At 33.3% G+C, this 115,343-nt stretch carries 96 protein-coding genes and 2 tRNA genes (1 of these 98 only partly in view); 49 read left to right on the forward strand and 49 right to left on the reverse strand.

Annotation, left to right across the window (positions count from 1 at the left end; genetic code table 11):
• The 10 genes from tnpC to NH26_RS10395 form a co-directional block, all read left to right on the forward strand.
• A partial coding sequence (gene tnpC, locus NH26_RS10345) for an IS66 family transposase (RefSeq protein WP_084812133.1) occupies window positions 1-1,160 on the forward strand: 1,160 nt, incomplete at its 5' end.
• Between the two features lie 78 nt (window positions 1,161-1,238).
• A complete protein-coding gene (locus tag NH26_RS10350; protein ID WP_139262990.1) occupies window positions 1,239-1,649 on the forward strand; it encodes a hypothetical protein in 411 nt (136 codons plus the stop codon).
• A 571-nt stretch (window positions 1,650-2,220) separates the two neighbouring features.
• Window positions 2,221-2,868, forward strand: coding sequence for a hypothetical protein (locus tag NH26_RS10360; protein WP_044222626.1), 648 nt, complete (start codon window positions 2,221-2,223; stop codon window positions 2,866-2,868).
• Between the two features lie 333 nt (window positions 2,869-3,201).
• Window positions 3,202-3,522 carry a type II toxin-antitoxin system RelE/ParE family toxin gene (locus NH26_RS10365; protein ID WP_044222630.1) on the forward strand — a complete coding sequence of 107 codons (321 nt, stop codon included), beginning with the start codon at window positions 3,202-3,204 and terminating at the stop codon, window positions 3,520-3,522.
• A gap of 4 nt (window positions 3,523-3,526) precedes the next feature.
• On the forward strand, window positions 3,527-4,615 hold the full coding sequence (locus NH26_RS10370; RefSeq protein WP_044222633.1) for a HigA family addiction module antitoxin: 1,089 nt from the start codon (window positions 3,527-3,529) through the stop codon (window positions 4,613-4,615).
• A gap of 691 nt (window positions 4,616-5,306) precedes the next feature.
• Window positions 5,307-6,110, forward strand: a complete 804-nt coding sequence (locus NH26_RS25430; protein ID WP_044222636.1) for a hypothetical protein — start codon at window positions 5,307-5,309, stop codon at window positions 6,108-6,110.
• 2 nt (window positions 6,111-6,112) lie between these two features.
• Entirely contained in the window at window positions 6,113-6,394 is a 282-nt protein-coding gene (locus tag NH26_RS10380) for a helix-turn-helix domain-containing protein (RefSeq protein ID WP_044222639.1), read from the forward strand.
• Window positions 6,395-6,404: 10 nt separating this feature from the next.
• Window positions 6,405-6,641, forward strand: a complete 237-nt coding sequence (locus tag NH26_RS10385; protein ID WP_044222641.1) for a hypothetical protein — start codon at window positions 6,405-6,407, stop codon at window positions 6,639-6,641.
• Window positions 6,642-6,781: 140 nt separating this feature from the next.
• Entirely contained in the window at window positions 6,782-7,990 is a 1,209-nt protein-coding gene (locus NH26_RS10390; RefSeq protein WP_044222644.1) for a site-specific integrase, read from the forward strand.
• A gap of 10 nt (window positions 7,991-8,000) precedes the next feature.
• Window positions 8,001-8,831, forward strand: a complete 831-nt coding sequence (locus NH26_RS10395) for a hypothetical protein (protein ID WP_139262992.1) — start codon at window positions 8,001-8,003, stop codon at window positions 8,829-8,831.
• Window positions 8,832-8,938: 107 nt separating this feature from the next.
• Here the strand turns inward: NH26_RS10395 and NH26_RS10400 are convergent.
• Window positions 8,939-9,011, reverse strand: a tRNA-Arg gene (locus NH26_RS10400).
• 214 nt (window positions 9,012-9,225) lie between these two features.
• Between NH26_RS10400 and NH26_RS10405 the strand changes: the two genes are divergently transcribed.
• The 6 genes from NH26_RS10405 to NH26_RS10425 all read left to right on the forward strand — a co-directional run bounded on the left by NH26_RS10405 (window position 9,226) and on the right by NH26_RS10425 (window position 17,217).
• Window positions 9,226-10,971: a DcaP family trimeric outer membrane transporter gene (locus NH26_RS10405; protein ID WP_139262994.1), complete on the forward strand. Its 1,746-nt coding sequence runs from the start codon at window positions 9,226-9,228 to the stop codon at window positions 10,969-10,971.
• 197 nt (window positions 10,972-11,168) lie between these two features.
• The gene (locus tag NH26_RS10410) at window positions 11,169-12,896 is read left to right on the forward strand and encodes a DcaP family trimeric outer membrane transporter (protein ID WP_139262996.1); all 1,728 of its coding nucleotides are present in this window, start codon (window positions 11,169-11,171) and stop codon (window positions 12,894-12,896) included.
• A 42-nt stretch (window positions 12,897-12,938) separates the two neighbouring features.
• Window positions 12,939-14,612: a PAS domain-containing sensor histidine kinase gene (locus NH26_RS10415; RefSeq protein ID WP_044222667.1), complete on the forward strand. Its 1,674-nt coding sequence runs from the start codon at window positions 12,939-12,941 to the stop codon at window positions 14,610-14,612.
• Between the two features lies 1 nt (window position 14,613).
• Window positions 14,614-15,270 (forward strand): response regulator transcription factor, encoded by a 657-nt coding sequence (locus tag NH26_RS10420; protein ID WP_044222670.1) that lies wholly within the window; start codon window positions 14,614-14,616, stop codon window positions 15,268-15,270.
• A 124-nt stretch (window positions 15,271-15,394) separates the two neighbouring features.
• The gene (locus NH26_RS25435; protein ID WP_158021925.1) at window positions 15,395-15,544 is read left to right on the forward strand and encodes a hypothetical protein; all 150 of its coding nucleotides are present in this window, start codon (window positions 15,395-15,397) and stop codon (window positions 15,542-15,544) included.
• 146 nt (window positions 15,545-15,690) lie between these two features.
• On the forward strand, window positions 15,691-17,217 hold the full coding sequence (locus NH26_RS10425) for an arylsulfatase (protein WP_139262998.1): 1,527 nt from the start codon (window positions 15,691-15,693) through the stop codon (window positions 17,215-17,217).
• A gap of 107 nt (window positions 17,218-17,324) precedes the next feature.
• Here the strand turns inward: NH26_RS10425 and NH26_RS10430 are convergent, their stop codons facing one another.
• On the reverse strand, window positions 17,325-17,708 hold the full coding sequence (locus NH26_RS10430) for an AAA family ATPase (RefSeq protein ID WP_044222672.1): 384 nt from the start codon (window positions 17,706-17,708) through the stop codon (window positions 17,325-17,327).
• A 140-nt stretch (window positions 17,709-17,848) separates the two neighbouring features.
• Here NH26_RS10430 and NH26_RS10435 point away from each other — a divergent pair, with 140 nt between their 5' ends.
• Window positions 17,849-18,106 (forward strand): hypothetical protein, encoded by a 258-nt coding sequence (locus tag NH26_RS10435; RefSeq protein WP_044222675.1) that lies wholly within the window; start codon window positions 17,849-17,851, stop codon window positions 18,104-18,106.
• Window positions 18,107-18,158: 52 nt separating this feature from the next.
• Here NH26_RS10435 and pepT read toward each other — a convergent pair whose 3' ends face one another.
• Window positions 18,159-19,385, reverse strand: a complete 1,227-nt coding sequence (gene pepT / locus NH26_RS10440; RefSeq protein ID WP_044222678.1) for a peptidase T — start codon at window positions 19,383-19,385, stop codon at window positions 18,159-18,161.
• A 260-nt stretch (window positions 19,386-19,645) separates the two neighbouring features.
• Between pepT and fabG the strand changes: the two genes are divergently transcribed.
• Window positions 19,646-20,392, forward strand: coding sequence for a 3-oxoacyl-[acyl-carrier-protein] reductase (fabG, locus tag NH26_RS10445; protein ID WP_044222680.1), 747 nt, complete (start codon window positions 19,646-19,648; stop codon window positions 20,390-20,392).
• A 238-nt stretch (window positions 20,393-20,630) separates the two neighbouring features.
• On the opposite strand, the gene NH26_RS10450 is transcribed toward fabG, so the two are convergent.
• Window positions 20,631-21,839, reverse strand: a complete 1,209-nt coding sequence (locus NH26_RS10450; protein ID WP_052431962.1) for a hypothetical protein — start codon at window positions 21,837-21,839, stop codon at window positions 20,631-20,633.
• 86 nt (window positions 21,840-21,925) lie between these two features.
• A complete protein-coding gene (locus NH26_RS10455) occupies window positions 21,926-24,688 on the reverse strand; it encodes a TonB-dependent receptor (protein WP_044222683.1) in 2,763 nt (920 codons plus the stop codon).
• Between the two features lie 239 nt (window positions 24,689-24,927).
• On the opposite strand from NH26_RS10455, the gene NH26_RS10460 reads away from it, so the two are divergent.
• The 3 genes from NH26_RS10460 to priA all read left to right on the forward strand — a co-directional run bounded on the left by NH26_RS10460 (window position 24,928) and on the right by priA (window position 29,113).
• Window positions 24,928-25,698, forward strand: a complete 771-nt coding sequence (locus tag NH26_RS10460; protein ID WP_052431963.1) for a peptidylprolyl isomerase — start codon at window positions 24,928-24,930, stop codon at window positions 25,696-25,698.
• A gap of 230 nt (window positions 25,699-25,928) precedes the next feature.
• The gene (gene tsaB, locus NH26_RS10465; protein ID WP_044222686.1) at window positions 25,929-26,603 is read left to right on the forward strand and encodes a tRNA (adenosine(37)-N6)-threonylcarbamoyltransferase complex dimerization subunit type 1 TsaB; all 675 of its coding nucleotides are present in this window, start codon (window positions 25,929-25,931) and stop codon (window positions 26,601-26,603) included.
• Window positions 26,604-26,629: 26 nt separating this feature from the next.
• Window positions 26,630-29,113 carry a replication restart helicase PriA gene (priA, locus tag NH26_RS10470; protein WP_044222689.1) on the forward strand — a complete coding sequence of 828 codons (2,484 nt, stop codon included), beginning with the start codon at window positions 26,630-26,632 and terminating at the stop codon, window positions 29,111-29,113.
• Window positions 29,114-29,164: 51 nt separating this feature from the next.
• Here priA and NH26_RS25840 read toward each other — a convergent pair whose 3' ends face one another.
• From NH26_RS25840 to ccoS, 9 genes are all read right to left on the reverse strand, one after another.
• Window positions 29,165-29,377: a cysteine-rich CWC family protein gene (locus NH26_RS25840; protein WP_044222691.1), complete on the reverse strand. Its 213-nt coding sequence runs from the start codon at window positions 29,375-29,377 to the stop codon at window positions 29,165-29,167.
• A gap of 177 nt (window positions 29,378-29,554) precedes the next feature.
• Complete coding sequence (locus NH26_RS10480; protein ID WP_044222693.1) at window positions 29,555-30,265, reverse strand: sulfite exporter TauE/SafE family protein; 711 nt, start codon at window positions 30,263-30,265, stop codon at window positions 29,555-29,557.
• Window positions 30,266-30,280: 15 nt separating this feature from the next.
• Window positions 30,281-30,721 carry a FixH family protein gene (locus NH26_RS10485; RefSeq protein WP_044222696.1) on the reverse strand — a complete coding sequence of 147 codons (441 nt, stop codon included), beginning with the start codon at window positions 30,719-30,721 and terminating at the stop codon, window positions 30,281-30,283.
• 1 nt (window position 30,722) lies between these two features.
• A complete protein-coding gene (locus NH26_RS10490) occupies window positions 30,723-32,318 on the reverse strand; it encodes a 4Fe-4S dicluster domain-containing protein (protein ID WP_044222700.1) in 1,596 nt (531 codons plus the stop codon).
• A 136-nt stretch (window positions 32,319-32,454) separates the two neighbouring features.
• A complete protein-coding gene (locus NH26_RS10495; RefSeq protein WP_052431964.1) occupies window positions 32,455-33,336 on the reverse strand; it encodes a cbb3-type cytochrome c oxidase N-terminal domain-containing protein in 882 nt (293 codons plus the stop codon).
• Window positions 33,337-33,370: 34 nt separating this feature from the next.
• Window positions 33,371-33,640 carry a hypothetical protein gene (locus NH26_RS10500; protein ID WP_158021926.1) on the reverse strand — a complete coding sequence of 90 codons (270 nt, stop codon included), beginning with the start codon at window positions 33,638-33,640 and terminating at the stop codon, window positions 33,371-33,373.
• On the reverse strand, window positions 33,600-33,797 hold the full coding sequence (locus NH26_RS10505; RefSeq protein WP_044222705.1) for a hypothetical protein: 198 nt from the start codon (window positions 33,795-33,797) through the stop codon (window positions 33,600-33,602). Before NH26_RS10505 ends, NH26_RS10500 begins: the two co-directional genes overlap by 41 nt.
• Before the next feature lie 50 nt (window positions 33,798-33,847).
• A complete protein-coding gene (gene ccoN / locus NH26_RS10510; protein WP_044222708.1) occupies window positions 33,848-36,010 on the reverse strand; it encodes a cytochrome-c oxidase, cbb3-type subunit I in 2,163 nt (720 codons plus the stop codon).
• The gene (gene ccoS, locus NH26_RS10515; RefSeq protein WP_044222711.1) at window positions 35,961-36,146 is read right to left on the reverse strand and encodes a cbb3-type cytochrome oxidase assembly protein CcoS; all 186 of its coding nucleotides are present in this window, start codon (window positions 36,144-36,146) and stop codon (window positions 35,961-35,963) included. The genes ccoN and ccoS overlap by 50 nt, the downstream gene beginning before the upstream one ends.
• Window positions 36,147-36,420: 274 nt before the next feature.
• Between ccoS and NH26_RS10520 the strand changes: the two genes are divergently transcribed.
• The 4 genes from NH26_RS10520 (at window position 36,421) to truA (ending at window position 40,349) form a co-directional block, all read left to right on the forward strand.
• The gene (locus NH26_RS10520; RefSeq protein ID WP_044222713.1) at window positions 36,421-37,485 is read left to right on the forward strand and encodes an endonuclease/exonuclease/phosphatase family protein; all 1,065 of its coding nucleotides are present in this window, start codon (window positions 36,421-36,423) and stop codon (window positions 37,483-37,485) included.
• Between the two features lie 83 nt (window positions 37,486-37,568).
• Window positions 37,569-39,215: a dipeptidyl-peptidase 3 family protein gene (locus tag NH26_RS10525; protein ID WP_044222716.1), complete on the forward strand. Its 1,647-nt coding sequence runs from the start codon at window positions 37,569-37,571 to the stop codon at window positions 39,213-39,215.
• 171 nt (window positions 39,216-39,386) lie between these two features.
• Window positions 39,387-39,459 (forward strand) — tRNA-Trp (locus NH26_RS10530).
• Window positions 39,460-39,587: 128 nt separating this feature from the next.
• Entirely contained in the window at window positions 39,588-40,349 is a 762-nt protein-coding gene (gene truA, locus NH26_RS10535) for a tRNA pseudouridine(38-40) synthase TruA (RefSeq protein WP_044222721.1), read from the forward strand.
• Between the two features lie 108 nt (window positions 40,350-40,457).
• Here truA and NH26_RS10540 read toward each other — a convergent pair whose 3' ends face one another.
• The 4 genes from NH26_RS10540 to tpx form a co-directional block, all read right to left on the reverse strand.
• Window positions 40,458-41,645 (reverse strand): FecR family protein, encoded by a 1,188-nt coding sequence (locus NH26_RS10540; RefSeq protein WP_044222723.1) that lies wholly within the window; start codon window positions 41,643-41,645, stop codon window positions 40,458-40,460.
• A gap of 124 nt (window positions 41,646-41,769) precedes the next feature.
• On the reverse strand, window positions 41,770-42,420 hold the full coding sequence (locus NH26_RS10545) for an RNA polymerase sigma-70 factor (RefSeq protein ID WP_052431965.1): 651 nt from the start codon (window positions 42,418-42,420) through the stop codon (window positions 41,770-41,772).
• 222 nt (window positions 42,421-42,642) lie between these two features.
• Complete coding sequence (nth, locus tag NH26_RS10550) at window positions 42,643-43,278, reverse strand: endonuclease III (protein ID WP_044222726.1); 636 nt, start codon at window positions 43,276-43,278, stop codon at window positions 42,643-42,645.
• A gap of 64 nt (window positions 43,279-43,342) precedes the next feature.
• A complete protein-coding gene (tpx, locus tag NH26_RS10555; protein ID WP_044222729.1) occupies window positions 43,343-43,840 on the reverse strand; it encodes a thiol peroxidase in 498 nt (165 codons plus the stop codon).
• A gap of 41 nt (window positions 43,841-43,881) precedes the next feature.
• Here tpx and NH26_RS10560 point away from each other — a divergent pair, with 41 nt between their 5' ends.
• Window positions 43,882-44,604, forward strand: coding sequence for an HD domain-containing protein (locus tag NH26_RS10560; protein WP_242427318.1), 723 nt, complete (start codon window positions 43,882-43,884; stop codon window positions 44,602-44,604).
• Between the two features lie 616 nt (window positions 44,605-45,220).
• Here NH26_RS10560 and NH26_RS10565 read toward each other — a convergent pair.
• The 5 genes from NH26_RS10565 to NH26_RS10585 form a co-directional block, all read right to left on the reverse strand.
• Entirely contained in the window at window positions 45,221-46,015 is a 795-nt protein-coding gene (locus NH26_RS10565; RefSeq protein WP_044222732.1) for a GIN domain-containing protein, read from the reverse strand.
• A gap of 622 nt (window positions 46,016-46,637) precedes the next feature.
• Window positions 46,638-48,785: a glycoside hydrolase family 97 protein gene (locus tag NH26_RS10570; protein ID WP_044222736.1), complete on the reverse strand. Its 2,148-nt coding sequence runs from the start codon at window positions 48,783-48,785 to the stop codon at window positions 46,638-46,640.
• 172 nt (window positions 48,786-48,957) lie between these two features.
• The gene (locus tag NH26_RS10575) at window positions 48,958-50,592 is read right to left on the reverse strand and encodes a DUF6377 domain-containing protein (RefSeq protein WP_044222739.1); all 1,635 of its coding nucleotides are present in this window, start codon (window positions 50,590-50,592) and stop codon (window positions 48,958-48,960) included.
• A gap of 366 nt (window positions 50,593-50,958) precedes the next feature.
• Complete coding sequence (locus NH26_RS10580; RefSeq protein WP_158021927.1) at window positions 50,959-54,939, reverse strand: starch-binding protein; 3,981 nt, start codon at window positions 54,937-54,939, stop codon at window positions 50,959-50,961.
• A 258-nt stretch (window positions 54,940-55,197) separates the two neighbouring features.
• The gene (locus NH26_RS10585; protein ID WP_044222742.1) at window positions 55,198-56,775 is read right to left on the reverse strand and encodes a SulP family inorganic anion transporter; all 1,578 of its coding nucleotides are present in this window, start codon (window positions 56,773-56,775) and stop codon (window positions 55,198-55,200) included.
• A gap of 274 nt (window positions 56,776-57,049) precedes the next feature.
• Between NH26_RS10585 and NH26_RS10590 the strand changes: the two genes are divergently transcribed.
• On the forward strand, window positions 57,050-59,077 hold the full coding sequence (locus NH26_RS10590; protein ID WP_052431967.1) for a M13 family metallopeptidase: 2,028 nt from the start codon (window positions 57,050-57,052) through the stop codon (window positions 59,075-59,077).
• Window positions 59,078-59,159: 82 nt separating this feature from the next.
• Here NH26_RS10590 and NH26_RS10595 read toward each other — a convergent pair whose 3' ends face one another.
• On the reverse strand, window positions 59,160-59,666 hold the full coding sequence (locus tag NH26_RS10595) for a transporter suffix domain-containing protein (RefSeq protein WP_044222744.1): 507 nt from the start codon (window positions 59,664-59,666) through the stop codon (window positions 59,160-59,162).
• 116 nt (window positions 59,667-59,782) lie between these two features.
• The gene (locus NH26_RS10600; protein ID WP_044222747.1) at window positions 59,783-60,751 is read right to left on the reverse strand and encodes a DUF1989 domain-containing protein; all 969 of its coding nucleotides are present in this window, start codon (window positions 60,749-60,751) and stop codon (window positions 59,783-59,785) included.
• A 490-nt stretch (window positions 60,752-61,241) separates the two neighbouring features.
• On the opposite strand from NH26_RS10600, the gene NH26_RS10605 reads away from it, so the two are divergent.
• Complete coding sequence (locus NH26_RS10605; protein ID WP_044222749.1) at window positions 61,242-61,670, forward strand: MerC domain-containing protein; 429 nt, start codon at window positions 61,242-61,244, stop codon at window positions 61,668-61,670.
• A gap of 21 nt (window positions 61,671-61,691) precedes the next feature.
• Here NH26_RS10605 and NH26_RS10610 read toward each other — a convergent pair whose 3' ends face one another.
• The 6 genes from NH26_RS10610 to NH26_RS25440 all read right to left on the reverse strand — a co-directional run bounded on the left by NH26_RS10610 (window position 61,692) and on the right by NH26_RS25440 (window position 68,239).
• A complete protein-coding gene (locus NH26_RS10610) occupies window positions 61,692-63,938 on the reverse strand; it encodes a serine/threonine protein kinase (protein WP_139263002.1) in 2,247 nt (748 codons plus the stop codon).
• Window positions 63,938-64,495 carry an ECF-type sigma factor gene (locus NH26_RS10615; RefSeq protein ID WP_044222752.1) on the reverse strand — a complete coding sequence of 186 codons (558 nt, stop codon included), beginning with the start codon at window positions 64,493-64,495 and terminating at the stop codon, window positions 63,938-63,940. Before NH26_RS10615 ends, NH26_RS10610 begins: the two co-directional genes overlap by 1 nt.
• Before the next feature lie 120 nt (window positions 64,496-64,615).
• Entirely contained in the window at window positions 64,616-65,551 is a 936-nt protein-coding gene (locus NH26_RS10620) for a DUF1989 domain-containing protein (protein WP_044222756.1), read from the reverse strand.
• 196 nt (window positions 65,552-65,747) lie between these two features.
• Window positions 65,748-66,143: a hypothetical protein gene (locus tag NH26_RS10625; RefSeq protein WP_139263004.1), complete on the reverse strand. Its 396-nt coding sequence runs from the start codon at window positions 66,141-66,143 to the stop codon at window positions 65,748-65,750.
• Between the two features lie 119 nt (window positions 66,144-66,262).
• Window positions 66,263-67,615, reverse strand: a complete 1,353-nt coding sequence (locus NH26_RS10630) for an alpha-L-fucosidase (protein ID WP_044222762.1) — start codon at window positions 67,613-67,615, stop codon at window positions 66,263-66,265.
• A 465-nt stretch (window positions 67,616-68,080) separates the two neighbouring features.
• Window positions 68,081-68,239, reverse strand: a complete 159-nt coding sequence (locus tag NH26_RS25440; protein ID WP_158021928.1) for a hypothetical protein — start codon at window positions 68,237-68,239, stop codon at window positions 68,081-68,083.
• A 270-nt stretch (window positions 68,240-68,509) separates the two neighbouring features.
• On the opposite strand from NH26_RS25440, the gene NH26_RS10635 reads away from it, so the two are divergent.
• Window positions 68,510-68,869, forward strand: a complete 360-nt coding sequence (locus NH26_RS10635) for a hypothetical protein (protein ID WP_044222765.1) — start codon at window positions 68,510-68,512, stop codon at window positions 68,867-68,869.
• Window positions 68,870-69,032: 163 nt separating this feature from the next.
• Window positions 69,033-70,256: an aspartate aminotransferase family protein gene (locus NH26_RS10640; RefSeq protein ID WP_044222767.1), complete on the forward strand. Its 1,224-nt coding sequence runs from the start codon at window positions 69,033-69,035 to the stop codon at window positions 70,254-70,256.
• Here the strand turns inward: NH26_RS10640 and NH26_RS25445 are convergent.
• Both NH26_RS25445 and NH26_RS10645 read right to left on the reverse strand, forming a co-directional pair.
• Window positions 70,253-70,399: a hypothetical protein gene (locus tag NH26_RS25445; RefSeq protein WP_158021929.1), complete on the reverse strand. Its 147-nt coding sequence runs from the start codon at window positions 70,397-70,399 to the stop codon at window positions 70,253-70,255. The two genes, NH26_RS10640 and NH26_RS25445, sit on opposite strands and share 4 nt — an antisense overlap.
• A 191-nt stretch (window positions 70,400-70,590) precedes the next feature.
• Window positions 70,591-71,271, reverse strand: a complete 681-nt coding sequence (locus tag NH26_RS10645; RefSeq protein ID WP_044223137.1) for a YjjG family noncanonical pyrimidine nucleotidase — start codon at window positions 71,269-71,271, stop codon at window positions 70,591-70,593.
• 297 nt (window positions 71,272-71,568) lie between these two features.
• Here NH26_RS10645 and NH26_RS10650 point away from each other — a divergent pair, with 297 nt between their 5' ends.
• The 4 genes from NH26_RS10650 (at window position 71,569) to NH26_RS10665 (ending at window position 75,905) form a co-directional block, all read left to right on the forward strand.
• A complete protein-coding gene (locus NH26_RS10650) occupies window positions 71,569-72,870 on the forward strand; it encodes a dihydrolipoamide acetyltransferase family protein (protein ID WP_044222770.1) in 1,302 nt (433 codons plus the stop codon).
• Between the two features lie 393 nt (window positions 72,871-73,263).
• Window positions 73,264-73,656, forward strand: coding sequence for a hypothetical protein (locus NH26_RS10655; protein ID WP_044222772.1), 393 nt, complete (start codon window positions 73,264-73,266; stop codon window positions 73,654-73,656).
• A 726-nt stretch (window positions 73,657-74,382) separates the two neighbouring features.
• Complete coding sequence (locus tag NH26_RS10660; RefSeq protein WP_044222775.1) at window positions 74,383-74,775, forward strand: hypothetical protein; 393 nt, start codon at window positions 74,383-74,385, stop codon at window positions 74,773-74,775.
• Window positions 74,776-75,512: 737 nt separating this feature from the next.
• Complete coding sequence (locus NH26_RS10665; protein ID WP_044222778.1) at window positions 75,513-75,905, forward strand: hypothetical protein; 393 nt, start codon at window positions 75,513-75,515, stop codon at window positions 75,903-75,905.
• 101 nt (window positions 75,906-76,006) lie between these two features.
• Here the strand turns inward: NH26_RS10665 and trpA are convergent, their stop codons facing one another.
• A complete protein-coding gene (trpA, locus tag NH26_RS10670) occupies window positions 76,007-76,780 on the reverse strand; it encodes a tryptophan synthase subunit alpha (protein WP_044222782.1) in 774 nt (257 codons plus the stop codon).
• A gap of 202 nt (window positions 76,781-76,982) precedes the next feature.
• On the opposite strand from trpA, the gene dapF reads away from it, so the two are divergent.
• A complete protein-coding gene (gene dapF, locus NH26_RS10675) occupies window positions 76,983-77,762 on the forward strand; it encodes a diaminopimelate epimerase (protein WP_044222785.1) in 780 nt (259 codons plus the stop codon).
• A gap of 79 nt (window positions 77,763-77,841) precedes the next feature.
• Here the strand turns inward: dapF and NH26_RS10680 are convergent, their stop codons facing one another.
• Window positions 77,842-79,251: a T9SS type A sorting domain-containing protein gene (locus NH26_RS10680; RefSeq protein WP_044222787.1), complete on the reverse strand. Its 1,410-nt coding sequence runs from the start codon at window positions 79,249-79,251 to the stop codon at window positions 77,842-77,844.
• A gap of 411 nt (window positions 79,252-79,662) precedes the next feature.
• On the opposite strand from NH26_RS10680, the gene NH26_RS10685 reads away from it, so the two are divergent.
• Window positions 79,663-81,627 carry an OmpA family protein gene (locus NH26_RS10685; RefSeq protein WP_044222788.1) on the forward strand — a complete coding sequence of 655 codons (1,965 nt, stop codon included), beginning with the start codon at window positions 79,663-79,665 and terminating at the stop codon, window positions 81,625-81,627.
• Between the two features lie 60 nt (window positions 81,628-81,687).
• On the opposite strand, the gene NH26_RS10690 is transcribed toward NH26_RS10685, so the two are convergent.
• Window positions 81,688-83,622 carry a DUF3857 domain-containing protein gene (locus NH26_RS10690; RefSeq protein WP_044222790.1) on the reverse strand — a complete coding sequence of 645 codons (1,935 nt, stop codon included), beginning with the start codon at window positions 83,620-83,622 and terminating at the stop codon, window positions 81,688-81,690.
• A gap of 1 nt (window position 83,623) precedes the next feature.
• Window positions 83,624-85,600: a DUF3857 domain-containing protein gene (locus NH26_RS10695; protein WP_044222793.1), complete on the reverse strand. Its 1,977-nt coding sequence runs from the start codon at window positions 85,598-85,600 to the stop codon at window positions 83,624-83,626.
• Between the two features lie 129 nt (window positions 85,601-85,729).
• On the opposite strand from NH26_RS10695, the gene NH26_RS10700 reads away from it, so the two are divergent.
• The 4 genes from NH26_RS10700 to NH26_RS10715 all read left to right on the forward strand — a co-directional run bounded on the left by NH26_RS10700 (window position 85,730) and on the right by NH26_RS10715 (window position 90,078).
• The gene (locus NH26_RS10700; protein WP_044223139.1) at window positions 85,730-86,092 is read left to right on the forward strand and encodes a CoA-binding protein; all 363 of its coding nucleotides are present in this window, start codon (window positions 85,730-85,732) and stop codon (window positions 86,090-86,092) included.
• Window positions 86,092-86,994, forward strand: coding sequence for a histone deacetylase family protein (locus NH26_RS10705; RefSeq protein WP_044222795.1), 903 nt, complete (start codon window positions 86,092-86,094; stop codon window positions 86,992-86,994). Before NH26_RS10700 ends, NH26_RS10705 begins: the two co-directional genes overlap by 1 nt.
• 257 nt (window positions 86,995-87,251) lie before the next feature.
• Window positions 87,252-88,943, forward strand: a complete 1,692-nt coding sequence (locus NH26_RS10710) for a Na/Pi cotransporter family protein (protein ID WP_044222798.1) — start codon at window positions 87,252-87,254, stop codon at window positions 88,941-88,943.
• Between the two features lie 175 nt (window positions 88,944-89,118).
• Window positions 89,119-90,078 (forward strand): acetyl-CoA carboxylase carboxyltransferase subunit alpha, encoded by a 960-nt coding sequence (locus NH26_RS10715; protein WP_044222801.1) that lies wholly within the window; start codon window positions 89,119-89,121, stop codon window positions 90,076-90,078.
• Between the two features lie 50 nt (window positions 90,079-90,128).
• On the opposite strand, the gene NH26_RS10720 is transcribed toward NH26_RS10715, so the two are convergent.
• Both NH26_RS10720 and NH26_RS10725 read right to left on the reverse strand, forming a co-directional pair.
• Complete coding sequence (locus NH26_RS10720) at window positions 90,129-92,072, reverse strand: hypothetical protein (protein ID WP_044222804.1); 1,944 nt, start codon at window positions 92,070-92,072, stop codon at window positions 90,129-90,131.
• Window positions 92,069-92,911 carry a hypothetical protein gene (locus NH26_RS10725; RefSeq protein WP_139263008.1) on the reverse strand — a complete coding sequence of 281 codons (843 nt, stop codon included), beginning with the start codon at window positions 92,909-92,911 and terminating at the stop codon, window positions 92,069-92,071. The genes NH26_RS10720 and NH26_RS10725 overlap by 4 nt, the downstream gene beginning before the upstream one ends.
• A 321-nt stretch (window positions 92,912-93,232) precedes the next feature.
• Between NH26_RS10725 and NH26_RS10730 the strand changes: the two genes are divergently transcribed.
• The 5 genes from NH26_RS10730 to NH26_RS10750 all read left to right on the forward strand — a co-directional run bounded on the left by NH26_RS10730 (window position 93,233) and on the right by NH26_RS10750 (window position 98,995).
• Window positions 93,233-94,417 carry an asparagine synthetase B gene (locus tag NH26_RS10730; protein WP_394331094.1) on the forward strand — a complete coding sequence of 395 codons (1,185 nt, stop codon included), beginning with the start codon at window positions 93,233-93,235 and terminating at the stop codon, window positions 94,415-94,417.
• On the forward strand, window positions 94,417-95,535 hold the full coding sequence (locus NH26_RS10735) for a glycosyltransferase (RefSeq protein ID WP_052431971.1): 1,119 nt from the start codon (window positions 94,417-94,419) through the stop codon (window positions 95,533-95,535). Before NH26_RS10730 ends, NH26_RS10735 begins: the two co-directional genes overlap by 1 nt.
• Entirely contained in the window at window positions 95,526-96,131 is a 606-nt protein-coding gene (locus NH26_RS10740) for a sigma-70 family RNA polymerase sigma factor (RefSeq protein WP_044222812.1), read from the forward strand. The genes NH26_RS10735 and NH26_RS10740 overlap by 10 nt, the downstream gene beginning before the upstream one ends.
• Window positions 96,132-96,369: 238 nt before the next feature.
• Entirely contained in the window at window positions 96,370-97,374 is a 1,005-nt protein-coding gene (locus tag NH26_RS10745; protein WP_044222815.1) for an aspartate-semialdehyde dehydrogenase, read from the forward strand.
• 331 nt (window positions 97,375-97,705) lie between these two features.
• Window positions 97,706-98,995 carry a Na+/H+ antiporter NhaC family protein gene (locus NH26_RS10750; RefSeq protein WP_044222818.1) on the forward strand — a complete coding sequence of 430 codons (1,290 nt, stop codon included), beginning with the start codon at window positions 97,706-97,708 and terminating at the stop codon, window positions 98,993-98,995.
• A 20-nt stretch (window positions 98,996-99,015) separates the two neighbouring features.
• Here NH26_RS10750 and NH26_RS10755 read toward each other — a convergent pair whose 3' ends face one another.
• Window positions 99,016-100,638 carry a tetratricopeptide repeat protein gene (locus NH26_RS10755; RefSeq protein ID WP_052431973.1) on the reverse strand — a complete coding sequence of 541 codons (1,623 nt, stop codon included), beginning with the start codon at window positions 100,636-100,638 and terminating at the stop codon, window positions 99,016-99,018.
• 182 nt (window positions 100,639-100,820) lie between these two features.
• Between NH26_RS10755 and NH26_RS10760 the strand changes: the two genes are divergently transcribed.
• The 4 genes from NH26_RS10760 (at window position 100,821) to NH26_RS10775 (ending at window position 108,211) form a co-directional block, all read left to right on the forward strand.
• On the forward strand, window positions 100,821-104,057 hold the full coding sequence (locus NH26_RS10760; protein WP_044222822.1) for a DUF1553 domain-containing protein: 3,237 nt from the start codon (window positions 100,821-100,823) through the stop codon (window positions 104,055-104,057).
• A gap of 2 nt (window positions 104,058-104,059) precedes the next feature.
• Window positions 104,060-105,547, forward strand: a complete 1,488-nt coding sequence (locus NH26_RS10765; RefSeq protein ID WP_044222824.1) for a DUF1501 domain-containing protein — start codon at window positions 104,060-104,062, stop codon at window positions 105,545-105,547.
• A gap of 32 nt (window positions 105,548-105,579) precedes the next feature.
• Entirely contained in the window at window positions 105,580-106,692 is a 1,113-nt protein-coding gene (locus NH26_RS10770; RefSeq protein WP_052431974.1) for an NHL repeat-containing protein, read from the forward strand.
• 235 nt (window positions 106,693-106,927) lie between these two features.
• On the forward strand, window positions 106,928-108,211 hold the full coding sequence (locus NH26_RS10775; RefSeq protein ID WP_044223149.1) for a c-type cytochrome domain-containing protein: 1,284 nt from the start codon (window positions 106,928-106,930) through the stop codon (window positions 108,209-108,211).
• Between the two features lie 60 nt (window positions 108,212-108,271).
• Here NH26_RS10775 and atpG read toward each other — a convergent pair whose 3' ends face one another.
• The 9 genes from atpG to NH26_RS10825 all read right to left on the reverse strand — a co-directional run.
• Entirely contained in the window at window positions 108,272-109,165 is an 894-nt protein-coding gene (atpG, locus tag NH26_RS10780; RefSeq protein ID WP_044222827.1) for an ATP synthase F1 subunit gamma, read from the reverse strand.
• Between the two features lie 71 nt (window positions 109,166-109,236).
• The gene (atpA, locus tag NH26_RS10785) at window positions 109,237-110,817 is read right to left on the reverse strand and encodes a F0F1 ATP synthase subunit alpha (protein WP_044222829.1); all 1,581 of its coding nucleotides are present in this window, start codon (window positions 110,815-110,817) and stop codon (window positions 109,237-109,239) included.
• A gap of 74 nt (window positions 110,818-110,891) precedes the next feature.
• On the reverse strand, window positions 110,892-111,428 hold the full coding sequence (gene atpH / locus NH26_RS10790; RefSeq protein WP_044222832.1) for an ATP synthase F1 subunit delta: 537 nt from the start codon (window positions 111,426-111,428) through the stop codon (window positions 110,892-110,894).
• Window positions 111,429-111,473: 45 nt separating this feature from the next.
• Window positions 111,474-111,965 (reverse strand): F0F1 ATP synthase subunit B, encoded by a 492-nt coding sequence (atpF, locus tag NH26_RS10795; RefSeq protein WP_044222835.1) that lies wholly within the window; start codon window positions 111,963-111,965, stop codon window positions 111,474-111,476.
• Between the two features lie 112 nt (window positions 111,966-112,077).
• Window positions 112,078-112,329, reverse strand: a complete 252-nt coding sequence (atpE, locus tag NH26_RS10800) for an ATP synthase F0 subunit C (protein WP_044222836.1) — start codon at window positions 112,327-112,329, stop codon at window positions 112,078-112,080.
• 134 nt (window positions 112,330-112,463) lie between these two features.
• On the reverse strand, window positions 112,464-113,537 hold the full coding sequence (gene atpB / locus NH26_RS10805) for a F0F1 ATP synthase subunit A (RefSeq protein WP_242427319.1): 1,074 nt from the start codon (window positions 113,535-113,537) through the stop codon (window positions 112,464-112,466).
• A gap of 501 nt (window positions 113,538-114,038) precedes the next feature.
• On the reverse strand, window positions 114,039-114,308 hold the full coding sequence (locus tag NH26_RS10815) for an AtpZ/AtpI family protein (RefSeq protein WP_044222842.1): 270 nt from the start codon (window positions 114,306-114,308) through the stop codon (window positions 114,039-114,041).
• On the reverse strand, window positions 114,292-114,759 hold the full coding sequence (locus tag NH26_RS10820) for a bactofilin family protein (RefSeq protein ID WP_052431976.1): 468 nt from the start codon (window positions 114,757-114,759) through the stop codon (window positions 114,292-114,294). Before NH26_RS10820 ends, NH26_RS10815 begins: the two co-directional genes overlap by 17 nt.
• Window positions 114,760-114,802: 43 nt before the next feature.
• On the reverse strand, window positions 114,803-115,343 hold the 3' portion of the coding sequence (locus NH26_RS10825) for a M23 family metallopeptidase (RefSeq protein ID WP_044223158.1). Its footprint extends 332 nt past the window's final position; 541 of the gene's 873 nt are visible here — the last part of the coding sequence; the start codon falls outside the window, past its right edge; it ends in the stop codon at window positions 114,803-114,805.

Consider the following 115,343-nt stretch of genomic DNA (forward strand, 5'->3'; position numbering starts at 1 on the left):
TTATTGAACCTGAGCATGATTTAAAAGGGTGGCGTAAAGTAGGTGAAGATATTACGGAAGTGCTTGAGTGTGAACCCGCACGTTTGTATGTTCGAAGAATCATTAGACCTCGCTACGTCAAAGAACAGGAAAATGGAGATAGTGTATTTAGTCAGTCGGCTTTACCTTCTCATCTGCCTTTCCCTAAATCTATTGCATCAGCAAGTTTAGCCGCTCAGATGATCATCAGTAAATTTGTAGATCACATTCCGATCCATCGCTTCATCAAGCAGTTTGAAAGACAAGATGTCTATCTGAAAAATACAACGCTGATCGATTTACAAAAGAAGGTTGCAGACAAACTAACGCCTTTATTTGAACTATTATCACAGAAAATAAAGAAGAGCAACTACCTTCAAATGGATGAATCTACCATTAAAGTAATGGGAACAGGTAAAAAAGGGAAAGCACACCAAGGCTATATGTGGTATTATTTGGATCCAAAAGAAAAAATTCTTTCCATTCATTATGCCAATGGAAGAGATCGGAAATATCTGAAAGAACACCTTGGAGATTTTAAAGGTTATGCCCAAACCGATGGTTATAAAGGGTATGATTATTTTGAAAACACTACAGCAATTACACATTTAAATTGTTGGGCACACGCACGTCGATACTTTTTTAAGGCCTATAAAGGGGGCTATAAACCCGCTTCCGAAGTAGTTAACCTTATCTCAAAGCTCTATGAATTAGAAAAAACGTTTCAACCAGATACAAAAGCAGAAGAAATTCAATTAGAGAGAGAAAAATATGCTACTCCAATTATTAATAAGCTCTTCCAATGGGCAAAGGAGCAAAAGGTATTACCTAAAACTGATATTGGTGTAGCTATTACTTACTTTCTCAATCATGAAAAAGGATTACGTGAATATCTCAAGAACGGTGAACTTCTCATTGATAATAACCCTATCGAAAATAAAATCCGACCACTTGCAATAGGTCGAAAAAACTATATGTTTGCAGGTAATGAACAAGGTGCTGCACAAATTGCAATGTTTTATTCCTTTTTCGCTACAGCAAAAATGCATGACGTAGAACCCTATCAATGGCTGAAAAATACACTTGAGATTATTGATGATTACCCTATCAATAAACTAGAGGAACTACTGCCTGTTAAATAGTTGGTGTAGACAAGTGCGGGTTTGCCGACTGCTTACCTAAAACAGTCAGAAAAATATTTAGATTCAACAATAGAGGTAATGAATAGTAATCAAAATAAAGCAAAGTATATACTATCAATATCTTTAATTACTTTCTTCTTATTATTTAGCTACTTAATACTAAACCCGGAAGGAGGTTATATTTATGCTATTAAATTAGTAATGGCTCCTATAGTCATAAGTATAATATCATTATTATTATTTATGTACAAATACGAACAACAACAAAAAGGTGCTATTAGTGATCAATTTATTAACCTTGAAAATACAAGCATAAACCCTGGTATGTATGAGAAAAATATATTAATGATGATGTATAAGGAATATGTAGAAAGAGGTAATAAGAATAAATCATTAAATAAAAGTAGAATAAAATATATTACTATCTCTTATTTATCGTTAGCCACATCCTTTATGATAGCAATCTATTATTATATCATTTGTTTTTAAATATTGATCCAAAAAAAAAGCTAAGGTACTCCGGAGAAAACTTTTAGCTCCCATGCAATGAGTTGTGACACCGATGTGTATACACTTAACACAAAAAATATTTTTCTGTGGTCAAATTGTGGCGTGTATATTAAAATTATTACCACAAAATAAATAACGAACTGTTATAAAACTAGTTAGCGTGTTATTTTGTGGGTGTAATTCTGTGGTGTTTTATCTTTTGTGGTGTTTGTGGTCTGTTGTTGACCACAATAGTAGATATAAATAACATTGATCTTTTTATGAGTACATTTATAAGTAAAAAAGAATTTTGCGAGTTGTGTAATATCAAATCAAAACATATAACCACATATATACAAAGAAATAAAATTGAAATGGATGCAAGTGGTTTATTTGATACTGAAAACACAAAAAATTACGCGTTCATTAAAAGAAAAAGTCATAAACAGCCTTATAAAAAAAATGATTCAGAAAAAAACCTAATAGAAGATGAAAGTTTGAAATTAAGAGTCCAGGCACTTGAATTGAAAACCGAAAAATTATTATCATTACTATTAAAACAAAGCAAAAAATGAGTAATATTCTATCAAAAAAAGATTTTGCAAATCAATGTAACATTACATTGGAAGAATTAGAAAAAGCAATTCTTTCAGAAGTTGTTAATATTGAAAACAATAAAATAGATTTTAATGACATAGACAATTTTTCTTTTTATTGTGATTGCAAAGAAAATAAAAATTCTACTAATGTGGATATCTATAAAGAGTTACAAAAAGATGAAGAAGTACAAAAGAAAGTAGAAAAATTACGGTCATCTAATTTAGATTCTTTAGACTTAAAGGATATTGATTTAAAAGGGATACATGATCCTTTAATAGTAGATCTTTATTTAAAATTGGTAAGAGCTGAACTCACCAAAAAACAGGCAAAAATAGCGGAGTTAAAAGAATCTAAGGCTAAAGGTTCAATGCTCCCTAAAGATTTATTTATTGAAATGATTTCTTTACACTTTAATAATTATAGAAATCAAACATACCAATCTGTAAAAACATTGATCAATGATATTTTTGAAGAATTTCAATTAGGCAGGGAAGCAAAATCAAGATATGTAAGCATTGTTGAACAGCGATTAAATAAAGCAAACGAAAAAGCATCTAAAGACTTTTTAAAGTCTTCTGAAATTTTAGTTGAAAATTATAGCCAATCAAATAAATTTTAAATACGGGGAATCTCCCGTATTTAAATCATAAATTTTTACGTACAAAATTGTACATAAATCAAATTTAATTACCTCACTATTTAAATACACGGGATTCCGTGTATTTAAACATAAGTTATCCTACGAGATTATTTTACCATCCAAACCATAGTTATTTCTATTATTACTACAATATTTATACACTATAGCTATACATATAAAAAATAACATAAATTTCATCTATATATAATTTAATATTACTTGAAATAAGGCAATTATTAATAAATTAAAAAGTTCACTAAAAAAGTGAACTTTTTTAGTTACATTTGTGTACAATAAAATGTATAAGGTTGCATGGTTATCGAATTTGAAAAGGATTATTTAAAAGAACTATACGAAAAAGGAGTTGCAAAAAATAAAAAGTATAGGTTTCAAAAAGATATAATTAAAAGGTATGTAAGAACAGTAGACAGATTAAGAGCTGCAAGAAAAATTGAGGATTTATTTCCTATTAATAGTTTAAATTATGAAAAACTAGTAGGAGATAAAGAAGGGTTAGAATCTGTTAGGGTAAATCAAAAATACAGAATAGAATTTATAACATCTATCGAAGGAGAAGAACCCGAATGTATTACAATATGCTCAATTGTTGAATTATCAAACCATTACAAGTAAGACAATGGAAAATCAAAATATAACACCATTTGAAGCTACTCATCCCGGAACATTAATTCAAGATGAATTAGAATTTAGAGAAGATTTAAATCAAACTGAACTAGCTAAATTATTAGATGTAAAACGTTCATTTTTAAATGAATTAATCAAAGGTAAAAGACCTATAACAGCCAAAACAGCTATTTTATTAGAAAAAGTATTTGGTATTAATGCTAAATACTGGCTTGATTTTCAAAGTCAATATGACATTGATCATGCAAGGATTCAAGAAAAAAATATTGCTAAAGTAAAGAATATTGAAATTTGGGATATGATAAAAAACTATATCCCTGAAAAGTTTTTAAAAAAATTAAACCTAATTACCGATAATTTAGAAAAAGACATCAAAACCGTTTTTGACATCTTTGATGTAAATTCTATTGATGATCTTATAAATTCATTTGCTAAAAATAAACTCGTATATTATAAAAAATCGGATGCTTTAAATACTGATGAAAAAAATTTAATTACTTGGCAATGCCTGGCTATTTATCAGGCTAAAAAAATTAAAGTAAAAAAATATGATCCAACAAAAATTAATGAACTAAAAAAAGAACTTAATCGAATATTTTATAAGAACAATGATACCATTAATCAAGTTGAAAAAACATTAAATAAATATGGTATTAAATTTCTCATTCTTGAAAAATTAGAAAAAACTCCAGTCGATGGTATCGCATTTTGGAATAATTCAAATCCTACAATAGCGTTAACTATAAGACATAAAAGGTTAGACAATTTTGCTTTTACAATTATGCATGAGTTAGGACATATTGAATTACATTTAAAAGATAACAAGGATCGAATTATCTATGATAAAAAAAATAATAAGCATACAAAAGAAGAACAAGAAGCTAATAATTATTCAAGAGATAGTTTAATTAATAAAGAATATTGGTCATTCTTCTATAAAGGAAATATCCACTATCAAGACTTTGAAGTGAATAAATTTTCTAAAGAAATTAAAGTTCACCCTTCAATTATTTTGGGGCGTATATGTCATGAATCAGATAATTATAAAAGAAGAACAAAAATTAGTAAGAACATCAATTAATCTTTCTAAGAAAAAAAAATATAAAGCTTTACATTAATTTGTAAGGCTTTTTTTATAACCTAAATCAATACTAAATGAGTACTAAGAATTTACTAAACCTTTACTAAGTGTATGCAATCTCTTTACAACTTCTTTAATAATGGAGTACTAACCCTTTACTAACTCTTTACTAAGTGAGTGCTAAACCAATGCTAACCAAGTACTAAGAGAATGCTAACATAAAGAGAAAGATAAAGTAAAATAGAAAATTAAAACTAAAATGAAATTGTAAATTATTTATAAGAATATTTTGATTTTAAATTTTTAGGTTTTACGTTTGTGTCATCGGGTAGGTATTGCAGTACTTATGATCTCGATTTTTAAAATTTAAAATATTACCATAATGAAGAAATTTGAATCTATCAAGTTGACTATTTGTCAATTTTTCCAATCAATATATCTTAGCTATCCAGCTAATAAAGAACTACAAATTAAAATTGTAGTTAATGACCAGTGTAAAGAAATTTAGAATTTCTAGACATTGGCTTTTTTGTATGTAAAATTCTGTACATACATTCTCCTAGAAAATCATTTTAAATAGTCATTGGCTGTATAAAACAGAAAAGACGGAACTTAGAAAGCCCGCCTTTTCCTACTAAGGATTGCAGTCCTTAGCAGTCACCATAATGACGCAACAAATATAATAACCATAATGAAAGATTACACATTATATCTAATAAATAATGGTATTTCGGGCGATAAGCAATTAATTATAGCCAACTATATTTTAAACTTTAATGATGGACTTATAAGGACATCACAAGAAAGGTTGTCATCATTGATCACTAAAAACACAAATATTGATGTTTCAGTATGGAGTGTTAGAAAGGTCATTTCAAAGTTAAAAGGGTTAAATCTCCTAATTAGAAAAGGGGTAAAAATGATTATTACCAACCTTGAAAAGATTTCTTTTTCTCAAAAAGGACCAGGAACAAAACCAACCCTTCAAAAAGGACCAGGAACAAAACCAACCCTTCAAAAAGAACCAGGAACAAAACCAACCCTTCAAAAAGAACCAGGAATAAAAACCCCTGAAAAAAATCATTCTCATAATGAAGTAAAAAAATATGTTTGGTTAACTATGAATATAAAAAACCAAGAATTATTTACTTCTCTCCTGCCAAGAATTACGGAAAAGGCTAAAAGTGAAAAGCATAAGGAAAGCCTTATAAATATGATAACTAAACACCTTAATAATTTGATTACAGATTGTTACAATTATAAAAAAGGTGAACCAATGGAGAAACAACAAGCATTTGCCAATTATCACATAAGGTTATGTTTAGGTACCTATAAAGAAACGGGTTATTATTCAAATTATATTCTTCCTTTCAGTAATAAGAAAATATATACCCCACCAAAAAAGAAAGATTCAAATAATAATCTTCCACAAGATAGATCTACATCAATAAGTGGACTATTCAATAATTTAACGAACTCCTTTAAATCTGTATAATCATGAGTAACAACCCTATAATAAACCCGTTTGAATTACTTTCTTCCCAATTTTCAAGGATTGAAAGTAAAATTGATTTTTTAGAAAAAGAGATAAACCAATTAAAAAAAATAGGAGATCCGGACAAACAATATTCAATTAAAAAAGCTTGTGAGTTCTTAAATGTAAGCCGTACTACAATTTATCGTTACATGAACGATGAAAACAACCCACTTCCATATAATAGAGTTGGAAGTAAAATAATACTAAAACATAAAGACATTCAGGAGTATTTTAATCTTTAAACTTATTCTAATGGAAAAATTTAATCAAGAATTACAGCAATTCTATACTATTCTTAAAAAGTTTGAATTAGAGAAAGAAAAAGAATTAAAAGAAATTCAAATACATTTTCTCTCCAATATAGATTCAATCGATTTAGGGGACCAGTTAGAAGCTGAAAAACCAATTAAAGATATTTTATGGCATTTAAGAGAAGTCAGTTATAAAATACAATCTCTCCATAAATATTTACCAAGTGATGAAAACTAATAATGAATTATTACAGGAGATATTAACCGAGCTAAAACAAGCTGACTCAAAGCTTGATGAATTATCAAAAAAAGTAAATGAAGTGCATCGGTTAAGCAAAATTTTATTTGAATTAATGTCATTTAAAAACAAATAATACCATGATAAACAATATAGAATCAATTAATCTAAATGTATCATTTTACACAAGAAAACTAAGAAATTATGATAGAAAAGGACTTATATCAATAAATGCAAGAGTAACATTAAATAAAATTAGATCAGGTTTTGCCACTGGTATTATAGTGCATAAAAATCATTGGAATACAAATAGATTCGTAAACTGTCCTAATGCTGACATATTAAATGAGTCACTTTTTCTATGGGAAAATAGAATAAGATCAGTAACAAATAGATTAATTCAAACTAATGAATTTGTAAGTGTTTATGATGTAGTTAATTATTCAAAAGATAATCTTATCAATTTCACAATAGAAAAAATATTAAATGATTATTTCAATAATAGAAAAAATCTTTGGAATAAAGAAAGACAAAACGCAATTCAATGCATGCAAAGAAGGATTCTCAAAATGTTATCAAAAAGAAAAATTATTGATGCAAGAGAATTGACAGTTATAAAGTTGGAAGATTGTTATTTAGATCGTATTTCCAATGGTTCAACCCATAGGGTAATCATGCAAGATATTTCTTATTTAAGAAGAGCTATAGATTATTTTGCAAATAAAAATAGATGTTATTATGTAAAGGTTGGTGAAATTACTATTTCCAGGAAAGTAAAAGATCAAATACATTTTCTTTCTAATAGTCAGTTAAAGAAAATAGAGAATTTAAATCTTATAAGATTAAATAAAAGTAATAATGAAATAACATTAGAAAAATTTTACAAGGCGCAAAAGTGGTTTTTATTTGCTTGTTATACTGGTATGCACTTTAATGAGATTAAAAAATTCAGTTCAAAAAAGCATGTAAAATATAAAAACGGTATTCAATACATTGAAATATTTAGAGATAAAACAAAAAATAAGACAAACAAACCTTGTATTATTCCATTAATACAAAAGGCTAAAGATTTACTAAATTATTTTGATGGAAATCATATCAATGATTTTTACAGTTCTACTAATATTAGATATTATACTTTAAAAATTGGAGAAGAATTAAACTTAGATTTTAAATTAACTCATAAAATAGGGAGAAAAACTTTTGGAACATTAATGTTACTAAGAGGAATGAGTGTTGAGAGTGTAAGTAAAATGTTAGGTCACTCGGAAATTAATACAACACAACGTTTTTATGCTACTGTATTAGAAGAAAGAATATTCAATGAATTTGAAAAATTAAGTATCTAAAAAAATAATCATGAATAATATTAAAAATATACCTCACATTGTTCTAATTATAATTAGTATTTCATATTCTATGTATGTAGTTACTCATTATTTAAACAGTCAATTACCCTTTGTATTTGCTTGTATTGGTGCTGTAATACTTTCTATCCTATCACACTATTATATTTCAATAGGAGTAAAAGAAATGACCAATTTTAAGACCTTAACAAGTTCTTTTGTTATCGGTGGCGTTTTGGTTTCTTCAATCTTCTTTTGTGAGTTTAAAGGGGTTGAAATTGTTACCCATGAAACCATGGTAAATACTTCAAAGGTTGAAAGTATAAGTAATCAACTGGGAGTATTCAGGACTCAATTAGGAGAGGTTTCTTTAAAAAGAGATTGGAGAAGTATTGAGCAAAAAAGAACCATTGAAAAACAGATCAAAGATTTAGGTGTAGTTCTGCATGAGGAAAAAGAAAAAGTAAATCAAGCAACCTTAAAAGCTTCTGAAAGATCAAATGAATTTAGATTCTTTTCTATTGTATTGGTAGCACTTTCAATGCTTGCGAGTTCTTGTATTTCCAACGGTTTAGAAACTGTTAGCGAAACTGTTAGTAAAACGGTTAAACAAGCAAAACTAAACGAATTTGAAGCATTAGCGAAACCGTTAGATAAACCGTTTAACCTTTTAGACTCCACCGAAAGAATACGGTTAGCATCTGATTATATCAGAACAACAAATGAAGCTCCTCACAATGTATTAATGAAAAAATTTAAACTTTCTCCAAAACAAGTTAAAGAAGCTAAGATACTGGCAGGGTATACACTTAAAGAAGAAGGACAGAAAGTAATAGGTTTTTAATGTGGCATTATGAAACATATTAAAGAGTCAAAAATAAAAGCATACTAAATAAAGTACTAACAAAAACACAAAACCCCTTTTTAAGTTAATTAAAAAGGGGTTTTTAGTAGCCCCACCGGGAATCGAACCCAGATCTCAAGCGCCGGAAGCTTACGTACTAATCCGTTGTACTATGGAGCCATAATTTTAGATTTTGCGAATATACCATTTGTAGGACAATCTATCAACCTCAAAATTTTCTATTTACGAATAAAAACAAGTATTTTTAAATTGTAAAACTTATTATTGTGCTTTTTAGGAAGGTCGATAAGCAATACTTCAACATGCTTAGCCTTCACTATTACTATAATAATTTCTTATTATACAATCATTCTATTCGCTCGAAACTTAATTCATGCGCTTCGTCATACAACGATACTCTTTTATACTATTATTTCTACTTTCTTCTTCTGCTGTTTTTGGACAATGGATGAATGCTGAGGTAAACAAAGACGTCTACCTTAGGGACTATGCCGACCAAAATGGTCGTGTTATCATGTCTATGGAAAAAGGAAGGGGAGTATTGGCACTTCCCATTGGAGATGAAGCCTATATTAGAATATGGGATTATTCTACTGGAAAAAGGGGGTATGCATATCGAAGCTTTATCAATTTACAAGATACCTTGATGAAAGCCGACTTGAAGGAACTTTCTAATGCAGGAACGCTACCAAGAGGTGGAACTACTTTACATATCGAAAATGAACATCCGCAAAATATAAATGTAGAAATTGATCAGATCCCTTATTATCTACAGCCTTATCAAGAAATAACTTTAAGAATAAAAAAAGGTAAACATGGTCTTTGGATTAGCCGTGATGGAGCCTACCCTTTTTGGGGAAATATTGAATTAGCAGATTCTGCTGAATACGTTTTTAAAATCGGTTCTGTAGATGAAACTCTAACCGCCGATTTATCACCAATTATTACTACTCAGGATACCATCCGAATGGAATATCACCATGTGGATACGGTAGATGTGACACCTAAAGTGAAAATTGACACTGCAAAAATTGTAGAAAATAAGCACCCTCAAGACTTAGAAAGAGCGAAATCTAAAGTTGGACTTCGTGGCTTCGTTCAGTTAAATGGTATTTTTGATTTTAATGGAATGTCAGATGTAGATCGATTTATTCCTGTTGAAATTCCTGTGGGAGACATGAGGAATACTACTGATAGAGGGTTTTATTTGGGAGCAAGACAATCTAGAATTGGTTTTTCATCTCGAATAAAAGCTAAAACGGGTTACCTTAATTTATATGTAGAAGGTGATTTTGCCGGTGGTAATACCAACGAAATGTTTTTTCGATTAAGACAAGCATATGCCGATTATGGGTATTTTACTGTTGGACAAACATGGTCTACTTTTTCTGATTTAGAAGCCACTCCACTTACAGTGGATAGAGAAGGACCTAACAGTTCTGTTTTAATACGGCAAGGTATGATCCGATTTGAAAAGAAAGTGGGCGAAAGTGATAATGAATTTGCTGTTGCTGTAGAAACACCAACTATTGGTTTTTCTGATTCTGTAGCCATCGATCAAAGACAGCCTGTTCCTGATGTTATATCGAGATATAAACTTAAAACAGAAGATGGACACGTTCAAATAGCAGGACTTTTTAGAGTACTTTCTTACAATAACACCTCTAATTCTATTACTCATACTGTGGGGTATGGAGTGAATATTAGTGGAAAGAAAAACTTAGGTAGTGATGACAATATTCTTTTCTATCAAGGAATCTATGGAAAAGGCATCAGTCGTTATGTAAGAAGTTTTAGGAATCACAATTTTGATGCATTCGAAAGCCCTACTGGAGAAATATTTATCCCACATACAGCCGGAGGCTATCTCTCAATAGAACATCATTGGTCTGAAAAAATATTTAGTAACATTACTTGCGGTATCACTTGGTTGCAAACTGCCGAGTGGCAAGCAGAAGACAGCTACCAATCAAGTTATTATGGTTCTTTTAATAGTTATTGGTTTGCTTTTGATAGAATGCAACTTGGGTTGGGCTACATCTATGGTGTCAGAAGAAACAAGAATAATGAAAGTGGTTACGCTTCTCGATTACAAATGTATATCAGATATGATATTTAGAATAAGTAAATGCTAAAGAAAATTAGGGAAATCTAAGACAGAGTAAGGGATTGAAGTTAGAAAACTCACATAATAAATCAATAATAAATTATCTAGTCAATAGTACTAAGAATTTTGGCTCGCTTCTACTCAAAGAAGGGACTAAACTTCTACTTCCTAATTCCTATCTGCTAACGCTTACTTCTTTCAATAAATGTTTGATTCTCCTTTTCTTTTCCCTCTTTCTATCCAACTTTGCCTCTGCACAATGGATGCGGACAGATGTTGATAGAGTGACTTATTTAAGAAGTGGAGGAAATTACAATAGTCCTATTCTCATGAGAATTGAACCTGGTAGAGACATTCTTACTTTACCGTTGGATTCTACGTCTCAGTATGTGAGAGCTTGGGATTACCTTTCGGGTAAACGAGGGTATATCGCAAGAAAGGATATTCAAATTGTGGATATACTTGTAAAAGGTATTCTGAAAGCAGACACTACAGATCATAATTCTTCTCGAGAAGAAGCCATACTTAGGGTAGAAAACGAGGCTGCTTTGCCGTTAATAGTAGAAATCGATAATCATGCATATGATTTAAGAGCCTATGAATCTATCAAATTAAATCTAAAACCAGGTAATCATGGCTTTTGGTCTACAACAGACGGTGCTTTCCCTTTTTGGGGTGAATTAAGACTTCCCGCACATTCTGAAAACATATTACAAATAGATATACAAGACAGTGTTATCATTGCACAAATAGAACCTGTAGTACATCAAAGAGATACAGTAGTTTTAGAGCAACATCATAACGAAGTTGTTAGTTTTAAAGAAATTGTAAAAGTCGATACGACAAAAATTGTAGAGCAATACCATCCACAAGATATTGCACAAGCTTCTACTCTAGTGGGTATTCGTGGCTATGTAAAGATGAATGCGTTGGTTGATTTTAATGGGTTAACCGCTACAGGAGGATTTGCTCCTTACAATATCACGGTGGGTGAAGGTAATAATCAAGTCGGCTATCATATGGATGCGAGGCAATCAAGAATTGCTTGGTCTTCTAGAATTGAAACCGATGAAGGGTTTATCCGATTTTATGTAGAAAGTGATTTTGCCGGAGGTGGAACGGGAATCAATAATTTCCGATTAAGACATGCCTACGTGAGTTATGGTTATCTTACCGTAGGACAAACTTGGACCACTTTTAACGATTTAGCCACCACTCCACTTACAGTAGATAACGAAGGTCCTAGTAGTGGTTCTTCTACCCGACAAGGACTTATTCGATATGAAAAGAAAATAGCCAATACAGAAAATGAATTTGGTTTTAGTATTGAAACCCCTACCAAAGCATTTACTGATTCTATAGCCATAGACCGTCGTCAGTTTATACCTGATTTTGCTGGTAGGTATAAATGGGTAAAAAACAATTTACAACTTCAAGCGGCTAGTTTACTTCGATTTATTTCTAGTTATGATGTCACAGAAACTGTCGTCACAGATGTAGGTTATGGCGTTATGTTAAGCGGTTTATTCGATATAAATATTGATGATACCAGAAACCATATCTATGTTCAAGCAATTGGAGGAAAAGGAATAACTAGATATATATCTGCTTTTTCAAGGTATCAATTAGATGCTGTTCCTAACCCTGAAGGCGACTTGTATATTCCTTATACTGTTGGTGGGTACATCGCTTTAGAGCACTATTTAAAAAAGAACCTTTTTATCAACTTTGTGAGTGGTTTTTCTTGGATTGACAATGCTGAATTTCAACCTGGAGATACCTTCGAAAGAAGCTACTATACAAGTTTAAATCTCTTTTGGTTTCCTTTTGATAGAATGAGAATCGGTTCTAGTATTGTACATGGAGAGCGTTTCAATAAAGATCAACAAAGAGGAAGTGCCCAACGTTTACAAATGTATATTAGATATGATATCTAATCTTTTGTGTATTAAATTAGAGGCAAATATCCATATGACTGTATGATTAGAGTTCGCACGGCATTCACCTTACTATTTAGTGTTATCATTATCGCACTAATTATCACTACTTCTGTTTTTCTAAAATTACTTGATAATAGAAAAAGCTTTGGTAGGATGCAGTTTATTAAATATTCCAAATTACAAATTAGCCAACAGATTGAAGAGAGAAACAATAAACTTTCTTTTCTCTACAGCCAATACCTTATCCACCGAGATTCTTCATGGATTCATCAATATAAAATAGTACAAAAAACTCCATATATTTCTTCTGTCGATTATCATAAATATGCCATAAAAGATACTGTATTTAATTGGATGCCTGAGGAAAAGGAATTACTTCACCAAGCTCAAATACATACTCAAAACATGAGAAAAATTGAAGCGAAATGGATGAACAAACCACTCCCTCAATTATCTTCAGATTCTTTAAAAACAATTAATAAGGGCTATATTGTACATAAAAAAAAGCTCTATGCTACTTTAAAATCTTTTGATCAATTTGTCGAAATTAATTCTATTGAAAAGTGGAATATTAGCTTAAAAGAAGGATTATTTTATTTCTACCTTTCTTTAGGTCTATTATTATCGGTGCTTCTTTTCTCTATTCTCTCATTTATCTTGATACTGAGAAGGGTAAGAAAACAAGAAAAATTAGACCTAGAATTAGAAAAAAGTGATGAGCGTTTTCAATTAGCTATAAAAGGTACAAAATCCATCATTTGGGATTTCAATGCTCACAATAAAACATTGAAGTGGTTACCCAAAGGAAAATCATTTTTAAAGTTTCCTTTTGATACGATTGGTAATGATATTGAGTTCATTAAGAAACAAATCCATAAAGATGATTTACAGTTACTCGAGGAAGTAATACAACAACAAAAGGAAACAAGAGGGCACATTGCTTTTGATGCCCGTTTCTATGATAAAGAAGGAGAATTAAGATGGCTAAGATGTCAAGGTTTACCTGTATTTGATCCTACTTCTACTTTACTAAAACGAATTGTTGGAACATTTACTGATATCACTGATCGATTAAAACAAGATGAAAAAGTAGTCAATGCTGTATTGGAAACAGAAGACAAAGAAAGAAGTCGAATTGCAAGAGATATTCATGATAGTTTACAACAAACTATGGGAACTGCACTTCTTCATTTCGAAAAAGTGAGACTTCATTTACCCTCTTTAGAACCCACCATTGATAATCACTTTCAACAAGGGTATTCCTTACTTAAAAAATCCATTCAAGAAAGCCGATCATTAGCTCATAACCTAATGCCTAAAGTAGTAGAAGAAAACGGTGTAGTCCCTGCCATTCAATCTTTAGTTACTGCTTTACAAGGATCGACATCTACCAAAATAGCTTTTTTTGAAAACCTCGGAGAGGATAGATTAAAGTTGAGTACAGAAATAAGTTTATATCGTATTGTTCAAGAAAGTATTAATAATATGATCAAACATGCTAAAGCAGAAAAATGTACTATTCAATTATTAAAATATCCCGATATGATTGTCTTAACTATCGAAGATGATGGCATTGGATTTGAGACTTCTGTTACCGAGAATTCTTTTGGATTAAATAGTCTAAAAACACGAGCATCTGCCATAGGTGCTTACCTACAAGTATCATCAACAGTAAATAAAGGGACTGAAATTTTCTTAGAATTAGGTTTATAATATGAGTACGACAATAAGAATTGCATTAGTAGACGATCATAAAATGGTAAGAGAAGGTTTAAAATCTTTTCTTGATAAGGATACTTTTTCTATTGTTGGAGAAGCAAGTAATGGACAAGAAGCACTAACTATGCTAGAAAGTCTACCAATTGATGTATTGGTAACAGACATCACAATGCCTGAAATGGATGGGATTACCCTTTGCAAAAAAGTAACGGAACTTTATCCAACTGTCTCCACTCTTGCTCTTACCATGATGAACGAGGGACATAATATTAAGAAGATGCTTTCGGCTGGGGCAAAAGGATATATTTTAAAAGATTGTACTCAAGAAGAACTAAGAACGGCACTGATTAAAGTAAACGAAGGAGAAAACTATTATTCTTCGGAAGTTACAAAAACTATCATGCAAGGGTTAACTGCTCAACCTTCCCCAAAACAAAGAGTCACTTCTGAAATTCCATTAACCAATCGTGAAACCGAAATTCTTCATCTTATTTGTAAAGAATTTACCAATACAGAAATAGCCGAAGAACTGTTTATATCTACAAGAACTGTAGAAACTCATAAAAGAAATTTACTCGAAAAAACAGGTGTAAAGAACATTGCAGGGCTTGTTTTATATGCCATTGAACGCAAATTATTCAACGATTTATAAGTCTACGTGTTTCACGTAATTTTTCATGTTCCGTTTTTCACAGAGTTAATCCTCCTCCCCTCTCTCTACATTTGTAATATCAAAAGGAGGTTATCTCCACTTTAATAATCATAATAAAAAGAGGATGAAAAATTTTAAGAATATGTTACTAATTATCGCATTAATCACATCGCTATTTTCTATGAACTCATGTGATACTGAAAATGAAGTGGGTCCAGCGGACGATGAAAAACCAGAACATCCCGTTACCGATCCTATACCTTCTCCATGGTAGATTAAAACCAATACTTATTATCATTTTCAAATGTCCCTAGAACAATGTTTTAGGGGCGATATTCTAAAAATCTGACTCAAAAAGATAAAAGATGAATATTGAATTACAATACGTCTTTATTACCTATAATCATTAGAACTAATTCCATGAAAAAAATTCTTCACATTTTGTTGCTACTTTTTGTAGGAACTAATTGTTATGCCGATAAAAAACCAAACATCGTCGTGATCATGACAGACGACGTTGCTCCCCAAGACTTGTCCATTTATCATAGAGGTTTAGGAGCAGTGAATACACCAAATATCGATCAAATTGGTGAAGACGGTATGATGTTAACAGACTATTATGCTCACCCAAGTTGTACTGCAGGAAGGTCAGCATTTTTAACAGGTCAATATCCTGTTAGAACAGGTTTAACATCAGTAGGACAACCAGGATCTAAAGTGGGGTTACAATTCGAAGATGTAACCATTGCTGAGTTATTAAAAGACAAAGGATATTCGACGGGACATTTTGGTAAAAGTCACCTTGGAGACCGAAACGAACACCTACCAACGGTACATGGATTCGATGAATTTTATGGTTTTCTATATCATTTAAATATGATGGATATGCCAGAACAAGCCGAATTCCCAAAAGATAAAAACTTTGTAGGAAGACCACGAAATGTTATCTACAGTAAAGCAACAGAAAGAGACGATAAAACCATAGATCCTCGTTGGGGAAAAGTAGGTAAACAAGTTATTGAAGATAAAGGAGAGTTAGGTAAAATTCGTCAAGAAACATTTGATGATGAAGTATTAGCCTATTCTCAAGAATGGATCACGGATAAAAGCAAAGACAAAGACCCTTTCTTCTTGTTTTTTAATCCCTCAAGAATGCATCAAGAAATCTATGTAAGTGAGAAGTGGAAAGGTAAAAGTGGGCATAGTACTTATGCAGACGGGTTACTTCATTTAGATTATTTAGTAGGAGAACTATTATCAACTTTAGAAGAAATTGGAGAAGCAGATAATACCATTGTTCTATTTACTTCAGATAATGGAGTTAATTTATCGCATTGGCCAAGTAGCGGTACGGCATCATTTAGAGGGGAAAAAGGAACCACTTGGGAAGGAGGATATAGAGTACCTATGTTGGTAAAATGGCCTAAGCATATTCCTGCTGGCGAGTGGACTGGAGAACTATTTACGTCAGAAGATTGGGTGCCTACATTAATGGCTGCTATTGGCGAAGAAAACATTAAAGAAGAATTAAAAGAAGGCAAAAGGGTTTATCAAAAAGAATATAAAGTACACATTGATGGTTACAACCAATTGGGTATGCTCACACAAGGTGATAAATCCAATAGAAGGGAGTTCTTTTACTATGCCGAAAATGAGTTACAAGCCATTAGAGTAGATCATTGGAAAATCTATTTAGCTATTAAAGATGAATGGATAAAGGACTCAGAAAAATTACCAGGAGGTATGATTGTTAATTTAAAACTTGATCCTTTTGAAAAATCTATTGATACACCAGGTCATTTCTTATGGATGAAAGAAAAAACTTGGGTATTACCTACTATCGCGGCTCCATTAAAAGACTTTGCAGAAAGTATGAAAGCCTTTCCTACTAGACAAAAAGGTACAGGCATTGGAGCTTCAGCAATCATGAATCAATTAAGCAAATAAGTATTTGATTTTTATTAACAGGGTTAGTTAGAGCGCTAAACTTTGGTTTTGTTTTAGATTATTAGCCAAGGTGTAAAGACCGTTTGATTTTATCATTCGGTCTTTTTTTATAAGATGATGGAAAAACGTTTTGCCATTTGCTTCATCTTCTCCTCAGGCACATCATGTACAGAAGTACTTCCATGTCTATTTTCAACTATCAAAGTATTTATTTGATATTCATTTTGATATGCTAAATCAAAATAAGGCTGCATTTCACCTTCTGTTGTGAAAGTGTTGGAAACAACAATCAGTTCTTGTCTTCTGCTCATGCACATTTTTGTCATTTCTAAACAAGACTTGTGAGCGTAATCAAGTTTTCGCACATTAAACTCATATTCTCCAAGGTCGTTCACCATAAAATCATCGGCTTCTATAGAGCCTCCTAACGACTTTGCGATTGTTGATTTACCTGATCCCGGTAATCCTCTAAGTAATAGTAACCTACACATAACTAAAAAATAACATTTAAAACTTATTTATTAAGTATATATCATTTAACTTTAAAATACTAACCGAGTATTTAAGCAGTTGTACTATTGTTACAAATTTACCTGCTTATTAATTTATATAACTATTACTTGATCCGTAAATGGTACACTTACAGCACATCACTTTCAACAAATTGAGTATTATTCAAAAGGCAGAAATCGTACAATATTTCTCCGACCTTTTAAGTACTATCCAAAAGTTCGGTAAAAAAATTGAACTGTATAATTATGATGGTACATACATACAAGTTTTTTATAAAAGTAATAAACTACATGACAACGAAATAGAATCCATAATGGAATACGATCGTTTGTTACCCTTCTGTCCTATGATAGATTGGAAAAAGTATTTAAAATAAAAAAGACTGCCCTATCGTATAGAACAGTCTCTCATTATTTTTTTAACTCTACTTATTTTTTAGCGACAAGTTCAGCAATTTTGATAATTACATTCGTTGCTGCTTCCATCGTAGGAACAGGTACATATTCATAACGTGCGTGCATATTATGACCGCCTGCAAAAATGTTCGGGCAAGGTAATCCTTTAAAAGAAAGTTGAGCACCATCAGTACCACCACGAATAGCTTTTACATCAGGTTCAATATTCAATTCTTTCATCGCTTCCAAGGCAAAATCTACAATATGCATATTAGGAGCTACCTTCTCCTTCATATTATAATACTGATCTACCATTTCTAGCTTTACACGGTTTTCACCATAATCACTTTGGAATGTTTTTACTAAAGCTTCGATGTGTGATTTTCTGCTAAGAAATAAATCGTGATCATGATCTCTAATAATGTATTGCAATTTAGTTTCCTCAACAGAACCATTCATTGTCAACAAGTGAAAGAAACCTTCGTATTTTTCGGTTGTTTCAGGTGTTTCATTATCAGGAAACTTTGAGGCAAATTTAGCGGCAATATTCATTGAGTTCACCATTTTACCTTTTGCAGTACCTGGGTGTACATTTTGACCTACAAAAGTGATTTCTGCATAAGCCGCATTAAAGTTTTCGTATTCAAACTCTCCCATAGGGCCACCGTCCATTGTGTAAGCCCATTCTGCACCAAACTTTTCTACATCAAATAAGTTGGCTCCTTTTCCTACTTCCTCGTCAGGAGTAAAACCTACCTTAATTTCACCGTGCTTAATCTCAGGATGCTTGATCAAATAATCCATTGCTTCCATGATTTCTGCTACACCTGCTTTATCATCAGCACCCAATAAAGTTGTACCATCAGTAGTAACGATAGTTTGCCCTTTATACGCTTTGATTTCAGGAAATTCTTCTGTGGATAAAACTATATTTTTTTCCTTGTTAAGGACGATATCTTCGCCATTATAATTTTCCCAAACCTGAGGTTTAACATCTTTACCTGTTAAATCGGGAGTGGTATCTACATGGGCTACAAAACCGATAGTGGGTACTTTTTTATCAATATTAGAAGGTAAAGTGGCCATAACGTAGCAATTGTCATCAATGCTGACGTCTTTCATTCCCATTTCTTCTAATTCACTTACTAATAATTTAGCTAAATCAAATTGTTTTTTAGTACTAGGTATTTGCTCTATGCCTGGAACTGATTCGGTATCAATTTTTACATAGCGTAAAAATCTTTCTAATAAGTTTTCCATTTATGTTATATGTATATGATTTTAATTGTAGTTAATAATATATCAAATATACAATTATATCGCTTGAATATCATTTTCCTTTTGATAGATAATTAAATACTCTATATGTATTGAAGATTACTGTTTGATTATAAGTAGTTGACGATAAATAAGTAAAAAAGTTTAATTAATTCGATGATATATGTGAATAAATCTTGGGACTAGCATCTTTTTTGTAAATTGCAAACTGAAAATTTTTCAACAATTAGAAAACACACACCATGAAACTGCTGGAAGGCAAAAACGTATTGATCACAGGAGCGTCTAAAGGTATTGGACGTTCAATCGCAATTCGTTGCGCGGAGCATGGCGCAAATATAGGATTCACTTATCTTTCAAGTGTTGAGAAGGGTGAGGCACTAGTAGCTGAATTAGAGGCTTACGGTATAAAAGCTAAAGGTTACCGTTCTGATGCATCAGATTTATCGGCTGCCGAGCAACTTATCGCAGACTTCACTACTGATTTTGATTCTTTAGACGGATTAATCAATAATGCAGGAATCACAAAAGATTCTTTATTAATGAGAATGTCAGAAGAACAATTTGATGACGTAATACGTGTCAACTTAAAATCTGTATTCAATTTAACTAAAGCTTCGACAAGAACTTTCTTGAAACAACGTAGCGGATCTATTGTTAACATGAGTTCTGTTGTTGGTGTATATGGTAACGCTGGACAAGCAAATTACGCAGCATCAAAAGCAGGGATTCTAGGTTTTACTCAATCAGTAGCTAAAGAATTAGCGGGTAGAGGTGTTCGTTGTAACGCTGTTGCTCCTGGTTTTATCGAAACTGAAATGACAGAAACTTTAGATCAAAAAGTGAAAGACGTTTGGTTGGCTGATATTCCAATGAAACGTGGTGGTAGACCTGAAGAAGTTGCAGATCTTTGTATCTTCTTAATCTCTGACATGTCAACTTACATCACTGCTCAAACTCTTGAGATTCACGGTGGTATGAAGAGCTAATTAAACTACTTAATTAGTAAAATATATTGGGCTTCTCATTTTTATGGGAAGCCTCTTTTTTTAAGTAATAAATAATAAGTAATAGCTAATAATTCACTTTACTAGCTATTACTTATTTTTCCTTATAAACAAAAAACCTAGGCAGATCAAACTACCTAGGTACTCGCGATTTGGTGAGCGTGAGTTTTAGTATTAGCTCTTTTTGGGAAGAGAGAGCTAAATTAAAGTTTATGTTTAATTAGTTACAAGTCTCGCAATCATCAACATATACTACTTCATCTGCTACATTTTCAGCAGTGTAAGCAGAAACTGTCAATTTATTATCAAGTACATTGTTGATAGTTACATCGTTTACGATATCAAAACCTACTTTAGCATTTATGATTTTTACGTTTGTGAAGTGACCTTTAGCTCCTTCACGAACTCTAATTGCTTTAGTTTCGCCATCAATACCTGTAATAGTTACATTGTTAACTCTAGCTTCTGTATAAGGTTCTGCAGAGTTATTTCTACTGTTATTATCAATTTCAAATCCTTTATCATAAGGTCTTGAAGCATCTTGAATCACCCAAAGGTTTGTCAAAGTACCTTTATAACCATGTGCCCAATCAAAAGAATCATCTTCACAACCTACAGAAACTAAATCTGTACCGTTTACTGTACCACCAAACCACTCAAGGCCATCATCTGTACCTTTGAAAGCTTGTAAGTAAGATAATTCTGTTTTCGAACCCACTGCAGAAAAAGTAAATGCATTGTGCTCAGACTCATCGTTAAATTTATAACCAGAGAATTCTACTCTTACATATTTTAAAACACCAGAATCATCATCAGATACTGTACCACCGTACTTTACGCTAGAATCAATTTCTGGAGATGCTTCTCCTTTGCTATCACCATTGTTAATTGGTGCTCTACCATTAATTAAAAGACCACCCCATTGTTTTGGTTCTTTTACAGTAGATGTAAATACAATCATATTATCTGCAGTACCTTCAGCCATAATTTTAGCATCTTGAAGTACCATTAAATATGAATCTGTTGATAATGCTTCAATTACAGTACCTGCTGCAATTGTCAATACTTTATTAGCAGGAACTTTAACTGCTCCAGAGATAGATACATTACCAGACCAACTTAATTGATCATCACTTAATTCGCCTGCAGTAAGTTCTAAATCAAAACCTCCGTTTACAGAAGTTCCTTCGTAATCTAAACCTTTTGCCCATGCAGGGAAATCGCCAGCACCAGTAGCAGCACCGTTAGAAACAATTTTACCAGCTAATAATGCTTCATCTTCCAATCGAAGGTCATCACCAGGGTTAACACCAGTAGAATCACCAGGATTTAAATCTACAATGGGTCCTTTTGCGTCATTTGTGTCACATGAAGTGAAAGAAAGTCCAGCAAGAAGAGCTAAAGCTGCAAATCGTAATTGCTTTTTCATGATTAATTGTTGTAATTTGTTTTTGAAAATTTGAATTTGAAAAGAGTGAGCAGAATTTTATTCTAATCGCTCTTTTCTTTTTTTATTTAGAAAGTGTATTTGAAACCTAGTTTAGCGTCTACTCCTCGTTTATAAGTATCCACCACACCAGTAGTTCCATTTACAAATTCTTGTTCTAGAGTGATACTTGGGTTTAAGATATTTTTGATAGTCAAGTCCAAGCTAATTTTCTCTCCAATTTTATTTTTGAAGATGAAGTTTAAAGTACCGTACGATCTTTCGTAAATATCGCCTGCACCTTGTGAACCTGCTGCAACAATTCTATCACCAAACGTATTGTAAGTTACTGTAAATACAGATTGAACATTTTGAGAGAAGATATTAGCTTCGTGAGATAAATTAGCATTAACCATATAAGGTGATGCTCCAAACATTTCTCTCTTTTCATTAGTAAATAATCCATCCGTTCCTGATAAATCAGTTTGAGATGCTAATAAAGTTGCGTTCAATCCAACATTTGATCTGCTTAACCAGTTACCGCCTGATTGGAATACATTGCCTAAATTCTTATTGATTTCCATCTCCACACCTGCTACTTGAGATACTCCTGCATTCACATAAGAGAATTCTGTAATTGCTGATGCTCTTGTTACTAATTCAATTGTGTTTTCAATTTGCTTAGCAAATACACCTACTGAGAATAACTCGCCAGCATTAGGGAAGATTTCATATTTTAAATCAAAGTTATATACCTCTGAATTGTTCAAGTCTGGGTTACCAACGATTTTCTGACCATTTGCAAATGTGAAACGGAAAGGAATCAATTCTGACATCATTGGTCTAATTAATGTCTTCGAAGCCGCTAATCTGATGTTTGATTTCTCAGTTAACGAGTACTTAAGGCTTAATGATGGCAATAAGTTTTCTGAGTTTTTCTCGTTAACAATATCAGCTACATTTGGATCCGTAGTGTTTTCCGGCTTGTAGGTTACTTGTTGATGACCAATTTCGTAACGAGCTCCTATGTTTGCTTTTAATTTGTTTGGAACAATGTCTACACTATAATCAGCATAGAATGCATTTACTCCCATTTGAGCATTAAACTTTGTATCATATCTTACAATTGGGTCATAAGAAAGAACGCCGTCTTCAAAATGCTTATCAAGATCTGGTTGAGGATTATCAATATCTACTCTTGGTCTAGGACCAGAAACTACCATTGAAGACATCCACCATTCGAAATCTCTATCTTTACTAAATCCATTGTAACCTAAAGAGATGTTATGTCTGAAATTACCGTTATCATCTGCATTACCAAGACCATATTGTAAGCCTAATCTAGAAGATAATGTTCTTTCGCTCATGTCAGACCAGAATCTATGTGAGTCGTCTGGAGAGTTTGTAAATACTTTACCAGTAAATTTACCATCAGTGTTGTCAATTTCATCATAAGTAATTTGACGTCTGTCTGGCTCTTGGCTACGTGACATTGAAATACCTGCACCCCAAGTAACTTTCAATCTGTCATTGTCCATAAATTTATGATCACCAATTAATTGATGAATGTTGACCATATTTTGACGGTATGTATTTCTTTCTTTAAATACTGGTGCCTCTTTATTATTTTTCTCCTCGTGTTTACCTTGAAGATCTAATACCGAGTTTTCAGACTCATTGATAATGATGTTATTGAATGAGATTGTATTCTTATTGTTTATTTTAAAGAATGCATTACCCATTAAAGTAGTGTTAGTGCTATAGATATACTCTTTAGAAGCATAGCTATTGATTGTTGTACCTTGTGCTCTGTAAGTATTTTTTACACCTTCTTCAATTCTATAATCATTACCGAAAGATGCTGCTGCAATAAATCCAAACTGAGATTCGCTTCCTACGTCATATAAATTACCACCAGAGATTTTACCATTTAAATTTGGTCCTGCTGTAATGTATGATGGAGAGAAAGAGTTGTTATAAGAATCAGGAACTTCTCTGTTTAACATTTCGTCTGGCAAAGCTCTACCATTACCTGTGAAACCAAAGAATTCAGCATCACCATCTTGGAAAGTTTTAAAGCTACTACCTGTTGCAATAGAGTTAACACCTGTACTTAATCCAATGTTAAAGAAACCCTCTTCAGGATAATCTTTTGTTACGATATCAACCGTTGCTCCGGCAAAATCACCATAAATAGATGGAGAGAATGTTTTATTGATATCAATATTTCTTACTAGATCTGAAGAAAACAGACCTAAATCGATTACTTTTTTACCAGGATCTGTAGATGGAACTACTAATCCATTCACAAAGGCATTGTTGTATCTATCTCCTAAACCTCTAACAAAAAGACCTTGTCCTTCTACTTTAGATACACCAGTAATGTTAGCTACTGCATCCTCCGCATCTGAAATACCTTTCACTGACATCTCTTCTGCTCCAATTGCTTGGATCATTACATCAGCTTTTTGTCTTTCTACCATTAAAGCTCCTGAAGATTCTGTGTTGGCTTTACCAACAATTACAACAGCCTCTAATTCTTTAGCATCCACAGCTAAAGTCAAATCTATTACAGTTTCTTCCCCAGCTGTAATAGTTATTGGTTGAGTTGTTTTTTTGTATCCAATAAAAGACGCTACTAGATTGTATGTCCCTGCCTCGGCAGCAAATTGGAAATTACCAAATACATCTGATGATGCACCTGTTGTTGTTCCTTCTAGAGAAACACTTGCTCCGATTACCTCTTCTCCGGTATCGGCATCTTTAACAGTACCTTTAACGATTCCCTTTTGCGCAAAAGTAGCTGCTGCAGTTAATAAGATGATAGCGAACGAAATGAAATATTTGTTCATTTTAAAATTTAATTCTTTACTAAAACGTGTTACCAAATCACAGTTGCAAATGTATGTGCCGTTTGTGTTGTATGATTATCCAAATCTTAAACTTGTTGTTAATTAAATCAGGGGTAAGATGAACTGAATGTTACGTTCTTTTGTGAAATTCTGTTATAAACAGAATTTACTTGACCGATAAATTGTATTTTTTTTGCGATTACATACTTTTGAGTAAAGATTTTAAACATATCATACTAATGTTAAGAAATAGCCAACTTCAAATTTTTCTAATTATTCTTGGATTTTTTATTTGTGGATGTGAAACCAGTAAAAATGATAAGTTTCAGAAACAAGACTACGTCAAGAAAAAGGTTGAAAAACGAAAAATGCCTAAACTTGATGACACTAATGCCATGAAGGAATTGAAATGGTATGGTGAAGAAAACAGAGATTCTGTTGTTTTAATCTCCACTAGACTAGGTGATATTAAAATCAAATTATACAATGATACTTGGAGACATCGTTCTTCATTTATTATGTTGACAAAAAGAGGCTACTTTAATGAATCTCAGTTTTACAGAGTAGTACCCCAATTTATCGCCCAAGGTGGCGACTCTGATGAACCTGATTTCAGAATAAAAAAACGATCTTTTGGTAAGTGGCACCTTCCTAACGAAATCTATCCTAGAAAACACATTCATAAAAGAGGTGCTGTATCTGCTGCAAGAGAATATAAAAACAACCCCAAAAGAGAATCAACTCCTTTTGATTTCTTTATTGTACAAGGAGATAAAGTAACAGATAACGATCTAGCTTTTTCGGAACAAGAAAATGGTCTTGACTACACTGATGCGCAAAAACGTATTTATAAAAAAATAGGTGGTACCCCTCACCTCGATGGAATGCATACTGTTTTTGGCGAGGTAATCGAAGGTATGGATGTAGTTGATAAAATATCTAAGGAAAAAACAGAAGGAGAATGGCCTTTAGAAATTGTTACAATACAAGCCAAGACGGTAACTAAATAAAAGTATTGAAACAGTAATTAATTGAATGAAGAGTGATAAAGTAGGTATTAAGCACATGATTTTTTGTCTATATTATAACTAGTAATATTTTTTCTTGTTCAATTGAAATAAAATATTTCTTAATCAAGTGTCTCCTTATTCAATAGTATTTTTAATTTTACATAAGAGATAATTTAGGCTCTACTATTTTTATTAGAATAATAGTATTATTCTTTTTGATTTTGAATTCCATGATTTTAAGCATAGATACTTCAACTACCGTTTGTTCGGTGGCATTACATACGTTAGAGGGGCAATTGACCTCTTACTACGAACAACATATTGATAAATCACATTCTGAATACCTTGCTGTGATGATCAAGAATGTTGTTGAAAATGCCAACCTAAAAATGTCTGATCTAAAAGGTGTTGCTGTATCGGAAGGTCCAGGATCTTATACTGGCTTAAGAATTGGTGCATCAACAGCTAAAGGAATATGCTATACATTAGACATTCCATTAATGGGAGTGAGCACATTGGAATCCATGGCGCTTCAAGTAAGTGAATATGCTGAACAAGGTGACATTATCTGCCCTATGCTAGATGCTAGAAGAATGGAGGTTTACACTGCTTTATTCACTACTGATATGAATGAATTGCTTTCCCCACAACCTAAAATCATGGATGAGGAAAGTTTTAATGATATAGAGGGAAGGTTAGTTTACTTTGGTAATGGTGCTGAAAAGTGTGAAGCATTATTAGCTCCAAAAGGAAGTAAGTTGATCAAAGGAATTGTACCCTCTGCAAAATATATTGGCGAATTGGCACTAGAGGAATACCAAAAAGAGGCTTTTAAAGATGTTGCTTATTGGGAACCTGAGTATTTAAAAGAATTTCAGGCAACGACTCCTAGAAAGAGACTCTAATCTATTCCACTCCTTAAAATTAATCTATGAAATTTGCTGAGGTTATTTTACCTGTACCTATACCCAAAAGTTTCTGCTACGTTATCCCATCTCAATTAGATTTAGAGGTTTTGGTGGGGCATCGTGTTTTGGTAGAATTTGGGAATAGAAAAATGTACACAGGTATTGTCTCAGAAATTCACGAAACTGAACCAGAGAAATATATTCCTAAACCTATTCTAGAAGTTTTAGAAGTAGAACCTAGTGTGAATGCTTCTCAGATTAAATTATGGCAATGGGTGGCAGATTATTATATGTGTTCTATTGGCGAAGTACTTAATGTAGCTTTACCATCCGGACTTAAACTAAGTAGTCAATCCTACATTCAGATACACCCTCATTTTATCATTGAAGAAAATCTCGAACAATTATCAGATAGAGAATTTACTTTGATGAGCTATCTGGAAAAAGAACAAACTATACCCTATACTCAAGTTGGTGAGATATTAGAGATCAAAAGCCCTTATAAAACAATCAAAAACTTAATAGAAAAAGAGGCTATTCTTTTGATTGAAAAAATTAAGGAACGCTATAAACCTAAGATGGAAAAAAGGATCAGGCTTTCTCAGCAATATGCTGATCAACCTGACTCATTAGATGATCTTTTCAAACTTTTATCCAAAAGGCAAAAACAAGAAGATGCCCTATTAAAATACCTCTCCTTAGTGCCTATTCATGAAGATTATTTAACCAATTTTCATGGTGTAGCCAAAAGAGAGTTTTTACATGTAGGTAGACCTCTATCTCCTAGTTCTGTTGGTACAATGACCAAAAATGGCATCTTTGAAGAATTTGAACGTCAGATACCTCGATTCGAATTATCTGTAGCAGATAAAATGCAACCAACTCCTGTTTTATCTCCTGCTCAAAAAGAATGTTTACAGAAAACAATTCAAGGTTTAAGCGAAAAAAATGTTTGTCTACTTCATGGTATCACTGGTAGTGGAAAAACAGAAATTTATCTTCAACTGATTAAAAGCGTAATTGAAAACGGTGAACAAGCTTTATTTCTTATTCCAGAAATTGCTCTTAGTAGTCAGTTAGTAAAAAGACTAAAGGTGTATTTTGGAGATGTACTTGGTATCTATCATTCAAAATTTTCTGATAATGAAAGAGTTGAAACTTGGAAAGGAGTTCAAGAAGGACAGTTTCAAGTAATTGTTGGTACAAGGTCCTCGTTATTTCTTCCTTTTTCAGATCTGTCTTTAATTATTGTAGATGAGGAACATGATAGTTCCTATAAAGCAAACGATCCTGCTCCAAGATATCAAGGTCGAGACTTAGCTTTAGTTTTGGCGCATATGCATCATGCAAAAGTTGTCTTAGGTTCTGCTACACCATCTTTAGAAAGTTTCTATTTGGCTGTTAAAAATAAGTACGCTTATGCAGGACTTCACGAACGATTTGGGGATGCACAATTACCAGAAATAAAAATCATTGATGTAAAAGCGAAAAGGAAGCAGAAAAAAATGAAAGATGATTTTTCTGACGATCTTCTACATATTTTACATCAAAATACGGAACAAGGCTACCAATCTATTCTATTTCAAAATAGAAGAGGGTACTCACCTTATGTTACCTGCGATGTTTGTAATTGGGTACCCACATGCCCAAGTTGTAATGTTAAACTAACCTATCATATTTACAGAAACGAAATTAGATGTCATTACTGTGGACACAAAGAACATGTTCCTCATACCTGTGTATCATGTGGTTCTACAGAAATGAAAACCGTTGGGTTGGGAACTCAAAAAGTGGAAGAAGAATTAAAAACTTATTTACCGGAGGTTCGTGTAGGACGATTAGACTTAGATACCACACGAAGAAAACATAGTTACGATCAAATTTTAACTGACTTTGAACAAGGCCATATAGATATTCTGGTAGGTACCCAAATGATTACAAAAGGATTGGATTTTGACAATGTACGTGTGGTTGGTATTATCAATGCAGATACAATGTTATACTTTCCAGACTTTAGAGCACATGAGAGAGCATTCCAAATGCTAACCCAAGTAAGTGGTCGTGCTGGACGAAGGGGAGAAACAGGAACAGTAATTCTACAAACCCAACAACCTTCAGAAACATTATTTGCAAAGGTAGCTAGAAACGATTATCATAATTTCTATAGAAAAGAAATTAAAGATCGAGAACAATATCATTACCCTCCTTTTACAAGACTGATCAAATTAACTATCCGAAGTGAGAAACAAGATTTAACTCACGATGCGGCAAATTACCTTGGTCGTTTATTAGTCAATTGGCTCGGTCAAAAAAGAATTCTTGGACCTCAAGAACCGGGTATCAATAAAATAAGAAATTACTATTTATCTGAGATTTTGATAAAACTAGAACGTGAAGGTATAGATTTAAAGAAAGCAAAAGGTTTAATACAAAAAGCTATTTATCAACAAAAAGAAGAAAAACCATTTAAAAGAGTTTGGGTGAGTATTGATGTAGATCCACAATAAAAAAACCACAAGATTTCTCTTATGGTTTATTAGATATATAAAGTTTCGGTGTTAATTCTTACTGAGCATTTCTTCTTTCCTATATTGGATTTGAAGTTCTAACATGCATGCTGCACATAGGCAGTCATCATATTCTTTTCGCATTCTTTGCGTTTCCTCATATGTCATTTTCACTTCGTAGCATTGACATTGAGTGATGTTACCTACCTTGCATTCATAATCTTTTTTGCATCGTTGGCAAGTTTTGATCTCATGTGCTGGCATTTTTATTTTTATTTAAATGGATGATAGTTGGATCACAAATAATGATTGTGCTTATTAATTAGGTGTATAATTGATATCCACAATTTACTATTTTTATACCAAAAATTATAACTATCTGTTGATAACAAAGTATTAAGAATTTTAATTATTCTAAATAAATTACCACAGATTATTGAATTAATGACATTTCATCTCTACTTCTTCCATCGGTTTATCAGCCATATCCTTTGATGATTCATGAATGTTATAGGCTCTGAACATCAATAAAACACCCATTGATAAAAAGAGAATAGGATAAATCTTTTTCACTTTTGATCTTACTTTTGCTTCTAGAAACTGACCTGCAACGGCTACTCCAAACATCATTGGTATTGTTCCTAACCCAAAAGCAAACATATAAGACATCCCTTCAATAGCATTTCCTGTAGACAATGCAGCAATCATGGCCATATATACCAATCCACAAGGAAGAAAACCATTTAAGATACCAATGGTAAAGAAGTTATACCATTTTGCATCTCTCATAAATTTACCTAATTGTTTACGAATCCATTGAAACCACCCTCCAAGAAAAGGTACCATATTTAATAACTTATCTGGATTGACAGCAAACAGACCAAAAACAATCATCATGCCTCCTAATAACACAGTTAAATAAACTTGATAACCTACTAACCATGAGAGTCCATGACCTATTAACCCTGCTAATGCTCCTAAAACACTATATGTAAGTGCTCTTCCTAAATTGTATAATAGTCGGTCTAAAAATAGTTTAGGTCCACTACTCTGACCACCTTGAATAGCTAATGCTATAGGACCACACATTCCCAAGCAGTGAAAACTACCTGCAAAGCCAAGCCCTAGTGCGGTTAAAAATAAACCGTTCATATCCTCTTCCTAAATTTATAACACCAATGATTTTTCGTAAAGGTAATCCATCCCTTTGCTTGAAAAAGATAACTTGATTATCCAACGTCCCTTTACTAAATGGCTTGCATCAATAGCCATTGCATTAGCTTCATTTAATTTTAATGGTGCATTAAAGTCTAAACGACTATCTGATGGTCTAAAGAAACGAACGCTTCCTTTAATATCTTGTATATCTTGTGGTAAGATAAAATCGATATTACCATCTGCTCTATTTAGTGTGATGATTGGTTCTGCTGACAACAGCTTGATATTATCTTTTTGCTGTTGCTGTACCTCATACATCTGTTCTTCTGCATAATATTGTTTAGAAACCATATTCACAGGTTCCTGAAACATTCGGATCACCAAGCTGATCATGGTAATTCCAAAAATTGCAAAAACAACTACTATTCCCCACCCCCAATGTACTTTCATCTTATTTACGCTTTTTAGCAGGTCCCATAAAATTGGTCGATATCTCGTCAATCATTTGGTCCCCATTCATTATTTGAAGTTTGATTTCGTTTTTTCTACCATCTAATTCTTGAGGTGGAATTTCAATAAAGAAGGCTCCGTCTAGCTTACTACCTTGCTTCAATTCCATTTTTCCTCCAGCAATAGTGATCTTACCATCTCTATCAATCAATTTAACCGATAGATCATTATAATCCACACTACTTTTGTTGATAATATTTAATGTATACAAGTTTCGTATATCTCCATTATCTGCTTTTTGATATAACATTCCTGGAGCTCTTAAAACCGTAGTTTCAATATCGTTTCTTGTTGTTAAAGCAAAAATTACTGCACATACTAAAATAGTTAATACTGCAGTGTATGCTTTTATTCTTGTCGTAAATTTAAATGGTTTTCCTTTTTCAATATCATTTGCTGATGCAAATCGAATCAGTCCTCTTGGCTTTTCAATTTTGTCCATCACCTCATCACATGCATCAATACAAGCAGTACAGTTAACACACTCTAATTGAGTACCATTTCTGATATCAATACCAGTAGGACAAACATGAACACATAACTTACAATCTATACAATCACCTTGAGGTTGTTCTTCAGAAGCACTTGCGTTTACGTCTTCTAAAGTCATTTTTCTTACCTCTTCTTTAGGTTCTTCTTGCTTTTTAATTTCAGGTAAAGGTGCTGCTGTTGGTCTTTTTGGTTTTACTCTGCTAACTATTGGTTTTACAGCTTCTTTTTGAGAGCCGCAACCTCCACAACCTCCAGCCGATTTCTTTTGCTTTTTAAGTTTACCTCTTGGCTCGCCTCTTACATGATCGTAAGAAATAACTATAGAGTCTTTATCTAAGAAAACTCCTTGTAATCTACCATAAGGACAAACTTGCGTACATGCTTGTTCTCTAAATTTGGCAAATACGAAATAAAAGATAGCGGCAAAACCTACATGGGCTAAAAATACTGGCCAGTTTTCTGCTGGTTTATGTTTCACCATTTGTATGAGTTCATCTCCACCAATGATGTAACCTAATACCATGTTGGCAATAGCTAAAGAGAAGACAATAAAAATGGTATGTTTAGAAATTTTCTTAATGTACTTTTCCTTTGTCCAAGGACCATTATCCAATTTTCTTTTCTGATTGGCATCTCCTTCAATCCAATATTCAATTCGCCTAAAAATCATTTCCATAAATACAGTTTGAGGACATGTCCACCCACACCATACACGTCCAAACACCACCGTAAATAATACGATGAAAATGACGAGAGAAATCATTATTAAAACAAATATGAAAAAATCTTGAGGAACGAAAAGCTGTCCAAAAATGACAAACTTTCTTTCTAAAATATTCATCATAAAGAAAGGCTGTCCATTAATCTTAAGAAAAGGACCCACAAAAAAGAAAGCTACTAAAATATAGGCTACCCACTTTCTCGCGTTATAATACCTCCCACTTGGCTTTTTAGGATAGAGCCAAACTCGTTTACCTTGTGCATCCACAGTAGAAATACTATCTCTAAAGGAATCGGGTGATTGGGAGTGTAAATCTTTTCTCATGATTAGACTTGCTTATTTATGATGAAGACCTGAAGTATCATCACATTTAATATACTTATATATGATGATATATTGATATTTAAAAAAGAGAAAAAGGGTAATCTAAATAGACTACCCTCTTTTATATAATAATGTTTTATTCTGCAGCTACTTTTTCACCTTGAGGTGCTTTTCCGTTAGGAGGGTTAGTACCTTGTAAGCTCAAAATATAACTAGATACTTGTGACATTTGTTGAGGTGTTAACTTTGATTCCCAAGCCAACATACCTTTTTCAGTCACACCGTATTTCACTGTTTTGAAAATACTTGCAACATCTCCACCGTGCAACCAGTATTCGTCTGTTAGGTTAGGACCTACACCGCCTTCACCTGCTCCACCGTGACACGCTTTACAATTGCCATCAAATACTTTTTTACCAGCTGATAGATCTCCTGCATCTGTAGAAACAGTTACATTCGTTTCATCAATTGAATTGGCCATTGTTGCCAAGTAAGCTTTTTTAGCAGCTTCTGCTTCTTCCATAGTTTCATGATATTCAGCAATAGAAACTGGCTCAGCATCAGATTCAACCCACCAGTGATATACTCCTAAATAAACAAAACTACTTAAAATACAGATATAGAACATTGCTTTCCACCAAGGCGGAAGATCGTTATCTAATTCCTGGATACCATCATAATTGTGGTCCATTAAGATATCTTTCTCCAATTCCATTGGTTTAGCTGCTTGCATTTTTTGCCAGAAGAACTGCCACCAACCTGTTTCACCAGATTTTTCGAATGCTAATTCTTCTTCAGTCTTAGGCATAGACTGTAAACTTTGTCTTACTACGTAAAGAAGACCTAAAGCTACGATCATTATTGCTACGAAAAGTAATCCTAAGATTGCGATTAGAATGAACAATAATGTATCGAAGTTATCCACACCATAGATCAATTGATCTGTGGCGGCAAAAGCTGACTGACCTGTAAGTCCCATCAGTACCAATGCCATTATTTTTTTATTTGCAGATTTCATAATTCAATATTTTGAAAATCAACACAAGTAAGAGTTATTGATTCGTTTGTTTTTTTGTAACAACCACTGTATAAAACACCAAAGCCAATACCAGGAAGATCAAAAAGAAAACAATGATGGCAAATCCTAATAGAGTAATTGCCCATTCACTAGCATTCATAGAGTTTAGCATACTCTGAGTTCCTGATTGAGCAAACGCGCCTGTTGCGTTAAATAAAATCATGCCTAGGATCATCACCATAGACATTACATGTTTCGAAAGTCTACTTAAATTCATTTGTGCTGTTATTTTCGGTGTCGTCATCAAGATCTAAAGGCATACTAGATAGTTCTGCTACATCATCTTTTTTCATACTAAAAGCATAAACGCTCCAAGCAACAAAAAAAGTGAAAAAGATAAGTATTCCAATCACTGGAAATATCTCAACATCTTCTATAGATCTTAGTACATCTTTATACATAACAAGGGTTGATTTGGAAGGTGACCTTTAAAAGCCACCTTCACTTTAAATTATTTTAATGGTACACTAGAAGCTTTACCTGCATCAATACCTAATCTTTGTAGGTAAGCAATTAGTGCTACGATTTCTTTTCTAGGTTCAGTTTCAGAACCGTCATTCAATAAGCTTTCAGTGATTTCATCTGCTTGCTTATCTAAGTCTGCTACTGCTTTGTCCTCATAACCTTCTTCGTATGGAACACCCAAGTTTCTCATTAGAGCAATTTGAGCTGGAACATCATCTACTGAGATGTCATCGTCCAATAACCAAGGATATGATGGCATGATAGAACCTGGAGACATAGATCCTGGATCTAACATGTGGTTGTAGTGCCATGAATCTGGGTACTTACCACCAACTCTTGCTAAATCTGGACCAGTACGTTTCGATCCCCATTGGAATGGATGATCATAAACGAACTCGCCAGACTTAGAATAATCGCCATAACGCTCCGTTTCAGAACGGAATGGACGAATCATTTGAGAGTGACATAGGTAACATCCTTCACGGATATAAATATCACGCCCTTTCAATTCTAATGGAGTATAAGGTTGAACAGTAGAGATCGTTGGTGTATTTGACTTCACAAAATACGTAGGTAAGAATTCTACCAAACCACCAATAGAGATAGCAATTAACGAGAAGATCGTCATTTGGATAGGACGAGCCTCAATCCATTCGTGCCATCTTTTTATCTTATGACCACCTTGTAATGCTGGAGCTGATGCTTCTTCTTCTTTCAATAAAGAACCTGAAGCGGCTGTCATATAGTAGTTATATACTGCTACTAAAGCACCAATAACATACAATAAACCACCAAAAGCTCTTAGCTCATACATGTGGATAATTTGAGTAACTGTTTCTAAGAAGTTAGGATACTTCAAGAAGCCTTCTGGAGTAAAGTCTTTCCACATTAATGATTGTGTAAGACCTGCCCAGTACATTGGAATCACATAAAATACAATACCTAATGTACCTAACCAGAAGTGAACATTCGCCAGTTTAAGCGAGTGTAATTTTGTTCTATACATTTTCGGGAACAACCAGTATAACATACCGAATGTTAAGAAACCGTTCCATCCTAATGCACCAACGTGAACGTGGGCAATAGTCCAGTCTGTATAGTGAGTAATTGCGTTTACGTTTTTGAAAGATAACATTGGTCCTTCAAATGTAGCCATACCGTAAGCAGTAAGTGCTACTACCATAAACTTCAATACAGGTTCTGTACGCACTTTGTCCCAAACACCTCTAAGTGTTAAAAGACCGTTTAACATACCACCCCAAGATGGAGCAATCAACATCACTGAGAATACTGTACCTAAAGATTGAGCCCAATCTGGTAATGAAGTATATAACAAGTGGTGAGGACCTGCCCAAATGTAGATAAAGATTAATGACCAGAAGTGAATAATCGATAATCTATATGAGTATACCGGACGATTCGCTGCCTTAGGAACGAAGTAGTACATTAAACCTAAGTAAGGAGTAGTTAAGAAGAATGCTACTGCATTATGACCATACCACCACTGTACTAAAGCATCTTGTACACCTGCAAACACAGAGTAAGAGTTGAATAACGATAAAGGTAAAGCTAAAGAGTTTACAATATGAAGTACCGCTACTGTCACGAAAGTGGCAATGTAGAACCAAATGGCTACATATAAGTGGCGTTCACGACGTTTAATCATCGTCATGATCATATTTAAACCAAATACTACCCAAATTACTGCGATTGCAATATCAATTGGCCATTCTAATTCTGCATACTCTTTACCTTGAGTGAAGCCCAATGGTAAAGTAATTAATGCTGATAGGATAATTAATTGCCATCCCCAGAAATGGATTTTACCAAGTAGATCACTAAACATTCTTGCTTTAAGTAATCGTGGTAAAGAGTAGTAAATACCTGCGAACATACCGTTACCCACGAAAGCGAAGATAACTGCGTTTGTATGAAGAGGTCTAAGTCTACCAAAAGTTAACCAGGCTTGTTCGCCTATATTAAAGATAGGGTTTGCGAGTTGTAATGCTACTAAAAGTCCCACTACCATACCGGCTACCCCCCAAAACATGGTCGCGATTGCGAAGTTTTTTACAATCACGTTATCGTACGAGAAATGCTCAAGATTGCTCGTCGTCTCCGGTTTGTGTTGCTGTTCTTTGTCGATCATCGTCTTCGAATAATATTCGGATGCTTGGAGTGTATGTATCTTCGTATTGATTGGACTTTACAGACCAGATAAACACGCCAAGAAAAACTAAAGCGACTACCAGACTAATTCCTATCAACACTATGATTGCACTCATGGATATATAAAATGTATAAAATAAAAGAGTTTCTATATTACAACGCAAAGATAATTGTCATATTGACGGGTGTAACATGACGTAGGTCAATACTTTTTATTGACTTTCGTCATCACTTTTAATTGTGTTCATTTAAAGATGGGTACATTCTAAACAAAGTGAATTACATTCACCCTATATATCATTTAACTTATACGTTCCGTATCATAAAGCTAAAAATTTACATTAATTAAAAAAGTGATTAATCGCATCTTTAGGTTTTTTATCTTTGTATATGATTAGATTTTTTGGAATAACACTAATTACACTCACAATAGTTGGACTTTTACCATCAAACATCCTTCCTATTGCCTTCTTAATATCTCTAGGTACACCTATCTATTTGATATTACTTTTTGTGCTCATTTTGGTTGAAATCATTCAACAAAAAAAGCATTTTAAGAGGTTTCTTCTATTGTATATAACTGTTATTATCTGTAAATCAGATTGTTCTTTAGTACCTAATATTGACTTAAATAAAGATAAGGATCTATCTGTGGTGAGTTATAATGTTTCTGTTTTTAATGTGTATGCCTATCTAAATCACGATTTTAAAGAATCAAAAGAGTTAATTAATTGGCTTCGTAATGACACTACGGATATTTACTGCTTTCAAGAATATTATAATTGTGATACATTATTAGAAAAATCAAACCCCAATCAACTATTTAGGGTTGATCACATGATCCTAAACGATAAAAAATATCATCTCTATGCTCCTCCTTTTTTAACAAATCACATTAAAGCTACATTTGGGTTAGCCATAGTTTCAAAATACCCAATTATCGATAAAGGATACATCAAGTTTAGCAAAAATAAAGGCGATACGAACGGTATAATTTGGGCTGATGTGGTGAATCAAAAAAATGACACACTAAGAATTGTTAATTTCCATTTACAATCACTAGCCATCGATAACGGAAATAAGACCAATTTACCCTTTATAGAAAAAGGAATGAATATCGTTAAAAAAGTATATCATTCGTCACTAAAAAGAGAAGAGCAAGTAGCTGCCATAAATCAATTAATAAAACAGACTAAATACCCCTATATTTTATGTGGAGACGCCAATACTTTACCTTATAGTAATGCCTATTTCAACTTAAAAAAGAAGGCTAAAGACACTCATTACAGTAGTAATTGGGGATGGTCTTTTACTCACAGAGATTTCCCTTTAAGGATTGATTACACATTATTTCAAGATAAAGCACTTGAGAACACAGGGTATGAAGTTCTTCAAAACGTTGATTATTCTGATCATTTACCTATTAAAAATTACTTTCGTTGGAAAACTAAATAGAATATTATCTCTTTTTATTGAACTCTTACTCCCTATCTTTTACATTTACGGTCACATATATTTTACCATAAATAAGATTCGAAATGAAAAAAACATTCCTGATAGCAGGTTTGGCAATGGGGGCATCGCTATTTAGCAGTTGTACTCAAGAACAAAAGAAAGAAGAGAAGAAAGTAGTTACTGTACCTAAAGTAGCTCATTTAGTCGATTATACTGATTTCACTTTAACTTCTGATATTAAACATCTTAATAAGAATCAAAGAATAATGATTGAAAAGATGATCGAAGTGAGTAAGATTATGGACAACCTATTCTGGAAACAGGCCTACGGTGATAAAGATTCGTTTATATCTTCACTTCCATCAGATGAATTAAAAAGATACGCTGCCGTTAACTATGGTCCTTGGGACAGACTCCAAGACAACAAACCATTTATTGATGGTATCGCAGAAAAACCAAAAGGAGCTAATTTCTACCCTCAAGACATGAGTAAAGAGGAGTTTGAAGCTTTAGCAAATCAAGATAAAAATAGCTTATATACTATTATCAGAAGAGATGTAAGAGGAGAACTTAAAGTGATACCTTACTCTACTGAATACAGAATTGAGTTAGAAAAAGCATCCAACTTATTAATGGAATGCTCTGACCTAGCCAAAGATCCTGGCTTAAAGAAATACCTTAAATTAAGAGCGAACGCTTTCCTATCTAACGATTACTTTGCTTCCGATTTAGCATGGATGGATATGAAAGAAAACCCCATTGATTTTGTGGTAGGTCCAATCGAAAATTACGAAGATAAACTTTTTGGATATAAAACTTCTTTCGAAGCTTATGTATTAATTAAAGATATGGAGTGGTCTAAAAAATTGGCCAAATTCGCATCTTTCTTACCAGAACTTCAAAAAGGATTACCTTGCGATAGAAAATACAAAACAGAAACACCTGGTACAGATTCTCAATTAAACGCTTACGACGTTGTTTATTATGCGGGTGATTGTAATGCTGGTTCAAAAACAATTGCGATCAACCTTCCTAATGACGAGAGAGTACAAGAACAAAAAGGGTCTAGAAGATTACAATTAAAAAATGCAATGCGTGCTAAGTATGAAAAAATCTTAGTACCTATCTCAGAAGTATTGATTGATCCTTCTCAAAGAAAACATATTACTTTCGATGCCTTTTTTGCCAATACGATGTTCCACGAAGTAGCACATGGTTTAGGTATTAAAGAGACGATTACAGGAAAAGGTACTGTAAGAAAATCTTTGAAAGAACATGCTTCTGCACTTGAAGAAGGTAAAGCTGATATCTTAGGTTTATACATGGTTTCTCAATTGCATAAAAAAGGAGAAATTGATGGAGACATGAAAGATTATTACACTACATTCTTGGCCGGTATTTTCCGTTCTGTAAGATTTGGTGCTGCTTCTGCACATGGTGTAGCTAATATGATTCGTTTTAATTTCTTCAAATCATATGGTGCTTTTGAATACGATAACGCTTCTGGCTACTATAAAGTCAATTATCCTAAAATGGAAGAGGCTATGAATGCTCTTTCTGCTAAGATTTTACAATTACAAGGTGATGGCGATTACAATGGTGTTTCTGAATTAGTGAAAACACATGGTAAAATCACTTTAGACTTACAAAAAGATCTTGATAAGATTGATGATGCTAACATCCCAACAGATGTTATCTTTAACCAAGGTATTAAAGAATTAGGTTTATAGGCAAAGCTTAAAAAAAAGTTTATTTATACTATAAAATAAGGTGATGTTACAACATCGCCTTATTTTTTTCAAGCTCATTATGAATAGCTTAATGTGACTCAGTTTTTTTTTATATGAACCAATTTGCATTAAAAAGTTCTACCTATTAATATTGCAACGTCTTAAAGACACACGGGCATAGCTCAGCTGGTAGAGTTACGGTCTCCAAAACCGCAGGTCGTGGGTTCGAATCCTACTGCCCGTGCTAACCGCAAAATCTTAACAGGTTTTGCGGTTTTTTTTATCAAAATCTTAAATTGATAGTTAAAGAACTACCTTGCCTTTCCCTAAGGCTAAAAACGTTCTTAATCATTCACATCAAACCTTAGTTCAATGAGATATTTTGCTGAAATCGCTTATCTAGGCACCCACTATCACGGATGGCAAGTACAGCCTAATGCTACGACAGTGCAAGGTGAATTGGATTTTGTCCTCGGTAAATTACTTCGTCAAGAAATCAATACAATTGGAAGTGGTCGTACGGACACCGCTGTACACTGTGGACAACAATATGCTCAATTTGATCATGAAGAGGATTTGAATGGTCAAAATATACTTCATCGTATCAATTCATTTTTGCCTAACGATATCGCTGTAAAAAGTCTTTGGAGAGTAAAAGATGATGCACATGCTCGTTTTGATGCTGTAAAAAGAAGTTATAGATACGATATCTGCTTAGAAAAATCTCCCTTCAAACAAGGTTTAGTTTGGCAGTATTTCAGAAAGCCTAATTTTGAATTACTGCAGGAAGCTGCTAAAGTATTATTAGAATTTGATGACTTTACAGCTTTTTCAAAAAAACATGCAGATGTAAATACACATATATGTGATATTATGTCTACACATTGGACGCAAGACGGTAATAACCTTTCCTTCCATATAACAGCTAATCGCTTCCTTAGAGGGATGATTAGAATTATTGTAGGTAATATGATGGAAGTTGGTATGGGAAGAATGACTGTGGATTATATGAGAGAGACGCTCGCATTAAAGGACAGAAAAAGAGCTGCCAAACATTTAGCACCTGGTCAAGGGCTTTATTTATCTGAAGTAAAATATCCAGAGGAAACATTTTTATCGGAAATAACAGATTAAGCTAAGTTATTCCAACTCCTTCTTTAAAAGTATCCTTTCAAACATAAAAAAAGGTCGATGAATAACATTCATCGACCTTTACTATTTATTAAGATTAAGCTATTATGCTTACTTTAAGATCACTTTATTCTCTTCTAACTGAGATTGACATCCCATCACCTCAGCTACCTGAGATAATACTGTTTCAAGAGATTTGTTTTGGAAAGTACCTGTAAACTTTCTCGATTTTAAAGCTTCGTTATCAATAACGACTTCAACACCGTAAGCTAGAGATAACTCTTCTGCCACTTTTATCAAGGACTGACCATTGAAAGAAATATTGGCTTGACGTAATTTCAAGGCCATATGACTGTCGAATGATAATTTCGTCACCCCTTCAGTACTTAGAATACCTTTTTCATTTTTTTCCAAGACCACATAATCCCCAGAAGATTGATCTTCGTAACGTACTTTACCTGTCACTACTTCCACTTCATTTTTCTTTAAATAAAACGAAGTACCTAATACAGTAGTTTTAGATTCAGGAGTTAAAATACTAAAGGGTTTACTTGGGTTGTGAGCCACTTGGAAAAATGCCTCTCCATCCAGTTTTACTTGACGTTTTGCATCAGAAAACTCTTCAGGGAAAGTAATACTTGAATGAGGACTTAACCAAACATCAGTACCATCTGGCAGATCTACTTTAGCTACACTATTTCCTGCAGCCATAGTTTGTAAATTTCCTACTCCTTCAAAATACTTAAAAAGGCTAAAACCTACAGCCAAAGCTACAGCTACAGCAGTAGCCATTTTAGTTTGGAAAGACCACATAGTTCTCTCTTTAGTAGAAGAAGGTGTACTCTTCTCTACTTTAAAGTTCACTTGTTCTTTTGTTTCTTGTTCATCAACGTTCATACGCAATAGCATTTTAGCCATAGCCGCATCCATTTCCTGATTCGAAACGTCTTTCTTTTGCTTTTGTCCTAAAGAATAAGATGCCTCCCAAATATTCTTGAATTCATCGTCTACTTCATTTTCATAAAGAAATGATGTTGCTAATTCAAGCTCTTCAGATTCTGCTTCTAAAACCTTAGACCAAATCTCATTTACTTTTTCTTCCAAAACTACCGAAGAATTATTTCCTCGGAGATTTTGCCCCAGCGATCCGGACATCGTCCAAATCTCAGTCACTTCAGATAGAACACTTTTAAACTCTTTGTCAGATGATGCTACTTCTTTTGCTTTAAGTACAGCTTTTTCGTCGCCACCTAAACATTCAGCAATCAGTGTCCAATCTATGTTATCTATTTTATCCATAGTATCGGATAACTATTATAAGTTATTATTTCCTTGTCGTCGTGAATTATATCACTTGTAATTTATCACAGTAGAAAAAAGAATCATATAAATCATTCTTTTATATCTTACTGACAACTAACCTTTAGGAGTTGACAAAAATTTCTGAAAAAATTTCTGCATCCATCATAATTTGTGCTACCAAACCTATGGCTACCCATCCGGAGTATGACATCAAACTAGGATTAGCATGACCTTTTAATTTCTCTCGAAGTTGTTTTAAGGCTAAACCAATTTGATAATGCACTGTTCTAACTGGAACATCCAATGCATCAGCAATTTCTTTATAGGTTAAGTCTTCAAAACGGCTCATTTTGAAAATTTCCTGCATTTTTTCAGGAAGTTCATCAATAGAAGCATAAAGCTTTTTCTCTAACTCATTAAAATGATACGTATCTTCTGTATCATTTTTTGAAATCTCCATTCTTTCTGCCACTCCTTTCTGATAATCTCTTTCGAAATTACGGCGCTTAATAAAATTAAGCGTATGGTTTCTAGATGCTCTATATAAATAAGCCTTTAGTGAAAGGTTAATATTGAGATTTTCTCGTTTCGTCCAGAAGTTAACAAATATATCTTGTACCAATTCCTCTGCAGTTTCCCAATCATGCACCATATTATTGATGAAATTAAGAATCGCTTTGTAGTACTCTTTTGTTATATATTCCCAAGCATGTCGATCGCCATTTTTGACTAATTCGATCAACTCTGCTTCTTCAATCTGATCAAAGTTCATTTATAAAAATCTTGATTTTAGACTTTTTTATCAAAAAAATTCAATTCCAATATACAATTTTGAATGATAAATTTGGAATTAAGAATTGAGAAATCATGTATTTAATGATCAATGTCTTAATATAAGTGGGAGATTTAAGTTGTTTGAAGTTTTATCATTCATAAAATGAAAATCAATTGCACTTTTTACCCATCTCAAATGATCATAATTACAGACCCATTTTTATTTAAACAACGACTTCCTCCCATGTTTAGAACAAATTGGGCATTGCTCAGGATCGTGACGCTGTGCAGGACAATATTCACGACCAAAATAGATAATTTGTAAATGAAGATCGTTCCAATCCTCCTTGTTAAATAACCTTTTAGCATCCTTCTCTGTTTGTACAACATTTTTACCTGTTGTTAATCCCCATCTATACATTAATCTATGTATGTGAGTATCCACAGGAAAGGAAGGAACACCAAAAGCTTGAGACATCACTACACTAGCAGTTTTATGTCCTACAGCTGGCATCGATTCAAGATCTTTAAAATTGTCAGGAACCTTGCCATCAAATTGTTCGACAATCATTTTAGACATTCCGTAAATGCCTTTTGACTTCATTGGAGATAATCCACAAGGTTTTATTATTTCCTTGATTTGCTCTACCGAAAGTTTCAGCATATCAAATGGATTATCTGCTTTTGCAAAAAGTAGAGGAGTGATTTTATTTACTCTTTCGTCGGTACATTGTGCAGATAATGCTACAGCTACCAAAAGCGTAAAAGGATCTTTATGATCTAATGGGATAGGTGGATTAGGATATAATGATTGTAATGTGCTTACTATATCTTCTACTTTTTCTTTTTTTGTCACTTTACTGTAGTTTAATTAAGAAAGGAAGAAGAAAAGTTAAATCCCCTTCTTCTTCCTCTAATGATTATAGTGCAGCAATAGCTGCTTCATAATTTGGTTCATCAACTGTCTCTGTCACTTGCTCAGTGTAAGCCACTTTACCGTTTTCGTCAATAACAACGATAGAACGTGAACAAAGACCTGTTAATGGTCCTGTTGTGATTTTCAATCCATAAGCATCTTCAAAAGAAGTATCTCTGAAAGATGATCCTGTTAATACATCTTCAATACCTTCTGCTCCACAGAAACGACCAAAAGCAAATGGTAAATCTTTAGATACACATATTACTACTGTATTATCTAATGATGATGCCTTTTCGTTAAATGTTCTTGTAGACATTGCACAAGTACCTGTGTCTACACTTGGGAAGATATTTAAAATTACTTTCTTACCTGCAAAATCAGATAATTTGATGTCTGAAAGATCTGATTTCACTAATGAAAAATCAGGAGCAGAACTACCTATTGCAGGTAATTCTCCAATAGTTTGGATAGCGTTTCCTTTTAATGTAATCTGTGCCATAGTTGGGAAGATTTTTAGAGAATAGTTTATAACTTCGCTTCATGTCCATCAAAAAAAATAATGGATATAAAACATTACCACCACAAGTTAATACTCATTTAAACATGAATCCTCAAAAAAAAGAGATAATTCAAAAAACGGCTGACTTTATTGAGCAAAAATTCAAAGGTGAAGGCACAGGACATGATTGGCAACATATTTACCGCGTTTGGAAATCGGCAGAATTAATTGCTAAAACAGAGGATTGTGATTCATATATTGTTTCCCTTGGAGCTCTTTTACATGATATTGCCGATCATAAATTTTACGATGGAGATTTGCTGGAAGGAAGTAGGCAATCAAAAAAATGGCTAGAAGATGCAGGTGCTGATCAAGAAACAATTGATAAAGTAGCAGATATTGTGAAGAGAGTATCCTATAAAGGTGCAGGTGTTAAAGATGAAATGCCCTCTATTGAAGGACAAATTGTACAAGATGCAGACCGCTTAGATGCTATTGGAGCTATAGGGATTGCAAGAGCCTTTGCTTATGGTGGCTCTAAACATCGTTTACTTTATGATGCAGAAGAAACATATGAAATGCATGCTAATTTTGACGCTTATCATAAAAGTGAATCCTCTACAATTGCTCACTTTTACGAAAAGCTTTTGTTATTAAAAGATCGCATGCATACAGCATCCGCTAAAAAAATTGCAAAAGAAAGACATCATGTTATGGAAAATTTTCTAGAACAGTTTTATGCTGAATGGGAAGGTAAAAGATAAAAAAAATAGCTTGTGAAATGATCACAAGCTATTCAAACTTTTGTATTAAAATTTTCTATTTGGACAAACTACTTTGAATGAATTTCTTTTTTCATATTTACTGAACTAATAGTTGATGATGATTTCCTTCATATCAACTTTTTTAGTGGTTATTATTTTAAGATTGAAGAAGAACTTTAATGTTGTCTTATGATATTTTAAACTTGATTATGTTCTTTTAAGTTTTTCTTTTTAAACGTCATTAACATAAAGATTGAACCTTAGTGAGATCATTATATAATACCAAAAGAGACGCTGTAAAAACAACGTCTCACTGGGGGATAAAGAATACATAGAGTTAAAAGTATGCCCATGTATTATTTCTTTTCATTCACCTTTAAAGGAATGATTTATTTGCTTTTTGATTATACAGTAAAGAAATATCAGAAGAACATAACCTACGTACGTTCTTTATACTTTGATTATTATTAACAACTTAATGGTTAGTATTTAAAAGAAATACTAAACTTTAAAAAGTCCACATCTAGTGATCTATCACAAGAATATTATTCGACAAAAAAAGCCTCCAATATTCATTGAAGGCTTTTATAAATTCTCGACAAACTATATAATATTTCTACTTTTTATCTATTGAATTTCCAGAACTTGCACTTACGTGACTAATATCAACATCTCCTTTGTAGTATAAATGACTACCACCATTTACAACACCACTTAATTTTGTTTCTGGATAAACATATGCAGAGACGCCTCCTTGTAAGTTCACATCTACTTCCTCACCTCTTACTGGTGTTTTAAAAGCATTAGGATCTCTAAACCAATCAAGATGTTCACTTGTTCTAAATTCGTTAAAGAAAGCGCCATTATGAACAGAGAGGTCTTGATAACGAGCAAAACCTTCTACGAACAGTGAAGTACCACCTTCTTGCTCAACATTTAAATGATTGACTTCAATATTATTAAATGCTGCTCTTGCTGAATTTCTCACTTCAACATCAAATGTCTCCACTTTGAAATGTCCTACACTAACAACTTGACCTGCATTGTAAACATATAGTTTAAAATTGTCTGCATAAGTTTCAAAGTCATTTGCAAATTCTAATGTTGCACTATTTTTTACAACAATAGATTCGATATCTGGGCTACCCACTTCTATGGTTACCACATCATCGTGGTTATTATTTTTAAGGTATAATGTTTCGTTTCTAACTTCGTAATAATCATCAAGGTTATGACGTCCATCAACATCGAAATTTTGAATATCTTTTTTTCTATAAATTACATGAACATTATCGGCCACTTCTATTTTTTTAAACTTCGGCATCAAAATACCATTTAAATCGTCATTAGAACATGAAGTTAAAGCTGCAAGTATTGTTAAGATTGTGATGTAGATGAATGACTTTTTCATTGCTTGTATATTTTAGTTTAATTATGATATAGTTTACTTATTTAAGTAATTTTAAGTTATAGTGATTCATCTTCATTAACACTAAATCAAACAAACACATAACACTAAACAAACCCAAAAATAATCTTCAAATAATCAAAAACATGATTTTAAAGTGAAATCCTCTATTACAAAACCTCACCATTAAAATAAATTCAATAAATCTTATCAATAATTAATTTTCATCAAAAAATACGCTCACACATTGCTTAATAATGACGATAATCACAATTAATTAGTTAAAACAAAGGTCTATTTATGTTAAAACGATGCTATATATCACCAAAAATTACATCTAAATGTAAAATCAATCTTAAAAAAGTACCATTATTAAAACTCATTAACTATATTTGAAAATATATAATTTGAAACATTGACACACGCACACCTATTAACACTATTACGATATAATTACCAATTCATTATTTTTACAAAATAAAAGGGACAGTATTTATAATACTTGTCCCTTTTTCTATAACATGAGTACAATGTAAGTAGTTGAGTTTGCTTATGTCAAATCTTATAGTTGTACTAACCTCTATAAAAGTTCACCTAGTACATAACTAGATGAACTTTACTTCTCTTATTTTAATTTCTTAATACCTTTTGTAGCTGCTTTATCTTTAGCAACTTCCAAACTGATAGCATATCCACCACCAGGAGCACAGAACTGTGCTAGCTTAGATTTCGATGTCACAACATACTTTTTAATCACGTAAGCTTGAGGATTATCTTTGTAGTGTGCATCTTTTGCATCAGCATAAACTGTAGCAATATATGTTTTATCGGCATCTAAGAAGTCAAACTTAATGTTTGATGTTCTTTTCTCTTCGTCATTTGTTCTACCAACAAACCAACGATCGCCACCTTTTTCTTTTCTTGCATAAGTGATGAAATCACCTGGCTCTGCTTCCAATACTAATGACTCGTCCCAATCGATAGCTACGTCTTTAATAAATTGGAAAGCATCCATAAATTTAGCGTAATGCTGTGGTAAATCAGCTGCCATTTGTAATGGAGAATACATCGTTACATACAATGCTAACTGACGAGCAATAGTTGTTCTTACATATGAAGTTCTTGTAGAATCGTATTCGCTAATATCCGTTACGAAAATACCAGGAGTATAATCCATTGGACCACCTATCAATCTTGTGAAAGGAAGAATAGTTGTGTGATCTACATTGTTTCCTACGAAAGCTTCATATTCTGTACCTCTTGCCGACTCGTTACCGATTAAGTTAGGGTAAGTTCTACTTAAACCTGTAGGACGAACTGCTTCGTGAGCATTTACCATAATCTTATAATCTGCTGCTTTTTTAACTGCATGTAAGTAATGGTTGTTGATCCATTGTGAGTAATGGTGCTCACCTCTTGGTAAAATTGGTCCTACATATCCTGATTTTACAGAGTTGTAACCATTGTCTACCATAAACTGATATGCGTTGTCCATATGACGTTCGTAGTTTCTTACAGAACCAGAAGTCTCATGGTGCATCATCATTTTAATACCTTTTGATTTAGCATAATCGCGTACTTCAGCTACATCAAAATCTGGGTATGGAGTTACAAAATCAAAAACATAATCTTTTGATTTACCAAACCAATCTTCCCATCCTTCGTTCCAACCTTCTACTAATAAAGCATCAAATCCGTGCTCAGAAGCAAAATCGATATATCTTTTTACATTTTCTGTGTTGGCTGCATGTACTCCGTTTGATTTAGTTTTAGAGTAATCTGTTTTACCTAAGTGTACAGAGTGTACATCGTTTGTATATGCCCACTGACTCATGCCTGTGATCATTTCCCACCAAACACCCATGTATTTTACTGGCTTGATCCAAGAAACGTCTTCTATTGCACACGGCTCGTTTAGGTTCAAAGTAATTTTTGATAATAAGATATCACCTGCATTTTTACTAGCGATAACTGTTCTCCAAGGTGTTGGACGAGGTGCTTGCATGTAACCTTTTACACCTTGTGCATCTGGCGTTAAGTGCGACTCAAATACAAAGTTTTTATCATCAAGGTCTAAGTGCATACAAGAGTACTCTACTAAGGCTGCTTCATGAATGTTGATATAAATACCATCATCAGATTTCATCATTAAAGAAGTCTGTACACCTGTTTCTGAAAAACCTTGTTGAGAAACGTTTCCTGTATAAGCTTTTTTCATTAGCTCTCTAATTTCAGAAAGCTTTGAAGTTACATAATCATATTCTTGTGTATCGTAGTCTCCAGGAATCCACCATGCTTTATGATCACCTGTCATAGCAAATTCAGTTCTTTCTTCTTCGATAACAAAATACACTAAGTTATCTTGATCAGGGAATTCATATCTAAAACCTAAACCTTCATCAAATAAACGGAAACGAATGTTCATTAGTCTTTCTGTAGACTCTTGGTTTAATGTTACCAATAATTCGTTATAGTTATTTCTGATTTCTTTAGATTCTCCCCAAACTGGCTCCCAAGTTTGATCTTCTGAAGCAGTGGCTGTATTCACTACTACAAACCCTTTAATTAAGTTCTCAGTATCTTTTAACTGAAGTCCTAACTTACTTTCTTTGACAATCGACTGATCGTTCAAATCAAGAGTATAAGTAGGTGTTCCCTCAGCGTTTAATTTAAAAGTCATTGAAAAATCACCGTTAGGAGATTTGATTGTTTGAGCATTGATAAGTGATATCAAAAACATGCTCGATAGAATAGTAAGTATTAACTTCTTCATTTATCTATTTTTATTGAATTCTTATTTGCAACTGTATGCTACAAAAGTAGTGTATAGAAAACACCTTAAATAGCACAAGTTGTAAAAAAGTAGTTGATTAAAAAACACAAAACACTAATAAACAGATGATTAACATACAATCATGAAGTCTAAAAAGTAGTTAAGTTTTTATTTATTGGGTGCCAATTTTCATTAATTCCTTCTCAAAACCCTCTCTTCCAACCTTTGCATGGTTACGAGCCTTTGTTCTATAATTATAAATTGTAGTAATAGAGTACCTTAAGAACTCTGCAATCTGACTACTTTCTTCTATACCCAATCGTAACAATGCAAATACTCTAAGTTCAGTATTTAATAATTCGCTTTTCTTTAATTTAATTTGAGCATCTTCATTCATCAAGAAATTATAATCTGCCACAAAGTTAGGGTAAAGCTTTAAAAAGGATTTATCAAAATCTTTGTAAAATTCCTTCAGTTCTTGATCTACAATATCTTTAGCTTTTAATAACTTCAATATTTCATCCTTCGGACTTTTATTCGCTTTTCTCAGTAATGATTTTCGATAATCATCCATCTTGCCAATGTAATTAGAAGATAGCTTTAGGTATTTTGTTATCGACTCTTCTTGCCTTTCATTAAAAGATCTCAGCTGACTATTTATTGCTTCTACTTGTTCTTTACTAGTTTGTAATTCCTCATTCAATTCACTGAGCAAATAGTTTTTTTCATTGACCTCTTCATTCGATTCTACTAACTTTCTCTTCTGCTTTTGAATAAAGAACAATAAAGACATCATAGTTATCACCATAGCAACACTTACCACGATAAACCAAAGCATAATTCTATTCGTTTTCTCTCTGCTTTCTTGATAAGTACTATCAATTAATGGTAATATTTCTAATACTTCGTAGCGTCTTAATTGTGTATTTGATGATAGGGCATCATCTAGTGCTATTTTAATATATCTGTAGGCCCTTTTTATTTCTCCTTTTTTATAAAGTTCCATCGCCAGCTCTCTTAAGGAGGCATGTTCTTTCACTCCGCATTGAATATCTGATGATGCGGAAAGAATGAGGTACTTAATTTTATTATCATTATTACCCAATTGTCCATAAGCACCTGCAATCATAAAAGAGGCGGGTGCATAAATTCTATTGGATTTATCTACCTGGTTTAAAATTCCTTGAAGTATCGCTATAGCTTCCTTTAGTTTACCTTGAGTTTTTAATAACTCTGATTTTGCTAATCGATGTGCTAATGTATTTTTAGGCGTGACTTCTACTATCTTCTTTTCATGGTAATTCCATTCTTCTTGATATTTTTTACTGAATTCACTTTCCAAATTCAATAAGGTAAGTGAGTTATATAAACCTGCAGAAATTGAATGATATAATTCTTGGTAATTACCTAAAGTATTTTCATCAGAATATATGGATAGCAACTGAATACTCTCATGATATAACCCCACTAAAGCATAAGTTTGTGCTAATAATAATTGTGATTGAATAATTCTATCCTCTGCCTGTACCTCTTTTGCTAGATTGAGCGTTTTTTGGGCATAAATAAGTGCAGAATCTGAATTATAAGGAATGTATTCTTGGGTGATTAACAAAGACATCTCATATTTAATCAATTTTGATTTTTCAATTTGATATCTCTGTTTTAAATAAGCAATATCTTCTACTCTTTTTTGAGTAAATAATTCTCTGTCATTTAATAACATATCTAACTCCGATAACTCCTTATCATTATTAGCTGATACAAAATGAATACTAAGTAAACTGATGAGAACAAAAAAATTTTTCATATTTATTAATTTACTTATCAAAGATATAAAGGAAGTAGCAATGATTAAAATGATAAAAGTATGAAAAAAAAGAGAACCAAAAATTGATTCTCTTTTATAACGAAATTTCTCTATAAATAAAATAATTATGCTTATTAATAGTATGAACATTCACCTAAGAATATTCATACATTGTTACGATAAATTTAATGTTCGCTTGTTATTTTAATACTCATTTTCATACTTACTGAACATTTGCAATCTATAAATTTCCTTCAGCCAGTAGGGTCCATTCCTTATTTTTGTGGTGCCACTTCATAAAGTGACACCACATTATAGTATTTTACCCTCTTCTTATTGAAATAAATAGATGTTTGATTAACAAGATTAGAATTTCACAATCTTCTTCACCACCCTCTGGTCTCCTACTTGGATATTCACAAAGTACAATCCAGCTTTAATTTGAAGGTCAGATACATTCAATAAATGATTTCCTTCATTTAATCTCAACTGAGCTGCTGGGTGCACCTCTTGTCCATTTATATTTAATATTCGAATATTAACTTCTGATACTGATTTTAAATTGATACTCATCTTAAAATGATCCATCACTCTAGTAGGATATAGTTTTATCTGCTCTTCTAAATTAATGAATTGTCCTGCAGACCTTGTTCCACTACTTTCAGGATTGGTATCATACCAAGTACCATCCATATACCAACCTTCAGATGATCGAGTATAGTCTGAAGTCTGATTTCCATTTCCATCGTGGAATAAAAGGTTAGATGAGCTAACATCAGAAATTGTATAAGTAAACCATCCGTTTCCTTCACTTACCATCGTTTCTCCAGGCCAATTAGAACTACTTCCATCAGAAGCATTCCAATAATGTATTTTGGGTGATGACAAAGTGGTTTTTATGTGAACTGTTAAACCATTCTGTGGTTGAATTTCAGGTTTTTGATCATACCAAACTCCATCTTTATACCAACCTTCTTTGTTTCTTGACAGGTCAGGAGTTTGTCCGTTTCCATGGAATAATAAATTAGTTGACTGTACTGTTTCTGGGAATGTAAAACTATACCACCCATCACTCTCTGCAGTCAAACTCACACCCGGCCAAGAACTACTTGTAATACTTCCTGTTGGAATTGCTCCCCAATGATGCATCATTGTATATCCATAAGCGTGTACTGTAAACCCTCCCTGTGGAATAGAGATCGTGTAATTCATTGTCTCAACAGAAGAAACATTGCTTGAATCATCTATTGCTATCGCTTTTACAGTCATCGCGTCAGTTACAGTAAATGTCACCGTCTTTTCAGCAGAAGTAGAAGACATTGTTGGTGTACTTCCATCCAATGTATAATAGATCGTTGGAGAACTATCTCTATCATCTGATGAAGAAATAGTAACTGAAACACTATTGCTATAATCGCCTGAATTTGGAGAGATACTAACTGTTGGAGCAATGATATCAAAATTTTCTTTATTTGGATCCTCAACCCAACCTATTCCTTCTTCATACCACACATCTCCACAAATATTCATTTCATCCTCAGTTACTTTAGAAGAACCGCATAATAAAATTAAATTGGTACATGTTCCATCAATAGTATACTCATAATAACCACTATATCTTGTAGAAGGAATCATGCTTTGTCCTGGCCAAGTTGTGGTCATACTACCATTTTCGACTCCCCAGAAATAAAGACTAGGATCGTTACAATTTGATGGTTTGAAATATACTGTCATTCCACCTTCAGGAATTACAGGGAAGGTATATGATGTTGTCACCATATTCGATGTTCCCACTTCATTAATAGCTATTGCCTTTAAAGTGATTGTTTCTCCTTCCGTTCCGTTAAGAGTGACTGTACCTGACGTTGCATTTGAAGCAGAAGATGGTTCACTTCCGTCCACTGTATAATAAATCGATCCATTCTCTGTAGCGGTCAAATTGATGACAGCTCCATTTTGAGTATAAGATAATTCAGGAACTTTAGGTTCATTAGGTTCACAATCTGGACAGGTATCATGCCAAGTAGATCCGTCATACCAACCATTTCTATCTCGTAATAAATCTTCTGTTTTGTTGGCAGAATTATCACTAAATAATAAGTTTACTGATTCCGTTTCTTCAAATACATACTTGTACCATCCATTTTGATCAGGAGTCATATTCGGTCCTGGCCAACTTGAAGGAGTTAATGTATTTGCAGGAACTTCATTCCAATAATGTACATTCACACTGTTCCAATTATCTGGCTTTTTGAAATAAATTTCTAAACCTTGAACTTCACCTATTCTATATGATAAAGTGGTCACATCAGATTGATTTCCATCTTTATCTACTGCCAAAGCTTTAATATCTAAATCACCTGAGACCTGAATTTTAGTCCCATTATATTGCATGCTAGCTGTTGTAGGAAGAGACCCATCAATAGTATAATAGACCGAATAAGGAGCTCCAGCACCTAAAGTAGCAGATAAAGAAACTTCTATAGGATTAAGGTATCTACCTGGAGTTGGAGAACCTTGTACAAATGGTTTACCTGGCCCACCTTCACCAGCTTGGAAGAAACCTTGACCATTTGAACCTATTCTACCAGGGCCATTTAATACATAAACTGCAGCAGAACCAGGTTCTACATTACAAGTTAGTGAACCATTAGACACCGCATATTCTGCCCCTGTTACTGCATCTCTATAAACACCATTGGTTAAACCTGAGAATGTAAAACTAGCAGATCCGTCTTTTGCTAAACCAACGGCAACTTCACTATCTCCATATTTTCTCACAAAACCAACTGCATTACCAGCACTCGATCCATCCCAACGCCATTCGCCTTTTTGAAGTGCTGGAACAGCTCTTCTCATAGCATTTAGCTTTTGAATATGCTTGTACATTTTATGACTTGGAGCTTGATCCATTACATCTCCATAATAAGCTCTACCTGTCTCATTAATTGATTTTTGAATTCCTGAAGCATCATGAATATCAGCATATGCACCAGACATAAAACGCATTTCTGTACCATAGTATACAATTGGAATACCCCTCCATGTAAACATAAAGTTTAAACATGCTGCTAAGTTTTCATCTGTACCACCATAACGTTTGTTCCAATCATTATTTGGTCCGAAATCATGATTATCTAACCATAATAAGTTAGTAGATGGATCTGCATATAAATGATCGTATCTATCTGCTGCTTTTACACCTGCGAAACTGCCGCCATATTCAAACGGATCATGGAAACTTGCCTCTGCATAAAAGTCAATGACTGCCATACCTGAAGGTTCTGAAGCATTTGTAGCGCCTCTCCATGTATACCAGTGAGGATTGATTTCTTCAATACTATGTAACTCATGACGTTTTTGAGCTACCTCACCAAACACAAATAAGTCAGGATTAATCTCTTTAAATGCATCTAAGAAATACAATACATCTTCTTTACTCATGTGTTTGATAGTATCCCAACGGAAAGCATCAACACCCATTTCAATAAAAGTCTTGTAAGCATTCACTAAATACTCTCTCACTACAGGAGATGAAGTATTTAAATCTGGAGTATCACCTGCTAGTGCTCTGTTGTATAAGTTTTCTGTATCATCCCAACCTTGTGCAAAACCGTTTCCACTATGGTGATACCACTCTGGGTCTGTTGTATCTACATAAGATTGTGTTGATGGCCAGTTATACAAAGCTAAATTCTCATTATAAGGAGCTGGCATTGTTGGAATATTCGCTCTACTCCAAATTAATCCATCATCTGGGTTTGGAGTCATCCCATCATATTCCCAATTAGGATTAGGCTGTAAAGGGTTTCCCTCTAAATCTTGTCCCCAAACTTTAGAAGTATCTGTATTGTATTTGATTTCTGCTTGTCCTTTAATACCAAATCGACCAGCATGGTTCGTAACCACATCCAATACAATTTTCATATCTCGAGCATGGACTTCATTAATCAAATCTTGGAAAGTAGCTCCAGGAGATTCTAAACGTGGATCTACTTTAGTAAAGTCATAAGCATGATACCCATGATAATCTAAAGGCGACCAGTTCTGAACAATAGGAGTAATCCAAATAGCGGTAAATCCTAAATCTTGGATATAGTCTAGCTTCTCGATCAAACCTTTAAAATCACCTTTCCAAGTTACATCATTTGGATCTGTAATTTTAGGATTTACTTCAGGATCAGGATTGTAAGAACTCCATTCATTTGGACGGTTATTTTCTGGATCCCCATCAAAAAAACGGGTAGTTAGAAGAAAGTAAATAGATTCTTCTCTAAAATCATTCTGGGCATAGATGTTACTCCAACCCATACATGATAATAGTAGTAGTAATAATAGTTTTTTCATTTTCATACTGTCTTTAAATAAAAATTAGAAAGGTTTTTAGTTAGTGTATTTATCAACTTAAGACATTACAATAGTAGGATATACACTTTTTATAAGCGTTCCATTTTAAGAGAAATGAGTACTTTTTAGGGATCGGTACGTATCAGTTTATCAAATGAAGCTTGACAGAATGAAGAAAAAATAAGACGCAGTGAAATGAGGCAATAAAAAAAGCCAACATTTCTGCCGGCTTTATATATAAATATGATAATAGGTATCTTAAAATAATTTATGGAAATCTGATTCAGGATCATATTTTCCGATTTTTTCAAATCCCACAAGAGATAGTTTTATCTCCCTTTCATGTGCTGCTTTTTCAAAATCTTCAATAATTTCTAAAACATCAGGATGTATTGAATGATTTTTTGATGCATCGAGAATTACCTCTACACCATTCGGTATTTTATTAAACGTTCTTTGGATACTGGCTTTATTTAAAAAACTAACATCCTCTGCTAATTGAATCACTAAAGGATCTTTTAAATCTATATTTTGAGGATCTAAGTGATAAGGAACTTTAAAGTTATTCCATAATATATTGATAATACCAACGACCATTCCTAGACCAATACCTTTCAGTAAGTCGGTGAAAACAATACCAATTACAGTAACTATAAATGGAAGAAATAAGTTAAATCCTTTTTTGTATAATACTTTAAACTGTTTAGGGTTAATTAATTTATAACCTACCACTAATAGTATTGATGCCAATGAAGCTAATGGAATTAAATTTAAGACTTCAGGAATAACCATTACACAAATTAGTAAAAATATACCATGTAAAAATGCTGAAGCTCTTGTTTTGCCACCTGACTGCACATTAGCTGATGAACGTACAATTACTTGTGTTACTGGCAGTCCTCCTATCAACCCTGAAACAATATTTCCTGCACCTTGTGCCACTAATTCTCTATTTGTAGGTGTTATTCTTTTTTGAGGGTCTAACTTATCAGTTGCTTCTACAGATAGTAAAGTTTCTAAACTAGCCACCACAGCTATAGTTAACGCTACGATATATACTTTTGAATTGGTTATCTGAGTAAAATCAGGTAAAGTAAACTGATTGAAAAATTCACCTACTGAATTAGCTACAGGAATTGCAACTAAATGCTCTGAAGTAATATCTAAAGTAGGGATATTATCAAACCATACATTCAAAATTATACCTAAGGCTACAGCCACTAAAGGTCCTGGAACACCTTTTAGAAAAGTTTTTTTAATAAATGGTTTATCCCAAGAGATTAAAATCGTTAATGATATTAATGTAATTACTAAAGATCCCCAAGTAATTGATTCTGTCATGTACCATAATTCAGAAAATGTATTATGACCGTCTAATTGGAAAAATGCAAAATCACCTTCAGGGTCAGCATCATATCCTACTGCATGTGGTATTTGCTTTAAAAATATGATTAAACCAATACCTGTAAGCATCCCTTTAATTACCGATGATGGAAAATAATACCCAATAACACCGGCTTTTATGGCACCTAATATTATTTGAAATACACCTGCAATTACAACAGCTAATAGAAACGTTTCAAAAGTACCCAAATCTTGAATAGCATTAAGAACAATCACTGCCAAACCTGCAGCAGGACCACTAACACCTAATTGAGAGCCACTAATAGCTGAAACAACAATACCACCAACAATTCCTGCAATGATTCCTGAGAAGAGTGGTGCTCCTGAAGCTAAAGCAATACCTAAACATAATGGCATAGCCACTAAAAATACGACGATACTTGCAGGAAGGTCACTTTTTAGATTACTAAAAAAATTTTGTTGGTCTTTCATTGTGTACTTATTTGGTGTGCTTTTAAAATGGAAATAAAAGCAGAATAATATCAGTTAGATTTTGAGAGTTTTTATAAATGCTTTTTACCACATCTATATTTGTAATGTACAAAATTTTAAGCAAAGTATTTAGTATATCAACAAAGTATACAATAATCTTTACTTCTTAAAAGATATTAAATTAACACACTCCCTTTTTTACTTATTTTTTTATACAATTGTTAAGTTTAATTTTTTTATACATTTGTATCGAACACATTTTAAACATAATTATATGAAACTTACTTTCGGAAAAGCACTCGGGCTATCAATTTTGATGTGCGGAATGTTTTCTACTTCAACTATTGTGAATGCTCAAGACAAAGCTCTTGATCTAGAAAACATGAATACATCATTAAAGCCTGGGGAAGACTTTTACAACTTTGCTAATGGCGGATGGATGAAAAAAGCAGAAATCCCTGCTGATAGAGGTCGTTGGGGAAGTTTTGATGAACTTCGTGAAAGAAACGAAAAAGCTACATTAAGAGTACTAAACAGTGCCGCTGAATCTGGAAAACTAGCCAAAGGTTCTGACCAAGAAAAAGCTGTTTTCATGTATGAAAGCGGAATGGACTCAGCTACAATAGAGAAATTAGGTTACTCTCCTATTCAACCTTATTTAGATGAAGTAGATGAAATCAAATCACTAGACGATTTACAAGAAGTTTTAGAAGAATTACACGCTTCTAGTACTTCAGTTTTCTTTGGTATGGGCGTTTATCAAGATCTTAAGGATAGTAAAACACAATCTTTATACTTAGGATATGCTGGGTTAGGTTTACCAAATAAAGATTTCTATACAAAAGATGACTCTGCTTCAGTAGCAAAACGTGAGCAATATGTACAGCACATCGAAAATATGATGAGAAAAATCGGTGTAAAAAAACAAGCTCAACAAATATTTGATTTAGAAAATGCATTGGCTGAGTTCAATAAAACTCCTGTTGAGGCTCGTGATCCAAGAACACAGTACAATCCAATGACTGTGGCAGAACTACAAGGTAAATGTAATACGATCAATTGGGCAGAGTACCTTGAAGAAATCAATGTTCCTGCTGAAACAATTATTGTTAATCACCCAATTTACTTCGAAAAGTTAGACTCTATTCTTACTGAAACAAAAATCAAAACTATCAAAAACTACTTAAAATGGCATATTGTTCATGAAGCAGCTCCATATTTAAGTGCTGAGTTTGTGAATGAAAGCTTTGACTTTTATGGTAAAAAAATGAGAGGTTTAGAGGCAAACCGTCCAAGATGGAAAAGAGTACTTGGTACAACCAATAGTACTTTAGGTTTTGCTTTAGGCCAATTATATGTTGAATCTGAATTCCCTGCCGAAGCTAAAGAAAAAGCAGAGAAGATGGTCAACAATATTAAAGAGGCTTTTGCGGTACGTATCAAAAATCTAGATTGGATGAGTGAAGATACTAAAGCTAAAGCGTTGAATAAATTATCGAGCTTCACAGTGAAAATTGGTTACCCAGACAAATGGGAAACTTATGAGAATTTAGAAATCAAAAAAGGAGAATACTTCCAAAATATTGTCAATTCAAGCATCTACGAAACAAAGAAAAACTTTGCTGAGTTTGGTAAGCCAGTGGATAAATCTAAATGGGGTATGACTCCTCAAACTGTAAATGCTTATTACAACCCTCTTTATAACGAGATTGTATTCCCTGCTGCTATCCTTCAGCCTCCTTTCTATAATTATAAAGCAGATGAAGCTGTAAATTATGGTGGTATTGGTGCTGTTATTGGTCACGAAATTTCACATGGTTTTGATGATCAAGGTAGACGTTTCGACTCAAAAGGTGAAATGAAAGACTGGTGGACAAAAGAAGATGGAGAAACTTTCCAAGGAAAAGCTCAAATGGTGATCGATCAATACAATGGTTACTATCCATTAGAAGAGTTACATATTAACGGTGAACTTACTTTGGGTGAAAACATTGCTGATATTGGTGGTGTTGCAGTAGCTTATGACGGTTTACAACGTTACTTATCTCTTCAAAAAGAAAAGCCAGGTATGATTGATGGTTTTACTCCTGAACAACGTTTCTTCCTTTCTTGGGCAACTATCTGGAGAACAAAATCTAGAGAAGAAGCACTTAGAAATCAAATCATGACTGACCCTCACTCTCCTGGTCAATACAGAGCAACAGGTCCGTTATCAGATTTTGATCCTTTCTATGAAGCATTCCAAATCAAAGAAGGTGATAAAATGTATGTAGCTCCTGAAAAAAGAGCGAAAGTTTGGTAATTAAAATATTGAACTTCTAAAAAATCCTCATTTGACACAAAATCAAATGAGGATTTTTTACTGAAAAAGTAATTTTACATACTTAGTTTTTTACTTTTTTTTCGGGTAATTTCCATGGTTCCCAACGTACAATCTCACTTATTTTTGTAACCATTTGATTCCCCCCAAATACAAATACACCAAGTATTAATAGAAGGTCTGTTCCTATTGAAAGGTAGAATAAATTCTCTCTTACAAGTGGCATCTCAAAGAAATGAGGAACGTATCCCGGAAAAATAATTAGAAACAACCAAAGTAAAATACATATAACCCCTATTCTATATTGTGATGAGTTTGCTGCATAATCTTCTTCTGGAAGTCCAAATAATTTCTTCACCTTTCCTTTTACCAATTTCACTCCTTCTTTTCCTGCTAAAAAACTTCCCAATAGTAAAAAAACTTCTGGTCCACCAACCAAGAAAAATGTAATTAATGATGTTGTAATTGTGGTATTAAATCCTAAAAATGGTACTATCAAACCAAATACTGGGCTGATAAACCCTAACACTACAAATGTGATCCCGATTTTACTTTTCAATGATGTTTTCATGAGAATTGTTTTTAATTGAAGATTTAGAATAAGTGGATTGAATCTGCTGTAAAACCTTGTAAGTACCCACGGTTAAAACTGTGGGTTTTTCATTACTTTAGATTCTATACTATATATTATTGATTATTGAAACTCTCTGGAGTACGAACAGAAATGTCTTTTTCACCGGCTTTAAATTTATCGTAAACAAGCTCCTCCCATTGATCACCTTTTACCATACCTAAATGATCTTCTGAGTGAGGTTGAATACCTGTCTCATACACTTGGATATAAATCGGATTGGGCTGTGCCTCATTGAAAGGTAAGTTCTGATCTGCATACGGACAGTTACTGGCCACTAAGTACAAATCTTTCTCGCAATAGAATTCCAAGCCTGTACCATCAGGAACTGAAGGGCTCAAGAACATTTTTCCTCTCGTCACCCCTTTCTCATCTGGGATAATCTGATTGGGTTGAAAGATATTCAAGTCGTTTCTATCCGCTAAAAACTGAACTTTCTTTCTTCTCTCCTCTTCATCTTCGATGGCGGCGATTGCTGGAATTCTATTTAATGCCTGAATAAAGTTTTCGTGACAGCTATTCATATGCACCGCCTCATTTCCGTAAGCACACATATTGTATTCTTTACTACAGTGAGCAGCGAAAAACATATGTTGTACTTTCATATTGTTATCAGGATCTTCCAGTAACTCATATGGATACTCATCTGCAACCATTGTTACGATTTTTTCCATGTACTTACTTTGTGTCCAAAGTGAACCATAAATTGATGGAGAAAAACCAGCGACAGCAGTGGTACTTAAATGGTCACTCCATTGTTCCAAATCAGGTGTGAAAAATAAAATATCTGCAATCTGCGTTCTCCCATTATGCTGATGTGGTCTTTGTTCTATTCTAATTACTTGTCCTGCTTTAGCATAAAAAGAATTACCCGTATGTGGTTGAATTATATCCTCATACACTAATTTTCTTGTTTTATTATCTTTTGTAGCAATGACTTTATCGTAAAATTCTACGTTCGGATTTACACCTCTTGCAAATTGTTCTACTGGATCGATGTCGGCGTTATAGCTTTGATTACACATAATTGATAGATTTTAAATTGTTATTATTTCGTATTCACTAACAGAGGCGAGGGTATGGGGGAAAACCTCTATTTTATTGGATTTCGTTAACAAAAGGGGTGTTTTTGATAATGTAGAAGGAGATAGGAGTTAGGAATTAGCAGTTAGCAGTTAGCAGTTAGCAGTTAGCAAAGAAATGTAATAACTAATAGGTAATAACTAAAGGTGGGAGTTTTTACTTTGGTTAGGGTATCGACAGAACAAGTTTATATTCCTTAGGATAGTTATATAGGTAAGAGATAATTTAAAACAAATATTTATATCAATGCCTCACCTCTAAGACATTAGCTTTACATTATAAGGCCCAGCTTACAAAACAGAGGAGCAAACCAAACTTATTACCTATTACTTATTATTTATGACTTAAAAAATTAGGGGTTTGTCCCACTTTCTCGCATATGGTAATGAAGGCATCATTTCGCCTCTATTGTTTCATTAAAAAATTATCATCATGTGCTCTTTCAAAAACACTTTAGAAAAAAATTCGGATCAAATTGGAATTACTGGATCATTGATTTGTTTGGTGCATTGTATACTGACTTCAGGAATAATATTAGGCAGTTCATTTATTTCTCATCATGCCCATCATGGACATCATCATCATACATTTGATTTTTGGGGCATTGTCGATTTATCTATGATACTCGTAAGTGGTGTAGCTGTTTATTTTGCTACAAGAAAATGCTTAAAACATACACACTCTAAATTAATGTGGGTATGCTACTTAGCGTATTTAGCCTCTACAATATCAAAATACTTGGGTTTTGAGCCGCTTGAATTAAGTCTATTATCTTATGCTGCATCAATTTCTTTAATAGGATTACATATTAAAAATATCTATAAAGCTAGAAAATCACTATTACAGCAAAAAGCTATTTGATATTGATTTCTAGCAAAATTATCATCCATAAGCATCATACTTCTTCCACTCTTTATAAGCATCGTCAGCGGTCCATGGATAGCGTTCGGCGGTGCTTTTTAATGCATCAATAAAAGAATCTACATCAGTTGGTCTTTCTGAAACATTAAAACTTACGCTCCTAAAAAATAAGTGGATTAACTCCGTCGGAATATCATTTCTTTCAAAGATATCGTCTTGAAGTAGTGACTGTATAGAATCTTCCCCTTGAAGCATCTTTTGAGAAATCAGTTCCACAATATATTTCCCTGAAAACATGTATAGACCAACTGCTCCTAAGGCATAAATATCTTGACGGACATCAGCATTATAAGGATCATGCAAGCGTTCAGGAGCCATAAACATGGGTGTTCCTCCTATTCTATTAATTTTGGTTTGCTGACTCATGGTGGTATTTTGATCTTTCACCAATCCGAAATCAAGTAATTTAATAGTATCACAAGCACCTCCTTGATTACACACCATAATATTTGCAGGCTTAATATCTCGGTGTAAAAGTCCTTTTTGATGTGCTTCCCTCAAACTATAACTCACCTGAAGCAATATGTACACTCCTCGACCAACGCTAATTTCTTTGTTATTATAGAGTAGATTTTCCAAAGAAATCCCGTCCAAAAATTCCATCACATAATAAAACTGTTGCTTATTATTATGTCCGTAATCATATACTTTTATGGTGTTAGGGTGATTTAAAGCGGCTGTTACCATCACTTCTTTTTTGAAACGATCGAGTGCATCTGTACCATTTAATTCCTTCTTCAATAGTTTAACAGCAACAGGCTGCTTTAGTAATTGATGCTCTCCCTTATATACTTCTCCAAAACCTCCTTCTCCTATCTTTTCGACTAACTGATATTGTCCTAATTGCTGTAACTTCGAGATTTTTTTATTCAGTAAATTCAACTGCATATCACTTCTAATAATGATCACTCCAAAAACGATAATTAGGACAACAGAAAGCAAGAAAGTAACATCAAATAGATAGACTGATTGATAGAATTCGCCTTTATTTCTTTCGTAAATTAAACCAATATTTAAATCGGAGAACCATTTCCAAGCACCAACAACTTCATCGCCTAAATAATCTGGATACCCCTCTAATATCTGACCTTGATTTTGTGGTGTATTTTCTTCTAAATCTTCCTCCACTTTATCTAATAAAGCTGTAGCTCGATTGTTATATTTTAGTCTAATTGTTAGTGCATCGTTGAAGGTTCCTTTTGATTGATCTTTCCATGTACTACTCAAAACTATCCCCGACCGATTAAAAGCATACACATTTGTAGACTGTTCATGAAGGGCATTTTGAAATAATTCGCTAAATGTTTTATCAGCGGACAAACTCATTGTAAGCACAGCTATAAGTTGGTTATTCACCAAAATTGGAGTGGCAAAATGACATTCTGCCGTGTATTGGTCCAACTCATTTTCTAAACTAAATACTTGATCAGAAAGCTCCATTGGAGGCACAAATACAGTCTCTCCTTTGATCACCTTCAAGTAATTTCTATAAGCTCCTTCTGCCAACATTTCTCCAGTGAGAATAGAAATATCTCCGTCTTCATCTAATAACCCTGTACTAATTAAAGTGATAGGACTTTTGGCCTGAATGATACTCATTCCCAAAAGCTGTTCCCTCTGACTAATCTTTTTTAAACGTTGGGTAATCTCTGCTAATTTTCGATCGTCTGATGTAAAATAGTTGTCACCGTTCTTCTCGTACAGAGTTTGAAGTTCTTGTGCAATAGCAATAACTGTAGGAGCAGTAGATAAGTCTTGTACTTTTAATTTTTCGCTTTTAATCCAATGGTTTAGAATAGATTCCTGAGCATCTAAAAATGCTAAGTGCTCCCGAGTTTCATTGGCGATAAGTTTGTTTCGAATAACGCTCCCATAGACATACCCCAGTACAATTAAAAAGGTGATAACAGAGGCAATCAGCCACATTTTCTTATCTTTTATTGGAAAACGTTTCTTTGCTTTTTGAATCGTTTTTTCTGTAATCTCCTTTTGTAATAAAGGTGATGTCACGACAGGTATTTCCTCCTGTGTAACATCACCAAAATTCTCTTGTTCTTGAACAAAAGAAAGATACAGCTTTAAGGTGTATTCCCTTAACTCAGTATCTTCCTTTGTTTGATTTTCTATATATTGAATAGCTTCCTCTTTGGGAAGTTCCATTACATGACTAAATAGTTCTGTAGCTTTAAAATGTAAGTCATCAGACATTATACTTCCTTCGTTAAAAACATTTTGATCCACTGTTTAGCAACAGTCCAATCTACTTCAACAGTTTTAATAGACACTCCTAATTCATCCGCAATTTCTTGCATTTTCATTCCACCAAAAAATTTAAGCTCCACTACTGTAGCCTGACGCTCATGCTTTTCTTTTAGATGTTCAATAGCCTCATCCAAAGCCAAAGCCATATCACCTTTTTCTGGACTAAAAGCAACTGTTTTTTCTAAATCGACTTTATGCCAATCGCCTCCTCTTTTAGCCGTATTTTTAGTTCGAGCATGATCTACTAAAATCCTTCTAATTGCTCTTGCACCTAAAGCATAAAAATGCGTTCTACCCTGCCATTCAATGCTATCTTCGTCCACAAGATTCATAAAAGCTTCATTGACTAATAACGTTGGCTGAAGCGTGTGACCAACCCTTTCTCTTTGAAAAAGTTTTTCTGAAATTAAATGAAGATTATCATATACTAAAGGATAAATCTTGTCTGTTCTATCCTTACTTGTAGTACTATTAAGGATTTGAGTAATATTATTTTTTTCCATAGCGAAAGTGAATTTGGGTAAGTAATGTAATAAATTATACTTAAAAAGTAAACGATGTATATAAGACTTAAAAGAGAAAAGTGTGGACATCAACTTAATGACACCCACACTTTATTTTCACTACACCATTGGTTTTGCGGTCACATCTTTTGAAAAGATTCTATCATAAATCTTATTCTCCCAACCATGATTAATGTTTAAGTGATTATTAGAATAAGGAGCTATTCCTGTATCTTCTACTGAAACATACACCGGATTGGGTTCTGCCTCAGGGAAAGGTAATGCCTGATCTGCATAAGGACAGTTACTTACCACAACATAGCAATCTTTCTCTGCATAAAACTCAACTCCTGTACCGTCTGGAACGGCTGGAGATGGAGACAAAAAACATCGTGTCATTCCATTTTCATCTTGACCAAAACGATTGCCTTGGAATATATTTATGTCGTTTTTATCTGCAAAAAACTGAACAATTCTTTTTCTTTCTTCTGGGTCTTTTATTGCTTGAACTGCCGGTATTCTACTAAAACCATGAATAAAGTTTTCATGACAGCTATTCACGTTTGCCTCTGCTCCGTGCGTCATTTCAATCCATTCTGGACAACAGTGAGCGGCAAAAAACATATGAGCGGTATCTTTATTGTCTAATAACTCATAAGGAAATTCGTCTGCCACCACAGTAGCAATTTTCTCCATGTATTTACTTTGAGTCCAAACACCTGAGAATAATTTTAAGTTTAAACCTTCAATAGGACCATTGTTTAAATGATCACTCCATTGTGATAAATCTGGAGTTACAAATTGAACATCTAAGATTTGGGTTCTACCGTTATGAAGACCAGGACGTTGTTCAAAACGAATTACCTGACCTTTCTTCACTGGAAAAGCATTTCCTGAATGTGGTAAAATTATATCAGTATAAATTTCTTTACGTTTTCCTTTAGTATCAATTACTTGATTATAAAAATCGTAATTTACTTTACACTTTTCTTGGTAAGATTTTACAGGATCTACATCTGCTGAATAATTTGATTTGATTTCTGTTTGATTACACATGATTGAAGAATTTTAAAGTTTTTAATTGTCTTTCACTTACATAGGCGAGATCCACTTTAAAACCCCTAAAAGTTTTTCAAAAAAAATTAAAAAAATTTTAAATCACATTTTTTGTATACAAAAAAGCAGTTCTCAAAAGAAAACTGCTAATCTATAGAATACTAATATTGAGGTAAGAACCAATGATCAAAATCTATTATATATTTTCATTATAATAAAGAATGATTTCATCTTTTTTCATCAAGTTGATTTGAATATTTTTAAAACCAGATTTTTCAAATTCAAAACCATGTGACTCTTTCACATAATCACAAAATAATTGGTACGTCTCCTGACCATTGTTTGTTTTACAGTATTCTTCAAACATATCAGGAGCCCATCCTAAAACTTTTGATAATGCTTTAATATCCATTTCTATATACACCACATTTCCCTCATAGGTGGCTTGTCCCACTTCAAAAGCTTCGTTAAAATTTTCGATAACATTTTTTTTATCCTCAATTGGCTTAATATTATCAGCTAACACAAGATTCGAAAATAGCAATGAGAAAAATAGTATAAGTCCGGCAAATAGTAGATGAAACTTTTTCATAGAGTTTTTATTTTTGATTCACTCTCTTATATCCCAATACAAAAAATGTCACCTACTTTTTAAAATAAAAAAAGAGTGAGGTTTCCCCCACTCTTCATTCATACCTTATTTTATATCAGTTAATCGTTCATTTCTACTGCATGACCAATACCTCTGTAAAGTTCTACAGGCCCCTCAATTTCTACAGCAATTACTGTTACATATTCGTCTGCAATATTTTCGGGAGTATAAATCTGAACAATACCAGGAATTTCATTCCAAGGAGCAGAATCAATCACTTTATATTCTAACTTTTGATTACTTCCAACCACTCTAATATTTTTAATTTTATTCTTCACTCCTTTTAAAGTTGTGAACTCACTTGGCTTTTGGAAATTATACAAGTAAATAGTTGTTTTATCCTCAGACAAAGTGGTAGGACCAAAGAAATGTCCATAAGGTAAACCTGCTACTGTTCCATGTACGGCTTCATCATGCTTTTTCACCCATCTACCAACATCTTGTAGTCTTTGTTTTTGCTCTTCTGCAATAGTACCATCAGGTTTCGGTCCTATATTTAACAATAGATTTCCGCCTTTTGAAATGGATTCAACTAAAGTTTCTACTAGATATTTAGATGATTTATAATCTAAGTCTGTTGGAAAATATCCCCAACTTGAATTCATAGTCATACACAATTCCCAAGGACGATCGGGTGCCATAATTGGAGGATCTTGTTCTGGTGTATTGTAATCACCATAGTGATTTAAACGAGAATTGACAATCACATTAGGGTTCCAAGAAAGTAGTGAATCCTTGATTACTCTTGAAGGCCATTCATCTGCTTTATGCTCCCAATCTCCATCAAACCATACTAAATCTGGAGAATAATTATCAAATAGTTCATGCATTTGATTCATATTAAAATGCTGAAATCTTTGCCAAGCAGACCAGTATTTTTCTGTTTTACCTTGTGGATACAGTTTACGCAAAGCTTTTTCATTTCTAGGAAATGTGATCGGTGAGTAATCAGGATGTGACCAATCACAAAGTGAATAATACACCCCTACTCTCATTCCATTGTCTCTTACAGCTTTGACAAATGGTGTATATAAATCTCTACCTGCAGCAGAATGGTCTTTTGCATCCAATTTCGAATACTTTGAATCCCATAGCGCTAATCCATCGTGATGCTTTGATGTCATCACTACATAATCTGCCCCTATACTTTTAAACAGTTGAGCCCATTCTTCAGCGTCATAATTTTCAGCTGTGAATTGTTCCCCTTGTTTCATGTAGTCTTCCCAAGTTATCTTTTGATGATACATAGACCAAGACTCACTGATACCATTTACTCCATAGTACCCCCAATGAATAAAAACACCCAATTTGGCATCTTTAAACCATTGCATTCTTTCATCATAAGTCTGTTGTCCGAATAGTGTTAATGCCGTAACCGTTGAAGCGATTATCGTTAGTAATAATTTTCTCATTTATTGTTTTAGTTAATTGATAATTTAGTGCTTCAAAGAAATATAATTAAAGAGAATTATTAAATGATTTACAATAAATTAATTGTCAATAGTCTTTAATACACTTAAATACTGTAACCGATTGAAAAGGACTATAACGCAATAATTAAAAAAAATAGAGCATAAAAAAAGCCTGGAAAATTCCAAGCTCTTTAGTCTCATTTTTAATTGGTGTCCATCTTTCGATAGACTATCGTAAACTTTATATATTAAATATATATCAAGTCCGATTATTTAATTTCTTGTTACAAATCTGACTATTATTTTTCAATAAATTGTAAAAAATTTACTTAATAACTTCTAAGGAATTAAAATTATTAGATAAGTACAATCAATTAATAACAAAATACACCCAAAAATGTTTTCACAAAAAAAGACAGCACCTTTTAGATGCTGTCTGATATATATATATAAACTTAAATGTTCTTAGTTGTTATGATTATCCGGCACTGGGTTAATCGGGTTAGTAGGTTCTAACTCAATTGGGTTTGTAGGTACTCCTGCTTCAGGTTGCGGCTCATTATCTGAAGAACATGAAGCAAAAAACATTAAACCTAAAACTGCTGAGAATAATAACTTTTTCATAAAATAGTAAATTAAAATAGTAAATTATTTTTATTGAATCATACTAAATAAAACGCCAATCAATCCTATTTTGATTTCCTAATTCGAATCACATTATTCCTTAAAAGGACCATAATAATTTAGTCTATTTCTCAATTTGTAAGTTGTTACTTCAATAACTGAACAATTTTTAATCTTTTAGGAACGAAAATCATACTATTCAAAATAAATACTTTATTAAATTTGTTAGAACATAATATTATGTGTGATTACTACTAAATTTTTATTGAAATGAAAAAGTACTTATTAATTGTATGCGCTTTAATTTTTTCTATTGCTGCTAATGCACAAGGAAAAGCAGGAAAACAACAAGCTAAAGCAATGAAGTATGCTGAACTTGCTACTGAAGAATTTAGCCTTGATGAAACAAAGAAAAATGCTGTTTACGAAATCAAACTAGAGCAACAAAAAGAAATAATGGGGCTTGCTAAGAAAAAGAAAAGTGGAGAGCTTACTCAAGAAGAATTCAAAGCAAAGCAAAAAGAAGTGAATAAATCATATGCTCCAAAATTGGCTGATGCAATCGGAGTATCTAAAAAAGAACTCAATGCTTTTAATAAGAAAGCAAAAGAGGCCATGAAAAAGAAATAATTCACATCAATTGTGAATAACTAAGAGGTAGCTATGGTAGTTACCTCTTTTTTTGTGAATAATTTCTAAGGACTAACATCAACCATATAATAAATATGTGGATTGTTGACTAAATTTGTGAATAATTAGAGTGGCTTCACACTTCCATTTAAAACTTATCAACATGGATATCTCAAATAAATCAAATAAAGATATTTTTTATCAACATCAGGCACAAACATCTCCTTACCCGCTAGGTATTGAAATAGATTATGCCAAAGGTGTTTATATGTATGATGTAAATGGGAAGTCTTATATGGATCTAATTTCCGGTATAGCTGTCAATAACTTAGGCCATGGACATCCAAAAATCCTTAAGGCCATAAAAGATCAAGTAGATAAATATTTATTTGTGATGGTTTACGGTGAAATGGTGCAAAAACCTCAAATTGACCTTACCAAAAGTTTGTTATCAGTTTTACCAGATACTCTCAATGCTACTTATTTCGTTAATTCTGGTACTGAAGCTAACGAAGCGGCACTCAAATTAGCGAAAAGATACACAGGCAGAACAGAAATAGTGAGTTTCAAACGTTCTTACCACGGGAATACACACGGTTCTCTAAGTGTTTCTGGAAATGAAATGAAAAAAAACGCTTTCCGTCCATTATTACCTGATGTTCGTTTTATTGATTTTAATGTGACTGAAGACCTTCAACATATTACTGAAAAAACAGCCGCTGTAATAGTTGAACCTATTCAAGGTGATGCTGGTGTTAGAATTCCATCTTTAGATTACATGAAAGCATTAAGAGCAAAATGTACTGAAGTTGGTGCTCAGCTTATATTTGATGAGATACAAACAGGCTTTGGTAGGACAGGAAAATTCTTTGCATTCGAACATTTTGATGTTGTTCCAGATATATTAACGATTGCCAAAGGTATGGCAGGTGGAATGGCTATGGGGTGCTTTGTTTCCTCTCAAGAGAAAATGAAAGTACTTTCTCACGATCCAATTCTTGGTCATATTACTACATTCGGAGGACATCCCGTTTGTTGTGCTGCCTCTAATGCTGTGATCAATACTTTAAAGGATGATAAAATTATTGAGGATGTTGAAAGAAAAGGTCAGCTTTTCGAAGACCTACTAATAAAAAATCCTGCGATTAAAGAAATAAGAAGGAAAGGTTTAATGTTCGCTATTGATATGGAAAGCTTTGAGCTTGTAAATGATGTAGTAACTAAATGTATTGAAGATGGCGTAATTACTTATTGGTTTCTTTCTACACCATATGCGTTTAGAATCGCTCCCCCACTAATTATTTCTGATGATGAAATTAGAAAAGCGTGTAAAGTAATTCTAAACGCTATTGATTCATGTGTTGCTGCTAGACAAAAAATGTCTTAGTTCTCTTGAGTTTCGCCATACTTGATTTCCCAATCAAGCATTTGTTCTCTTAACCAAGAGGAAGCTTTTTTCCATTTCTTACGTTTTTGTTCGTTTTGTTTAATTCTTTTCAATGCAAACTCTTTCTCGATGTTTGCTTTCATACTTGTTGTCATATTGATGATAATTGCGGGTGTTAGATAATATTTATTAATGCAAATATAGTACATTTAACACTTAAAACAACTTCTCATCATTCATATTTCAAACAATAATTAATAACAAAGAAAACAACACTTTATCAATGGGTTATAATTAAAATACTATGCAAATAAATTGATTGACACCTAACAAACTAAAGGTACTTTTTGATTTCAATAAGTTGTTGAACATTAAAATCGCCAACCTCTTTTTCGTTTCCAAAAAATATTGTTTTTAATCCATACTCTTTTGCCCCTTTAATATCGGTAATAGGATTATCACCAATCATAATCGCATTCTCAAGATTGGCTCCTGCTTTTTCCAAGGCAAAATCAAAGATTTCTTTTGATGGTTTTTTATGTCCACATGACTCAGAAGTAACCACCACATCAAAATATTTATCCAACCCTGTAGTTCTTAATTTTATTTCTTGTGTTTTTTCAAATCCATTCGATAGAATATGCAATTGATACTTATCTTTTAAATACTCTAGTAAATCAATCGCTCCTTCTATTAAATGTGGTTTATGCGGACAAATCTCTAAATATTCATCGCCTATACCTTCTGGGCATTCCAATGCAGATAAACCAACCATGACATAAGTTCTCGGAAATCTCTTTAAACGAATATCTTCTTTAGTTACTTTATTCACATTATAAAGATCCCAAAGTTCGTGATTTACTTTTTTATAAGCTTTTAGAAAATCATCGATATCAACAGTACCATTTCCAATAGAATAATCTGAAAATAATTGTGTTAAGGTCTCTTCCGAATTTTTTTCAAAATCCCATAAGGTATGATCTAAATCAAAAAATAGGTGCTTAATCTTGTGCATGTTTTTAGATTTCATTCAATAAATTCTGATGTACGAATGTATTTATATAGATGAGAAAAATATTAACCAAAGTAAGAATTAGATCGTCAAAACCCTTCATCTTAGATTTATTAACAAAACAAAATGATGAAATATGTCATTAATCATCATAAATGTAAATTATACACGAATAATTATCTAACTCTTTTATTACCTTTGCAGAAAATTAGAGGATTACATGTGATAGGAAGTACTATTTAACTTCTAGCAATCTAACTACATGTACTAAACTAGAAAAAGACAATAATAAATATATATATGGCACAAGTTGAAATGATTCTTCCAGCAATGGGAGAAGGGGTTATGGAAGCTACGGTATTAGAATGGCTGAAGGAGGAAGGCGATAGCATCACTCTTGATGAATCTGTAGTTGAAGTAGCCACTGACAAAGTGGACACAGAAGTACCCGCAACAATTGAAGGAGTAATCAAGCAGATTCTCGTTCAAAAAGATGACGTGGTTCAAATCGGTGATCCAATTGCTATTGTAGAAACTGAAGGAGCTGATTCTAATGATGAAGATGCCCCAACAGTAACTACTGAGTCTAATAATAGTACTGTAGTCAATAACACATCAACCGACAATAATACTGCACAAGAAATTGTATCTAAAAGTGGAGATAGATTCTATTCTCCACTTGTAAAAAGCATTGCTAAAACAGAAGGTATCTCTCAAGATATTTTAGATACAATACCTGGTACGGGTAAAGAAGGTAGAGTTACTAAAAATGATATGATGAACTTCATTAAAGGAGGAACATCTGTAACTACACCTGCCCCTGCTGTTAAATCTACTCCAACTCCTCCTCCAACATCTTCTAAACCTGTTGCTCCTGCTGTAGCTATGGATAACGGTGATGAGATTATTGAAATGGACAGAGTAAGAAAAATGATTGCCGACCGTATGGTGGCATCAAAACAAATTGCTCCTCATGTTACCTCTTGTGTAGAAGCAGATCTTACTAATGTTGTAGTTTGGAGAAACCAACATAAAGCGGCTTTCAAAAAGAAAGAAGGTGCGAATCTTACTTTCATGCCTATCATTATTTCTGCTATCGCTAAAGCGATAAAAGAATTCCCTATGATTAATGTTCAAGTTGACGGCAATAAAATTGTGGTGAAGAAAGACGTTAATATTGGTATGGCTGTAGCAATGCCAAATGGTAATTTGATTGTTCCTGTAATTAGAAACGCTGATCGTTTAAGCTTAAGTGGTTTAGCCATTGCAATACAAGACTTATCTGTAAGAGCTAGAGAAAACAAACTAAGACCTGAAGAACTTTCTGGAGGTACTTATACTGTTTCTAATATAGGATCGTTTGGTAATACAATCGGCACTCCTATTATTATGCAGCCTCAGGTAGCAATTATGGCTATTGGTACTATTCGTAAGAAGCCTGCAGTGATTGAAACACCTCAAGGTGATCTAATTGGCATTAGACAGTTTGCTTACTTCTCACACTCTTATGATCATAGGGTTGTTGATGGAGCCCTTGGAGGTATGTTTGTGCGTAAAGTAGCTGATATATTAGAAAACTGGGACATTAACCAAAATGTCTAAGAAATACATGATATACTTTGAAAGGTGTTCTATTTAGAACACCTTTTTTTATATTCAATAAAATATGAAAACTTAAAAAAGTTGTTCAATTCAGCAGTTTACAGACAACAAAGAGCAGAATTTTATTTCAAAAATGACCTATTTCGCATTTCACAACAAATTGATGTTCTGTTTATTTATATTTATATAGAATTATCTTTGGATATTTGATTTTCTTGTACGATTACGAACAATGTGTCTATTTTTCGACCATCCAATTGAATACTTTTAAATGAAAAAATCTCCAAAATAAACAATAATAAACTAAACAACAGACACTTACACTACAATGGCATCAGATTAGTAATTACCAAAATGAATTAGAATTTAAATCTCATCACAAAAAATACTGTTATGAAAAACTTAAGAAATATCATTGCCGTTTTATTTGTATCATTAGTTACTTTCGGAACTACTTTCGCTACAAACGATGATAACGAAGAAATTTCAAGATTACGTCAAACAGTTGAAAATGCATCATCATCAGATTGGCAGGTATATGCAAATGCTGCTGAAAGATGTGTGGAATTAAAAACTAATTTAAGTGAGGCATATATTTGGATTGAAACGGCTATTCAAATTGAACCTAATGCATCTAACTTAGAATTAAAAGCAGATTACCTTGCAGCTAATAGTGCTAATGAAATGGCTATTGAAGCATATAGAACAGCAATTTTAAAAGGTATTTCTGAAGATGGTTATGATGTTCAAGAAGCACAAAGAAAAATGCTATCTCTATTGAGATAATAAAAATATTATAATAATCCATAATCTATTTAAAGCTACCTCTATTGAGGTAGCTTTTTTTATATGTTCAATTTAAATAGATATAGTCTTATAAGTTACTTTTATTCTTCTAGTGCTTCTACTTCATCAAAGTACTTTATACGATCAAATTATTGAAAACAAAGACCCCTAATTAGAGGCTAATTCTACTTTATAACATCAGATTTATGAATGAATAAATTGATGTATTTAAAACCGTACACAAATCACCAATAAAAGTATAGACCCAAAAATATTTATAATATTTATAATATCAATAATATATTATTTTAAAAATATTCTATTTTTTCACTTTTGACAATAAACAACATCAATTATTATCATAATCATAATACAATTCTAGAAACACTAATAAACCAATAAAAAATACAGGTTTACTTCTTCTTTAAATCGAAATATAATTCTAAACAATAGTTAACAAACAAAATAAACACACCGTTAAACTCCTTACAAATGATTAAAAACAGAATTTTATTTGGCTAAAAAGAAGAAAAGTGATCGTAAACGAACAATGTGTCCAAAATCGCTACTAAAATGGTGTTCATTTTACAATTAAAAATGAACAATCAGTAAAATTTAACTCGTAAAATACTTGAAATCAATCACTTACATTGTTTTGGCAAGTTTATAGCATTAAAAGAAATGTAATCAATCAATAAGAATTAAGAGAACAAAACATATATCATCATGAAAGCTTTAAAACAACTTCTAGTATTCGTCTTAGTAACAATCCTTGCTGTAAATACTTCTTTCGCTAAAGGAAATGAAAGAGACGACAACGAAATCAATCAACTTCGTGCTTCTGTAGAAAATGCTTCATCATCTGATTGGAAAGTTTATGCTGACGCTGCTGAAAGATGTATCGAATTAAAAACTAATTTAAGCGAAGCTTATATCTGGATTGAAAAATCAATCGAGATCGATTCAAACTCAACTACTTTAGAAGTAAAAGGAGATTACCTTAAGTTAAACGGAGCTAAGAAAATGGCTATTGCCACTTACAACCAAGCTATCTTAGCAGGAATGCAAGAAGGTCGTGATATTACAAAACTTCAAAAGAAAGTTTTAAGATTAAGATAATAAAAAAATATATTGAATTGGAACTTCTATATTTTAAACAGGTCCAGAAATGGATCTGTTTTTTTTTGCTTTACATTTTCTTAGTAATTCCTGTCCTAAATGATATGGTCTCTTTCAATATAGGTTTGTACACTTAAAAGATATATTCATTTTACTCTTATACGGTGAATTACGCTATTGATATTGAAAACTTATTCTTCATAAAATCATTAAATATTCATCTTATCAACAGTGTTAATCTTTGCCTTTTTCAAAAACGAACACAATTTCAAAGTAAAAGTGTGACAACAACATTATTTATCATTTCATCAAAAAAATATTTTTAAATACTTTATTTTTTCACTTTTATCAAAAAAAACAATGATTTATTATAATAATAGCAACACAACTATCATTAGGTTAATAAACGTATAAAAAACGCAATTCAAACAAAGAATAACAACAGAATATAATTCTAAACAATAGTTAATAAACGAAATAAACACTCTATCACAGTAGATCAAATACGCAAAAATCAGAATATTATTTGGAAAGTACTTTAAAAAGTGATCGGTAATGAACATTGTGTTCAAATTTGCTACTAAATTTTAGTAAAATATACACTTAAAATTCACTTCACCCTTAAAAATACATCGCAACAAACTCACTATCAACTACTTAATTTGTTTTGGCAAGTTTATAGCATTACTGTTATCGTAAACAATTAAGAAACAAGAACACAAAAACATATATCAATCATGAAAGCTTTAAAACAATTACTAGTATTCGTCTTAGTTACAATCGTTGCAGTTAATACTTCTTTTGCAAAAGGAAATGAAAATGATGACAACGAAATCAATCAACTTCGTGCTTCTGTAGAAAACGCTGCTGCTACTGACTGGCAAGTATATGCTGATGCTGCTGAAAGATGTATCGAATTGAGAACTAATCTTAGTGAAGCATATGTATGGATTTCAAAATCAATTGAAATCAATTCAAACTCTACTAACTTAGAAGTGAAAGCTGATTACCTTAAGTTAAACGGAGCTAAAGAAATGGCAATTGCTACTTACAACGAAGCAATTTTAGCTGGTATGCAAGAAGGTCGCGACATTACAAAAATTCAAAAGAAAGTATTGAGATTGAGATAATCAAAAATCTTTGTATTGAAACATCTATAAATAAAGAAACCTAGTCTTTTAAGACTAGGTTTTTTTGTGTATTAAAAATAATCAGTTCTAATACTTTTATATTATCCTTTGATAGATTTTACAAAAGATTTGATATCTGTATTTAAATCTTCAGATTGGCCAATCAACTTTACAAATGCAGAACCAATAATAGCTCCATTTGAATAAGAAGAAGCTTGTTTAAAAGAAGCATGATCTGAAATTCCAAAGCCAATTAAACGAGGGTTTTTTAAATTCAACCCTTCAATTCTCTTGAAGTAATCAATTTGCTCCTCAGAAATACCCGTTTTAGCACCAGTAACACTTGCAGAAGATACCATATAGATAAAGCCTTCTGTATTGTCATCAATCTCTTTTATTCTATCTTCAGTAGTTTGTGGAGAAATCAAGAAAGTATTTCGAATACCATGAGCATCAAACATTTCCTTTAGATTACTCAAATACTCAATCATTGGTAAATCAGGTACTATAATACCGTCTATGCCAACTCTCTGTGCATCTTTACAGAATTTTTCTAATCCATATTGCATAATTGGGTTAAAGTATCCCATAACAACAACAGGTACATCTACTTCTTCTCTAAAGCCATCCAATTGCTCAAAAAGCTTTTGCATAGTCATCCCGTTTTCTAATGCCTGCATATTACTTTCTTGAATTGTAGGGCCATCTGCAACAGGATCAGAAAATGGAATACCAATTTCAATCAAATCTGCTCCACCTTCTTGTAACGCTTTTAATACTTTTCTAGTATCATCTAACTTAGGGTATCCAGCAGTAAAATAAATGTTTAAAACATCTTCTTTTTTTCGCTGAAATAGTTCATCGATTCTATGCATCTCTTTTTCTGTTTGATATGAAGTCGAAAGTTACATATTCTGATCAATAAGTTAAATTGAAAACTGAAAAACTGATAATTTGAAGATAAATAATATAGATTTATAACAAGGAGTGTTATTTTTGTATACTTTCTGTGTAATTTTTTAAGATTGATCAGAAAAAAAATATTTTTGTGACCTAATTAAAAGAAGGAATAGAATAATGATACATTTTTGGAAATATCAAGGTGCGGGAAACGACTTTATCATGATTGATGATCGTGATGCTTCATTTGATATTAACGATCATGAGAAAGTGGCATTTTTATGCCATAGAAGATTTGGAGTTGGCGGTGATGGTCTAATTCTTATCCGTTTAAAAGAGGGCTATGATTTTGAAATGGTCTACTTTAATGCCGACGGACATATTGGTACTATGTGTGGAAATGGCGGTCGTTGTGCTGTTAGGTTTGCACATACTTTAGGTCTATTTGATAGTAAAACATCTTTTTGGGCTGCTGATGGAGCACATGAAGCTACTTTAGACGATCAATTATTAGTGCATTTGAAAATGAATCCTCCGGGTGATATTGAGGTAAACTCTGACCATTATTTTATGGATACAGGTTCTCCTCATTATGTTCGTTTTGAAAATGATTTAGAGAATTTTGATTGTGTGACTGAGGGTAAAGCTATCCGTCATAACGAGAGGTTTGCTAAAGAAGGTACTAATGTGAATTTTGCACAGGTAACAGGAGATCAATCTTTAACTGTGAGAACATTTGAAAGAGGGGTTGAAGACGAAACGTATGCTTGTGGTACAGGAGTTACTGCTTGTGCTATTGCTGCTAATATTGAACATAACATGCAAAGCCCTATCCAAATTAAAGTTTTAGGTGGAGATTTAGCTGTTGGTTTTAATAAAGTGGGAGAGAAAAAATATTCTGACATTATTCTTACTGGACCTGCAACTCCAGTGTTTAAGGCAGAAATTAAAATATAATACTATAAAAATAAACATATGAATAAGGCTTAATCACTTTGTGATTAAGCCTTTTATTTTTTAAGAATGGGAGTAAATATTATTGATGTTGTATCAATAAATGTTCTCTTTTGATTACTTGACCACCTTTTACAACATTTAATATATACTGTCCGTTTTGCATTGCGTGTACATCCAACACATGGTGATCTCCCATTTTATTTGAAGATTCATTTATATTAAGTCTTTGACCAGTTCCAATAAAAACCATATTAAATGTCACCTCTTTTTCTTTTGACTGAGGCATAATCACATTTACATTTTGATCGGCTGGAACTGGATAAATCTTAATCTCTTCAGATAAATTCTCCTGATTAATTGAAGTAAACCCTACTAAACATTTCCAAGATTCACCCTTACCATCAAAATCAATTTCTTTTAACTGATATATGATATGACCTGAATGTATATTTTCATCTACAAATTCATAATCTAATGTTGTTTGTGAATTTCCTGCTGCTTGAATAGCATCAGTAACTAACTCCCAGTCTTTACCATTGTATGATCTTCTTAATTCAAAATGGTCTGCATTTATTTCAGTGGCTGTTTGCCATTGAATAACTACATGGTCATTTTCTACTTTTGTGGTAAATGACACCATTTCTACTGGAAGCTCAACATGACCCAAAAATCTATCAATTAAAAATTGAGTATGACGAGCAATTAATGAAGCAAAGTTGTCTGGGTGAAAATCATGAGTCATAAAATTTTTGACAGGCTCATTAATATGACCAATATGGAAAAATTGACCATCATAATGATGATGTCCTCTTCTAATTACAGACCATTCATCGTCATCATCGTCATCATGATGTCTGTGTTGATTAGGTGAATATGGAAGAAAACTAGATTCTCCAGTAACAAAGAATTTTGAAGAAGTATGGTGATGAGAAGAACTTGTTTTTAATTGAACATGATCATTTGTCGTAAAATCACCCGTCACTAACATTTCTCCATAATTATTAAACTGAAAAACCTCGTCATCATCTAAATGTCTTGCTCCATTTAAAATTAAATCTCCCGCAACAACTGTTGTACCTCTATTCTCTACCTTCATTTCTTCATCGTCATGATTGTTATAATCAATTCTCATAGAACCACTAACAACTAAATCACCTTCAATGACTGTTTTATCATCATCATCATCTGCTCCAAAAATATGAATATTTCCATCGACAAATAAAACACCATGATTTTCAATTTTAATATAACCATGATCTGATCCTTCTCTTCTTACATAAGGAGATCGATGATTATTTGTAGAATATATAGTTGATAAATGATCATCTGGATAAATATTAAGATCACCGTCAATTTGAAGGGTATCGTATGCTCTTACGGTTACTCGATTATATCTTCCGCCTTGTACATGAATTACTTGTCTAGCATAAACTTGTTGAGTTAATAATGAAAAGAATAATAGGGAAAATAGCATTTTAATAGTTTTCATAGTAGTAATATTTTGTAACAATGATTTGATTCGTATGTAATTAATACTATTCACCCTATTAACAACCCTACCAATATTAACATTAATTTAGATTTTAAATCAATTTAATAATTCTTAAACAACTAATTATCAACGATGTAAATACAATCAAAAACACATTTTTATTCAAAAAATAGCTCAACCGTTAATATTTTATCAATCATTATTATTGTTGAATTCGACTTATAAACTCCATAAATAAATAAGAGAGTATAGATACAAACAGAACACTCTCTGTAAGAATAAAATATATTTTACTACTTAAGACTTGCAGATGACCCAACATTATTTTAAATTCTATAATATGAGTAGTTATTAACTTCTCATGGCAAAATTATTACTAACCCTGCAAACCAAGAAACGCAAGACAACATGAAGCGTCTCCTTATCATATTACCTTTCATCAGTCTAGTATTTAGCTGTTCCTCTCCAAAAAAAGTGGCCGAAACTCATTTCGATCAAGGGGAATACGAAATCGCTATCAACAAGTATGAATCTTTAGCAAAATCATCAAAAGATAAAAAAGAACAGGCCGAGTATTATTACAGAGTGGCCGAATCTTATCGCTTATCTAACCGATTGACTGATGCATTACCCTATTACAAATTGGCTAAAGATGCCGGTTATCAAAATATGGATATGTATTTCCACTATGCTTATGGACTTGAACTTCAAGGCAACTATAAGAAATCAAAAGCTCTTTTTGAAAGATATGCCAAAGAGGGTACAAACCGTCAGTTATTAAGAAGGGCTAAAGACGAAATTAAACATATCAATACAGTAGATAGTTTATCTCAAAATCCTGATCCATTTATTGAAATCAGTAAATGTGAGGCTATAAATAGTGATCAAGATGATTATTCTCCTATGTTTTTTAAAGATGCATTGGTTTTTTCATCTACTAGAGATACTGACAAGGTTTATCATGGTACAGGAGAAGGTTATGCTAATCTTTATAAATATACTTTTGATAGAGCAGACAGCTGTAATGGTACTGTTACATTCTTTGATAGTTTGATCAACAAACCGGATATTCATGAAGCTTCTGCCACTTTTAATAGAGATGGAAATTATATGATTTTTGCACGTAGTAATACGGGGCATCATAAAGAAAATTTTAAAGAGGTTGATTTATATGAAAGTCGATTGGAAGATGGAAAATGGACTGAACCTACACTCCTTCCTATTTCCAATCCTCAATCTTGGGATGCCTGCCCTGCACTTTCTGCTAATGGGAAAACATTATATTTTGCCTCTAACAGAAAAGGTGGATATGGTGGTATAGATATTTTCAGATCAAAAAGAAATGTGAATGGCTCTTGGGGAAAACCAAGAAATATGGGACCAAAAATTAACTCGAGAGGTAACGATATGTTCCCATTTATTGCTGCTAATGGTAAAATGTATTTTGCTTCTGATGGACATGCCGGTTTAGGTGGGTTAGATATTTTTGAAGCCACTCGTAAAGACAATCGTATCCAAATTAAAAATATGGGTCGCCCTTTTAACTCTTCAGGAGACGATTTTGGATTAGTATTTTTAGAAAAGAGATTTGGTGCTTTTACTTCAAATAGACACGATGAAAAAGGAACTGAAAAAGATCATATTTATTTCTTCTCAGACAAAACACCAATTCTAAAACCTGTCAACTATTTCTTAGCAGGAAACTCTTTTGTAATAAAAGACACTTCAGAAATTGCTTTAAACGAAGTAAACGTAGTATTAAAAACTAAAGAAGGGGAAGTATTAGAAGAAATAGTATCGGACCAAGTGGGTAGATATACATTCAAAACCCAGTTAAAAATGGGTGATGATTATATATTGATTGCTACCAAAGAAAAATATTTCATGGATTCTGTTTACTATACCACTGCAGATAAAGAGGTAGACCAAGATGATCTTAAGGATAGACCTGAAAAAATTGTGGATTATACTTTAGAGTCTGAAGTTGAACTGACTAAAGATTATTATGATGAATTGATTGAAGAAGGGGAAATCACACTAAACAACATTCTATATGATTTTGATGATTATAGAATTCGTGCTGATGCAGCTAGAGAGCTGGATAAATTAGTTACTCTACTACAACAACATACAAATATTAGTATTGAACTTGGGTCTCATACCGATGATCGTGGTTCTGAAAAATATAACATAAAACTTTCTCAAAAAAGAGCCGAATCTGCCATAAACTATATTATTAGTAGAGGTATAAGTAGAGATCGTTTAGAAGCTAAGGGTTATGGAGAACTTCTTCCGGTAGTCTTTAATGCTGAAACAGAAGAAGAACATCAGATAAATCGTAGAACTACAGTCACTCTTTTAGATGAGTTGTAAAATTCTACAGTAAAAAAAATCCCATTGTATTGATACAATGGGATTTTTTTATTGGACTAATTAATTGGCTTTATCATCATTTTCATGCTCCGTTTTTACCCAAAACTTTTGTTTGTCTTTCGAAGCAATTTTTTTCCAAAATAAATAATAATCAGAGTATAATTCTGGAGGATAAATCCCTTTACTCATTTTTAATAATCTGACCACCAATATCACATTATCAGAAACCTTTTTAAAACTTAATTGATACTCACCTACTTCATTTTTAAGGTTAGTATCTTCAGGTAGAGTTTCGATTTCAACTCCTTCTGCTAGATGGAAATAGACAGAATCAATATCTTGATACGGATATGTTATTTCAAAAGGTTGCTTTCTTGATCTATACCTTTTGGGCATTGAATAATCATCGTAATAAGGATATACTTCAATAGTATTACCCGAATCAAAAGCCTTTAAATAACTTCTGATATTTAATGAATAGTTCACTTCTACTAATGGTGATGGATATTGTTTATTATTTTCAACAGATAAATCAATTAGTGAAGAGGCATTCAAGCTGTAATATTTAAGAAAACGTTCTCTCCTATCTTTTTCTTCCATATTTACCCAATCAGAAAAACGATCATATTGATATCCCCCTGCCATTGCTTTAGCACTTAAGGATACATCATTTGATCCTGCCGATAAATTCAGGTTGGTTACTCTAACAAATTCATTCTCTAGTGCTGTATACTTTGTCGTATTTACTAACCTAGAGTTTCCTTCTTCAATCAATAAAGCTTTACGATTACCCGTGAAAGAGCCTAGGTGTCCAAAAGGTGCATCTTGACTAGTACATTCCAGCCAAAGAGTATCTTTTGCGACATTAGGAACACACAAAATAGCATGATTGAACTGTGATGAAACAAAATTCTCATCTACCTTTCGTCTATTTTTACTTCCACCATAAATTAATGCATAATGACTTTTTATCCCTAAGGCTTTAAGCATTGAATAAGTATAGTTAGAAAGGGCCTTACAATCCCCATAACTTTTTTCATCAACAAAAGAGGCTTTCATTGGCTGATAACCTCCAATTCCTAACTGTATACTTATATATCTAACTTTCTTTTGGAGATAATCATAGACAATTTTAGTTTTTTCTAAATCACTTTCTGCATTAGCTGTTAGCGACTTTAGTTCTTTAATTGTAGCCTCAGGTAAATCGTCTGTTGATTGATTTAAACCAATAATCCAATCTCCAAAAGATTGCCAACTTTCTAAACTGCCTTGAAATCCATCATAAGTAAATGTTCTTGGAGCCACTCTAACTATAGGCACATTAGCCGTTACTTCGGGCGACATCTTTTCTGGTTTTGGTAAAGGAGAAGCATTTTCGAAAGTCCATGTGTATACTTTTTTAGGCATCTCTTTTCCCTTAATATCACTTATGTCTTTATCCTTAACCATAGACTCTTTAAACTGTAAAGGGAAATTCTCTGGTACTTTTACATTAAAAGTTGATTTCACTACAGCTAATCTAGTTTCACCTTGAGGAACCCAAGTGGGATAAAATAATATTCCATTGAACTTTTGAACATAAGAATACTCAACAATAGCAGGGTATTTTGTGACCTGAGGGTACCAATACTTTACTCTGTTGTCTTCATAAACCGAAAAGCTACTGATATTACTTTCATCCTTTATCTCGCTCGACTTCACCTTTTCTTCTTTTTTATCACCAGCCTGTTTAAAGGTAATATTTAAAGATTGAATAGGTGAAAGAGGATCATAATGAATGACAGGAACGGCACTGTTGACCCCTTTTTTATTTAAGATCATCACTTTCATGTGATAGCGTTTGATGGCTTTCCCATCATTTTCCACATCAAATTCCAATGATTCGTCTAAAACAATGGCATCAGCAGATGTTAACCATTCCGGGTCTGTTATTTTAAACTGAGCTATAGTATAATGCCCCAAAAACAACAACAATGATAAAAGAAACCCTTTCATATTACAGTGTTGATTTTTCTAACAAAATTGGTTTAGTTTGAAACTTGAATGCATTTTCAAAGAAAAACTTTAATGCATTATAATCTTCAGGAGTATACACCAATTTATCGATTGTCAACTTAAAAGTTATTACCAATTGTTGATTCACAGGGTTGACAATATATCTTATTTGACCTCCATTTCCTGGCAGCTTCATTACAATGGGCTTTGGTTTTTCTTTTACTTGATAACCTTTAGGTAAATTAACCATAATCATATATGATCTTGTGATTTCCATTGGAAATTCTACCGGGTAATTTCGCTTTTCTAACTTAAACGGATTTTTCGTTTTCTCTATCATTGCTAAAGGGTTTAAAAGAAGTTGATCTCCCACCTTTTCAATGCAGTTTTCTATGGTTACATGAAAATTCTCTTTTCCATCTTTATTGATATCCTTTAGATTTTCATTTTTATACTCATCAATTAAAATACCTTCATGTTTCTCTTCTAATTTTTCCAGATATTCATCCTCCTCTGTCTTTAGTAATTCATTTCTCCAACTATAAGCTGCATATCCTTTGTAAGAATATTTTAATTGCCCCTTTGCTGAAAAGTCATCATTCAATGTTAATTGAGAATTTATTCCAATATAATCTTCAAACAACGGTCGAATATTTATCATCTCACCATTAATATGACTACTATTACTCATTAATACTCCTTGGTAATTCAAAGCTCTAGTAGGAAGCATCCCGAAAGGTCTTAATTTTGATGTAGCGTCTAATAAGATAAATTGCTCATTAATATTTACACAAGCTAATACATAATTCAACTGATTTCTTTTGGGATTTATTGAGGTAATTTTCCCTGAATTTCTAGTAGAAGAAAATACTGCTGTAGTAGGAACTTCTAATTTTTTTAGCGCTGCAATTAACATCAAGTTAATATCACCAACAGACCCTAATCTTTCATTAAAAGCTCTTCTAGTCCCCCCCTCTCTTGAGTAGTAACCAATTTTATTATTCCATTTCATATGGTTTTGAATAAAAGCATATGCTAACTGAGCTCTTTCCATTTTATCAGTTGTCTTGGCTGCAATTAAATCCAACTGATCACTCATAAAAGAAGTCCTTTTGATTTGAGCACCAACTGAACTATTATTTTTTAAATTATTCATTACTTTAGCCCAAGAAGATGTAATAAACTCTCTTCCAAAATTCACACTCAGCACATCAAATTGGAGTTTTGCATAATAATCATAAGGAGCAGACATAAAAGCTTCTTCCTTAAATGCCGGAATGTTTTCTATTACCCATTTTCTTTTATCCACATCCATTGTAGTTTGTTCATTACGTCCTCCAGCACCTCCTGAATTGTAAGTAAAAACTTCCTGACTAGTTGATTTAGGGCTTTCAGGTACATGGAAATGTCTTGAATTTGTTACTCTATACTCATAAAATTCTGGAACATTAAAAATATATTCAGATTTTAAAACAGGAATTTCTTCTTGGAATACCCAATCATCTAACTGACTCGGAAATTCAGAATATTTGACATAAGAATATTCAATAATACAGCCCTCTTTCAGTTTGGGAAAAGTAATTTTACATAGCCTACGGCTTTCAGTTTCTTCTTCATGAAAAACATCATCATTACTTAATTTTGATTTTGTGACGTCACCTTTTTCCAAAGAATAAACTGCTCCTTTTATATTAGTCACCTTTTCGTCACCAACTCCCTTTATCTCATAATAGGGTATTTCTATATTACCATAATCATAAGCTTCTTTATTAAAGATTTTGATACGTTTATGTACTTTAGTAAAAGTAACAAACCTCCCTTCTTTAATAGTAAAATAAGTGTTACCCTCATTACTAATCACTAGAGCATTAGCGGTAGTATCTTTTTCGAATGTAGTCAATGCTAGATTCTCCTTATTAATTTTCCCGAATTTTAGATTTTTAGGAATTTGCTGTGCATGAGAAATTATACACGTCAAAAAAATCAGATAAAAAAGACAACTTTTCATCATTGTAATAGTTTGTTTAATAAAAAATTTAGTTTGCAACTAAGTATGTTGTACACCATGAACACACAATTTATTAAGTTTAAACAAAAAAAGAAAACAATGAAAAAAACTATTATTATTGGAGCCACTCCAAATGAAACTCGATATGCTTACTTTGCTTCTCAAAGATTAGTTGAAAAAGGACATGAGATTATCCCTTTAGGGATTAAAAAAGGACAAGTAGCAAATGGGCAAGAAATTATTAATGATAAACCTATTATAAAAGATGTCGATACTGTTACTATGTATGTCGGTGCTCCTAGACAAGTCGATTGGATAGACTATATCATTTCTTTACAACCAAAACGTGTAATTTTTAACCCAGGCACTGAAAACCCTGAGTTTTATCTAAAATTAGAGGAAGCAAATATCGAATTTGAAGAAGCTTGTACCCTAGTTATGTTATCAGCTAATACCTACTAATGTTAAGAATAGCGTATCACCAATGTTACGGACACCCTGTAGAAGAAGGACATCGATTTCCTATGGATAAATACCCTCTTCTTGTAGAACAATTACTCTATGAAGGTACAATTACAGAAGAACACCTTTTCTCACCTTTGTCTGTAGATGAAAAATACATACTCAACACACACACACAAGAATATTGGGATAAATTAAAAAATCAAACTATAAGTTACAGAGAGGCAAGAAAAATTGGGTTACCGATGTCTGATAGCTTAGTTCAAAGAGAACTAATCATCACACAAGGTACTATTGATTGTTGTAATTTTGCTATTGAACATGGTGTGGCTATGAATATTGCTGGCGGAACACATCATGCTTACTCAGAACATGGAGAAGGTTTTTGTTTGTTGAACGATTTTGCTGTTGCTGCAAATTATTTAATAGAAGAGAAAGGATATCGTCGTATTCTAATTCTTGATCTTGATGTACATCAAGGAAATGGAACTGCTGAAATTTTCGAAGGAAATGATAAAGTTTTCACATTTAGTATGCATGGTAAAAATAACTACCCAATGCACAAGGAAAAATCAGATCTTGATATTCCATTAGAAGACAATACTACAGATCAAGAATACCTTTCTATATTAAGAAAACATATAGGTGTACTTTTTAAAGAGTTTCAACCTGAATTTGTGTTTTTCCTTTCAGGAGTAGATATATTAAGTACAGATAAATTAGGGAAATTAGGAATTTCTATACAAGGATGTAAAGAAAGAGACGAAATGGTATTTCAATCTTGTAAAAGTAAAAATATTCCAATAGTCGTCAGTATGGGTGGAGGATACTCTCCTCAACTCAATTTAATCATTGAAGCACATGCAAATACCTTCCGAGTTGCAAATAATCTCTATTTTTAATGGTGTAAAATGGCTACTTATTATGATTTATCTAAATTTAGTTTAATAATTGCGCGTTGGTAATTTTTTATTGTACTATTTCGACCAAGAAAAACATGATTTTTTGGTATAAAATACAGATCAAAATTTACTAATATTTTCTTCCAAAGTTAACAAATTATTAATTCGTATTTTATTTACAAATAGTACGATGTTAATTGAGTTAATTTGGGATTCTAAATTCAACCTGAATTGAATTCGACGTTTATACTTAAGATATGGAATTTGGTATTTTTGAGTTATTAAAACTTGTAGGTTCACTTGGTCTTTTCATCTATGGGATGAAAATTATGAGTGAGGGTATCCAAAATGTTGCAGGAGATAAAATGAAATCTATCCTTTCTGCAATGACATCAAATAGAGTAGCCGGTGTATTTACTGGTTTCTTGATCACTACTATTATACAATCGTCTTCTGCTACTACTGTAATGGTAGTAAGTTTTGTAAATGCAGGACTACTTAGTTTGACGCAATCAATAGGAGTAATCATGGGTGCCAATGTCGGTACAACTGTTACGGCATGGATCATTACTTTTTTAGGGTTTAAAGTTAAAATGGCAACATTGGCCACTCCAATTATTGCAATTGCTTTCCCTATGATGTTCTCGAACTCTAAGAAATTAAAAGATTGGGGAAATACCTTAATAGGTTTTGCTCTTTTATTTATTGGCTTAGACTTCTTAAAGAAAGCTGTTCCTTCATTTGAACCAGAACAATTACAATTCCTAGAAACCATTCATGATTCTTTAGGTTTATTTGCTCCAGCTGTCTTTGTTATTGTTGGTACTATAATCACTATTGTTGTTCAATCATCTTCAGCAGCAATGGCATTAACATTAGTACTTTGTAATCAAGGTGTTATTCAATTTGATGTTGCAGCAGCAATGGTATTAGGCGAAAACATTGGTACAACAATTACGGCTAACCTAGCAGCTATAGTAGGTAATACTAATGCAAAAAGGTCAGCAAGAGCCCATTTAATATTCAATATTACAGGCGTTATATGGATGTTATTACTCTATCCATTCTTCTTGAATTTTGTGGTATATATTGCTCAAGAATTCTTCGGACAAAATGATCCAAGAACAACTCCAGAAGCTGTTCCTGTAGCATTATCAATTTTCCACACGACGTTCAACATTTTGAACACATTTATCATGATTTTCTTTGTAAAACAAATTCGTGATATCGTTGTGAAAATGGTACCTGAAAAAGAAGATGATGCAGATTATAGCTTAGAGTTCATTTCTGACGGTAGACCTATCGCTAACGAAGCTGGTATCGAACAAGCTAGAAATGAAATTAAACGCTTTGCTATTATTTCTGCAAAGGAGATTGATTCATGTAGAAAAATCTTCCAAGGAAGTAAGGCTAATAAGAAAGAAAGAAAAGGATATATTTCAAGATTGCGTAATTTGGAAGAAAATACGGACAAAATGCACAATGATGTGAGTATCTTCTTAGCTAAAATTTCAAAAGATCAACTTTTATCTTCTTCTCAAATTCAAGAAGTCAACTCTTTATTAAGAGCGGCGCATGAAATTGAAAGAATTGGAGATATATATAAAGGAATGACGTTTACTATTGAAAAACGTTATGACGAGAAAATTTGGCTTTCTAATGACCAAAAAGACGACTTAAATGATTTCTTAATTATCGTTCAAAAAGCATTTGATGTAATGCTTGCTAACATGGATGCTAGAGAAATTGATTTAGAAGCAGCAATTACTGCTGAAAAAGCCGTCAACCAAAAGAGAAAAGAACTTAGACGTAAGCACCTTGAGCGTACTAGTGACGCTCCTGAAGTTGCAGCACCTCAAATGCTAGCATACAACGATTTACTTGCATCTATGGAAAGAATTGGTGATCACATTCTAAATGTTTCTGAAGCATTTGCAGGTGTAGCCTAAAACATAAATAATTGATATTAAGCCTCATACTTCACGGTGTGAGGCTTTTTTCGTATCATTTAACGTATAAAATATTCCTTTCCGAACTTTATTGTGTATGTTTGTCAATTGAAAATTAAATGTTTAGTCATCTTTTCGATACTAAAACTTATACAAAACAAATTTTTTCGCAGCAATGGATCAAAATACACTGCTAGATTTCGAGAAACCTATCGCAGAGCTCGAAGCGAAACTAGAAGACATGAGAGAGCTTGCATCACAAAATAATGTTGATGTTAGTGCCGCTATAAACGAATTGGAAAGTAAAATTACTCAATTGAAAAAAAGTACATTTGAAAACCTTACACGTTGGCAAAGAGTACAGCTTTCTCGTCACGCTGACAGACCTTATACTTTAGACTATATCTATCAAATCACTGACGAATTTGTTGAATTACATGGTGACAGAGCGTTTGGTGATGATAAAGCAATGGTCGGTGGACTAGGCACAATCAATGGAAAAACTTTCATGATGATTGGTCAGCAAAAGGGTAGAAACACAAAGCAACGTCAATTACGTAACTTTGGTATGGCTAACCCTGAAGGTTACAGAAAAGCACTTCGCCTAATGAAAATGGCGGAGAAATTTAACAAGCCTGTTGTTACTTTCATAGACACTCCTGGTGCTTTCCCTGGTATTGAAGCTGAGGAAAGAGGTCAAGCTGAAGCAATTGCTAAAAACTTGAAGGAGATGTTTAAACTTACTGTTCCAGTAATCTGTATCGTAATTGGTGAAGGAGCTTCTGGCGGTGCCTTAGGTATTGCTATCGGTGATTCAGTAATGATGTTAGAGAACACTTGGTACTCTGTAATTTCTCCAGAATCTTGTTCTTCAATTCTTTGGAGAAGCTGGGATTACAAAGAGCAAGCTGCTGAAGCATTAAAATTGACAGCAAAAGACATGAAGTCTTTCGGTTTAATTGATAAAATTATTCCTGAACCTCTTGGTGGTGCTCACACTAACCCACAAGAAATGTTTGAAATTATGAAGAAAACAATTCTTGAAGAGGCTGAAGCGTTAGAACAACTTGATACAATTACGCTGAAAAACAATAGAATCGAGAAATTCTCGACTATGGGCGTTTTCAACGAGTAATAGTTATCTAATGATATTTATAAAAGCAACATTCCACCCGAATGTTGCTTTTATATTTTTAAGACCATTTGTATACTCATTTGATGCGAGACAGCTGGTCTATTTTCATTTAAATAAAAATCTAAATCCTCTATTAATTTGGTAGTACTCCATCTACCTGAAAGGTAGTGCCCTTTACCCAACCTACATTTCATTAAAAGATAATATTTCCAGCCTATCCCATAATAAGGAGGAAAAGAATACGCATACCTTATATTTTTTTCATAAGCATAAAGTCGTGTTGAATAGTCTGGACTATTAAAATAGGCCACTCTACCAGAAACATAAAATTTCTTTTTCCAATCCCAGTTTAGATCTTGATAAAACATATACCCAAAATCATTTTCATTGTATGATGAAAACTGAGACACCAACCCTCTTAATGTCCAATTCAAATGTTTATTTACCGTAAGTAAATACCTTAAGCTACCTTTTATAAGTTGTTCCTTATCATATATTTTTACTTTCGAATTTGTTGTTGAAACATATTTCCCAACTTCATCATAGCTTGCTTCAAATTGTACCTTCTGCCCACTTTTCACCTTTACCCAACCATTTAACTTGCACTCCACACCCTCTCTCCCTGCTTCTTGTTGATATGTTGCTGTTGGAAATTTAAAAACATCAACATAAAAATTGAGCCCCCACTTTTTGTATTGTTCCAACTTCACTCCCATGTACAACCCTTCTTCGTTACCTAATCTACTTAATTCACCTAAACTATTACCGTAAGGTGATATAAAGTTGGAAGAGTATTTACGATATAGTACCACCCAGTTTACCCCTTTCATTAAATGAATAAACAATGTGGTATTAGAAGCAAAATTGTTTTGGAATGAGGTAGCTAATTCTGTGACCAAATGAAGGTTCTCATATTGATAACTTACATCAATAGACGTATTGACTAAGGAATTCCCTTTAAAAACACCTAAAGAATCAGTTCTCTTCCCAGCTACTACACGCTGATCGTATAAACCAACCAAACCATTCCAATGCACCTTTAAATTTTGAGAAACAAACCCAATTCGCTGTCCAATCACCGTTTCTCCTATTTCTTTTTTCTCTATTTCTTCCTTTTCAAAATCTAATACATTCAAACTTTTATTTTGATGTGAAACAAATACCTCTGTAGATATCTTATCACCTAAAGACAGTTCTATGGCTCCACCTCTAAGAAAATTAGTTGATGATAAAGAACTGTAAGGTCGAATGCCATCTTGTCCTCTATAAACACTTAATAAGGGGTCTCCTCCTTTTCCTAAAAAATACCCTCCACCAAAAACCAATCCTTGTCCACCGATCATTTGATAATCACCTATAACTACCTTTTTCACTCTTTGTCTATTGTATAGTGCTACATGAAAAGAAGAAAAGCCACTACCTAGTTTGGATTGAGAAGGGTTCCAAAGCCATTCATCTTCAGAAGTATGACTAATATTAACTCCTACACTATAATCATTTTTCTTTGCCCATTTCCCTCTTATCTGAGTTGAAAAGGGTTGGTTTAAATTTATATCTACAGGAAGCTTCATCGTAGAGTTTAACATCAAATAATGCTGATCAGGACGTACCCATCTATCCTTTAGCGTTAAAAATTCCTCATCATTTTTATCGATAAATACCCCTTGTTTTACTCTACGTTTGGTTTGTTCCTCCCATTCTAACCGATCTATTTCCCTTTTATTTACCAACTTCCCAAATTCTTTTTTATAGGATAGAAATACCTCTAATTCATCATAGGTCAAACCAAAAGTAGTTAGAATAGATAAGGGTTTCATTCTATTTATTTCTCTTGGATGTTGGAATAAATTCAGCCAATAATCTGTTTCAGCATCAGACATAAGTTCCAATTGCTGGGCAGAAAAAACATCCTCTAATAAGCTTTGTTCTTCATTAGATTGAGCGATAATACCCCCATAAACCAAGAAGAAAAAGAATAGTAATTTACTTCTCATCTTTCTTTTGATGTTAATTGATAAGAAAGAGAAAATTGATGCGACCATCCAAATACATCATCCGTAAGAAAAGCATAATCTACACCCCACTTATTTTTATAGACTCCTGTACCTAGACTTATATCTAATGGAAATAATTGCATTCCACCTCTTAAATATAAAAAGGACTTCCATTGATATTCAAACCCTGCCTTATATTGTATCTGCTGATGCTTCTGCTTTTCTATAGAACTAATCACTGTAAAAAAAGGCTGTACTGAATATTTTACTCCCAATGCAATCAAAGAAGATTTATCCGCTCCAAAAACACCTTCTTGATATACATTTTGAGTAAAGTTGTGCATTATCAACCCCAAACTAAAACGAGATGAAAGAGCAGCTTGTACTGCCATATTCAAAGTAATGGTTTGTAAAGTATTTAAAGTTTCTGCTCTTAATTGATGGTATCCAAGTCCTCCTCCAATTTGGATAATACCGATCTTATGAGCGGTTCCCAATTCAATAGATTGTTCCGATAAATAAGTATTACCAACGCTACTAATTGTAGCTGAAGTAGACCATTTTTGATTTATGGGATATATCGCACCAACAGCTGAAAAAGCTACTTCTTGAAAAATAGATCGATGTGTCATTCCTATTTGTGGAGACCTCGTCATAATTGATGATAGATCGTTGGCACTACCCCAAACATCATTTGAAAAAAGAAATTGATTTCCCTTTGCTTGGGAAGCTGCACCTAAAGGCATCATTCCTAAAGATGAAATAGGAGTTTGTGCTCTAAGACAATAGTTGAAGAGTAAGAATACACCTATGGTGATATTCCGAATAAAAAATAGCATTAGTTTATGAATCGTTAATCTTTTAATTATCAACCACCTAAATTAATACAATTGTTTATAATATGGAGGTTTGATGAAAAAAAAACGTAAAATACTTCAATCTTTGATAAATGAATTGCATTTTAATACTTCAAGCTTGAACTTGAAACATAATGTCACCCTAAAATGTAAAGGTGATCAACACTTAATTGAGTTTCGGTGTTCATTATTTACACACTATCTCAACAGAAATTGATGCAAAAAATCTTGAAATATATATACTCACTACTTTTTTTAATCCTGCTTCCGATCTTCAGTTTTGCCAATTATATTTTGGTACCTATGGATCTATCACAGACCAATCATTTAAAAGCTTACGGAATTACATATTGGGTCTTGCAAAAAGAAGTTGAAGCAGAATGGCTATTGAATTATAGAGGAGGAAGTTTCCTTTTTAAATACGCACAAGACTTCGAAAATGAAATGATTGTTAGAGGAGTCTCCTATGACGTTATTTCTGATGCTCAAGCGTTACAAATTAAAAGAGAAATTGAACATCCTGAAGCCAACATGGATATTATGCGTTTGGATGTACCACCTAAAATTGCCGTATATTCTCCTCCTTCCAAAATGCCTTGGGATGATGCTGTAACCTTAGTATTAACGTATGCAGAAATACCATATGATGTTATTTTTGATGATGAAGTAATAGCAGATCTATTGCCAAAATACGATTGGCTTCACCTGCATCATGAAGATTTCACTGGTCAATATGGTAAGTTCTTTAGAGCTTATGGTCGTCAGAAATGGTACATTGATAACCAAAAGAAATTTGAATCCTCTGCCCATAAACATGGTTTTAACAAAGTATCTCAATTAAAATTGGGGGTTGCTCAAAAAATAAGAGATTTCTGTGCCGGTGGTGGTTTTCTATTTGCCATGTGTTCTGCTACAGATACTTATGACATCGCTCTTTCTGCTGAAGGAGTAGATATCTGTGACTTTATGTATGATGGAGATCCTGCAGACCCTGCAGCACAATCTAAATTAGATTATTCTAAAACATTCGCCTTTAAGGATTTCCAATTATACATGGATCCTTACAAATACGAATATTCAAATATCGATAACCAGTATTATGAACGTGGATTAACTGAAGGAAATGACTTTTTTAAGTTATTCTCTTTCTCTGCTAAATGGGATCCTATTCCGACTATGTTATCACAAAATCATCAGCAAAATATTAAAGGTTTTATGGGGCAGACCACTGCTTTTAAGAAGCATTTAGTTAAATCTGATGTAATTGTTATGGGAGAAACAGCAGAAGCCAATGAGGTTAGGTACATCCATGGTACTTATGGTAAAGGAACATGGACTTTCTATGGCGGTCATGATCCTGAAGATTATCAACATTTAGTAGGTGAAGAACCTACCGATCTTAATCTTCATCCAAACTCACCTGGGTATCGTTTAATTTTGAATAACATTCTATTCCCAGCTGCCAAGAAAAAGAAACAAAAAACTTGATGCTCGATTTCATCCAAGATTACTTTTTTGAGATACTCTACACTTTGTTAGTACTACCTCAATTCATCTTATGGTGCTTTATTGTTCCTGTAGTTTGGAAAAAAGAGGTGATAAGCAAACCTTCCAATGTTGGAGTGAGTGTAATTGTGGCTGCAAGAAATGAAGCTAAAAATTTACCTCAATTACTTGAGGCCCTAACAAAGCAAGATTATCCGAATTTTGAAATTATTATAATTAATGATCGATCTACAGATCAAACCTCTGAAATCATAAAAAAATTTCATCAAAAGCACATTAATATTACAGAGGTAAATATTTTAAATAATTTTGATGCTAAGAGCCCTAAAAAGTTTGCACTAACGCAAGGTATTCCGAAAGCAAAATACGAACACTTACTATTTACTGATGCTGATTGTATTCCAATTTCTGATCAGTGGATAAAAACAATGAGTAATAAATTTACTCATAAATCTATTCTTCTTGGTATCGGTTGGTATGTTCCTAAATTTGACCTTTTAGTAGAACGATTTACTCAGTTTGAAACCTTAATAACTGCCTTACAGTATATTTCCTTCAGTAAAATTGGTATTAACTATATGGGGGTGGGAAGAAATATAGCCTACACCAAATCTATTTTTAAGGAAGCGAATGGTTTTGAGCAACATCAAAATGTTATCAGTGGTGATGATGACTTATTGGTCAATCAAATGGCAAAAAAGGACAATACGTCTAGTATTATCCATCCAGACAGTCTGACAATTAGTCAGCCGCCAAACACTTGGAAAAAATGGTATTTTCAAAAATTAAGGCATTTAAGTGCCGGTCATCACTATAAATTATCAAATAAATTGCTTTTAGGTACCTTAAGTACTTCGCACCTATCAGTATATTTTATATATTTACTATTACTACCACTAAATGTGGCAAATTTATTGTATTTATCCTTGTTGTTAATACTACGAATAGTTGCCATCACGATCTGTACTATCAAGTTTACAAGAACTACAAATACAAAATTTAGTTGGTGGTATATACCTATTATGGACTTCATGCTTATTGCATATCAAATTATAATTGGAGCATCCTCAGTGATCTCGAAACGTAACACATGGATTTAGAGAGACAGTTTTCCCAAAAAGCACTAGAAGACTTTGAGTTAATAGATCAAGCAATTGCTGGCGATGAGCAAGCATATGCTAAATTAATGGGCCGTTACCGTAAATCAGTATACCACACTATATTGAAAATGGTAAGGAATGTTGATGATGCAGAGGACTTGACTATCGAAGCTTTTGCAAAAGCATTTAAAAACCTATCAAAGTTTAAAAAGGATTATACGTTCAGTACATGGCTCTTCAGAATTGGGTCTAACAATGCTATTGACTTTATCCGTAAGAAAAAATTAGAAACATATTCTATTGACGCCGAAGTGACCAACAAAGACGGCGATACAATGAGTATGAACATTCAGGATTCAGGTTTGACACCTCATGAAGAAGCAATTAAGAAACAAAAGATTCAAATTGTGCATGAGTTTGTAAGCTTGCTTCCTCCTAAATACCAAAGATTGGTGAAACTAAGATATTTTGAGGAAAAATCTTACGATGAAATTGCCTCAGAATTAGAAGCACCTCTTGGTACTATTAAGGCACAACTGCACAGAGCACGTGAGTTACTGTATGATTTAGCTAAAAACAGCAAAAACGTACTTTAAGGTCACTCACTTTGTGATTATTACAGCATCAATCTCTATTTATAAAGATTGATGCTGTTTTATATATAACACCCTGTGTTATTTTAGTATAAATTGAATAGAATAATCATTTATTAAAAAATGATTATTTACTTTTACATCGTAATCAAAAACTAAGTAAAAGCATGTTGGAACAGCTTGATACTTATGTGATGCGATGATTTAAAAACAAACGGATCAACACAATTTATTTCAACATATGAAACTAGCAGTAGTAGGAGCAACAGGACTTGTCGGAGAACAAATCCTAAATGTAATCAAAGAAAGAGGTTTTCACTTTGATGAATTATTATTAGTAGCATCAGCAAGATCTGCTGGTAAGAAATTCACTTACGATGGAAAAGAATATACTGTAGTTACTGCTGAAGATGCTATCGCTCAAAAGCCAGATATCGCTATTTTCTCTGCGGGCGGAGGTACTTCATTAGAGTATGCTCCAAAATTTGCTGAAGCAGGATCAACTGTTATCGATAACTCTTCTGCATGGAGAATGGACCCATCGAAGAAATTGATCGTTCCTGAAGTGAATGCAAAATCTTTAACTAAAGAAGATAAAATTATTGCAAACCCGAACTGTTCTACAATTCAAATGATTGTAGCCATCGGACCTTTGCACGAAAAATATAAAATTAAGCGTGTAGTTGTTTCTACTTACCAATCGGTAACTGGTTCAGGTAAAGCTGCTGTAGATCAATTATTTGCTGAAAGAGCTGTTTCTGCAGGTCAAGAAAAAGAGGTAAACAAAGTATACCCTCACACTATTGACTTGAACGTTCTTCCTCATATTGATGTGTTCCAAGATAATGGATACACTAAAGAAGAGATGAAGATGATCAATGAAACAAAGAAAATCTTAGAAGACGATTCTGTTAAAGTTACTGCAACTACAGTTCGTATTCCAACAGTAGGTGGTCACTCGGAATCTGTAAACATTGAGTTCGAAAACGAATTCGATGAAGCTGAATTACGTCAGATTTTAGCAGATGCTCCTGGTATCATCATCCAAGACGACCCTGCCAACAACGTTTATCCTATGCCTTTAACTTCGCATAATAAGGACGAAACTTTTGTAGGTCGTATCAGAAGAGACGAAACACAAGAGAAAACAGTAAATATGTGGATCGTTGCAGATAACTTAAGAAAAGGTGCTGCAACAAACACAGTTCAAATTGCTGAATACCTTGTATCTGCAGGATTAGTTTAAGTTTAGATAGGAATTAGGAATTAGAAACTAATAACTAAATTCTATAATTAATAGATTTAATGGAAGCTGAGTACACTTTAATGTGCACTCAGCTTTTTATTTTTTAAACCATACTAAATAATAATGATCAACCCTTTTCAAAAATAGCCTAACTCCTAACTCCTAACTCCTAACTCCTAACTCCAATTTCGTTTATTAGTTATTACTTCTTACTTATTAGTTAATTTAACAGCCTTTTTTTCAATCACTTGATCAATATTCTTAGTTTTGACGTTCGGACTTGATTGTGTGTGAGTTCGATACTATTTACAGAGGAATAAAATAAATTAATTTGGAACAGACGGTTACTAAAAAAGGGAATGCCTTTGCATTACTTCCATTGCTAACATTCTTAGTGAGTTACTTAACAGTCTCACTTATCACCAACGACTTTTATAAGATGCCCGCTACGGTATCTTTCCTATTGGCTTCTATCGTTGCTTTGTCAATGAATAGAAAAGCCACTTTAAAAGAAAAAATCTCAGTATATACTCAAGGAATGGGACACTCAGATATTATGCTGATGTGTGTAATTTTCCTTTTGGCTGGTGCTTTCGGCAACGTCAGTAAATCTATGGGAGCCATTGATTCTACTGTCAATTTAGCCTTACATTACCTTCCAAGTAATTTACTGATTACAGGCTTATTTATCATCGCTTGTTTCATTTCGATATCAGTAGGTACATCAGTAGGAACAATTGTAGCGATTGCTCCTATTGCAGTGGGTATTGCTGAAAAAACAGGAATGCCTGTAGGTATTGGATTAGGTGCTGTTATAGGTGGTGCCATGTTCGGAGATAACCTATCCATGATTTCTGATACCACTATTGCAGCCGCACGTACTCAAGGAGTGGAAATGAGAGATAAGTTTAAAGCCAATATCAAAATTGCTTTGCCGGCTGCCATTCTCACCATTCTCATCTATGTGGTTACAACAAGTAGTTTCAACCTTAATTTAGAACAAAACTATGAATACTCATTAGTTAAGGTTATTCCTTACTTAGTGGTATTAATTGGTGCCTTATTAGGGATGAATGTAATGATCGTTTTACTATTAGGTACTCTTCTTTCGGGTATTATTGGTATATCGATGGGAGCATTTGATATATGGGGTTTGATCGCTGCAACTTCTGAAGGTTTTATGGGAATGTCAGAAATTATCATTCTCTGTTTAATGATTGGAGGTGTAGTAGCCATTACCCATAAAAATGGAGGTATAGACTTTATTATTTATGCCATTACCTCAAGAATTAAATCTACAAAAGGTGGAGAAATTGGCATTGCTATTCTTATCATGTTTATTGATATGTGTACAGCCAACAATACAATTGCCATTATTATTGGTGGACCGATTGCAAAAGAGATTTCAGATAAGTTCAATATAGATCCAAAAAGATCTGCGAGTATATTAGATACATTCTCTTGTTTCACTCAAGGTATCATTCCATATGGAGCTCAAATATTGGTGGCAGTAAGTGTTGCTGAAGTAATTACTCCACTAGGAGTGATTCAGTATTTATACTATCCATTTATTTTAGGAGCATGTGCATTGGGATACATCTTCTTAATGAAAAGAAACTAAAAATGATGGGGTGGTAAATATTAAGCCACCCCATTTACAAATTCTACTAAGTCATCTCCTTTCTGAAGCCCTAATTTTTTCCTCAATCTATATCGAGAAGTATTGGCACTTTCCGGAGAGATACCCAATAACCTAGACATTTCTTTACCGGTAAAATTTAGTTTTACCAGAGCACAAATCTTTAAATCGTAAGTACTAAGATTAGGATATTGCTCTTTCAGTTTACTAAAAAAGTCTTTATTGGCAGCTGTAAAGCGATGTTCAAAATCTATCCAGCTTGTATCTTGATTAATTTTGATTGAATTCAATACCGACCTTATTTCTTTACTTCCATCTTTTTTATGTAATTCTTTCAGTTTTTCTTTTACTGTTGATAATACTTCATCTTTAGCAATTACTTGAAGAGTTGATTGTGTTAATTCCTTATTTTTGATGGTCAATATTTGCTGATTTTTTTCTTTTTCTAATGCTTGTTTTTCTATCATCAAGCGTTTTTCATTATTATAATTCTTTTTCATCAGGCGTATTCTAGTAAAAACTAGCCAAGTGATAAAGACAAATACCAAGGTTAGAATACCGATCGATAACCAAAGAATTTGTTTCTCTTGCGTCACGTTTTTAATCTGCTGATCAGCTATTATTTTCTGTTGTTCTTGTTCCTTTTTCTTATACTCATCATTAATTTCCAACAAGAAGCGATTGTTTTCACTTTTGCTACTATAAAGCCACTGATCTAAAACATAAGCGGCATTTACATAATGTAATGCTCCCTTTTTATCGTTTATCTTATCTAATGCTTTGGATAGTTTCTTATAAATATCAGGCACAAAATTAATATGCGCTCTGTATTTCATCGCCGCTACAGCAGATAATTGATAATTCTTAATGGCCTTATCATATTGTTTGAGATCCATAAATAGATCCGCATACAAAGAGTGGAAAATCACATAATAACTTTTCTCACTCATTTTTTCCAATTGAGGTAGAATACTTTGAAATTTTTCTAAAGCTTCTGGATATTTTTTTTCATCTGCCAATAAGTAAGCTCGTTCTGCATTGACAATTAAGTTGGAGAACTTACTTTTAGTAGGGATATTTAAACAGCTATCTATGTAAGTATTGGCTAAACCTATGTCTTTATCGTATCTATAATGCACTGCTATAGCAAAATAATGCTTCCTAAGATCTATTTTGGGAGCCTTTTCCTGATCTACTAAATTTCGTGTTATCTCTAAGGATTTTTTATAATACGCTAAAGCCTTATCTCTTTTTTCATAAAGGCTATATAAAATCCCCATGCCATCATACACCTCAGAACGAAGAGCTTCATTTTCTTTCTGATCCAATAAATCTAAAGCTGCCCAATATGCCGCATATGCTTTTTGATAATTGACCCGATTACAATAAAGTTCTCCTAAACGAATCTTTGTTTCTATCTGATCTTCTATAGCTTGATCATTCCACTTCATTTCTAAAGATTGTATCAAACTATCGTTCTCAATGCCTTTTAAAAAGGCTGGTGATATCACCTTATTATAAGATGTCAAAGGTAATTCTCTTCCTATCGTAGTATTTGATAACAGAAGAGATATACCACAAAAAATATAAAATATGTTTAGTCTATCAGTCAATACTCGTTTCATACTATTGTCTAGTTACAATCTGCTTTAAATATCCAATAAACAAAGTTTTGTTACAAAATTATTGATGTAAAAACCACACTTGTCTATAAAGAGTCTATGGACATCATTCCTAAAGGTAGATATTTTTTATTCATATTAAGTTCACCAAACTTTAAATGAATTATCATCTCAATACTTTTATAATGAAAGAAAAATTAATTTTTTTCTCACTTTTTGCTATTCTATTAGAATTATCATCTTGTTCTACTAAAATGCCTGAAGAGGTAAAAATAGCTTACAAAGAACTCCCCGTTACCTTAAATTTTAATAAGGATATTAAACCTATCCTATCCGACAAATGCTTTGCTTGTCATGGTCCTGATAATGGTAAAATTAAAGGTGGATTACAACTTCATACTTTTGAAAAAGCGACTTCAGAATTAACTGAATCAAAAGGAAAATATGCTATTATTCCAGGTTCACCCAATAGAAGTGAAGCGATCAAAAGAATATTATCCAATGATCCTAACGAGATAATGCCAACTCCTGAATCTCATCTTACATTAAGTGATGATGAAAAAGCAACCCTTATAAAATGGGTTGAAGAAGGAGCTCATTATGAACCTCATTGGGGATTTATGGCCATTAATCCATCTGATGTACCCAAAGGATTAAAGAAGTGGGGTAATAACGAAATTGATAACTATGTAGGAGAACGTTTACAACAGGAAAAATTGACTCCTAACCCTTCTGCCGATAAAAAAACTTTACTTAGACGAGTGTCACTTGATCTCACCGGTATATCTCCTAGTATTGAAGAGATCAATTCGTTTATTAATGATCCCTCTCCTAATGCTTATGAAAAACAGGTAGATCGTTTACTCAATTCTAAGCATTATGGTGAAAAGATGGCCACCGATTGGATGGACGTAGCACGCTATGCGGATACACATGGTTACCAAATAGATCGTCCTAGAGACATGAGTCCTTGGAGAGACTGGGTAATTGATTCTTTCAATAAGAATCGTCCATATGATCAATTTATTACTTATCAATTAGCAGGTGATCTATTACCAAACGCCACTAGGGAACAAATTTTAGCGACTGGCTTTAACCGACTTCATCCTCAAAATGCTGAGGGAGGCATTGTTGATGAAGAGTTTAGAGTAGAATATGTTGCTGATAGAACTGCTGTTCTCGGACAAGGACTGATGGGTTTAACATTGGCATGTGCTAGATGTCATGATCATAAATATGATCCTATTTCTCAAAAAAATTATTACGAGTTTTATAGCTTTTTCAATAATGTAAATGAAACAGGTCAGATTTCTTGGGACCCAGACGACATTCCTGTTCCTACTTTAATGTTACCTTCTAAGGAACAAGAAGAAGTAATCACCTATCTCAAAAAGCTTATTGATTCAAAAGAGCAACATCAAAAAGAAGTGCATAGCAGCGAGACGCCTTTAGCTCAGAAATGGATAGAGACCAATGGTTATCAAAAAATCAAAGAAAGTAATATCAATAAAGATCGTGTAGCTGAATTTAAATTAGACAACAGTTTAGTGAATGCAAAAACAGGTAAGAAAGCTAAAATGGATCGTCAATTTTCGAAAAAAGAGGTGGCAAACTATGCTGATGGGAAATTTGGTAGAGGGGTTGAATTGAATGGTGATGCTTGGATCGATTTAAAACCTGTTGGAATTTATGATAGAAATGATCCTTTTACAATTAGTCTTTGGGTCAATATTCCTAAAGAATTAAAAGAAGGGGTGATTTTCCATAAAAACCAAGCGGTGATGCTACACTCCATGAAAGGATATACTTTGTACTTAAATAATGGAAAACTGCAGACTATTCTAGCACATACGTATCCTGAAAATGCTATCATCAAAAATTCTACAACTGATATTCCTAGAGATGAGTGGGTTCATGTATGCATGACAAATAATGGAAATAGTGCTGCAAGTGGTGTATCACTATATATTAATGGAGAAAAATCACCAATGGAAGTGGAGAAAGATAACCTTCAAAAAAGTATCATTTTCCATGATTATGAAGATATCATTTATGCTCATCCGATTGAAAAAGGATTACAAATTGGCGCTCGATGGAGAGGTTTAGGTCTAAAGAATTCTAAGGTTGATCAGGTGGAAGTTTTCTCTAGAAATATCACTCCATTAGAGGTGTTACAACTTTACAGTAAAAAGCAATTTAAAACTCTATTGAGTAAAAATCATACGGAGCTGAATCAAAAAGAAAAGGTGCTATTAATGGATTATTTCATCAATAATAAATCTCATAATTACCAAAACGCTACAAAAGCATATTTAGCAGAAAAGAAAAAGCTAGACATCACTATGGATACTATTCAAGAAGTAATGGTGATGAAAGAAATGGATACCCCAAGACAAGCTTATATCTTAAAAAGAGGTGTATATGATAATTATGGTGAAAAAGTTTATCCGAATACCCCAAAAAGCATTCTTGAGTTTTCTGATGAACTTCCTAAAAATCGCTTAGGATTGGCACGTTGGTTAACCGATCCAAAACATCCTTTAACTGCAAGAGTAGCAATCAACCGTTACTGGCAAAATTTCTTCGGTAAAGGGATTGTAGAAACTACTGAGGACTTTGGAAACCAAGGTAAATTACCATCACATCCTAAATTATTAGATTATTTGGCCGCGTCCTTCATCGAAAGTGGTTGGGATATCAAGAAGCTAAACAAAATGATAGTAATGTCTTCTACTTATCGTCAGAGTAGCTTATGCTCGGATAAAATGAGAGAAAAAGATCCAGATAATATACTATTAGCAAGAGGTCCTCAATTTAGATTAACCTCTGAAATGATGAGAGATAATGCACTTCAAGCAAGTAGTTTATTGATCAAAGATGTGGGTGGGAAATCAGTACATCCTTATCAACCTAAAGGACTTTGGGCAATGAATGGCGGAAAGTACCAACAGGGAGAAGGAAACGAACTTTATAGAAGATCACTTTACACTATTTGGAAAAGGACTATCCCTAACCCAACTCAAGCCACTTTTGATCAACCTGATAGAAGTGAATGTACCGTAAGAAGACAAAAAACCAATACGCCTCTTCAAGCATTAGTTTTACTCAACGATCCTACCTACATAGAAGCATGTAGAAAATTGGGTGAAGAGATCTCTTTACATGATCAATTAGAATTGGGTATTACTGCTACCTATCAAAAGCTAACGGGTAAAAATATATCTAAAAAGGAATTAGAGATTTTACTGAAGGTACATAAAAAGGAAAAAGATCGTTTTGAAAATCACCCTGAAAAAACAAAAGGGTGGCTCACTATGGGGCATTATCAAGTAGATAATCAACTTCCTAAATCAACTGTTGTGGCCAATGCTATTGTGGCCAGTGTAATATTAAATTCTGACGCTACTATTACTAGAAGATAATCATGTGTAATCATAAGAAAATTAGATCCAATAATAAAGACCTTCAATCTATTGAAAAGAAAATGGATAGAAGGAAATTCTTGCAAACCACTTCTATGGGATTGGGAGCAGCTGCTTTAGGTTCTTTATTTGGAATGGATAAGCTATTTGCAAAATCAACTCCTCCACCTAAAGGAATTGAAGATATTATGTCTTCATTACCTCACTTTATGCCGAAAGCTAAAAGAGTAGTGTATTTGTTTCAAAGTGGTGGTCCATCACAATTTGAAACATTTGATTATAAACCCAAGCTTTCTGATATGTTTGGTCAGGAATTACCTTCTTCTGTTAGACAAGGTCAGCGTTTGACAGCAATGAGTGCCCAACAATCGTCCTTACCTATTGCTCCTTCAAAATTTAAATTTAGTAAACACGGTAAATCACAAACTTGGGTAAGTGAATTACTGCCTCATACTGCAGATGTGGTTGATGATTTATGTATCATCAAATCGATGTATACTGAACAAATCAACCATGACCCTGCTATTACCTTCTTTCAAACAGGTCATCAACTACCTGGGAGACCTTCCATTGGTTCTTGGATGAGTTACGGTTTAGGATCAGACAATAAAAACCTTCCTTCATTTATAGTACTTAACTCTGGTGGAGGCGGTCAGCCGTTATATGCTCGACTTTGGGGAAATGGCTTCTTGCCTACTCAACATCAAGGTGTACAATTTAGATCTGGAAAAGACCCCGTTCTGTTTTTAAATAATCCAGAAAACTATCATCATCAAGATAGAGAAGATATGTTGGAGTATCTGAAGGATTTGAATGAAGTACAAAATTCTGCTTTTGGAGACCCTGAAATAGATGCAAGAATAAAGCAATATGAAATGGCTTTCAGAATGCAAACTTCTGTTCCTGAAGTAACAGATATGTCCGATGAACCCGATCATGTATTTGATATGTATGGGCCTGATAGTAGAACTCCGGGTACTTACGCTGCCAATTGTTTAATGGCAAGAAGGCTTTTAGAAAAAGACGTCAAATTCATTCAATTATATCATAAAGGTTGGGACCAACATATTGGTTTACCTGGCGGAATTAAACATCAGTGTAAAACTACTGATCAGCCAACGGCTGCGTTATTAAAAGACTTGAAACAAAGAGGCCTATTAGAAGACACTCTAGTTATTTGGGGAGGTGAATTTGGTCGAACGGTTTACTCTCAAGGTAAACTTACTGCCAATGATTATGGACGTGATCATCATCCAAAATGTTTTTCTATGTGGATGGCTGGAGCTGGAGTTAAAGCAGGTATGACTTATGGTGAAACAGATGATTTCAGTTATAACATCGTCAAAGATCCAGTTCATGTTCATGATTTCCATGCTACTCTAATGCACATTATGGGAGTTGATCATGAAAAGCTCACATTTAAACATCAAGGACGTCGATTTAGACTGACTGATGTACATGGAAATGTGGTCAAAGACATCTTAGCTTAAACTAATATCAAGGATTTTAAAATAGGAATGAAATGAACTCTAGAAGAGACTTTATAAAAAAAAGTGGAATTGTCTTAGGTGGTGCCTTATCAACTCCTTTATATAGCTTCAATATTCTGAAAGGAAAGAAGAAGGAAGAAGAGATTTTAGGTCATGGTGACTATCAATATAAATTAAAAAGAGATTGGGCAAACATCAGTAGTGTCAGAAATCCTTTATTGAATTGCCACGAAATGGTGATGGACTCTAAAGGGAGACTTATAATGATGGGGGATCATACTGATAATAATATTATCATCTTCGATAAATCAGGAAAACTGCTGGATTATTGGGGAACAGCATATCCCGGAGGGCATGGGTTAACATTATCTCAAGAAGGTGAAGACGATTTTCTTTATCTCACAGATTCCGGTTGGTATTTAGATAGAAGAGGTAAGATGATTCACCACAATGGTAGAGTGACAAAAACCACTGTAGATGGTCAGGTAGTTTTTGACATTGGGCATCCTCAGACCATTGGTATTTATCAACCTGGTGATCATTTCTGTCCTACAGAAGTTGCCGTAGGGCCAAATGGTGATATCTATGTTGCTGACGGTTATGGTAAAGACTTTATTATACAATACGACCAACATGGAAAGTATATCAGACATTGGGGTGGACATGATAATAAAGACAATGACTATAATTTATTTAATGCACACGGGGTCACAATAGATCAACGTGATCCTTTAAACCCACTTCTGTGCTGTTCATCAAGAAATGAAAGTACCTATAAATGGTATACACTAGATGGAAAATTTGTCAAAAAATTAAAGCTAACAAACATGTATATGTGCCGTGCTGTATTTGATGATCAAAACTTATATGCAGGTGTTTGTTGGTCCTCTCCTACCAATGCGGGAGGATATGATTGGACGAAGCACACTGGATTTGTGACTATTTTAGAAGGTGATAAAGTAGTTTCTAACCCAGGCGGAACCTCCCCTAAATATGAAGATAATGGTGCCTTAGCTCCTTCTTTTCAACTCGAACATAAACCAATCTTCCACGGTCACGATGTATGTATTGATGAAGATAAGAATTTGTATGTCTGTCAATGGAATGCGAATAAAACTGCTCCGTTGAAACTGGAAAGAGTGTAGAGGAACTAGGAACTAGGAACTAGGAACTAGGAACTAGGAACTAGGAACTAGGAACTAGGAACTAGGAATTTAAGGGTGATAAAAGTTTAATCAAAATTTATTTAGGTGTTATGGTTGCCCTAACTCCTAACTCCTAACTCCTAACTCCTAACTCCTAACTCCTAACTCCTAACTCCTAACTCCTAACTCCTAACTCCTAACTCAAATTAATAATTGATTTATAGTTTTTAATAGAATGGATTTTTCAAATTTTTCAATATTTATCGGTCGATTTCATCCGTTACTTGTTCATTTGCCAATTGGTATTCTACTAATGGCAATGTTCTTAGAAATTGCAACAAGATTAAAGTGGTTAAAAGAAACTGATAAAGTAATATCATTTACTTTATTGATAGGCGGTTTCAGTGCTATTTTCACTTGTATCCTTGGTTATCTTTTAGGTCAATCAGGAGATGATTATAATACTACAACTCTTGACTATCATCAATGGGGAGGTATTATTACCACACTCATTGCTTTTGGCTGTTTCTTCCTTAAAAATAAAGTAATCCACCAATCAATTTACCCGGTATTTCTCTTTTTACTCATTGTGGTAATGTCTTATACGGGGCACCTTGGTGGTAACTTAACACATGGATCAACCTATCTCACACAATATTCTCCCATTCAAATAGGAGATTCAAATCAAGAACAATATGCTTTAGCTAATTCTCCTGATGAGGTTATTTTATATGGACATTTAGTCAAACCATTATTAGAGGCAAAATGTATCAGTTGTCATAATCAAGATAAAAAGAAAGGTCAGTTGTCACTTTCAAGTAAAAATGACATATTAAAAGGTGGTAAGAATGGGGGATTTATTATACCTGGCAATGCTAAAAGTAGTTCTCTGATCCAAAGAGTAAGTCTACCTCACGGCCATGAAGACGTAATGCCTCCTGAGGGTAAGAAAGAATTAAGTGATGAAGAAATTGCGTTATTAACTTTATGGATTAATCAAGGGCAAGGGAGTTTCGATACACTATATTCTGATCTTGAAATAGAAGAAGATCTTCATACTTATTTTATGACTTCTCTTGGTTTTTCTGCTCTTCCAAATGATCAAATTACTTTAAATAAAATTGAGAAAAGTAGTATTGATAGATTAAGAGAAAAAGGATTTCAAATTAGAGAATTAGTGCCGGGAACATTTGCTTATGATGTCACTCTACCTATTAAAACAAATCATATCAAAGACTTCATCAATGATTTATCAACCATAAAAAATAATATTGTTTGGTTAGATCTTAAAAATCATAAAGTAGATGATGAGAGTTTAAAGATCATTTCTAAGTACTCTGAGTTAAGGAAATTGAATTTAAGTAATAATCCAATTACCGATAAAGGGGTAGAATTACTACTTGAATTAAAGTATTTAGAAGTTATCAATTTACATTCAACGAAAATTACAGAAGCTAGTTTAGGGTATTTTGAAGAACATGAGAACATTCAAAAAATCTATTCTTGGAATACATTTTAAATAAAAAAAAGCTCTCGTCTTTACAGATGAGAGCTTCTAGCTTTACAGCTTTATTTCTTATTAATTGCCAGCAAGTGCTTCTGCACCACCCACAATTTCTAGGATTTCGTTGGTAATTGCTGCCTGACGAGATCTGTTGTAATCCAACTTCAATGCTTTCAATAATTCTCCAGCATTTTCTGTTGCCTTTTCCATCGCCGTCATACGAGCACCATGTTCTGCCGCATTCGAATCAAGTAAGTGCGAATAGAAGTTTACCTTTAATGTTTTAGGGATCAATTCAGAAAGAATTTTTTCTTTCTCTGGCTCAAAGATATAATCAGCTTCCTGACCATTATCTTCTTGCACTTCTTTTTCCTCTAAAGCGAAAGGTAAAAATTGTTTAGCTCTAACGATTTGTGTTGCCACATTTTTGAATTCGTTATACACCATTACAACTTTATCAAACTTTCCTGAAATATAGCCATCCATAGCATATTCAGCAGCTTTTCTAGCTCCTTCAAATTCTAGGTTATGGAACAAGTTCATAAACTCGTTATTCACTTGATAACCTCTTCTTTTAAAGAAATCAGCTCCTTTAGAACCGACTGCTAATACTTCAACTCTACCTGCTTGTTGTTGTTTTGAGTATTCCTCATTCACCAAGCGAGTAGCTTCTTTTTGAATATTCGAGTTAAAAGCACCTGCCAAACCACGATCTGAAGTAACTACAATTACAAGAACGCTATTCACTTCTTCACGAGCCTCAACGAATGGGCTAGAGAAATCAGTACCAAGTGCCTCAGTAACGTTTTCAAGGATAGACGCCAACTTATCAGCATAAGGACGCATACCAATCACACGGTCTTGTGCTCTACGCATTTTTGCAGCAGAAACCATTTTCATGGCTTTTGTGATTTGTTGCGTTGAGTCTACAGAGGAGATTCTCTCTTTTACTTCTTTAAGACTAGCCATTTTCTATTGAGTAATAAAAGTGAATTAGCAACAGAAATGTATACATTACTGTTGCTAATTGCATATTATAATTAAGCCTTGTGGTTTTGAGCTACCTCTTCACCAACATTTCTAAACACAGCTATGTGATCATCACTCCATTTACCTGCAGCGATTTCATTCATCATATCTTTATGCTTAGTTTCAAGAACTTCTAAGTATTCGTTTTCAAAAGCTTTCACTTTATTTTCTGCTACAGGATCGGTAATACCGTTTGAACCTGCCCAGATAATAGCGATTTGCTTTTCTACTGAATAAGGAGAGAACTGAGCTTGTTTTAAGATTTCTGTGTTCTTACGACCACGATCAATAGTAAGCTTAGTTGCAGCATCCAAATCAGAACCAAATTTTGCAAAGGCTTCTAGTTCACGGAACTGAGCAAGGTCAGTTTTCAATTTACCAGATACCTTTTTCATACCTTTGATTTGCGCGTTACCACCTACACGAGAAACTGAGATACCTACGTTCATTGCTGGACGAATACCAGCGTTAAATAGGTTAGTTTCTAAGAATACCTGACCATCAGTAATTGAGATCACGTTCGTAGGGATATATGCAGATACGTCACCAGACTGAGTTTCAATAATTGGAAGGGCAGTTAAAGATCCACCACCTTTTACCAAATGCTTGATTGACTCAGGCAAGTCGTTCATATTTTTAGCAATATCATCAGAAGTGTTGATTCTAGATGCACGCTCTAAAAGACGAGAGTGAAGGTAGAATACATCACCAGGATATGCTTCACGTCCTGGAGGACGACGAAGAAGTAAAGATACTTCACGGTATGCTACAGCTTGTTTTGAAAGGTCATCATAAACAGCTAAAGCAGGACGTCCAGTATCACGAATAAACTCACCAATTGCTGCACCTGCGAAAGGAGCAAAGTATTGCATAGGAGCTGGATCTGAAGCATTGGCAGCTACAACAGTAGTATACTGCATTGCACCTGCTTTTTCTAAAGCAGTAACAATTGTAGATACTGTAGATGCTTTTTGTCCAATAGCAACATAAATACAGTAAACAGGTTCGCCTTTATCGAAAAACTCTTTTTGGTTAATGATTGTATCAATCGTTACCGCAGTTTTACCTGTTTGACGGTCACCAATAATTAATTCACGCTGACCACGACCAATCGGAGTCATTGAATCAATTGATTTGATACCTGTCTGCATCGGCTCATCTACTGGCTGACGGAACAATACACCTGGAGCTTTACGCTCGATAGGCATTTCGTACAAATCACCTTCGATTTCACCTTTACCGTCGATAGGGTTACCTAACGCGTCAACAACACGTCCGAACATACCCATACCTACCTTGATAGATGCAATACGTCTAGTACGTTTTACTGTATCACCCTCTTTGATATCTGTGTACTTACCCATAATTACGGCACCCACATTATCTTCTTCGAGGTTCAATACCATACCTACGACACCTGATTCGAATTCGATCAACTCGCCAGCTTCTGCATTAAGCAAGCCGTAAATACGAGCTACACCGTCACCTACTTCCAATACTGTTCCTACTTCTTCTAAGTCTGAAGAAGCTTTGAAACCTGTAAGTTGTTCCTTCAGGATCGCAGACACTTCGTCTGGTCTTACTTGAGCCATTTTGTATCTGGATTTGAATTTTGACTATTCTTCATTAAAAAAAGTATCACTCTCTTACGAGGATACTTATAATACTAATTGAAAGCTACTTTCAATTGTTGTAACTGAGACTTCACAGAGCAATCTAATTGCTTGTCGCCAACAGTTAAAATATAACCACCGATAAGAGAGGCATCTACTTTTTCGTCCAATACCACTGTCTTACCAGTAGATTTTGTCACCTTCGCAACTAATGCTTCTTTAGTAGAGGCATTAAGAGGAGTAGAAGTAACTACAGTAGCTCTTTGAATATTTTTTATTGCATCAAATTCAGCTTTGATAGCAATAACGATTTCATATAAAGCCGAAGTTCTATTCTTATCAACAATTAAGTTGAAAAGTTTATTAGTAAGATCAGTTACCTTAGATGAAAAAATCTCTTTAAGGATAGCTGCTTTATTCTCAGCTTTAATAATTGGGCTACTCAAAGCATTTAATAGCTCACGGCTACCTTCGAGGGTAGTCATGATTAACTCTGCATCAGCATACAACGCATCCTGATTTCCTTCTTGCGAGGCCACAGAGACAAAAGCTTTTGCATAACGTGTTGCTACTCTAGATTCTGCACTCATGGTTATGATTTATATACAGCGTAAAAACGCATGTTTCTCAAAAAATTAGATATTTGCGTCTTCAACTAACTTGGCTACAAGTTCTTGTTGAGCGGCATCATCAGACAATTGCTTACGGATAACTTTCTCAGCAATATCTAAAGAAAGTTCAGAAACAACACCTTTGATTTCAGCCAACGCTTCTCTTTTTTCTGCATCAATAGAACTTCTAGCGTCATCCACGATTTTCTTCGCTTCAGTTTTCGCTTGTTCTGTTGCTTCAGTAATCATTTGATCTGCTTTTTTCTTAGCAGAAGTAATGATTTCTTCTCTCTCAGCACGAGCTTTTTCTTTCTCTTTCTCGTTTTCAGCTTTTAGGTTAGCAATGTCTGCTTTTGCTTGTTCAGCTGCCTTAAGAGCATTATCGATAGACTCTTCTCTATCTTTTAAACCTTTTGATATTACTGGAACGATCTTCACTCCGATAATCGCGAATACGATTAAGAAGAATAATGTGTTCCAAAATAAAAGACCTATACCAGGAGTTATAATATCCATCTCTTAAAATTTTTGCGTGAGCGTTCTGACGTTTCTTTGTTGAAAGATACCCACCGCCGGGCAAACCCCTGATGCGATGGATATCCAAACAAAATGTTTCTTGAATTTAGGATTAACCTAAACCGATCAATAGACAAACTACTACTGCGAAAAGTGCAACACCTTCAATCAAGGCTGCTGCGATAATCATTGCAGTTTGTAGGTTACCAGCGATTTCTGGTTGACGTGCCATCGCTTCAACAGCGTTACCACCGATTTTACCGATACCGATACCGGCACCGAATACTGCTAGACCAGCACCGATAGCTGCACCTAATTGACCTACGTTACCACTTACTTCTAATAAGATTGAAAGTAATGACATTTGAATTTTGTTTAAAAAGTTTATAAAAAGAAACGTATATGAAGCTTTCGCTTGCGCGAATATCATTCATTTGATTATACTTAACAACTTGCATAAGAATTAATTAACTTAATTTCAGCAAATTGCAAGATTTTTTAATGATGTTCTGCTACTGCTGAACTAATGAACAGTGCTGAAAGCATCGTAAATATATATGCTTGTAAGAAGGCTACAAATATCTCCATGAAGAACAATGGTATGATAATAAGTGAAGCTACTCCTCCAACCCAAACTTTACCAATAATAAATACTAGCGACATGAATGACAACAATACGATGTGACCACCTGTGATGTTGGCAAACAAACGAAGCATAAGGGCAATTGGCTTAGTAAATAAACCAATAATCTCTACTGGAATCATAATAGGAGACAACCACCAAGGTACACCTGGAGTGGCAAATACGTGTCCCCAATATTGCTTGTTACCGCTGAAGTTCACTACAAGGAACGTCATCACAGCGAAAGTCATTGTGAAAGCAATATTACCTGATGAGTTGGCACCACCTGGGATTAAGCCCATCAAGTTGTTGATTAAAATAAAGAAGAACAATGTAATTAAGTACGGAAGGAATTTATCTGTCTTACTTCCTAAGTTAGGAGCAATCACTTCGTCTCTCATGTAGACAATAAGTGGTTCAAAGAAAGATTGTACACCTGTTGGTGCTTTCCCTACATTCTTTTTGTATCCTTTTGAGATAGCTGAGAATAAAATCAACAATACGATTACTGATAAACCGGTTGATGTTGCATTCTTAGTTAATGAAAAGTCATAAATAACTTGGTGCTCATCATCTGCGTTCACAATGTGTTCGTGATGATTTACGTAAGTACCATAATTACCTTTTACTTTTGCATGGTGTAAGAAATCTCCTGAAGAGAAGAATTCGAAACCTCCACCTGGTACATAAAGGATCACAGGTAAGGAAATACCGTAGTGATGTTCGTGTCCTTGTTCGTCTGTAGTTGTAAATAATGACCAGTGGTGTTCGTCCTTAACGTGATGAAGGATGGTCTCTACTGGATCATAATCACTACTTGATGCTTCTTCGTGACCATCGCTAGCCAATAGTGTAGAAGTTTGTAATAGTGCTGCAAAAAGCACTGCTAGCATTGCTAGACGGCTGTAAAAAGATAAATAATTACTTTTCATTCTTATAAAATCACTCATTTTTCGGATTTACCCTGCAACTTATGATATAAGCAAATAATTTCAAAAATTGTGTAAGCAAAATAAAAAAAGAAGAAGCATAAAATAAAGCTTAACTTTTCTGCTTTGCCTGCATTTGCTTTTAAAAAAAACAAGATAAACACAGTCAATGATAATACTAATCGGATCAAGACTGTTGCCATATAGAAAGTGTGAAAAGTTGGACCGTTTCCGGTATCCGCTCCTAAACACGTTATTTCAAATGACATTACCGCTAAAACTATATTGAAAATTAATTCATGATATATAAAGCGGCCTAAATCTACTCCAAGATTGGATGCTAACAGTATGCTTAGAAAAAAAATAAGTGAAACTGTAAACAAACCTAAATAGAAGCGTGTTCGAAAATCTAGATGCATTATTAATTTTCCAATCCTACTGACTGGAATCGAGTGCAAACATAAGGTAAACGAATTTAAACTTCAAAATGACTAGCGTCATTTTTTTAGAAAATTGTCAACTTTACCTTTTTTTTTCATTATCGGGTCCTTTTTTAGATATTTTCTGCAACCCTTTGATTAAAATAAAGAGGGAAGCGAAAACTCCGAAGAGTAAAAATCCTATCGTAAAGTAGGGTCCCGAAGTAGAAAAATACTCATCTAAAAATTTTCCTCCGTAAGCACAAATCAATAATGTGACGATCATTTCTGTACTTACAGAGGAATACTTTACAAAAGTAGAGTATTTATTTGCCTTTTTTTTTGAAGACTTATTATTATTCGGCTGATCCATCTTCAACTTTCTCTTTTTTGTCTACTGCATTCACAGTTTCTTGAGTAGTTGATGTAGTGCTCGTCAATAATGGTTTTTCATTACTCATTTTACAAGTACCATTAAAAACTGCACCTGGATCGATAGTTAATGATTTTGTGATGATATCTCCATGAATAACTGCAGATCCTCTCAAAACTAAATTTTCGGCTACTTCAATACGTCCATGTATTTCACCTTCGATTTCTGCGTTCTGAGCAAAAACATCTCCTTCAATTTGACCATCATTACCCAAAAAGAATTTTGAATGACATTGAAGGTTACCAATTAATTTACCATCCATTCTAAGGACACCATGTGTTTCTACATCACCTTTTAAAGTGGTTCCATGTCCAATGGTATTGTTTGTTGCATTACCTCCTACCGGTGCTGGGGCAACACTTTTTTCTTCGTTATTCCCGAATAATCCCATAATCGTTTTTTTTTAGGTTAGAGTACAATCCTAATGTGTTTATCTATTCAAATGCAATAAAATCCACGGGGTCTACCGGGATTCCATTGTACCATAATTCAAAATGTAAATGTTGACCGTCAGTCATTTCTCCGCTATTACCAATAATGGCAATAATGTCTCCTGCTCTTACTGATTCTCCGACTTTTTTCAACAAAACAGAGTTATGTTTATAAAAGGAAATTACCTGTCCTTTATGTTGTATACCAATAACATAACCCGAGTCTTGTGTCCAAGAAGATAAAATAACAGTTCCTTCAGATATTGCTTTTATCCCTTCATTTCTTTTTGCCAATACATCGACACCAAAATGAGATTCTTTAAGATTAAATGTTTTTGATAATACTCCGTTAGATACCGGAGGAAAGAAAAATACATTTTCTATACCTGAATAATTATTTATTACAGAAGTTGGATTGATTTCTACTCCTTCAAATTCACTTCTAAAAACTGAATCTACAGGATCAATAGTTTTTAAGTCAACTTGAATATCACTTACTTCATCGGTATTGACAATCTTTGCTTTATAGTCCTCTTCATTATCC

This window comes from Flammeovirga pacifica (assembly GCF_000807855.2).
Taxonomy (GTDB): domain Bacteria; phylum Bacteroidota; class Bacteroidia; order Cytophagales; family Flammeovirgaceae; genus Flammeovirga; species Flammeovirga pacifica.

Bases quoted from the DNA above. Each gene is read 5' to 3' on its own strand.
- NH26_RS10350 (WP_139262990.1), top strand. From the start codon at position 1,239: ATGAATAGTAATCAAAATAAAGCAAAGTATATACTATCAATATCTTTA.
- NH26_RS10360 (WP_044222626.1), top strand. From the start codon at position 2,221: ATGAGTAATATTCTATCAAAAAAAGATTTTGCAAATCAATGTAACATT.
- NH26_RS10365 (WP_044222630.1), top strand. From the start codon at position 3,202: ATGGTTATCGAATTTGAAAAGGATTATTTAAAAGAACTATACGAAAAA.
- NH26_RS10370 (WP_044222633.1), top strand. From the start codon at position 3,527: ATGGAAAATCAAAATATAACACCATTTGAAGCTACTCATCCCGGAACA.
- NH26_RS25430 (WP_044222636.1), top strand. From the start codon at position 5,307: ATGAAAGATTACACATTATATCTAATAAATAATGGTATTTCGGGCGAT.
- NH26_RS10380 (WP_044222639.1), top strand. From the start codon at position 6,113: ATGAGTAACAACCCTATAATAAACCCGTTTGAATTACTTTCTTCCCAA.
- NH26_RS10385 (WP_044222641.1), top strand. From the start codon at position 6,405: ATGGAAAAATTTAATCAAGAATTACAGCAATTCTATACTATTCTTAAA.
- NH26_RS10390 (WP_044222644.1), top strand. From the start codon at position 6,782: ATGATAAACAATATAGAATCAATTAATCTAAATGTATCATTTTACACA.
- NH26_RS10395 (WP_139262992.1), top strand. From the start codon at position 8,001: ATGAATAATATTAAAAATATACCTCACATTGTTCTAATTATAATTAGT.
- NH26_RS10405 (WP_139262994.1), top strand. From the start codon at position 9,226: ATGCGCTTCGTCATACAACGATACTCTTTTATACTATTATTTCTACTT.
- NH26_RS10415 (WP_044222667.1), top strand. From the start codon at position 12,939: ATGATTAGAGTTCGCACGGCATTCACCTTACTATTTAGTGTTATCATT.
- NH26_RS10420 (WP_044222670.1), top strand. From the start codon at position 14,614: ATGAGTACGACAATAAGAATTGCATTAGTAGACGATCATAAAATGGTA.
- NH26_RS25435 (WP_158021925.1), top strand. From the start codon at position 15,395: ATGAAAAATTTTAAGAATATGTTACTAATTATCGCATTAATCACATCG.
- NH26_RS10425 (WP_139262998.1), top strand. From the start codon at position 15,691: ATGAAAAAAATTCTTCACATTTTGTTGCTACTTTTTGTAGGAACTAAT.
- NH26_RS10430 (WP_044222672.1), bottom strand. From the start codon at position 17,708: ATGTGTAGGTTACTATTACTTAGAGGATTACCGGGATCAGGTAAATCA.
- NH26_RS10435 (WP_044222675.1), top strand. From the start codon at position 17,849: ATGGTACACTTACAGCACATCACTTTCAACAAATTGAGTATTATTCAA.
- pepT (WP_044222678.1), bottom strand. From the start codon at position 19,385: ATGGAAAACTTATTAGAAAGATTTTTACGCTATGTAAAAATTGATACC.
- fabG (WP_044222680.1), top strand. From the start codon at position 19,646: ATGAAACTGCTGGAAGGCAAAAACGTATTGATCACAGGAGCGTCTAAA.
- NH26_RS10450 (WP_052431962.1), bottom strand. From the start codon at position 21,839: ATGAAAAAGCAATTACGATTTGCAGCTTTAGCTCTTCTTGCTGGACTT.
- NH26_RS10455 (WP_044222683.1), bottom strand. From the start codon at position 24,688: ATGAACAAATATTTCATTTCGTTCGCTATCATCTTATTAACTGCAGCA.
- NH26_RS10460 (WP_052431963.1), top strand. From the start codon at position 24,928: ATGTTAAGAAATAGCCAACTTCAAATTTTTCTAATTATTCTTGGATTT.
- tsaB (WP_044222686.1), top strand. From the start codon at position 25,929: ATGATTTTAAGCATAGATACTTCAACTACCGTTTGTTCGGTGGCATTA.
- priA (WP_044222689.1), top strand. From the start codon at position 26,630: ATGAAATTTGCTGAGGTTATTTTACCTGTACCTATACCCAAAAGTTTC.
- NH26_RS25840 (WP_044222691.1), bottom strand. From the start codon at position 29,377: ATGCCAGCACATGAGATCAAAACTTGCCAACGATGCAAAAAAGATTAT.
- NH26_RS10480 (WP_044222693.1), bottom strand. From the start codon at position 30,265: ATGAACGGTTTATTTTTAACCGCACTAGGGCTTGGCTTTGCAGGTAGT.
- NH26_RS10485 (WP_044222696.1), bottom strand. From the start codon at position 30,721: ATGAAAGTACATTGGGGGTGGGGAATAGTAGTTGTTTTTGCAATTTTT.
- NH26_RS10490 (WP_044222700.1), bottom strand. From the start codon at position 32,318: ATGAGAAAAGATTTACACTCCCAATCACCCGATTCCTTTAGAGATAGT.
- NH26_RS10495 (WP_052431964.1), bottom strand. From the start codon at position 33,336: ATGAAATCTGCAAATAAAAAAATAATGGCATTGGTACTGATGGGACTT.
- NH26_RS10500 (WP_158021926.1), bottom strand. From the start codon at position 33,640: ATGACGACACCGAAAATAACAGCACAAATGAATTTAAGTAGACTTTCG.
- NH26_RS10505 (WP_044222705.1), bottom strand. From the start codon at position 33,797: ATGTATAAAGATGTACTAAGATCTATAGAAGATGTTGAGATATTTCCA.
- ccoN (WP_044222708.1), bottom strand. From the start codon at position 36,010: ATGATCGACAAAGAACAGCAACACAAACCGGAGACGACGAGCAATCTT.
- ccoS (WP_044222711.1), bottom strand. From the start codon at position 36,146: ATGAGTGCAATCATAGTGTTGATAGGAATTAGTCTGGTAGTCGCTTTA.
- NH26_RS10520 (WP_044222713.1), top strand. From the start codon at position 36,421: ATGATTAGATTTTTTGGAATAACACTAATTACACTCACAATAGTTGGA.
- NH26_RS10525 (WP_044222716.1), top strand. From the start codon at position 37,569: ATGAAAAAAACATTCCTGATAGCAGGTTTGGCAATGGGGGCATCGCTA.
- truA (WP_044222721.1), top strand. From the start codon at position 39,588: ATGAGATATTTTGCTGAAATCGCTTATCTAGGCACCCACTATCACGGA.
- NH26_RS10540 (WP_044222723.1), bottom strand. From the start codon at position 41,645: ATGGATAAAATAGATAACATAGATTGGACACTGATTGCTGAATGTTTA.
- NH26_RS10545 (WP_052431965.1), bottom strand. From the start codon at position 42,420: ATGAACTTTGATCAGATTGAAGAAGCAGAGTTGATCGAATTAGTCAAA.
- tpx (WP_044222729.1), bottom strand. From the start codon at position 43,840: ATGGCACAGATTACATTAAAAGGAAACGCTATCCAAACTATTGGAGAA.
- NH26_RS10560 (WP_242427318.1), top strand. From the start codon at position 43,882: ATGTCCATCAAAAAAAATAATGGATATAAAACATTACCACCACAAGTT.
- NH26_RS10565 (WP_044222732.1), bottom strand. From the start codon at position 46,015: ATGAAAAAGTCATTCATCTACATCACAATCTTAACAATACTTGCAGCT.
- NH26_RS10570 (WP_044222736.1), bottom strand. From the start codon at position 48,785: ATGAAGAAGTTAATACTTACTATTCTATCGAGCATGTTTTTGATATCA.
- NH26_RS10575 (WP_044222739.1), bottom strand. From the start codon at position 50,592: ATGAAAAATTTTTTTGTTCTCATCAGTTTACTTAGTATTCATTTTGTA.
- NH26_RS10580 (WP_158021927.1), bottom strand. From the start codon at position 54,939: ATGAAAAAACTATTATTACTACTACTATTATCATGTATGGGTTGGAGT.
- NH26_RS10585 (WP_044222742.1), bottom strand. From the start codon at position 56,775: ATGAAAGACCAACAAAATTTTTTTAGTAATCTAAAAAGTGACCTTCCT.
- NH26_RS10590 (WP_052431967.1), top strand. From the start codon at position 57,050: ATGAAACTTACTTTCGGAAAAGCACTCGGGCTATCAATTTTGATGTGC.
- NH26_RS10595 (WP_044222744.1), bottom strand. From the start codon at position 59,666: ATGAAAACATCATTGAAAAGTAAAATCGGGATCACATTTGTAGTGTTA.
- NH26_RS10600 (WP_044222747.1), bottom strand. From the start codon at position 60,751: ATGTGTAATCAAAGCTATAACGCCGACATCGATCCAGTAGAACAATTT.
- NH26_RS10605 (WP_044222749.1), top strand. From the start codon at position 61,242: ATGTGCTCTTTCAAAAACACTTTAGAAAAAAATTCGGATCAAATTGGA.
- NH26_RS10610 (WP_139263002.1), bottom strand. From the start codon at position 63,938: ATGTCTGATGACTTACATTTTAAAGCTACAGAACTATTTAGTCATGTA.
- NH26_RS10615 (WP_044222752.1), bottom strand. From the start codon at position 64,495: ATGGAAAAAAATAATATTACTCAAATCCTTAATAGTACTACAAGTAAG.
- NH26_RS10620 (WP_044222756.1), bottom strand. From the start codon at position 65,551: ATGTGTAATCAAACAGAAATCAAATCAAATTATTCAGCAGATGTAGAT.
- NH26_RS10625 (WP_139263004.1), bottom strand. From the start codon at position 66,143: ATGAAAAAGTTTCATCTACTATTTGCCGGACTTATACTATTTTTCTCA.
- NH26_RS10630 (WP_044222762.1), bottom strand. From the start codon at position 67,615: ATGAGAAAATTATTACTAACGATAATCGCTTCAACGGTTACGGCATTA.
- NH26_RS25440 (WP_158021928.1), bottom strand. From the start codon at position 68,239: ATGAAAAAGTTATTATTCTCAGCAGTTTTAGGTTTAATGTTTTTTGCT.
- NH26_RS10635 (WP_044222765.1), top strand. From the start codon at position 68,510: ATGAAAAAGTACTTATTAATTGTATGCGCTTTAATTTTTTCTATTGCT.
- NH26_RS10640 (WP_044222767.1), top strand. From the start codon at position 69,033: ATGGATATCTCAAATAAATCAAATAAAGATATTTTTTATCAACATCAG.
- NH26_RS25445 (WP_158021929.1), bottom strand. From the start codon at position 70,399: ATGAAAGCAAACATCGAGAAAGAGTTTGCATTGAAAAGAATTAAACAA.
- NH26_RS10645 (WP_044223137.1), bottom strand. From the start codon at position 71,271: ATGCACAAGATTAAGCACCTATTTTTTGATTTAGATCATACCTTATGG.
- NH26_RS10650 (WP_044222770.1), top strand. From the start codon at position 71,569: ATGGCACAAGTTGAAATGATTCTTCCAGCAATGGGAGAAGGGGTTATG.
- NH26_RS10655 (WP_044222772.1), top strand. From the start codon at position 73,264: ATGAAAAACTTAAGAAATATCATTGCCGTTTTATTTGTATCATTAGTT.
- NH26_RS10660 (WP_044222775.1), top strand. From the start codon at position 74,383: ATGAAAGCTTTAAAACAACTTCTAGTATTCGTCTTAGTAACAATCCTT.
- NH26_RS10665 (WP_044222778.1), top strand. From the start codon at position 75,513: ATGAAAGCTTTAAAACAATTACTAGTATTCGTCTTAGTTACAATCGTT.
- trpA (WP_044222782.1), bottom strand. From the start codon at position 76,780: ATGCATAGAATCGATGAACTATTTCAGCGAAAAAAAGAAGATGTTTTA.
- dapF (WP_044222785.1), top strand. From the start codon at position 76,983: ATGATACATTTTTGGAAATATCAAGGTGCGGGAAACGACTTTATCATG.
- NH26_RS10680 (WP_044222787.1), bottom strand. From the start codon at position 79,251: ATGAAAACTATTAAAATGCTATTTTCCCTATTATTCTTTTCATTATTA.
- NH26_RS10685 (WP_044222788.1), top strand. From the start codon at position 79,663: ATGAAGCGTCTCCTTATCATATTACCTTTCATCAGTCTAGTATTTAGC.
- NH26_RS10690 (WP_044222790.1), bottom strand. From the start codon at position 83,622: ATGAAAGGGTTTCTTTTATCATTGTTGTTGTTTTTGGGGCATTATACT.
- NH26_RS10700 (WP_044223139.1), top strand. From the start codon at position 85,730: ATGAAAAAAACTATTATTATTGGAGCCACTCCAAATGAAACTCGATAT.
- NH26_RS10705 (WP_044222795.1), top strand. From the start codon at position 86,092: ATGTTAAGAATAGCGTATCACCAATGTTACGGACACCCTGTAGAAGAA.
- NH26_RS10710 (WP_044222798.1), top strand. From the start codon at position 87,252: ATGGAATTTGGTATTTTTGAGTTATTAAAACTTGTAGGTTCACTTGGT.
- NH26_RS10715 (WP_044222801.1), top strand. From the start codon at position 89,119: ATGGATCAAAATACACTGCTAGATTTCGAGAAACCTATCGCAGAGCTC.
- NH26_RS10720 (WP_044222804.1), bottom strand. From the start codon at position 92,072: ATGAGAAGTAAATTACTATTCTTTTTCTTCTTGGTTTATGGGGGTATT.
- NH26_RS10725 (WP_139263008.1), bottom strand. From the start codon at position 92,911: ATGCTATTTTTTATTCGGAATATCACCATAGGTGTATTCTTACTCTTC.
- NH26_RS10730 (WP_394331094.1), top strand. From the start codon at position 93,233: ATGGATCTATCACAGACCAATCATTTAAAAGCTTACGGAATTACATAT.
- NH26_RS10735 (WP_052431971.1), top strand. From the start codon at position 94,417: ATGCTCGATTTCATCCAAGATTACTTTTTTGAGATACTCTACACTTTG.
- NH26_RS10740 (WP_044222812.1), top strand. From the start codon at position 95,526: ATGGATTTAGAGAGACAGTTTTCCCAAAAAGCACTAGAAGACTTTGAG.
- NH26_RS10745 (WP_044222815.1), top strand. From the start codon at position 96,370: ATGAAACTAGCAGTAGTAGGAGCAACAGGACTTGTCGGAGAACAAATC.
- NH26_RS10755 (WP_052431973.1), bottom strand. From the start codon at position 100,638: ATGAAACGAGTATTGACTGATAGACTAAACATATTTTATATTTTTTGT.
- NH26_RS10760 (WP_044222822.1), top strand. From the start codon at position 100,821: ATGAAAGAAAAATTAATTTTTTTCTCACTTTTTGCTATTCTATTAGAA.
- NH26_RS10765 (WP_044222824.1), top strand. From the start codon at position 104,060: ATGTGTAATCATAAGAAAATTAGATCCAATAATAAAGACCTTCAATCT.
- NH26_RS10770 (WP_052431974.1), top strand. From the start codon at position 105,580: ATGAACTCTAGAAGAGACTTTATAAAAAAAAGTGGAATTGTCTTAGGT.
- NH26_RS10775 (WP_044223149.1), top strand. From the start codon at position 106,928: ATGGATTTTTCAAATTTTTCAATATTTATCGGTCGATTTCATCCGTTA.
- atpG (WP_044222827.1), bottom strand. From the start codon at position 109,165: ATGGCTAGTCTTAAAGAAGTAAAAGAGAGAATCTCCTCTGTAGACTCA.
- atpA (WP_044222829.1), bottom strand. From the start codon at position 110,817: ATGGCTCAAGTAAGACCAGACGAAGTGTCTGCGATCCTGAAGGAACAA.
- atpH (WP_044222832.1), bottom strand. From the start codon at position 111,428: ATGAGTGCAGAATCTAGAGTAGCAACACGTTATGCAAAAGCTTTTGTC.
- atpF (WP_044222835.1), bottom strand. From the start codon at position 111,965: ATGGATATTATAACTCCTGGTATAGGTCTTTTATTTTGGAACACATTA.
- atpE (WP_044222836.1), bottom strand. From the start codon at position 112,329: ATGTCATTACTTTCAATCTTATTAGAAGTAAGTGGTAACGTAGGTCAA.
- atpB (WP_242427319.1), bottom strand. From the start codon at position 113,537: ATGAGTGATTTTATAAGAATGAAAAGTAATTATTTATCTTTTTACAGC.
- NH26_RS10815 (WP_044222842.1), bottom strand. From the start codon at position 114,308: ATGGATCAGCCGAATAATAATAAGTCTTCAAAAAAAAAGGCAAATAAA.
- NH26_RS10820 (WP_052431976.1), bottom strand. From the start codon at position 114,759: ATGGGATTATTCGGGAATAACGAAGAAAAAAGTGTTGCCCCAGCACCG.